Raw genomic sequence first — 88,573 nt, 5'->3', positions numbered from 1 at the left:
TAAACCATTTTAGGATCCCACATGACACCATCTCTCATCATAGAGTGGTTGGGGCCAGATCTTGACTTCGGACATTAAAAATCTTCAATGTGTACAATTGGCTGTTTGTTCAGCCACTAAGTTGAGTTTCGCTACTTGCAACATTTCCCCCATGTTTAGCCTAACTGTAATGTGGTATTTTCAATGAATTTGTTTTATTGAAAGCTATGTTTGTTCCTTTAAAAAGGCCAGAAATTCACGCTCCTCAGTAACTTTACCTTGATGTGTATGATCAATTTAACAATATATCTTACTTTACTTGTTAGTTGAGTTTCGTCTGGTACAATCAGTCAGTTATTCGTGTAAGCGAAACGTTGTAGATTAATTCGAGTGGGAATTGGATGAGAATTTTTAAAGCGAAAAGCCCAGCAGGATTTGCTGAAGAATACATAGTTGAGTCTATTTGGAATGGCGATTTCCCTCCAGGTTCAATTCTACCAGCTGAGAGAGAGCTCTCTGAGTTAATTGGCGTAACAAGAACTACATTACGCGAAGTGTTACAGCGTTTAGCGCGAGACGGTTGGCTAACTATTCAGCACGGTAAACCAACAAAGGTGAATAACTTTTGGGAAACGTCGGGCTTGAATATATTAGAAACGTTAGCACGTTTAGACGAAGATAAAATGCCTGAGCTGACAGATCAGTTGTTGTCTGCTCGTACTAATATAAGTGCTATTTACACCCGTGCTGCAATTAAGCTTAATCCTGAACGTGTCATTGAAATTTTATCATTAAGCCACGAACTTGAAGATACTGCACAAGCCTTTGCTGATTACGACTATAAAGTGCACCACGAATTAGCCGTTGCAGGGAATAACCGAATTTACGTTTTAATTTTAAACGGTTTTAGAGGGTTTTATTCTAAAATTGGTTGTCATTATTTTTCAGATCCGGGTACCCGCGAGCTTGCCCGCCAGTTTTATAAAGATTTAACTGTATTAGCGCAAAATAATGAGCACGATGGTGCAATTTCTATGATGCGTAAATATGGTCATCAAACGGGTGAAATTTGGCAAAAAATTCGTGGCGATATGCCGTCGGATATAATGGACTAAACATTTAAAAAAACCTGTATTTGCAGGTTTTTTTGTATTTGCGGTGTTTTAATTTTTGTTCGGTATTTTCTATTAGATTCTTTCTATTCGGTATTTTCGATTGCTTACATCGGTAAATACGATTGTCTTTTTCAAATGTTTATATTTAATATACAAAACAATTATATGTTGGTGCTATTGGTTTTTAAATTTTAGCGCCCATATATGTACCAGCATTGCGAAAGCAATTGAAAACAAACTCAAAATATTTGGAGAATAAAATGGGTGTATTAGTAGGCCGCCAGGCACCAGACTTTACCGCTGCAGCAGTTTTAGGTAATGGTGAAATTGTAGATAGCTACAATCTACACGAAACAATTAAAGGTAAAAAAGCTGTAATCTTCTTTTACCCATTAGATTTCACGTTTGTATGTCCTTCTGAACTTATTGCATTTGATAAGCGTTTTGAAGAGTTTAAAAAGCGCGGCGTTGAAGTAATTGGTGTTTCTATCGATTCACAATTCTCTCACAATGCATGGCGTAACACGCCTGTAGCTGACGGCGGTATTGGTAAAGTACAATACGCACTCGTTGCAGACGTTAAACACGAAATTTGTAAAGCATACGACGTTGAACATCCAGAAGCGGGTGTTGCATTTCGTGGTTCGTTCTTAATCGACGAAGAAGGTAACGTACGTCACCAAGTAGTGAACGATTTACCACTAGGTCGTAACATCGACGAAATGATCCGTATGGTTGACGCACTTGCATTCCACAGCGAAAACGGTGAAGTATGTCCTGCTGGTTGGACTGAAGGTAAAAAAGGTATGGATGCAAGCCCTGAAGGTGTTGCTAAGTTCCTATCTGAAAACGAAGGCGAGCTATAATTTAGCCCTTTTGTTTAAATAAAAAAACCGCCAGTTGGCGGTTTTTTTATTTGTGTAGCGTTTAAAAAGAAAAGCTCACTTTAGTATAAATATAACGACCGCGAGGGTTATGAACACCTGACGCATAGCCGTATAAATCAGAATCACCGTCACCAATTGCAAATGGTGGCTCTTCATCAAATAAGTTATTAATACCTAACGATACTTTTGCTGAATCAGAAACACGGTAAGACGTTTGTAAGTCAACCAGTGTTTGCGAATCAACCATACGCGACGTATTGGTGTCGAAATCTAAGTTACCATCGAAATCGATATCTGGCGTATCTTCAAACTCACCAACATAGCTAATGTTTAAGTTAGTGTTAAACGCGCCCATCTCCCAGTTAGTTGAGAAGATAAAGCGGTGCTCTGGGTACCCATATTCGCCGGTGTAATCACGACCATCTTTTTCAAATTTATCTTGGTATGCCCATTCTAAATTGAATTTTAATAAGCCTAAATCGTCAAGCGAGTGATTGTAGTTTGTTGAAATATCTACGCCCGATACTTCTTGCGATGATACGTTTTCAAAGGTACTGAATATTTTTTGAATTGTGCCGAGTGCATCACCACCATTGGGTGCTAAACGAACACACACGGTGCTGTTTTGGTTATTACACTCAGAGGCGTAAATAGGCCCAAATTCTTGCTCGTCAATTTTGTTATCTTGTGTGATGCTCCACACGTCTACGCTTAAACCAAACTCGGCTGTTGGTGCCCAAATAAAGCCAACGTTCCATGATTCAGACTCTTCTGGTTGTAGATCTGGGTTACCTGCAAACTCAATGTTGTAATCAAGAGCGCTACAGTCTTTACCCGTTGCCTGACAGCGGTAGGTGTCTACAAAAAACTGACTTTCTTGAGATGGACCTAAACCAACTTGTGCAAGAGACGGAGCTCTAAAGCCTTGAGCCCATGAACCACGAACCGTAATTTCATCGGTTGGTGCCCAACGAAGTGCCACTTTTGGATTGGTAGTCGTACCAAAGTCACTATAGTCATCGTAACGACCTGCCAGTTGCAGTTCTAGGGTTTCTGCAAGTGGAATTGAAAACTCAACATACGCGGCGTACTGGTCTCTGTTTGCTGATGCCGATACAGATTCAGTACCAAATATTAAACCACGTTGGAATTGGTCATCTGGAATATCACTAACGTCTTCTTCGCGGTATTCAATACCTGCAGCCATCATCACAACATCATCACCAAAGCTAAATGCTTCACCAGTGATGTTTGCGTCAAATGAAGTCATATGCGATTCGCCACGACGAACAAGGCTGGTGGTAATTCTGTCTACAACAGCCGGATCGTTGTAAGTGCCACCGAATGGGTTGTAGTTACCTGCGTCAATTTCTTGTTGCAAGAAATCTGTACGAACCCAACCTTGCGAGCGGTCGCCGGTTTGCATTGATTTACTACGCCCTTTTTGTACTGCTGTTTCCCAGCTCCAGTCGTTAATTTCGCCTTTTAAGCCTGCCACAATACGCATTGTGTCTGATTCAATATCCCATTGGCGTGCACCTGCATCGACAGTACGGTAGCGGCCAATTTCGATGTCTTGTCCAAAAGGATTATTTGGATGATTTGCAGGTACCGTTAGGCCGGCATCTTCGTCAAGTGGCGTTGGTGCACCGGCTGCAACTGAGGTATTGTGCTGAACGGCCATTTCTAAAAAGCCCGTAATGCCGTTGTCAAAACGATATTCAAATTGCGATATAGCGCCAATACGCTCAGCGGCAGGGGCAATATAGCCAAATGGACCATAATCAAATAAACAGCTTCCGCTTGCGGTTGCGTTTTCAGCTGGGCAATCTGGGTCAATTGTTTTTACGCCATCAACGTAAAAGTAGCCAGGAAAGCCACGAGAAGAACGGAAATCTTCACCGCCATAAGGTGATTGGTTAGCGGTGCCTAAGCGGCCCATTTCATCTGATGAAAGCGATGTGTTTTTAAAGTAATCAATGATTACCGACGCACTGCTTTTTTCGCTAGTAGTGCCCCATACAACACTTGCTGTTGTTTCTTCATAGTTAGGACCGTCAGTGCCGCCGTAACCTAAGTTTACTTCTACGCCATCGATATCTTTTTTCAAAATAACATTAACAACACCGGCTACGGCATCAGAGCCATAAATTGCAGATGCACCGTCTTTTAAAATATCGATACGCTCAATAGCCGATACTGGAATGCTGTTTATATCGACAAACGAATTTGTTATACCTTCGGCAAATGCACTAATTGAGACTCTTCGCCCGTTAATAAGCACAAGCGTTGCGTCGGCACCTAGGCCACGCAAACTTACAGCGGCAGCTCCATTTGCCGTTGAATCTTGGTTATTACCACGTGTAGAAAAAGTACCACTGCCTGCTACAGGCATTCTTTCGAGGAGTTGTTGGAGGTTGTCGTAACCCATGTTTTCAATATCGGCTTTGCTGATTGACTGTACCGGTGAAGGGCCTTCAATGTCAGAGCGTTTAATACGCGAGCCTGTAACTTCAATGCGTTCTACTTTTTTTGCTTCTTCAGCAGCGTAGGTTGTTGTTGTAAAGCCCGCTGATAGTGAAAGTGTTGCACCAATAATAATACTTGGTGTAAATGCAATTGATTGCTTCATCCTTAAATCCTTGTTGATATGTAATAAGTTTAGTTGCTCAATACCAATCCTTTTAAATTGTTAAATAAATCCCACATTTAATCGGATTGATATAACAAGCGACGACATTAATATCATGTAACTTAAGTGTTAGCAATTAGACCGAAATGTGATTTTAGTATGACTTTTAGTGTGGTTTTGGATGATTTTAAAACAGGTTTTATGCGCTGAAGGAGGTTGAAATAGGCGCATATGCTTTATTCAAGAGATAAAAAATACAACCTAAATAAGAGTAATAATTAAATTAATTGATTGATGATAAAATTGTAATAAATTATTTATTTCCATATTTAGGGTGAATAATAATCGTGTTGTATATTAATAAAACAAATGGCGATTAGTTTTTTATAAAAAAAACGCCTAACTGAGTTAGGCGCTTTACTTATACTTTGTGCTTCATTAAGCGTTCTTTTTCGCGTGACCAGTCTTTATTTTTACCGTCTTCGCGTTTGTCATGCATTTTTTTACCTTTTGCTAAATGAAACTCAAGTTTCACCCAGCATTTTTTCCAATACATGGCTGTTGCTACTAATGAATAGCCGTCACGTTCAGTTGCTCCCACTAAGCGGTCAAGTTCTCGTCTGCTTAGTAAAAGCTTTCGGTAACGCATAGGGTCGCAAATAACGTGAGTAGAGGCACTATTTAATGGTTGAATTTGACTACCAAGTAAAAATGCTTCGCCGTTTTTAAGATGTATATAAGTTTCAGAGATATTTACTTTACCAGCTCGGATACTTTTTACTTCCCAGCCTTGTAGTTCGACACCTGCTTCAAACTTATCGTGTAAAAAATACTCATGTCGCGCTTTTTTGTTTAGCGCGATGGTATTACTTGTCGATTTTGATGAATTTTTCTTAGCCATAGTGCCCTATAATATACGTAATGTGAGATGTTTTACATCGATTTTTAGTAATGATTTTAAAAAATTAGATCTAATTTATGCGTCATGAAAGTTTGGGGAAACGAACAAAGCTTGCTAAAATTCGCCCACACATTTGGGAGTGAGTATGCCACAAATAGAAAAAAGTGCGCTGGTTATGTACAGCACTAAAGAAATGTTTGATCTAGTTAATGATGTAGAAGCTTATTCTCAGTTTTTACCAAATTGTTCTGATTCAAAAATTGTTTCGCAACAGCATAATAACATGACCGCGAGTATAGAAATATCCAAGGCGGGTATAAAAAAGTGGTTTACCACCGAAAACACCTTTATAGACGAACAAACCGTGTTGTTAAAACTGGTTGATGGTCCATTTAAAACGCTTAAAGGGCGTTGGCATTTTCAAGCATTAGATGCCTATGCATGTAAAGTTTATTTAGAGCTTGAATTTGAGTTTTCGAGCAAAATTATTGAACTCGCGTTTGGCAAAATTTTTAATGATGTTGCAAAAAATATGGTCAGTGCTTTTACTTCGCGAGCTAAAGAAGTATACGGAGCGCGAGTATGATCAATATTGAAGTTGTATTTGCTTTACCCACTACAGCTACCTGTTTATCGCTTGAGGTGCAACCAGGCTGCACAGCAGAACAAGCGGTTATTCAGTCGGGTATTATTGAAAAGTGCCCTGAAATAGACTCAAATGCACTGACATTAGGTGTGTGGAATAGAACGGTTAAGGCAAACTACGAATTAAAAGATGGTGACCGTATTGAAATATACCGCCCATTAATTGCAGACCCTAAAGATGCACGAAGAAAACGCGCTGAAAAGGCAAAAGAAGAAGGCCGAGCAAATAAAATAACAGGCGGTCGCCCACTCGAGCGTTAATTTAGGTATAAAAAAAGGTAAGCAATGCTTACCTTTTTACTTTAGCAACAATATTATTGTTCTAAAGGGGTGTTGAAATTTTCTGGCTGGTCGTAGTCACCTGAAAGCGAAACAAGTTTTTCATTTTCAAAGTTAATAACAAGCTCTTTATGTTGTTCGTTTTCACGGCCTTTGTTAAAGCTGTAAACATAACGCCATGTGTTGTTATCAAAAGCATCTGTAGCAATAGGACGGCCTAATACATAAATAACTTGGTCTCGAGTCATGTTTACACGAAGCTTTTCAACATCCGATTGCTCTAAAAAGTTACCTTGAGGGATGTTTATTCTGTATACCCAGCTAGAGCAACCTGCTGCAGAGCTAAGTGTTAAAGCGACGATAAGCCAAAGAGAAAAAGTTTTTAACGACTGCATTGTTTGTTGTGATCCTTATTTTTTATAATCTGCATGATACCGATTAGTCACTGAAGGTAAAACCCTTTTAAGCAATTGTTTTGAGTTAAGGGTATTAAGGTAATATTTTGACCACCAATAATGAAAAAAGTTTACTAACCACAGAGCCAAAAACACACAGACTAGACACTTTATGGCACTTGTACATAGTGCAAACACGGTTTGGACATTGGTATACCGGAATTACTACAAATGTAAATAAGCGCTTTGCAACGCATCAAGCAGGTAAAGGGGCGAAAAATTTAAAAGGTAAAGGGCCACTTTTACTTATTCATCAACAAGAGGTAGGAACTAAAAGCGAGGCGAGTAAGCTTGAATGCAAAATAAAAAAACTACCCAGAGCGAAAAAAGAGGCTTATGTTTCAGCGTTTAAATCATCAGCAGGGGCCTGAGCAAGCTGCTTAATAAATTGCTCTATCGTGAGCACCGTGTTTATGTACTTAGGTAGGTCGATGTGCTCTGCGGTGTCTTTAGTTGTGTGGTGATGGGGGTCGTGACCCATTCCAAAGTACACGTAAGGTATGTTGTTACGCGCAAATGAGTAATGATCGCTTGCCCTATGCCAATCAATATTTTGTGATTTAATTAGCCGATTCATTTGTTTTGACGAATAGGCCGGTTTGATTGTTATTTTAGTGTTTTTTAAAGCCCAGAACACAGGTTTTAGTTTTTGTTTTAGTGAGTACGATGCTAATGCATACACACGGGCTTTATGTTTTTTTACCCCCAGCATATCTAAATTTATATTCATTAAAACGTTATTAGGATTAAGTGTTTGCGCAAAATGTTTACTGCCATGTAAACCATTCTCTTCTGCGTCGGTTAATACAAATATAAACTCGTAAGGGAATTCTGTATTCTGTAACGAAGATGCCAGGTAAAGCAGGGCAGCGACGCCAGTTGCATTATCGTTTGCCCCTAAATAATATTTTCCACCGCGTTTTCCCAAATGATCGTAATGGGCAGTAATTATAATTTTTGGATGGGGTGTTGATTGAGCAGGCTTAGCAACAATATTAATACCCTGTATTTGTTCAAAAACGCCTGACTTATAAGTAAATGTTTGCTCACTCACATTTAGGTTAATTTCAGAAAGTCTATTCTGTAAGTATATTCGAGTGTTTACGGCGCCCTCTGTTGCTGTTTTTCGACCCATTAGGTCATTACTGGCTAAATAAGTTAAATCATCAATAAGTTGGGTGTGTAAGGCATTTCCATAACTATTAGCGCACACACTTATTAAAATAAAGCATAAAAAGTATTTAATGGTCATAGCTTTGCTGTTAGTGAACGTAATGTATCTAATTTACTCTCATAGCGTTTTTTGTCATGTAAAAAGTCAGCTTTTTTGCCCGCTTGCTTAAGATGATATGTCGCTTTTTGGGTATTTCCCCATTTAAAATACACGCGAGCTTGGCCAAAGTGGCTTTCGTGCAATGAGGGTGAAAGGCTATAGGCTTTTTTATAATGTGCTAATGCAAGTGTAAAATTAGATTGCTCAAACTCTGTATTACCAAGCGATATATAGTAATAAGGGTTGTTTTGACGCTTGATATGTAATTTGTTTAAGATGTCAGTGCCTAACTGCGAACGGCCTGTTAGCTGATACAAAACAGCCAAGTTACCTTGTGCGGTATTGTTGTTTTGATTAAGCAATATTGCGTGGGTGTAGGCTTTTTCAGCTTCAGTTAAGTAGTTTAATTGTCTAAACAATACGCCTAAATTTCCCCACCCAGCACTGAAATTAGGGTCGACTTTAACTGCATGGCTAAAGTAGTTATAAGCTAAATCGTACTGCTTATTAACGAGTGCAATTGCGCCTTTATTGTTATAAAACATGGCTGTAATATTCTGTTTGCTAATAGGTGTTGTTTTAAAGCGAGCTTGGCGGCTATTAGGGTCAAAGTCTATTGTTAAGCGTTTTTTGCCTTGGTAAACAAATACTGACTGGTTAGAAGGTTCAATGGCGATATCAATACTTAAGTTAATGTGGCCCGTCAGTAAATTAAATCCATTGTTAAGAGCCCAGTATTCTGGGATATGTACTTTATTAAACCGTGCTTTTATACCTAAATAGTCAGCAAGGCTATACGCTAAAATAGAGAGCGATAAGCAATTTGCATTTAAGTTTTTAAAGGTTTGTGATGCGGTGAGGGTTGCCCCTGATTGATATGAAAGCGAATCATCACCATTTTTAAGTAAAAAGCTCAATATACTGTGTGCCAGCGCTTGGGCAGATTGCTGACTTTTTAGATGGTTTTGTAGCTGCTGCTTGAGATTGTCGCTGAGAGTAAAAATCTCTTCTGGAGATTCTAGAGTATATGACTCAAACGAATTTATTTGGGTCAATTTAACTGGCGGCGGGGCAGGCGGTATTGAACTGCATGCGCTTAGCGTAAATAGCCCCACCAATATGACCAAAGATTGAAATCGATGGGATTGCATAACCACCTCCAAACAAAAACGTCTTAATAAGTTTAGTCGTAATTTTGCCTAGAGGGGTACTTAATACCAATTCGCTTTAATATCAAACCCCTCGGGATCATTAATCAAGCGAATTGGTGTAATGCAGGAAGTTTTAACGGTGCTTTTCAAACGTTGCCACTAAGGCATCTAATGTTTGAGCGCTATTTGCTAGGTCACGTATAGCTTGTTCAGTGTTAATTTGTTCACTCATTGCGTTGTCGCTAATTTCGCTAATTTGCTCAATATTACGGCCAACATCGGCAACTACATTACTTTGCTGTTCGGTAGCTGTTGCAATAAGCGTTGCCATGTCATTTATTTGATTAGATGTTTCGCTTATTACATCGAGTAATTCAACTGAGCTTTGCATAGCCCCCACACTTTGCTGTGCTTTATCTTTTGACTGACTAATGTCTTTTACTACGTCATCTGATATTTGTGTAAGCTCCTCAATCATCGACTGAATTTCGTTGGTAGATTGAGAGGTCCGGTTTGCAAGCGCTCTTACTTCATCAGCAACAACAGCAAACCCTCTGCCATGCTCACCAGCACGAGCAGATTCGATTGCCGCATTTAAAGCTAATAAATTTGTTTGCTCTGAAATGCTGCGAATTGCATCAATAATACTGGCGATATCCACTGTCTTTTTAGAGAGTAGTGACACTTGCTCTGTTATGCCGTCAATGTCGCTTGCAAGCGCAGAGATAGTTGCCTGGCTTTGCATTACTTGGTTATGGCTTTGCATTGTGTTTTCGCGGCTGCTATCGGTAAGTTTTGCCGCATTGGCAGCGCTTTGAGCAATTTCTTGAACTGTTGCGCCCATTTCATTAATAGCTGCCGCGACAGAAATAGTTTGCTCTTTTTGGCTATCGATTGCTTGAGAATTGCGTTTGGCTTGCTCAAATACATGGTCAGAGCTGCGCTTTATATCGTGACTTTCTGTGGCAACTTGGCCAATAGCCACTTCAATTTTACTAATAAACTGGTTAAACCCTGCACTTAAGTTATTAAGCTCTGCTTGGCTCGATTCGGGTAATCTATACGCTAGGTTTGCGTCGCCAGAACCTAAACGAGAGAATAATTCGCCCATTTTAAATAATGGTGAAGACAACGAGCGCGCTAACAAGTAACTAATTAAGCTGGCAATTAAGGCAATGATTAGGGTAAACGTAAATATTTGCCACTGAAGTGTACTTACGCTTGCAAACACTTCACTTTTTGGAACTTGGGCCACAATAAATAAGTCGGTATTTTCTATCGGGGTTGCTGCTACAAGGGTGGCTTGACCATCTAGTGTGATTTCTTTTAGCTTAAAGCCGTTTGAGCTTAGTATTTCATTACTAATGTTCGCTTCATAAACCGAATCAATATTTGCTTTGGCTACTTTATTTGAGTCTTTGTGTAATTGAATAAGGCCGCTTTTGTCAGCAATATATACAAACCCTGTTTGCTCAATTTTAAATTGTTGCAGTAGTTTTTGCATATCAGTAATGCTTTTAGCTAGCCCTGCTAAACCTTTACCATTCACCTGCTGGTGGTTAATAAACATTTTTACATCATTCACTGACTCTTGATAAATACTGATAGAGTAGGGTTTTCTTGATTCTTTGAATGCAAAAAACCACCCATCGGCTTCATCGTTTTTTAGTACGCGTAAAAAGCCTTCTTGATTCCAGTATTGTGCGGTGTTTCGGTTAGCCCACGATGCTGTGGCTAAGTCGTATTGTTCTACCAAGCGGTTTAGCTCTTTTAAAAGCAGCGCATCGTTATTATTAGTTTGTGCCCATTGTAAAATAAACTCGTTTGATGAAAGTTGCTCTGCAGCACCAATTAGCATGTTTATTTCACCACCAATGTGGTTACTAATTGTTTGCAGCTTACCTGGTAACTCTGACTCAATCATACGTTGTTCTATTATATCTTCAGAACTATATAACGATGTAATGCCAATGAGTGCTGCAACAAAAATAGCGATGCCACTGCCAAGTGCTGTGATTTTTTGAGTAATAGAAAGGTTTTGTATCATTTTATAATAATTTTTTACAACGAAGTAGAATACGATGTTAGCACACAATTTATTTAGAGTTAAATAATGCTAACGGACATAAAATTAGACCTTTTTGTTACTAAGCTATAGGCCATAAAAAAGCCCACACGCAAAGCATGTGAGCTTGGTTTCTAACAAGCGAAACTTAAAGGGTAACGTTAAACAATTTTTTTCATAGCTGACATATAGCCACGTAATTTAGCACCTACTTTTTCAACCGGATGCTCACGAAGCGCTGTATTAATTTCAATTAACGCTTTGTTGTCTACTTGGTTACTTTGCTCACTTAGGCCTTTACCAATTACATCGGTGTCGATGTTTTTCATAAAGTCGGCAAGTAATGGTAAACATGCATGATTGTATAGGTAACATCCGTATTCAGCGGTATCTGAAATAGTACGATTCATTTCAAATAACTTTTTACGCGCAATGGTATTCGCAATTAGCGGTGTTTCGTGAAGTGACTCGTAATATGCTGACTCTTCAATAATGCCTGCCGCTGTCATAGTTTCAAACGCAAGTTCAACACCTGCTTTAACCATCGCAACCATCAAAATACCGTTGTCGAAGAATTCTTGTTCTGAGATTTCTACATCACCAGCGGGTGTTTTTTCAAAATTAGTTTCAGCTGTTTCTGCGCGCCATTTTAGAAGGTTAGCATCATCGTTTGCCCAATCTTCCATCATTACACGTGAAAATGTACCATCGATGATGTCGTCTTGATGCTTATTATACAGTGGGCGCATAATTACTTTTAGTTCTTCACTAAGTTCAAATGCTTTTACTTTTGCTGGGTTAGATAAACGGTCAAGCATGTTTGTAACACCGCCGTATTTAAGGGCTTCTGTGATCACTTCCCAACCAAATTGAATTAGTTTAGATGCGTAACCTGCATCGATACCCTTTTCAATCATTTTATCAAAACATAAAATAGAACCCGTTTGTAACATGCCACATAAAATAGTTTGTTCACCCATAAGGTCAGATTTAACCTCAGCAATGAATGACGATTTAAGCACGCCTGCGCGGTCACCACCGGTCCCAGCAGCGTAGGCTTTGGCTTGAGCTAGGCCATGACCTTGTGGGTCGTTTTCTGGGTGAATGGCAATAAGTGTTGGTACACCAAAACCACGTTTGTATTCTTCACGTACTTCAGAACCCGGGCATTTAGGTGCAACCATGATGACTGTAATATCTTCGCGAACTTGCATGCCTTCTTCAACAATATTAAAGCCATGTGAGTAAGCAAGTGTAGAGCCTTGCTTCATTAGCGGCATGATGGCACTAACGACTGCTGTGTGTTGTTTATCTGGCGTTAAATTTAGTACTAAATCGGCGGTTGGAATTAGCTCTTGGTAAGTACCTACAGTAAAACCGTTTTCAGATGCATTTAAAAATGATTGGCGGCGTTCAGCAATAGCTGAATCACGTAACGTGTAAGACACATCTAAACCTGAATCACGTAAGTTAAGGCCTTGGTTTAAGCCTTGTGCGCCACAGCCTACAATAACTAGTTTTTTACCTTTAAGTGCATTAACACCGTCTGTAAATTCGCTTGCGTCCATAAATTCACATTGTGCTAATTGCGCTAATTGTTCGCGTAAAGGTAAAGTATTAAAGTAATTCGCCATTGTTAGTGTCCTATAAATATGTTTGTTAGATGCGGTGTATTTTGCGCTTGTAAACACCATATTTAAAAATGTCACTTGCGTAAAATGATATATTTGAATTAAAGTATTTTAAAATATGAAATACTGGTGTTGCTATGGATCATAAGCATTTAAAATATTTTTTAGCTCTGGCTAAAACATTGCACTTTGCTAGGGCAAGTGAGCTTTGTCATGTGAGTGCGCCTACATTAAGTCGTAATATTAAACACCTAGAAGAAGAGGTGGGTGTTGCGCTATTTATGCGGGATAACCGTAGTGTTAAGTTAACAAAAGAGGGAGAGTCTTTTATTGATTACGCCACTGCCACCCTTGCTAATTGGCAACGCTTCAAAGCTAATGTGAAAGAGCCACAGCAACATATTTATGGAAAAGTCAGTATTTATTGTTCTGTTACGGCGTCTTATAGCTTTTTGCATCAAATTTTAGAGCAACTCAGAGCGCAGCATCAATATATAGAAATCACCTTAAATACGGGCGACCCTGCGCTTGCTATAAACCGTGTATTAGATGGTCATGAGTCTATGGCGATAGCAGCTAAACCCGCTAAATTACCCGCCCAAATTGCTTTTGTAGATATAGGCCATTCACCCTTGGTGCTTATTGGGCCAAAGGTTCAGTGTACGATCACCGAAAAGTTAACATCCTGTAATGAGGAGCCTGATTACTCAGATCTGGAGTTTATTGTGCCTGAGCAGGGGTTTTCTCGCCAACGCTTAGAGATGTGGTGGCGAAAAAACAATATTCACGGGAAAATTTATGCACAAGTGGCGGGGCATGAGGCAATGGTGTCTATGGTTAGTCTGGGATTTGGGGTCGCAATGGTTCCTAAAATAGTATTAGATAACAGCCCCCTTAAAGATAAAGTACAGATACTTACACCAAAAATGCAGGCCCCTGAAGGTTTTGATATTGGCTTGGCGGTTTTAAGAAAAGAGCTCAACGACCCCGCAATTAGTGCTTTATGGAATATTGCACAAACTTTAGACGCAAAAGCGATTTAGATTTATCTACCGTTAAATAAGTTCATAAAATAGTATTATTTTGGCTTGCGTAAAGGTTTACTATTACTTAACATTGAATGCTAATAATAAAAATGACGCTTGAGAGTTCTTTATGAATAATGCTGTATCACTTTCTCATTCCGCTCAGTATTTAAAAAAAGCAGTACCTATGATGGTGAAGTACCGTATGCCGGTAACACCTATTAATTATGCTATTTGGTATTGCTATTTTCAGGGTAATAAACCGTCTTTAAACATTGAACTAGATCAAGTTATTTCAGAGCACCAAACATGTACTCAAAGTAAAGCAAAAGAAATATTCGATAAGCATTTAAGTGATGAAGATTTAGCTCTTTTTCAAGAAATGTCGGATAAGTTTCATAATACGGTTGAAAACATTCAGCAAGATATAAGTATTACACTGGGTCACTCTAAAAGCTTTAGCACTTCACTTATTGACTCACAAAACGAAATTAACAGCCTGATAGATACTAACTCTTTTAACGATATTCTTGGTTGTGTAGAGCGCTTGACCGATGAGTCTATTGCTATGCAAGACTCAGCCCGCGAGTTTCAGACAAAGCTGTCGGTTGCATATAACGAAATTAAAGATTTAAAAGAAGCGCTTAACCTTTCTAAAGAAGCTGCCGACACAGATCCATTAACCGGTTTTTATAACAGAGGTAAATTTGACTCTGATATATCTGATTTTTGTCGTGAATATTCAGAGCAAACAACTGAAAGTTCACTTGCTGCACTTATTATGTTTGATATTGATCACTTTAAGCGATTTAACGACGATTTTGGCCACCAAAAAGGCGATGAAGTCATTAAGCTAGTGGCAAAAAAAGTAAAAGAAAATTTAACTGAAAAAGCGAAAGTTTATCGCTACGGCGGAGAAGAGTTTTGTATTACCGCCTATTTTGACACCATAAATGACTTAGTTGCTTTTGCAGAGTGTATTCGACTAGAAATTGCGAAACTGGCTATCCGTAAAAAACAAGATGTAAATAACAAGCGTGCTATATCGGCCAGCTTTGGATTAGCTATGCTACGCCCATTTACAAAAAGCTCTGTGTTGGTTGAGCGTGCCGATAGAGCGCTTTATATTGCTAAAACACATGGACGCAACCGAGTTGAAATAGCCCCTGATATATAATCATTATAAGGGGTTTAAACTTTTACATTGTGTATAAAAAGTGTGAATGATTGTAATTAGCTGCAGATAGTTTTAGGTAACCTTGTTACCATGCGTAAATAAATAACCTTGTGCTCTGATTTACGCTGATGCGGTTTAATTTTTTTCTACTCACCATTCTTAGTTTAAATTTATTGTTCACTTGTTTTACGTTAAATGCCAAGCAAAATACGTACGCGGAACAAGAATACTCAGAGCAGCATGTTCAATCTCACCAGCTAATGTTTAGTATTAACGCTGGTGTGGGTGTTATCACTAATCCTTTGCGTGGTGGCGACAATGTTCCTTTAGTCGTTATTCCTCAAATAGCGTTTTATGCTGAAGAGTGGTTTTTTGACAATGGCCGCTTAGGCTATTCTTTTTTGCAAACTTCTAAGCACCATTTAAACATTATTAGCGAGCTCAATACTGAGTCTCGCTTTTTTATAGATTGGCATCCTAATAATGTGTTTACGCTGCAGGGTAGTAGTTCAGATAGCCCGTTTTATTTGCAGGCAGCAGAGGCCTCTTCAGTAAAAAATATTAATTTAAATGACCTGCATAAACGTCATGTAGCCTTAGATGCAGGACTTGCATATCATTACGTGAATGATCAACATGTATTTTCTGTACAGGTACTGCATGATGTAACAAATGTGTATAACGGTGTTCGCGGTGCATTTCAGTGGCAATACCATACTCAACTAGGGCCTATAAATATTAAGCCATCGTTTGGTTTAAATTATAAATCTGCGGAACTAAATACCTATTACTATGGCCTTAAAGACGGCGAAACTTTATTGGGCGAGGTAGAGGTTGGTAGCAGTTGGCAACCCTATGCAAAAATTGATGCCAAATTCCCCTTAAGCGATGACTATTCTGTTCGTTTTCATTTAGCTTATTATGACTATTCAGCTATAGATGACAGCCCACTTTTAGAGCGTGATTATTCAATGACTGCATTTTTAGGATTAGAACGCACTTTTTAATATGAAATATTTAATGGTCATTTTATTTTTAGCACCACTGCTTATGCCTTATAGCCGTGTGCATGCTGCGTCTTTTACTGTGTCACCTAAAGTATGTGTTATTTCTCACGTTCAGGACTTTTGCGATCTTGATTTAACGTTTGAATGGCAGGGCGATGTGGTAGGTGATGTGTGTATATATGAACAGAGTAAAAAGATACATTGTTGGCAACAACAGCGCGCAGGAGAGTTTAATTATAAAGCGCGTGTTCAGGTCGAAACCATATACTCCTTAATTAATTCAAAATCTGGTGTGTTATTAGCTAAAACACAGGTTGAAGTACAAAGTACTCATGTAAAAAAAAGTAGGCGTCGGCTTCGTTCACCATGGAGCTTTTTTTAATTTAGGAGCAATCAATGCCAAAAATTCTACTTGTTGAAGATGATCTTGGTTTACAACAACTCACAAAAGATTACCTTGAACATAATGGATTAGAAGTCGCAGCTTTAGAACGTGGTGATGAAGTATTTAGTTATTTAGAAAATAATCACGTCGATTTAATGATACTAGATGTTATGTTACCGGGAAAAGATGGATTTAGCGTGTGTCGTCAAGTGCGCGATAAGTTTTCTCTACCAATTTTAATGTTAACAGCTAAAAGCGAAGATTTTGACCAAGTATTGGGTTTAGAACTGGGCGCAGATGATTATGTTATTAAACCCGCTGAACCTCGTGTTTTACTCGCAAGAGTCAATGCGCTACTACGCCGTGGTCAAACAGTGACAAAAGCGAGTGAAGATTTACAGTTTGGTGATTTAATTATTGATAAGACTAGCCGTATAGTGCAACTTTCTGACAAAGAAATAGTGCTAACGTCGCATGAGTTTGAATTACTTTGGTTATTAGCCTCAAATGCTGGTCAAGTGCTTAGTAGAGAGCATGTACACCAACATATGATCGGTCGCCAATATGATGGGCTTGACCGCACCGTAGACGTTCGTGTGTCGCGTATTCGCAAAAAGCTCGGTGACAACAGCGACAAACCATTTAGAATAAAAACAGTATGGGGGCAAGGCTACTTATTTGTTTCTGATGCGTGGGATCTTTAAACACAAGGTTAATAGGCATTAATGGGAAAGCTGTTTGCAAGTTTATATATTTATATTGTGGTTTCATTGTTCGTTGTTAGCGGCGTTATAGAACAATTATGGCCATATGATGAATCGCAGCAGACCGTTTTTCTCGATGACGAGTTTGGGCAGTCGCTTTGGCTGCTTTCGCAAACACCTGACGGATTAGCAAAATTAAAGGAACACTACAAAAGCCTTGCTATCAGTCGCGCTGATTTAGTGCTACCTCAAGAACAGCTGGTTCAGTTAAATAGTCATCACTACTTATATTTATATGATAAACAGCAGCGTATTATTTGGTACATAACGCTTAATGACAGTGAGCTTTTGCAAGTAGGGCCTATAGGGCTAGATACACCCGTCTCGACTTCGGTATGGCCATACGTATTATTACTTACTATTGTGGGTATTCCCGTAGGCTTATGGAGCTTCTTACTTTGGCGTGACTTTTCGAAATTACGCAATGCGTGCGAAGCGGTTGAAGGCGCTCAAGACTTTCAACTTTCTGACTCCTCTAAATCATTTTTTTTACCAATTACAGAAACACTTAGTTTAATGCAGCAACGCATTGGCTTTTTATTAACCGCTCAACAAGAGCTGACTTCGTCGGTTTCTCATGAATTTAGAACCCCCTTAGCTCGCTTAAAGTTTGCAACGGCAATACTCAAAGAGCGTTTGTTAGATGAAAAAAGTGAAGTCTACATTGCAAAAATGAACAGCGACATTAATGAACTTGAAAGCCTAGTTTCAGAAATGCTCGATTACGCAAAACTAGACTCTCAGCAACCTAGCTTGCAGCCTCTCCCTAGTGATTTGGTTGAGTTAATAAGAGTTAGCGTTGAAAAGCTTAACTTTGACAAGAAAATTAATTTGTATGAAGTATTGCCAAGTAGCTTAATTTACCAATGTGACCCGCATTTTATGGCGCGTGCTTTTCAAAACTTAATTGGTAATGCAATTAAATACGCCAATAGCCAGGTTAAAATATCACTTATTACTCAGCATAACGAAGTACAGTTTGTAATTGAAGATGATGGCCGAGGCATTGCTGAAATAGAGCGAGAAAACGTATTTAAGCCCTTTACACGGCTAGATAAAAGTAGAGACAAAAAAACAGGTGGATTTGGCCTAGGGCTAGCCATAGTCGCTAAAATTATTGCTTGGCATCAGGGAAGTTATCATATCGAGCATTCGTCTTTAGGTGGGGCAAAGTTCATCATTAGCTTACCCCTGGAGCAAAACTAAAAGATATGAAAAAAGCGCCAAAAGGCGCTTTTTTGTGGTTAAAACCAAAATCAACAAGTAGCAATTAAATAGACCGTGAATATATAAAATAGTTTCGGATAATTTTATTTTTTTTCTAGCAGCGGCATTAACATTTGCTCCAAGCCATTTAATTTAACCTCATACATCATAGCTAATTGGCTGCCAAGTTTTGAATCTGGAAAGCCTTGCTGCTTAAACCAGACTAAGTAGGGCTCTGGAAGTAATAATAATGGGCGGCCTGAGTATTTTCCAAATGGCATTTTAGTGTTTATGGCAATTTTTAATTGTTCCGGATCCATAGGTTTACTTAGTGGTGTAATAATGATTTAAGTGTAAGGTATTTTAGAGAGATAAAATAGGCTGTGACGGGCAAGAAACAGCCTATTGAGTGAGGGAGTAGGCCCTCTGATTTAAGAATTTTTGTTGGTGTAAACAGCCCGACACAATTTTTGTTAGCTGGAGTCTAACTAGATTGTATTTAACATGGGTTATATTTAACCAACGAAGACAGTTTACCTGTTTTTTGCAAGTATGGTGTATGCACTTGTAAAGGAATGTAAATACAATTGCTTTTTATTTATTTGCTAATAAAAAAGAATTGTTTTTTGCTTTTATACACATTAAATACTACTTTTCACCAAACAATTCTTGTTTTACGTGTTCAGCAAAACCACTTCCTGCTTCTAAGTAAAAGTTATAGGTTGAATGAACTCCCATATTTTCAAGTTCTTTTTGTTGGTCTGGGTAGTTTGCAATTGCAGTAACTTGCCCTGTGTAGCCTGACGCTTGAAGTTGCTCTAATGCAAAAATATTTTGCATGTGCTTCGGCATAGCTAACATAACCATTTCAACTTGAGAGTGGTTTACACGTTGCCAAAAATCAGGGTCGGTAGCGTCTGCAATCAGTACTTTACGGCCTCTACTTATATGTTTATCGACAACTTCGGGTTTAATATCAATACCTGCTACTAAATTGGGGTGAGTCATATTAATTGTTTCATATGCACCGGTGCCAATACGGCCCATGCCAAAAATAACAATTTTTGTATCATTAAGGTTTACTGGTAATTCTTCGGCTAGGCGAGTTTTGCTTTCAAACTTGACTAACCAGCTTTCTATTTTTACATATAGCTCATTAGAGCGTTTGTTAAGTGGTGAGGCAATAACAAAGGTAATAGATACCGCAATAGCCATAACAGCTAGCCATTCAGGTGTAATAATACCTGTTGAAGCTGCAACGGCGCACACAATCAAGCCAAATTCACTGTAGTTAGATAAGGTAAATGCGGTAAGTAGCGATGTACGTGCACGCAATTTAAACGCATTGGTAAATACATAATAAAGAATAACTTTAACAGGGAGTACAAAAATAAGCACAATGGCAATAATGAGCGAATCAAGGGTTAGTTGAGCATTTAAACCAATGCTTAAGAAAAAACCAACAAGTAAAATATCTTTTAAGTTGAGTAATGACTTTGATAACTCGCCCGCTTTTTTATGTGGCGCAAACATCATGCCTATGATTAGCGCACCCAAATCACCTTTGAGACCTGCAAATTCAAATGCGTTATAACCAGCAACAAGCGCAAAAAAGAAGCCAAACAAGGGAAGCAGTTCACCATGTTTAGAGCGGTTAAGCATAAAATACATAATAGGGCGTATTAAAGGCAGGGCAATAATGATAGCTAATGCCCAAATGTTGGGTACTTTACCTGTACTAATTGCTAAAAATATAACCGCAAAAATATCTTGCATTACAAGTATACCAATAGCGATTTTACCGTGTAGGCTTGCCATTTCACCGCGCTCTTCAAGTACTTTTACAGCAAATACTGTGCTTGAAAAGCTAAGAGCAAAGCCGACCAATAAGGCACTCTGCCAACTTAAATCAACAAAAAGAGGCAGAGCAAAAATACCTAATAACAACATAAAACCGCTAAAAATAGCGCTGCTAAAAATAATATGAAGGGTAGCGGGTGCCCACACTTGGGGTTTTATTAAGCTTTTTACTTTAAGTTTTAAGCCAATACTGAACAGCAATAAAGTAACGCCCAATGCGGCAATTGTATCAAGTAGATCTGTGCTTTTGTAACCTGCGAGGTTTAGCGCAAAGCCAGCCAGCAAAAAGCCAATAAGTGGGGGGAGTTTTAATTGATAAACGGCAAAACCACACACAAATGCGGTAGCAAAGTAAATTAGTTCCATAATACTTAAAATTACATCATTTGGTATTGCAGTGTAGCTAAAAACAACGATTAATGAAAATTAAATATACCACTTGAGCTTTGTTTATTTAGTCGCTTTTAGGACTTTGTTTGGATAATAAACGCACAAATTATGCATATTTAACCTTTAAAAGCATTTAAATCCTACTTTTAAACTGACAACGGCTTTTAATTATGGTTAAGATGAGATAACGAAAACATTTAAGTTAGGGCATATTTAAGAGCGGCTCAGCTTAAGGAGAATTATATGTTTAAAAAGATTTTAGCATCGGTTGGTATTGGTGCAGCAAAAGTGGATACTATTTTAGAAACTGAACATCTACAACCAGGACAGCTTTTTAACGCTAATATTGTTATTACAGCAGGTGACGTTAGCCAAGAAATTGCAGGCTTAGATTTATTGCTAATGACCCGCGTAAAAGTAGCTGGTGATGACGGTGATTATTTTACCAACCATGTGATTGATCAATGGCGAATTACAGATATAGGTAAGTTGGAGCCAGGTGACGTAAAAAGCATACCTTTTGAAGCGCGTTTGCATTCAGAAACACCGATCACTGAAATTAATGCGGGTTACAATCAGTCTCATGTTTGGTTAGAAACTGGGCTGGACATTGATTTAGCATTAGATCCAACAGACAAAGATCATCTTCATATTTACCCAAATGAAGCCGTTAAAACGTGCATGCAGGCAATGGATAAATTAGGTTTTAGTTTATCTAAAGCCGATGTTGAAAAAGGTTTTTTACGTGCCTCTACATTTGCGTCTGTTTCTGGGTGTTACCAAGAGCTTGAATATAAACCTAACAGCAGAAGCTTATTTGGGATTCAAGAAATTGAGTTGTCATTTGTGCCAGAAGCACATAAAACTCACGTTTTAATTGAGCTTGACCGTGCATTTAGAGGCGATGGATATATTGATGTAACCATTGAACATGACCATGTGAACCTGTCTCAGTTATGTGATCAGTTAGAGCGTTTATTTGCTTAACGCTTAGCATAGCGTTAAGCGGTGAATATAATTTTTATTGTTCATTTTAGTATTATAGCGATATCAAACCCAGCTTTAGCTGGGTTTTTGTTTAAGGATTGCCATGCATTTTAACTGTGAGCCATTTGAAAATCTGACCCCCCATACTTTGTTTGCAATTATGAGAGGGCGTGTAGACGTATTTGTTGTAGAACAAAATTGCCCTTACCCTGAGTTAGACGATGTTGATATTTTTAAAACAACTCAGCATATCTATACCTTAGATAATATGCAGTTAATGAGCTATGCCCGTTGCTATGAGAAAAATGACCAGTACAGTGCAATTGGGCGTGTTATAGTTAACGATCAGCACCGAGGTAAGGGGATTGCGAATAAGCTGGTTGAAAAGGCAATAGCGTGTTGTACATTGCACTGGCCCGAACGCGATATAGTGATAGGTGCGCAAACCTACTTGTTAGATTTTTATCGTTCATTTGGTTTTAAGTGTATAGGGGAGGCCTACTTAGAAGACGGTATACCTCACCAAGATATGCTGCTAACAATTGAAAAGCTCAAAACGTAATGTTGTGAGTGACTATAAAAAAGCCCAAAAAGTGGGCTTTTTTATAATGTGTTGTTAGCTTAATATTGAATGCACGAACACGGCGCCTATAACAATAGGGCAAACAAATTTGGTGTACCAAGGCCATACTTTCCAAAATAAGCTGTTGTGTACTTCTGGGTTACCTTGTTGAATAGCTTGTAATAATGAGTTTCTGTACCAAATCCAACCTACAAAAATACAACACATTAAGCCAAGTAAAGGCTGTGCAACTTTTGTTGTTAAAGTAATTACTAAGCCAAATAAGGTGCCTAGGTTACATACAATCGTAATACTAACGACGGCTATTAAGACGCCGATTAACCATGTAGCTTGAATTCGCTTCATCGCAAAGCGTTCAACGGTATAAGATACAGGGGCTTCTAGCATTGAAATAGAGGACGTTAGCGCTGCTATGCTCATCAGGGCAAAAAATGCAAAGCCAACAAATAAACCTACACTGCCCATGCCATCAAATAAAGCGGGAAGTACCTGAAATACCAAAGTATCTTCTGAGAGTAACTTGCCGCTGGCTGAAAATATCTCAACGCCCTGAGCTTGAGCTACATACATAGCTGGAATAATAAGTAAACCAGCAACAAACGCGATAAACACATCAATTAATGTTACGTATGCACCTAGAGACACTAGGTTTTCTTTTTTACTAATATACGAGCCGTATATAATCATAACGCTTGTACCAAGTGATAATGAGAAAAAGGCTTGGCCTAAGGCGCTAACAATTAACTGGGTGTCAAAAATAGATGAAAAGTCAGGTAGCAAGTAGGCTTTTAACCCTTCCATTGCACCCTCTTGTGTCATTACATAAGCAATTAATAAAAATAAAATGCCCAATAAAGCCGGCATCAAGCGCTTTGACCATTTTTCGATACCGTTTTCAACACCACGGCTAATGATTGCTATCGTTAAAACAATAAAAACAAGGGTAAATATAATGTTGCGAGTGAGTGACTGTTCGCTTAGCCACAAAGATGCAGCGTCTGCTCCAGCCAAGGTAGCAATAGGTTGGGCTGTTGCACTGAGCATCCAGCCGGCAACAATAGCATAAAAACTAAGTATAAAGCCGGCACATAAAATACCCCCAAAGCCGACAATAAATGCAAAGTGTTTTTGCCAAGGTTTATTGGACACTTTAGTTAAAGAAACCACGGCGTTGGCTTGGCCGTGTCGACCAATCATTAATTCGGCCATTAGCGCAGGATAAGCCAAAAAGAAAGCTAACACTAAATAGGCAACCAAAAATGCGGCACCGCCATTACTGGCTGTTTGTGTGGGAAAGCCCCATATATTGCCCAAACCTACGGCAGAACCGGCGGCGGCCATAATAAATCCAAAGCGAGAACTAAACTCGCCTCTAACTGCGCTCATATTATTATACTTCTCTGTTTTTTAACGGCGCTGACAATCTACTGGAAATGTAAAAAAATAAAAAGTGCTTATTTGCTGATCCCACACAATTTAGTTTTCCAGCGGCATTATTAATACGCTGTTTTTAGTCAATGTTACTAGGTAATTAAAATTAATAGGTTGATTTTGTTTTAAAAATGTTAATTACACTGCGTAATTTATACTTTACGATTTTTACTGTTGGGTAATATTAAGGGTAAAGCAGGCACCGCCTAAGTGTTTACTTTTGCTAACAGTGATAGTGCCGTTATGCCAATCTGCTACTTTTTCAACAATAGCTAAGCCAAGGCCATAGCTTTTATCTGCGCGGTTTCTGTGTTCTTCTTCTCTAAAAAAGGGGCTAAATACGTTTTTAAAGTTTTCTTGAGCAATTCCTGGGCCATCGTCTTCAACTGTTATTATAAGTTGGCGCTCATGAACCTTTGCGCTTAAATAGATATATTGCTCGGCAAAATCGCATGCGTTGGTAAGCAGATTTGTAATTGCACGAGCTAGCCAATGAAGATCGGCCACAATGATGTCACTTGAGCAATTAAGATCAACACTTAGCATTTGTGATTCTAACTTTGGTGCAAGCTGAACTAAAATATCTTCTAGGTAATGCTTGATATTTGTTGAAGAGTACGTCAATTTATTTGCGTTTTGTTCAAGTGTTGCAAACGCTAAATAGCTTTTAAGCATAGATTCCATATGATCTAAATCGTTTTCCATGCGCTCTAAATAGGTTTTTATTTTTTTCTCATCATGGGTATCTAAGGCGGCATCTAAACCAAAGCGAAGACAGGCAATAGGAGTGCGTATATCATGCGATAAACTTGACGCCATTAGTTTATTTTCAGCGACGAGCTTTTCAATTTGACTCGCCATTCGGTTAAACGTTAACTCTACGTCCCTTATATAAGTAAAATGAGATGCTTTAATTCTGGCTTGTGTATTACCCGAAGCAAACTGTTTAGCAGCCTCATTTAGTACGCTTAGTCGCTTTGCTAGTGGCGCAATAATGAACCCCATTAAAATGCATAACCCAGCATAAAAAAGCAAAGTTAAGAATATATCGTTTCGTTTGTCGGCTTCTGCGCTCTTTTTAAGTCGCATAGAAATATGAAAGGGGTTTAGCGCTTGATTGCTATACAGCATATAAAAGCCTTGCTGATCTTCTAAAATCAACCCGCCAACAGCATGCATTTGAAGCAGTAACGAAGGGGGCAAGGCAAGCGATTCGTTAGGTTTGTAATCTATTGATAGCTCAAATTCTTTAGCTAACTGTTTAACATATGCGCCACGCTCGGAAGTGGGAACATTTGCCAGTTGCTTACTAAACCCCATCATCATTTTACTTTGCACACTAAACTCGTCTTGTGGGGTATGTGCTTGCTGGCTAAAGGCGTCTATTAGCCAGCCTAAAACCACTATAGATAAAAGCGCGCTGCCAAGTAGTGATATGTAAAACTTTTTCATTTAAACATACAGCTGTAAGTTACCATGCGGTAGAGACAAGCAAGTAACCACGGCCCCAAATTGTTTTAATTTTTTCAGGGTTTTGTGGATCGTCGTTAAATTTTTTCCTAAGTGCAGAGATAAGCACATCAACACTTCTATCAAGTCCGTCGTATTCTCGTCCTTTAGTTGCTTTAAAAACAGCGTCACGTGATACAACTTGGCCTGCATTACTTGCCAAATAATGCAGGAGTAAATATTCCGCACTGGATATATTTACATCTTGGTCGTTGAATTTTACGTTTCTTGATTCGGTATTAATATTAAGCGAACCGACCGAAATTGTGCTTTCTACTATTGCCGATTTATTGGGCTCATTACTTTGACGAAGTGCAGCTTTTATACGAGCGAGTAAAGCGCGAGGGCGCACAGGTTTCATTATATAATCGCTTGCACCGACCTCTAAACCTATAACTTCATCCATTTCCTCGTTTCGAGCGGTCAGCATAATGATTGGCGCATTGTAAAAGCTACGAAGTTCTCTACATACACTAATGCCATCTTGACCTGGTAACATAATGTCGAGCAATACAATGTTTGGGTTTAAGGTTTTTACTTTACTGACAACTTCATCGCCTCGGTGACAAACATGCGTAGTGTAGCCTTGTTCAGTGAGGTATTCGGCTACCCATTGAGCCAATGATGTATCGTCTTCTACTAATAAAATAGTGCCGTAGTTATCCATAAATTATCCTTAATACAGTGGTTAAAATAATCGCCAGCGACGTTTTTTTTGTCTGTTTTGATAAACCCACTGAAGTTTCACTTCTGCAGTGCCAATTATTTGCGATGTATTACTATCAAATAATTCAAAAGCGATACTTTGTTTAGAGTCAAACGCGTAATTTAATGTGCCTTGCTGCTGTTTTAGCCAGCATTGCATAATGTATTTAGATGTAGCATCGCGTAAGCAGTAGTTACCAATAATTGGTTGGCGCCAAGTAATGACTACATCAGCGTAACAATCACGCCCCTCACGAAGAGCCACACAGGTATCAGGAACAGCGGTTAAATTATCTTGTCCGCCGTCCGGTTGTGCAAACGTTGATGCAGGAAAAATTATTAGTAAACAGAGCCATCTAAAAAACATAACGTAGGCCTACCTTGGCTTTATGTTGGTACCCTTGAGAAATAATTGGGCTGTCGTCGATTTCAGCTGAGAACCACGTAGAGAGAAACCCTGCTAAAAAGACCCAATCTTGGCTTATTGGGTATTCCGCATGAAATTCAAATATTAAACTGGTACTTGCATGTGCATCATAAAAGGGTCGGTTTTCGGCTACTTCTTCTTGGTCAATGCCAAAATAATAATTTGTAAAGTCAGCTGAGTACGCACTTACGCCAACACCGGATCTAAACTCCCAGTTTCGCCAGGGTAAAATTTGGCTAAAAAAGGTATTAATAACCCAGCTGTTGTGAGCGCCAGAAATATCATGAAGGTATTCAAATGAAATTTGAGAATTTTCGAATCGGCGTGTAAGCCTCAGGCCTACACCAAAGTCATAGCGACGAGACTTTATGCCATCAAGTTCTGCTATAACACCATTGTTATAAAAACCAAGGCCTTTTTCGTCAAAGCCAGCTTGCGTATTTGTGCCCAGTATATCCAAGCCCCAATCATACTTATCAATAATACTGTAACCGATAACAAGCCCACCGCTGAGTTGGTTATGGTCAAAGTCGAGATAAAATCGATCGTAGGAGACAGCAAGGCTTAAATCGAGCTCTAAATCGGTGTCGTAGGCATTTGTGCCAATTAGGTAAGTATCTTCTACAAAGTAGCTTGCACCTGCACTCCAATCCCATGCAAAGCCTTGAGTTGGCTCAAGGGTGTTATCTGCATAGTAGCGATTACTTGCTTGGGTTGAGGTCGATATAAGGCTCAAAATAAACAAGACAATACAAAAAGTAGTATGGTTAAGTAAGGTATGTTTCATCCACATTGAGCCTGATTATTTGATGTTATAGTGTGTAGTATATTGTTAAGGTGTACCCTTAATCTGTAAAAAAATGTAGTAAATGTTAATTTTACTGAACTTTAATCTTATCTATTAGGATACTGCTTAAGTAAAATTGCATCATAGGTGTAAGCGCACTCACTTCTGTGCGGTTACACGGACCACTTAATTTGCTTAGGCTAGATAATTTAGAGAGCATTTGATATTCAGGGATTTTCACTTCTTTACCCACTCTCGCCATACGCGCTTCTTCGGTGTTTTGCTGGTGGATAAACGCAACAACTTCTAACTCGTTTGTAATTCTTTGCTCTTCACTTAAGCTATAAATTAGCGGCTCTCGGTGAAAGCTGGCGCTGTCTATAGACGACGTGGCAAACCACACTACATCACCAGAAGCTTTGTGCGTTAAACGCATGTTAACCTCTGCAAATATAGATGCACATTGCTGCGTTGGGTATTGATTTGCAATACTGTTAAACAGAGGGAATTTTTTTTCTGGTGTGACAAGTGAGTACTGTGTGTTTTCTTTAAATGTTAAGTCGAGCTTTTGAATGGTAAGCGTGTAATCACTGTTATTTTTACTTGTGACTTTAAGTTGTTTATCGTTAAGAGCTTGGCTTATTTGTGAAAGCAGTGTATCGGTTACGCTTGCTTTATCGGTAATTATTTTTACCGTTTGATTTTGTAAAACTTTGTGCGCAGGTAATTGCACCGACTTTACTTTTGGTGAAGCATGCTCAGTTTGGTATTTGAGCTGATATGTTTGAGTTTTTAGTGCTGGCTTTAGCGGCATAGCCAAAGGCTCTGCTGGTTGTTTGGTAATGGCACAACCTGATGATAATAAAACAAAAAGTAATACAACTAAAAAACGCATAAATACTTAACACCCACAAAAAGTACAATAATTTTTGTATTGTACGTTAGTCCAAAGAAAAGTTCATGATATTATGCATATAGACGCAGTTAAAAAGACAAAGTATTAAAAAATGAAGCGCTTACCACTTTTAAAGTATTGCTTAGCTGCAGTGTGTTATGTGTATGCAACCGTTAGTTTTGCAGCGCAGCAAGACCCAAATTGGGATAGTTTTGTAAAAAAATATGGCCGTTACGCAGAAAAAAAACTCGCGAGTAAGGGCATACCTGGTGCCGCACTCTCCATAGTTAATTTAGGCAACAGTGATTACATCCATGGAGTTGGGCGCACTAAAGCCCGAAATGGTCAAAAGGTTAATGTTCATACTCGTTTTAGATTGGCGTCAGTATCCAAAACATTTGCAGGTTCGCTAGCTGCAAAATTATCTAGTGATGGGCTCATAAAATTAGATAACTACGTCAGTGATTACCTACCTGATTTTAAAGGCACAGTATACGAAGAGGATTTAAAAGTTTATCACTTATTGAGTCACTCTAGCGGCTTGGTGCCAAATGCGTACGACAACTTAATTGAATCGCGGATGGACTATCCCGATATAGTTCAAAAGCTGGTGACAGTTAAACCTATTTGCGAGCCTGGGATATGTTACGGTTATCAGAATGTCATGTTTAGCTTAATTGATGATGTTATTTTAAAAAGTACCAATAAAGATTATTCACAATGGCTAAATGAAGGTATTTTTCAGCCACTCAAAATGATTGATGCCAGCTTGGGTTTTGAAGCCATGGTAGCTGATAACAATTATGCACTACCGCACGTACGTGGAAAAAAACGGTGGTACACCGCAAAGCTTAAGAAAAACTATTACAAAGTTGGGCCTGCTGCGGGGGTTAACGCCAGTGCAAGCGATATGGCTATTTGGTTAAAGGCGCAATTAGGTCACTACCCTGAAGTGTTATCACTTGATGCATTGTCTAAACAAACTCGGCCATACACACGCACGAAAAAAGAAATGTACCGCAGGGTATGGAAAAAACAACTTAACGAAGCTTATTACGGTTTAGGTTGGCGAGTATACAATTACGACAATGAAACCTTGTATTACCACAGTGGCTGGGTACAAGGATACAGAAGCGACTTAGTGGTATTTCCCCATTTAAATATTGGCTTTAGCTTGGTGTTAAACGCTGAAACTGGGTTAATTAATGAATTAACAACCGAGTTTATTAATCGGTTATTAAAGTATAAACGTGAGCAGAAGGTATGAAAATAAAACAGGGTGTTTTTATTTTATTATGTGCAGTTTTATTTAAAAGCCACTATGTATTTTCGGCTCCAGAAAAAATATACCTTTTTCGCCATAGTGAAAAATTAGCGGGAAAAGACCCGGAGCTCACACAACAAGGCAATAAGCGGGCTCAGCATTTAGTTTCATTATTTAAACAATACGATAGGGTTCATGTATTTAGTAGTAACTATAAACGCACCTTACAAACAGCAGCACCTCTTGCTGCGTATTTTGATTCACAAATACAAATTTACAATGCTAGAGATTTGGTAGATTTAAAAAACCAAATAGTGTTGTTGGAAGGGGTAGTTGCTGTGATTGGTCATAGTAATACAACGCCTGACCTTGCCGTGTTGCTTTCAAATGAAGAAGTAGCGCCCATGAATGAAATGCAGTTTTCACGCTACTTTTTGTTAAGCCAAAAAGAACACAGTTCAGAAATAAAATATTTGCTTGAAGACTTAGAAATGAATTTTACTTTTGAAAATTCAGGTTTAAATAAATTATAAAAAAACCAGCTATTAGCTGGTTTTTTTATTTAGTGCGATAAATTATACAAAAAGTATATTAGTTACGCGGCAGTTGAATTTTTTTCTCAGGGCTTTGGCGGTAAAGCACAATTGTGTGGCCAATTGTTTGAAGCTTTGTTGCACCTGTTTCACGAACGATTGCTTCAAAAATAAGCGCTTTAGTTTCACGATCATCAGTCGGTACTTTAACTTTGATTAATTCGTGAATTTCTAATGCACTTTGAATTTCCATCACTACGCCTTCGGTTAAACCGTTAGAACCTAGTAAAACTACAGGCTTGAGGCTATGTGCCTCGCCTTTTAAAAACTGCTTTTGTCTATTTGATAATGTCATGTTTATACAAATTTTGCTGAATATGGCTTGAATTAAGGGTATTCTAACGCCATCTAGAGAATATTACTAATTAGTTGCGTGTAATTTATGACAAATAAAAAACAGTCAGCCAGTTCACAGCGATGGTTGAAAGAACATTTTGATGACAAATATGTTCAGGAAGCGCAAAAAAAAGGCTGGCGTTCAAGAGCGGTTTTTAAATTAGATGAAGTACAAAATAGAGATAAGTTACTTCGCCCTGGTATGACTGTGGTGGATTTAGGGGCAGCCCCAGGTAGTTGGTCACAGTATTTAGCCGAAAAAGTAGGTGACAAAGGGCAGGTTGTTGCCTGTGATATTTTACCTATGGACTCTTTAGCCGGTGTAGATTTTTTACAAGGTGATTTTCGCGAAGAAGCCGTGTTAGATGCTTTACTAAAACGCATTGATGGAAAAAATGTTGATGTGGTACTCTCTGATATGGCACCGAATATGAGTGGTAATAACTCAGTGGACCAAGCTGGAAGCATGTACTTAGTCGAGCTTGCGCTAGATATGTGTAATCAAGTTTTAAAGAAAAATGGCGCATTTATTGTTAAGGTTTTCCAAGGAGAAGGCTTTGATCAATACTTGCAGGAAGTTCGTAATAGTTTTAAAGCAGTGAAAATACGCAAACCTGATGCCTCACGTGCCCGTTCTCGGGAAGTATATATAGTAGCGACTGGATACAAACTGTAGTACAGTTGCTTGGCGTTTAGTTGAATTTAAATTAATTGGATACAAGAGGTTAACCCCTTGAGCGATATGGCGAAAAATTTAATACTATGGCTGGTCATTGCAGTTGTGCTTATGTCAGTCTTTCAGAGCTTTAATGGTGGAGAGCAAATCGACCGTCAAACAAGTTACAGTCAGTTTGTAAAAGATGCCCGAAATGGCTCAATACAAGAAGTGGCAATCGAGAGCACCAGTGGAACAATCACCGGTACTAAAAATAATGGTGAGCGTTTTCAAACCATTATGCCAATTTACGACAAAGACATTTTAAATGACTTACTTAAAAGTGATGTAAATGTGAAAGGTGTAAAACCTGAAGAACAATCATTTTTAGCAAGCATATTTATTTCTTGGTTCCCGATGATACTGCTTATAGGTGTATGGATCTTCTTCATGCGTCAAATGCAAGGCGGTGGCGGCAAAGGCGCTATGTCATTCGGTAAGAGCAAAGCACGTTTAATGAGCGAAGACCAAATTAAAACTACGTTCGCTGATGTTGCTGGTTGTGATGAAGCAAAAGAAGACGTTACCGAATTGGTCGACTTCTTGCGTGACCCGTCTAAATTCCAAAAATTAGGCGGTAGTATTCCAAAAGGTGTACTAATGGTTGGCCCACCAGGTACTGGTAAAACATTGCTTGCTAAAGCTGTTGCGGGTGAAGCAAAAGCACCATTTTTCACAATTTCGGGTTCTGACTTTGTAGAAATGTTTGTAGGTGTAGGTGCATCGCGCGTACGTGACATGTTTGAACAAGCTAAAAAAGCAGCGCCTTGTATTATCTTCATCGATGAAATTGATGCAGTAGGTCGTAAACGTGGCGCAGGTATGGGCGGCGGTAACGATGAACGCGAGCAAACATTAAACCAAATGCTGGTAGAAATGGATGGTTTTGGTGGCAACGAAGGCATCATTGTTATTGCTGCGACTAACCGCCCAGACGTACTTGACCCTGCATTACTTCGTCCTGGTCGTTTTGACCGTCAAGTAGAAGTAGGTTTACCTGATATACGCGGTCGTGAACAAATTATCAAAGTACATATGCGTAAGGTACCACTAGGTGATAACGTTGATGCGGCTGTAATCGCGCGCGGTACACCCGGTTTTTCGGGGGCTGATTTAGCTAACTTAGTTAACGAAGCTGCACTTTATGCTGCACGTGGTAACAAACGTGTTGTTAACATGGCTGAATTTGATGCCGCTAAAGACAAAATCATGATGGGCGCAGAGCGCAAGACCATGGTGATGAGCGAGCAAGAAAAAGAAATGACGGCATATCACGAAGCCGGCCATGCAATTGTTGGACGCATGGTGCCAGAACATGACCCTGTTTATAAGGTATCTATCATTCCACGTGGCCGTGCGCTAGGTGTAACTATGTATTTACCTGAGCAAGATCGTGTTAGTCATTCTAAAGAGCTTTTAGAGTCAATGATCTCTAGCCTCTATGGTGGCCGAATTGCTGAAGCCCTTATTTACGGTGCCGATAAAGTGACTACCGGTGCGAGTAACGATATTGAGCGTGCAACAGACATAGCACGTAAAATGGTTACACATTGGGGTCTAAGCGAAAAACTAGGACCACTACTTTACGCTGAAGATCAAAATGAAATGTACATGGGTGGTGGCGGTAGTCGCGCATCTAGCATGTCGGATGATACAGCTAAAGTAATTGATGCAGAAGTTCGTTTATTTTCAGATAGAAACTACGAGCGTGCCGAAAAAATATTGAAAGACAATATTGATATTCTTCATTCAATGAAAGATGCATTGATGAAATACGAAACGATTGATGCTAAGCAAATTGATGATTTAATGGCGCGTCAGCCAGTGCGTGAGCCTCGCGATGCTCATGACCGTCATGAGCCAAAAGCAGCAAAAACAGATTCTGTAAAAGAACCTGTTAGTGATGAAAGCCAATCAACAACAGAATCATCTAAAAAAGATGAAACAAATGTTGATGACAAAGCTGAATAATCGTTAAAATACTAAAAAAGCCCCGTACTTCGGGGCTTTTTTGTATCGGTTTTAATTTCGCTCTAATTTATAGTTAGAGTGTGTTTGGATGCTGAAATGCAAACAAGGCTCACGATGAATAACGTTATTAATTTGCCAAATGGTCGAACGCTTAATTTAATTGAACCTGTGATTATGGGGATATTAAATGTAACCCCTGATTCATTTTCAGATGGTGGGAAGTTTATAGACCCTAATCTCGCTGTACAGCGCGCAATAAAACTATTAAGTGATGGCGCAAAAATAATAGATATTGGTGGTGAGTCAACGCGTCCGGGTGCTCAGGCTGTAAGTCTTGATGATGAGCTTGAACGAGTAATTCCCATTATAAAGGCGATACGTGCCCAGAGTGATTGTGTTATTTCTGTCGATACGAGTAAAGCTGAGGTGATGAGGCAAGCTATTTTAGCTGGTGCAGATATGGTAAATGATGTTCGCGCATTACAAGAGCCTGACGCACTGAATGTTGTTGCACAATTTGAAAACATCGCAATTTGCTTAATGCACATGCAGGGTCAGCCCCGAAGTATGCAAACGTCTCCTCAGTATAATGATTTAATGAGCGATATTAATGAGTTTTTTAAAAATCGCATTATTGCCTGTGAGACAATGGGGATAAAAGCTCAACAGCTTATTCTTGATCCTGGCTTTGGATTTGGAAAAACCTTAAGCCATAACTACGAAATTTTAACCAAGTTTAATGATTTTAATAAATTAGGTTTGCCATTATTAGCGGGGTTATCTCGTAAGTCGATGATTGGCAATCTGTTAAACAGAGACACGAGTGAACGAATGGCCGGTAGTTTAGCCGGCGCTCTTATTGCCGCACAAAATGGCGCAAAATTAATTCGTGTTCACGACGTAAAAGAAACTGCAGATGTACTCGGTGTTTACCAAGCGTGCATAAAAGGAATAATAGAATGAAACAAAGAAAGTATTTTGGCACAGATGGCGTGCGTGGTTTAGTGGGTACAGCACCTATAAACCCTGAGTTTGCAATGAAGCTAGGTTGGGCTGCAGGACGTGTATTATCAAAAGGTGGAACCAAAAAAGTTATTATTGGTAAAGACACGCGTATTTCAGGTTACATGCTTGAGACTGCACTTGAAGCGGGTTTAATAGCCGCCGGTATTGATGTTGTTCTGCTTGGCCCAATGCCAACGCCAGCCGTTGCATATTTAGCACAAACATTTAGGGCTGAAGCCGGCATTGTAATAAGCGCTTCACATAACCCCTATTACGACAACGGCATTAAATTTTTTAATGGTCAAGGCTTAAAGTTGGATGACGCTGTAGAGCTTGAAATAGAGGCCATGCTTGATGAGCAAATGACCTGTGTGGCCTCAGATAAGTTAGGTAAAGCAACACGTTTGGCTAGTGCTGATGGCCGTTACATTGAGTTTTGTAAGAGTCAATTTCCACAAGGGCTCTCTTTAGAGGGGTTAAAAGTAGTTATAGATTGCGCTAACGGCGCAACATACCATATTGCACCATCAGTTATGCGAGAGCTTGGTGCAGACGTAATTACACATGCTTGTGAGCCAAATGGCGTTAATATAAATCACGAATGTGGTGCAACTCATGTAGACACCTTAAAACGTAAAGTACTTGAGCATAAAGCTGATGTAGGTATAGCTTATGATGGTGACGGCGATCGCGTAATGATGGTTGATCATAATGGCCGCGTATTTGATGGCGACGATTTAGTTTATATTATTGCGTGTCAGGCAGCGAACGATCATATATTGGGTGGCGGTGTTGTTGGTACTGTGATGTCAAACATGGGGCTTGAAAATGCATTAAAAGCAAAAGGTATTGAGTTTGCTCGAAGCAAAGTTGGCGATCGTTACGTAATGGAATTACTTCAGCAAAAAGGGTGGAAAATTGGTGGAGAGAGCTCAGGGCATGTACTTAATCTAGACTTAATTTCAACGGGTGATGGTATCATATCAAGCTTGCAAGTGCTGGCTGCTATGGTTGCACAAAATAGAACGCTTCAAGATTTAGGCGCCGGTTTTACAAAATACCCAATGAAAATGATTAACGTGCGTTATACACCGGGTACCGATCCTACAATGGCGCCAAAAGTGCTTGCGGCAGTCGAAGAAGTGGAACAAAGCTTAGGCAATAAAGGCCGCGTTTTACTCCGTAAATCAGGCACTGAACCTGTCGTTCGTGTTATGGTTGAAGCAGAGCAAGAAAAAATAGTATTAGACAGTGCACGTAAGATTGCAGAGATTGTCGAATCTATGAGCAAACAACCTGATTGATAACAATAACCTCTTGTAACTTTGGGCGAGAAAAGTTAATATCTCGCCCGCTTTCTAATGTGGAGTGGAAAATGGCAATACGTAAGGCAATGGTCGCTGGCAATTGGAAAATGAATGGTTCAATAGAGCTAGTCAAAGATATGTCGGATGCTATAAATAGTATTAAATCACCAGAAATAGATGTTATTTTATTTCCTCCATTCCCACTTGTTTCAGCAATGATTGCAAGCGGCGTTAATACAGGTGCTCAAACTGTATCTGAAAACACGCCAGGCGCTTTTACTGGTGAAGTTGATGCACAACTATTGAAAGACCTTGGCGTAAATTATGCGCTAGTTGGCCATTCAGAGCGTCGTAGTATTTATAACGAGAGCAGCGATGTTATTGCTGATAAATTTGCTAGAGCTCAATCAGCTGGTTTAATACCCGTTCTTTGTGTTGGCGAGAGTGAAACAGAGCAAGAAAGTGGACAAACAGAACATGTAGTTGCTGCTCAAATAGATGCGGTAATTAAAAAATTAGGTGTAGCAGCGCTGAAAGATTCTGTGATAGCATACGAGCCCGTTTGGGCCATAGGCACAGGTAAGACTGCATCGCCAGAACAGGCACAAGCTGTTCACAAATTTATCCGTGACAAAATTGCGTCTTTAGACAGTGATTTAGCACAAGGGCTTACCATCTTATATGGTGGAAGCGTTAACGAAAAAAATAGCGAATTATTATTTGCACAACCAGATATTGACGGTGGCCTTATTGGAGGTGCCAGTCTAAAAGCAGCATCTTTTGTTGCTATCTGTAACAGTGCAAAAGGGACCGTATAAGATGTACGAAATTTTATTAGTAGTTTATTTAGTTGTAGCTTTAGCTTTAGTTGGTATGGTTTTAATCCAACAAGGTAAGGGTGCTGATATGGGGTCTTCGTTTGGTGCAGGCGCTTCTGGAACTGTATTTGGTTCTTCAGGTGCTGGTAACTTTATGACAAAGACAACAACAAGCTTAGCAACAGTCTTTTTTGTGCTGAGTATTGTTCTAGGTAACTTAACAGCCGGTCAGATAAAACAGACTGATGAATGGGAAAACTTAGAAGCAGCCCCTGCTGTAGAAACAGTGGTACCCGTTGAAGAAGATGTTCCTGTTACTTCTAACGAAGAAAGTAACTCAGACGTACCAAACTAATACAGTTTAATGTTCAGCTATTTGTTAACCTCAAACAAATAAAAAAAGCGAACAAAAATTTAAAATGCGGATGTGGTGGAATTGGTAGACACGCTACCTTGAGGGGGTAGTGCTTTCGGGCGTGGGGGTTCAAGTCCCCCCATCCGCACCAAATTTAAAACCAGTAGCAGTAATGTTACTGGTTTTTTTGTATCTAAAATTTGTTTTGATTGTTTTTTGCACTTCAAACGTTTGTGTACCAAGAATAATTTAGATTTTGTTATTGGTCTTTTCTACGAAAAACACATCGTGTACCCAATAATGTTTATTTTTTTGTATTAATTTTAGTTTTTAGCTTAATTAATGATTAAAATGAAAAAAAAACTAGAAATTTTACAAATTTAACTCACACTTATCAGTATTGAGCCGATAATATATTTAGATAACTCAAAAAGGTAAATAGTATGGCTTCAGGCTTCTCTTTTCAAAACCTAAGCATAACTAAAAAAATACATGCAATAACATGTATTGCAGTTGTTGCTTTTATAATTATGGTATTAATTAATTTTCTTGCCATAGATGATAATAGGGCTTCTTTAGATGAAATGGGGAATTCTTCATATAAAGTTGTAAAGTTAACATCAGCGAATGTAGGGCTGTTAGAAAAACTCGATGAGCTTTACACACAAGCAGTGACATTTGGTGAACAAGACTTAATAACCAAAGCTGATGACACTTACAAAACAATTGAATCAAATATAAATCTAATTAAGCAGATAAGTAATGGCTACATTAGTGATGATGTAGTTAAAGAATTAGCCGACTACGAAAAAATCTCAGCAACCATTGCTAATGGAATGGTAAATGGCACTGCCGACTTTAGTAAAATCCAACAGCAAGCCCAGTTAAAAACAAGTCTTTATGGTTCTGTTTTAGAGAGCTTTAAAGCAGCGCAACAAAAAGCTGATAATCGTTTTTTTGAATTAGTTGAAAGCACTAACACGCGTTCTGATAATGCACTTACTTTAATGCTTGCTGTGTCTATCGTGTCTTTATTGCTGCTTTTGTTTATGGCTATATGGATAGCAAAAAATATTGGCTCTTCAGCAAGTGATGCAGCAAATAATTTAAGTTTATTAGCGAATGGTAAAGGATCTTTGAGTACTCAGTTAACCGTAAATTCTAAAGATGAAATTGGCCAAGTTTCTATCAACTTTAATTCTTTTATTGCGCTATTGAAAGAAACCGTACTTGAAGTAATTGCTGTATGTGAACCTCTAATGGAAAACTCTACCCGATTAGTACAAGGCATGGAGCAGGCAGAGCGTGCAACAACGAAACAAACAACAGATGCTGAAATTGTTAAGCAATCAATGGAAGAGATGAAGCAAAGTGTGGGTGATATTTCTCAATCTGCAGCAAATGCATCACACGCTGCTGAAACAGCAGAAAAAGAAGTAGAACAAAGCCGAACACAAGTACAAATGTCAGTAAATGCGTCTCGTACATTGAGTAATGAAATTAACCAAGCAGCAACAACAATTAATAAACTTGCGGACGACACAAAAAATGTATCGCAAATATTGAATGTAATTACTTCAATTGCCGATCAAACCAACTTACTTGCTCTAAATGCGGCTATTGAAGCAGCACGAGCTGGTGAACATGGTCGTGGGTTTGCGGTAGTAGCTGATGAAGTACGAGAGCTTGCTTCACGAACCGCACATTCAACTAATGAAATACGCGAATTGTTAGGTGCGTTAACAACCGCCGCTAATGACTCAGTTACTGCGATGACCTCAGCGCGTGATATGGCTACAGATAATGCAACAGCGGCTGAAAAAACAGGTATATCAATAGAGAAAATAGCTGAGCAAATGTTAGAAATAAACGGCATGAACTCTCAAATTGCAGCCGCGACAGAAGAGCAAACATCGGTTGCAGCCATGGTTGTAGAAAATGTCTCTAATATGCATGTTTCTTTTGAAGACACTATGGACTCATTACTTGCTGTAAGGGATGTAGCTAAAAACCTACATTACTTATCAGATAACCTGCTAGATGCAACAGCCAAATTTAGAATTGAGTGATATATAGGTAAAATTAACACCAATAGAGCCTCCAAGTGGAGGCTTTTTTGTTTTGCAGGCTAGTAGGTATTACTGACCTGCAACAACAGAGCAATTTAAAGTGCAAGACTGGGCGATAACTGTACTATTTACATTGAGGAATTGGATAACAAACTTTTACCTTGCTTATTAACGCGTTTCCCATATTTTTAATAGCTTAGTTAATTAAGCCAATTGATATAACTTTTTACAGGCATAAAAAAACCACCATTTGATGGTTTTTTAATTTACCGTTTTAAACGGTTAAAAGGTCGCAACTACTTTTACGTTGCCACTCACTTTTGCGCTATCTACGTAGCCGATAGCATCAGCATTAGCTGCTACAAAATCTATGACAGCTTGATCAGAACCTAACTTCTCGGGTGGTGTACCTTTACCTGTAAACACAAGTTTAGACCAGTAAGCATTAAGCTGGCTACCAGATTTACCTACAACTTTATCGTTAAACTCATCTGCTGCAGCGGTACCATCTTGGTTTACTGGGTTTACCTTAGTACCATCACCAAATGATTTGGCTTTACCAAGGTATATCTTCTTAATAGTATCTGCGTCTAAAGCATTGGCGTTTCCAGCGTTAACTATTACCGCAACTTCTGCAAAAGCATTAATTGAGCACAATGAAAGTGCACTAGCTAAAATTAATTTTTTCATTATTTGCTCCAATTAAAATACAAGGTCAACGCCAACAGCAACAACATCAGTTTCTGTATCAGTTACATCGTCTTCAAAGCGGCTAAAATCGATTTTAAAAGCTGCAGAAGGGTGAAAGTCGTAACGCGCGCCGATAGTGTATACATTGCTTTGCGCTTGAACACCTGTCAAGGCACCGTTTATAGCTGCATTAAGGCTTGGTACTGCTGCGATAGGGTCAAAGCGAGATGCATCATGCTTATCGTCATTATCTTCATACGTAAAATGGACTATAACGTCATCCAAGCGGTAACCTACAGATGCATAATATTGTGTTTGCTCAGTCAAAATACTGTTTTCTACTTCAAATTGTGTATATTCAGCATCAAATAAGAAATTATCATAATCAATCGAGAAGCCAAAGCCGAAAAAGCTGCTGTCATCTTCGTTTATTGCAATATCGTCAGCTAACGTGTTTAAGCTGTTTGCGCGAAGTGCAGCTTCTAATCCATTTAATGCAGCGCCGCTGGGGTCTGTTCCGTCAAGTGCAAATGATGATTCAGCAATTAAATATGCAGCACGAACACTGAACCAGTCGTATGCAAGCGTCCAGTTAATGCCAGCAAAATCATTAAGCTCAGCTTGAGTTTTTTCAGTGATTGCGTCTATTTCACCATCAAAACTACCGTACATGACTTGTACTGTTGAATCCCAATCACCAAGTTGTGTATTGTGCAATAAGCTTAAACCTTCATAGGTAGAAAAAGGAATGCTATAAACAGATTGAGGCGGGCGTACCCAGCGGTAAGCGTAACCTACATCAATAAAATCTGAGTAACGGTAAAAAGGTACACGCATTTTACCCGCGCTAATTTGTAACTCGTCGCTTAGTTCATAAGTTACGTAGGCCCATTCAAATTCTGCGTCGAAATCATTCTCACCACGAGCAACAATTTGAGCTGTTGCCGTTAGTTTCTCCATTAGGTCAGCTGATAGCTGTAATGCAAAGACACTTTCGTTTTTAAATGAAATGTCATCATCATATCCATATAAGGTACTGTCGCTATCAAGGCTCTTTCCACCAACAATTGATGCAAAGCCATTAATTCGAACTTCGGCGCTAGCATAGTTTGTTGCTAAAGCCGCACATAATGCTACTGCTACAGATAGCTTTTTCATATGTATTTCCTATTAGTTAATTAGATGTTGATTCATGCGTATTATAGAAGTGAAATAGAGCTATATCTAATCAATTTAGCAAGTTAGTGATAAAAACTGATTAACTTAATGCTTTATCATTATTTTTTAAGGGGATATGCCCGGTGTTTTTAATGCAGGTTGCTGATTTTAAGTAAAATATCAAAATAAGTTTCAGCCAATTAAATTTAAGAACGTATATTTATTGCGCGAGGTTTTATGCCGTAATTGCATAAAAAGTAAGTATCGCTGCAACGTGTTATTTTTTCCCCTATAAGGAACATTTGCATTTTTACCAAAAAATAAATACATAAATTCACAATTGTGTAATATAATGCCCTTCCAGAGGAAAGATGCTACCACGCATCTTTTTTTATGCCCAAAACTTACTGGTTGCACCAGTAAATGCATAATAAATAATTTACGGTATCCTTTGGAGAATATTTTGAAACTACGCAAACTCTCACAGTTAAGCCTAGCAATAGTTGCTGCCCTGACTACTTCAGTAAGTGCTGAAGAAACCAAAACAACTGCAAAACAAGATGCGTTTGAAAAAATCGAAGTTACAGCTCGTAAACGTACAGAGAGCTTGTTTGAATCTCCAACCGCTATCACATCAATTGGTGCTAACTTAATTGATAAAGCCAATATGAGTAACCTTGAAGATATTGGTAAATACGTTCCAAATTTAAACATCACACGTTACGGTGTAGGTAACGCAGCACATGCTTCGGTATTTATTCGTGGCATTGGCTTGCAAGATCACATTATTACAACCGATCCAGGTGTGGGTGTATACCTTGATGGTGTTTACTTAGGCCGTCAAATGGGGTCTAACCTATCATTGCCAAATGTTGAACGTGTAGAAGTATTGCGCGGTCCACAAGGTACTTTATATGGTCGAAACACTTTAGGTGGTGCGGTAAACGTTATTACCAAACAACCAGGTGATGAAGGTATTTTAACAACGTCTGCAAAATTAGGTAGTCGTGGACGTATTGCTGGCGATATTTACTTCAATAACTCATTAAATGACGAGTTAAGTATGTCTGCAAGCGCGTCATACAAAACACGTGACGGTGTTGGCGAAGCGGTAAACCTAGCGAACCCAGAAAAAGAAATCGGCGAAGAAGAAGAGTTTAGCGGTCGTGTTGCTCTTAAATGGCAAGCCAATTCAGATCTTGCATTTACGTTTTCTTTAGACGGTGTTGATAACGAGTCAGGCCAATCTCCTTACACAATTGAACTGACAGAACCACTTGACCCAAATGATGTATTTAATGGTGACTTTCCATTACTTACACAAGACATGATCCCATCAGACCCAGATGATTTAGGGACTACTGTTGCTGGTATTGAGTCAACGTCATACTCTGGTTGGGGTACGTCTTTAACTGCTGATTGGGCGATTAACGATACATACACAGCTAAATTTATTTCAAGCTATCGTACATCTGAGTATGAAGGTGGCCTTGATGATGATGCATCACCTCTGAACTTATCAGAATTTCCTGAAGAAGGTGGAGCCGATCAGTACTCATTTGAGCTTCAGTTAAATGCAACATTCGACAACATGGATTTTGTTTCTGGTCTTTACTTCTTTAACGAAGATGGCTTCACTCGTTCAGGTCCATTTGTATTTAGTCCGTTCAATACACCAAATGGCTTGTTGAATGATGGCGTTACTCCTTCATTTGGTGGCTACGGCGACTTTGAAATTAATCAAGAAACTAACTCATATGCAGCTTATATTAATGCTAGCTACGATTTAACTGATGATTTAACTGTTGGCGGTGGATTGCGTTATTCTAAAGACGAAAAAGACGCAAACGCGCAGTTCCCAACATTCCCTGTACCTAAGTTTGTAAGTGCTGATTTTGACGCGGTGACATGGGACATTAATGCATCATACCAAATCAGCAATAACATGAATTTGTATGGTCAAATTCAAAAAGGTTATCAAACTGGTGGCTTCCCACCGCGTCCATTTGGTGGACCAGATCAGTTTGTGTCGTTCGACGAAACTAAAGCGGTTAACTACGAAATGGGCTTGAAAGGCCAGGTACACGAAAACGTATCTATGATGTTAGCGGTATTTGTTACTGATTACACTGATTTAGCACTTCCGTTTTCAGATCCAACAGCGGGTGGTGGTTTTGTAACTATTGTTGAAAATGCGGGCCAATCAAAAGCACAAGGTATAGAGCTTGAAACCACCGTTGCTATCACTGACGACTTTACAATAAGAAGTGCTGTAGGTTACCTAGATTCAGAAATTACAGAGGTTGATGCCGGCGTTCAAGGTATTGGTAAAGGTGATTCACCGGCTTTAACACCTCGCTGGACTGTAATGGTTGCCCCATCATACTTTATGGATTTAGACAGCGGTGCAACAGTTGCACTTAATGCTAATTATTCATACCGTAGTGAAATGCAAGGTCAGTCAGTATATAGCCAAAGTGAAACAATTGATTCGCGTGAGTTAGTTGGCTTTAACATTTCTTACACTAACGCATATGGTGATATGGAAGTAACACTTTATGGCGAAAACGTTCTGAACGAAGTATACGATGTAGGTCGTTTACAACAATCAGGCTTTGTTGGAGTTATGAGAAGCAACGACCGTAGTGAATTTGGTCTAAAATTCAAAAAAGATTTTGAGTTATAAACTTAAGTTTGCATAAAAATAGAATGTAATTTAAGCATTATATTTTATTTTGCTCAAAAGGCCGGATCAGTTTTTGATTCGGCCTTTTTAGTTTGTGCAAAGGTCTGGTTGTTCGATACAATGGCGCCTCTTAATTGCCAAATGGATTCTGTGATGAAAATTCTTGCCGATCAAAACATGCCTTTAGTTGAGCAGTACTTTTCAGATTTTGGTGAGGTTGAACGGTTTGATGGACGTAACCTAAAACCCGACCAACTTATAGACGTAGATGTTTTACTCACACGATCAGTTACCAACGTTACCAGCAAATTATTGGCAAAAGCGAATAAGTTAAGTTTTGTTGGCACAGCCACTATTGGAATTGACCATATAGATACACAGCTGCTAAAAGAAAAAAATATCACATTTACTAGTGCGCCTGGTTGTAATGCCATTGCTGTTGCAGAGTATGTTATTAGCAGCTTATTTGCGCTAAGCCAAGAGAATGCCCGCCCACTAAACGGGCAAACTATAGGTATTGTTGGGGTAGGCAACATTGGTAGTTGTTTGGCGCAAAAGTTAAAAGCATTAAATGTAAAATTACTACTATGCGACCCTCTTAAGCATGAGCAAGGCTTACTTGATGAACATGTAGAGTTAGATGAGTTACTCACACAGTCAGATATTGTTACTTTTCATGTGCCACTTATTAAAAGTGGTGCGCATAGAACCTTGCACATGATGGATAAAGTGAGACTCAGTGCTTTAAAACCCGGTACTACGATAATTAATGCCAGCCGGGGCGATGTTATCGACAATTGTGCTTTACTTGATGTAATGCAAGGTGGTGCCAATTTAGATTTAGTGCTTGATGTATGGGAAAATGAGCCCAATATTTTGACCGATTTATTTGAACACGTTCGCTATGCCAGTGTACACATTGCAGGCCATACCTTAGAGGGTAAGGCAAGAGGTACACAAATGCTGTATCAAAAGCTATGCGAACTCAAAGGCGTTGAAGCTATGAAATCGTTAGGCGATTTTTTACCGGTACCAGCTATTACGCAGGCCACTGTTAGTTCAAGTTTCACAGAGCTAGACATAGCACGTTTAGTGCATACAATTTACGATGTACGAAGAGATGATGGGATTTTACTTCGTCATCTAGAGTCGGATGGTTTTGATAGTTTACGTAAAAACTATCCTGTAAGAAGAGAATTTAGCACCTTAACCGTTAAAGGTGATGGCCCGCAACTAGCTGCCTTAGGCCAACTTGGTTTTACACTAACCAACTAATTATTAATTTAACGGTGTTTTAATATCGTTTAAAGAGGAAAAAATATGTCGCAAAAATATAACGTTGCCGTACTTGGTGCTACTGGTTTAGTAGGGCGTCAAATTATCGAAACATTAGCAGATCGTAAATTTCCGGTTGATCAGCTATTTTTGCTTGCGAGCAGCCGCAGTGCAGGTGAAGATATTAAGTTTCGTGGTGAGACAATTGAAGTACAAGACGTTGAAGGCTTTGATTTTAGCCAAGCGCATATTGGATTGTTTTCTGCCGGTGGCAGCGTCTCAGAAAAATATGCCCCAATTGCAGCAGACGCAGGGTGTATAGTCATCGATAATACTTCACACTTCAGAAATGACTTTGAAATTCCACTTGTCGTACCGGAAGTAAACGCCTCAAGTTTAGCTGATTTTAGAAATCGCAACATTATTGCAAATCCTAATTGCTCAACTATTCAAATGATGTTGGCATTAAAACCAATTTACGATGCGTATGGTATCGACCGCATTAACGTATCAACCTACCAAGCGGTGTCAGGCGCAGGAAAAGAAGCTGTTGATGAGTTAGCAAAGCAAACTGCTAATTTGATGAATGCACGCCCAATGGATAATGAGATATTTCCAAAGCAAATAGCGTTTAATGTTATTCCTCAAATAGATAGTTTTGAAGATAATGGCTATACCCGCGAAGAGATGAAAATGGTAAACGAAACGCACAAAATATTGGGCGACACAACAATTGCCATAAACCCAACATGTGTGCGTGTTCCAGTGTTTTTTGGCCATTCTGAATCTATTAATATTGAAACACGTATGCAATATGACTTTGAACACGTCAAACAGCTGCTAAATGATGCGCCTGGTGTTGAGCTAATTGACGATGAAGGTGATTACCCAACCGCAGTATCAGATGCCAGTGGTAACGATACTGTATATGTAGGGCGTTTACGTGCTGATATTTCACACCCTCATGGCTTAAATATGTGGGTTGTTAGTGATAATACTCGCAAAGGCGCGGCAACTAATAGCGTTCAAATAGCTGAAGAATTAATAGCAAACTACATGTAACATTTTTGAATGTTAAATACTCTTTAAAAGCGGTAAGCACAATGTGTTTGCCGTTTTTTGTTTAAGAGGAGCGTCACTTTTTTGCCGCTTTTTGTAATATTTAATAAAGTTACTGATAATACTCAATAAATTAATATTAATAATGTGTTGTTAAGGCATTTCTTTTCAATGTGTTGCAATGGATATTGTGCCTTAAGTGGTTTATAGTTTGTAATTGGAATAGAGCTTGCAACAAAAATAGATTGTAATAACAAATGTGAGTCAGTCATTAGGCTGATAAGGCAAGAGTAATCAATGTTTACACACTTAGTTTAGAGTGCTTTGTAACATTTAGACATTAAAGGATCAGCATGCGCGGTTTGGCTATACTTTTAATATTAGCGTCTGCACTAGTAGTAACGCCTGTATATACACAAGATAGTACCCAATTAAAGGGGCCTAAAGGCGTTGACTATGGTGCTCAAGGGCGATCTATTGGTCCGATTAAACCTACCGATACACTTTGGCGTATAGCTGTAAAAGTACGCCCAGATAATTCAGTAAGTATTTATCAAGTTATGCAGGCCTTGTATAACAAAAACCCCGACTCATTTTTAGATCAAAACCTCAATCATATGCGAAGTGGGGCTTACTTAAAAATACCTACTTTATCTGAAATTAGACGTGTGAACACTCAACTTGCTAGGCAGCGTTCTGAGCAAGACGACGAGTTGTGGGAAAAGAAAAAAAACGGAACACTCACACAGACTGAAATAACAACGGCTCAAACACAAGTTACACAAGCACGTAAAGTTGATGTAGACGACGCCAAAAAAGAATTACAACAAGAAATAAAAGAGATCAAAACAGACCAAACTAATAAGTTAGTTGAGTTACAGCAGCAATTTAAAAGTTCAGTAACAAATGTTGAAGAGATTTTAGTTGAAAATAATAACCTTAAAAAACAACTAACTGGAATTTCTAAAGAGCTCGAAAATGTTCGCCAACAATTAGGTCAAGACAGTGAAATACAGCTGCAGTTAAAAGAATTAATACTTAAACAAAACGAAATAATTGCTCAGCAAAAAGCAAAAGAGGTAGAACCTGAAAGCGATTTTGACCTGCTTGCGCTTTTATCTAATCCCATAGTTCTTGGGCTATTAATGTTTATTCCTGGCTTATTGATTATTTTTGGTATTGTTATGTTTTTGCGTAAAAAAGCAAATAGCCAAGAAGAGCCTCAAGAAGATGATGAGTTTTTACCGCAAACGCCAACGTATTCAAATGATGATGTAGCAGACCCACTTGATGATCCTATTATTCCAGACCCACTTGATGATTTGAGTGTTCAGTTAGACGATCATCTTGAAGACGATATGCTTTCTGATGATGATTTATTAGAAGATGATACAGACGAGCTTGATGAATCTGACAATCTTCTCGATCAAGATGAGTTAGAAAGTTTACTCAGTGACGATATTGTTTTTGACGATGAAAGTGACGAAGACGATGAAGTTGACATTTTTATGCAGCAAGGGTTTGACGACACTGCTGATGATAGCTTAGACGACATTGATTTAGATTTAGACCAAGAACCGTCTGGAACTGATGATATTTTAAGTAATGATGACTTAGACAGTTTATTTGACGAAGATGACAGCCTACCTGAGTTTGATTCACCAACAGAAAAAGAACCAGACAATGACAGTTTAGAATCTAACGATGAAATGGCGGCACTGAGCGAAGAGCTGGCGACCGATGATTTTGATATAGATGATTTACTTGATCAAACTAGCGCCGAACCAGAAGTCACAGCGGATAAAACTCCTGGAGAAGATGACGACTTTGACTTAGATGACATTGATAGCTTAATTGATGACGCTGGTGATGATTCAACGCAAGAAAGTACAGCCGATGCGTTGGTTGAAGAAAGCGATGACTTTGACTTAGACGACATTGATAGCTTAATTGATGACGCTGGCGATGATTCAACGCAAGAAAGTACAGCCGATGCGTTGGTTGAAGAAAGCGATGACTTTGACTTAGGTGACATTGATAGCTTAATTGATGACGCTGGTGATGATTCAACGCAAGAAATTACAGCCGATGCGTTAGTTGAAGAAAGCGATGACTTTGACTTAGACGACATTGATAGCTTAATTGATGACGCTGGCGATGATTCAACGCAAGAGGCCACAGCCGATGAGTTAGTTGAAGAAAGCGATGACTTTGACTTAGATGACATTGACAGCTTAATAGATGAAGCTGGCGATGATTCAGCGCAAGAAATTACAGCCGATGCGTTGGTTGAAGAAAGCGATGACTTTGACTTAGACGACATTGATAGCTTAATTGATGACGCTGGCGGTGATTCTACGCAAGAAATTACAGCCGATGCGTTGGTTGAAGAAAGCGATGATTTTGACTTGGACGATATTGATAGCTTAATTGATGACGCTGGCGATGATTCAGCGCAAGAAATTACAGCCGATGCGTTGGTTGAAGAAGGCGATGACTTTGACTTAGATGACATTGATAGCTTAATTGATGACGCTGGCGATGATCTAACGGAAGAAATTACAGCCGATGCGTTAGTTGAAGAAAACGATGATTTTGATATTGATACTGCTCTAGCTGATTCCGTTGATGATTTAGCTGAGGCACAAGAAGAGTTAAATGTTGATGATGTCGAGTCTTTAGCAACCTCATTAATTGACGAGTCAGAATTAGAGAGCAAGCAAGATCTTTCCGATACGCCAGAGCTTGATGAAGAGCCAGAGCTTGATGAAGAGCCAGAACTTGAAGAAGAGCCAGAACTTGTAGAAGAGACAGAACTTGAAGAAGAGCCAGAGCTTGAAGAAGAGCCAGAGCTTGAAGAAGAGCCAGAGCTTGCAGAAGAGCCTGAACTTGTAGAAGAGACAGAACTTGAAGAAGAGCCAGAGCTTGCAGAAGAGCCAGAGCTTGAAGAAGAGCCTAAACAAGTGCTTGAAGACCTTGGGTCAGATGATTTTACAGACACATCAGACACGCTTTTAGATCCAGAAGATTTACTGGATGAATATAACGATGATGCGTTGCAAAGTGTAGATGAGCTTTTAAATGAATTACAACAACCTGAAGATCCAGAATATATAGAAAGCCCTGAATGGACATTGGACGATTTAGATAATGAAATCGAAGAAGTCGAGATTGATCTAGGTGATGATCCATTAGCAGAAGACACTGATTCTGATCTATCCCTTGAGGATGAATTACTAGAAACAGAATCAATAACGCCTAGTCAAGAATTAGACGATTACCCTGAGTTAGAAATAGCAGAAGATCAGGGCGCAGAAACAAACACAGAAGCTCTTTTAAATGAGGGTGACTCAGAAACACGAGAGTCTACTAACAACAATGGCGAAAATGTTGTTAGTCAAACAGAAAAAGACTTAGCTGAGTCGATTTCTAAGGGCGCGGACTTGGGTAACCTTAATGAGGAAATTGATGATGAGCCTCATATTAATCCTGATTTTGATGCAACCTCAGTAATTGATGATAATGAACCATTGCAATCAGGCGATGCTGACGAAGTAGCCTCAACAGAAGAGCATAACGAATTAGATGGTAACGAAGAACTTGCTGAGCTCACAGCTAAAGAGGAGGTTTCAGACTTTTCGGATGATGATACTCAAGTGTCGGATGATGAAGAGCTAGAACCAGAGCTATCACTAAGCCAAACAGAGCAAGAATTATCACAAGCGCTCTCATCAAATATTGATTTAGATAGTTTGGAAGATGACTTTGATGATGAACCATTAATTGATAATGAGTTTGATGAATCACATGTAGAGCTTGAAACTAATGACGATGCTAACGTTTTAGTACCAGAGGGCACGGACGAAGATTCATTATTAGACACAGGTTTAGAATTTGATTCAGTTGGTGAAGAAGGTGTTGAAGAACTGATTTCAGATACGCCACAAAGCGACATTGAGAAAGCAGATAATAAAGAACTGGAACAAGACTTAGATGATGAAAGCGCCAACGCGATTAATCAAGAGCTCGATGCTAAGCTTGAACCAAATTTATCATCAAGCCAAACAGAGCAAGAACTATCAGAAGCGCTCTCATCAAATATTGATTTAGATAGTTTGGAAGATGATTTTGATGATGAACAATTAATTGATAATGAGTTTGATGAATCCCATTTAGAGCTTGAAACTAATGACGAAGCTAACGTTTTAGTACCAGAGGGCACGGACGAAGATTTATTAGACACTGGTTCAGAAGTTGATTCAGTTGGTGCAGAAGGTGTTGAAGAACTGATTTCAGACATGTCACAAAGCGACATTGAGAAAGCAGATAATAAAGAACTTGAACAAGACTTAGATGATGAAAGCGCCAGCGCGATTGATCAGGAGCTCGATGCTAAGCTTGAACCAAATTTATCATCAAGCCAAACAGAGCAAGAACTATCAGAAGCGCTCTCATCAAATATTGATTTAGATAGTTTGGAAGATGATTTTGATGATGAACCATTAATTGATAATGAGTTTGATGAATTAGATATAGAGCCTGAAACTAATGACGAACCTAGCTCTTTAGCTACTGACTTGGATGAAGTGCCTGTTTCAGGTGATGCAGTTGATAGCACAGATTTACCTGATAGCGTAGAGTTTGAATCATTTGATTTAGGTATCGAGCCAACCGTTGATAATGAGCTAGACACAGAGCTTGCAACCAATGACGAGGTTGAAAGTTCAATTGCAGACATTAATGATGAGGTTTCAGCAGAAGAAGAGTTCGCAGAGCCACAAAACAATACAGTTGAATCAAATAACGATTTAGACCCTGACTCTGTTATAACCGAAGATGGTGAAGAGCTACTTCCTGATATATCGAAGAACGACACTGATTTATCAGGTTTAGATGAAGTCGATAGTCAAATAACAAGTGACGAGGCGCTAGTTTCAGAGCTTGAAGCTGAACTATCATCAAATGACACTGAGGAAGCGTTTTCTACTGACGTTAATTTAGATAGTTTAGAAAATGACTCTGATAATGAGTTTGATGATTTAGAGCTCGATGCTAATGAACTTGAGAATCAAAATTCAGCTGAAGATGATTTAGATAGCTCGGAAACGGACTTTAATGACGATTTATTAATTGATGAGTTTAATGAACTGGATACTGAGCTCGACGATTTAAACGATGATACACTCGATGATTTACTTACAGAGTTGAATGACATTGATGAGGACTCTTTAGCGCTTGATAACAACGATGAGCTAAACAATCATGCATTTACAACTGAATCGAACGATTTAATAAATGAACAAACCAATGTTGACCGTGAAGCCGAACTAACTCAAGTAGAGTCACAAGACGATACTAATCTTGTATCAGATGAAGCACTTGATGATGAATTCATGGCAGACTTAAGTGAAACCGATTTCGATTCATTGCTTAATGAGTTAGCCGCTCCCGATGAGCTTGATATAGAAGATAGCAGCGAGTTTGATGTTGACTTTGATTCTTTATTAAAAGAAGACTTAGTTGATGAAGAAGTGTTCAATCATGAAGAGCCAGCGCCTGAAGCCGAAGACGCTAGACCATTAGGTGAAGATGATTTTGTAGATATTGATTCATTACTCGAGCAAAGCGACGATGCAGAACTTGAGCATGAGCCTTACAATGATGTAAATATTGATTTGGGCTTAAGTGAGTTTGATGCGTTGCTTGCAGGTGATAACCCAACAGACGTTGATGCTGAAAGTGGAGGTTACTCTGCTAAGTTAGATTTAGCACGCGCATATATTGAAATTGACGATTTCGACTCAGCGCTTAAAGTAATTGAAGACGTAATAGCTAAAGGTCCTCAAGAGGTTCAAGAAGAAGCGCTCAGTTTGCAAGCAAAATTGCAATAATCGTTTTTATGTAAATTTAAATGCTATAAACCCATAATTAGTGATGCTAGTTATGGGTTTTTTATTGTTTTTATATGATTACATCACGGTTGCTTTTATTGCGCTGCGAGATAGCATAAAATGCGCCGTTAATTAGTACAGTAGGTAAAGCGATAAATATGCGAGTAGCACTTGGGGTTGAATATAATGGCGCACGTTATAGTGGTTGGCAGCGTCAATCACACGTAAATAGTGTACAGCAAGAAGTAGAAAAGGCATTGTCGAGTATCTGTAACCACCCAGTTGAAATTGTGTGTGCAGGGCGAACTGACGCAGGTGTTCATGGAACAGGCCAAGTTGTTCACTTTGAAACTAGTGCATCTCGTGAAATGGTTGCGTTTACTATGGGTATGAATACGTTACTGCCTAAAGATATTGCTATTCGATTTGCCCAGCCTGTTACAGAAGACTTTCACGCCCGTTTTAGTGCAACTGCTAGAAGGTACCGTTACGTTATTTACAACTATCCATACCGTGGAGCGGTTATGAATGAGGGGGTTACTCACTTTCATCACAAATTGGACGAAGTTGCCATGCAACAGGCTTGTCAGTACTTAATTGGTGAACATGACTTTACATCGTTTAGAGCTTTACACTGCCAAGCTAATACCGCAACCCGAACCATTCATCATTTATCGGTACAGCGACAAGGTGATTACGTTGTAATTGACATTAAAGCCAATGCATTTTTACATCACATGGTACGAAACATAACCGGTTGTTTAATGGATATTGGCCTACACAAGCATCAGCCTATATGGTTAAAAGAACTTTTAGATGTGAAAGAACGTGCAAAAGCAAGCGCAACTGCAAAAGCCGCGGGCCTTTATTTAGTTGATGTTGATTATCCAGAACAATTTAATATCCCTAAAACACCCTTAGGGCCATTATTCTTGCCTGATGTTGAAATTTAGTTAGAATTATTAATTGCTTAATTTGAGTGCTTCTAACTACTAAGACCAGTTTTTTATACCGTGTTAGTCTGATTCATGTTTTAATTGAAAAAATCTGTCTGTTAATTGTAATTATCAGGCTCGCGACACAGAACAGTATTAAGAGAGTTGCAAATGAGTTGGTTAGAAAAAATCTTACCTAAAACGACGAAATCATCAGGTCGTAAAGAAATCCCAGAAGGTGTATGGGCTAAATGTACATCGTGTGATTCAATTTTATATAAAGCTGAATTAGAAAAATCTTTAAACGTGTGTCCTAAATGTGACCATCACATGCGTGTAAGTGGCCGTAAACGTCTTGAGCATTTTTTAGATGACGGCGAACGCCAAGAGTTAGGTACTGAGCACGAACCTAAAGATGTTCTTAAATTTAAAGACTCTAAAAAATATTCAGATCGTATTAGTGCAGCTCAAAAAACAAGCGGTGAAAAAGATGCACTAGTTGCAATGAAGGGCCGCTTAAAAGGTATTCCTGTGGCAGCAGTGGCGTTTGAGTTCTCATTTATGGGTGGCTCGATGGCATCGGTTGTAGGCGCACGGTTTGTTGATGCTGTTGACCAATGTTTAGAGCATAATATGCCGCTTATTTGTTTTTCAGCCTCTGGTGGTGCACGCATGCAAGAAGCGCTAATGTCGCTTATGCAAATGGCTAAAACCAGTGCGGCATTAGCAAAAATGACTGAAAAAGGCCTTCCGTTTATTTCAGTGATGACTGACCCAACAATGGGTGGTGTTTCTGCTTCGCTGGCAATGCTAGGTGATATTAATGTTGCTGAACCTAAAGCCTTAATCGGATTTGCGGGCCCTCGTGTAATTGAACAAACCGTTCGTGAAACATTACCAGAAGGTTTTCAGCGTAGTGAATTTTTACTTGAACACGGCGCAATAGACATGATTGTAGACCGCCGTGAAATGCGTGATACCTTGGCACGTATTTTAGCTAAGTTTATGAACTTGCCTTCTACTGAACAAGAGCATAGAGTAGCGTAAATTTAAGCTTTTCTGATTTAACGCTATGACAAAAACAATTCCTAGCCAATCATCAAGCCTTGATGATTGGCTTTTTTATTTAGAAAGTGTTCACCCAGCCAATATTGCAATGGGGCTAGAGCGAGTTGCCGATGTTGCCAATAATATCGGTTTATTAAATACCCCTAGTAAAATAATTCTAATTGGTGGCACAAATGGCAAAGGCACTACTGCCCGTTGTTTAGAGTCGCTGCTTTTGGCACAAGGCTTTAGTGTAGGTACTTATGCGTCTCCTCATTTAATCCGTTATAACGAACGCGTGCGTATTAATGGCAGCGAACTTGACGATCAGTTTCATGTAGATGCATTTCATCAGTTAGAGCAAGGTCGTAAAGACACTCAGCTTACTTACTTTGAATATGGTACCTTGGGTGCGCTCGCTATTTTTAAACGCTTTAGTGTAGATTATGTATTATTAGAAGTTGGTTTAGGCGGACGTTTCGATGCTACAAACATAGTAACTCCATACGCAAGCGTTATTACAACCATCGATTTAGATCACAAAGAGTACCTTGGCGATACCCGAGAGCTGGTGGCGTACGATAAAGCAGGGATATTCCGTGAAGGTACGCCGGCCATTATTGGGGATTTAAATATTCCTCATACAATGACAGATTACGGTTATGAAATTAATGCTAAGATGACATTATCAGGCACTGACTTTAGCTTTAAAGAGCATGCCACAACGTTTAATTGGCAGTTTGAAACACATAACCTTACGCTTAATAAACCTGCAATACCTGCTCAGAATGTAGCAACGGCATTAACAGCGTTAAGCGTATTAAATTTATTACCGAGTGTTGAGGTAATACGCAATTGCTTAGCTAAATTAGTGGTTGAAGGGCGTTTTGAACAATTAAGTGCAGAGCCATTGGTATTTACAGACGTAGCTCACAACCCTGAATCAGCACGTTATTTAGCCAATAAGTTATTAAGTTACAAAGATAAAGGCTTTAAAGTTCACGCATTAGCCGCTATGCTTGCTGATAAAGATAAAGCCGCGGTGCTCAAAGAGCTAAGCCATTTAGTTGATGATTGGTTCCTTGCAAGCTTAGGCGGCCCTCGTGGTGATAGTGCTAATAATTTAAAAGAAGCCCTACAAAGCGTATCTACTCACAACAAGGTACAAAGCTTTGACAGCGTTGCGCAAGCACTTAGTGTTATTTTACCTAAGCAGCAAAGCAATGTTATTTTGATTGTATTTGGTTCATTTTTTACAGTAGCAGATGCTATTCATTATTTTAAAAAATAGAGAGGATATCGGTGAACTCAAGTTTTATTAATCGCTTAGTTGGAACAAGCATAGTGGTGATCGCAGCGATTGTGTTTATCCCGAACATACTTGATGGCGAAAAAGTGCATTACAAGGAAGGCTTTAAAGCGATCCCAGAACGACCTGAGTTCAAAACCATTGACTTGCAAGACTCAATTAATGATCAAGTAGCGATAGCTGAGCCATTAAAGCAAGACAAAATTGAAGATATTTCCCCTGATGATGACATTTTAAAACAAGACGATACGATTGCACAAAGCGATTATGCCAGCGAAGAGAAAATTGTTGAAGCGTCAGCCATACCATCAGCTATAGAAACTGAAGTTGTTGAACCGCAAGTTGCTAAAGCGAAAGAAGAGACTGAAGTTTCCGAACAAGTGGTTAAAGTGGCACCAAAGCCTATCGCACCGCGTAAAAGTGATGAAAACCTAACTGATATGGCTTACGTAGTGCAGTTAGGCAGTTTTTCTCATGCTGCAAATGTAAAAGCATTACAGGCAAAGTTAACTTCAAAAGGCTTTAATACGTTTACTAAACCTGTAAAAACACCTAACGGAACGCTAACAAAAGTGTTTGTTGGCCCGTCACTTGATAAAACGGAGTTGGAAAAACAATTACCAGAGCTTAAAAAGCTCACTAAGCTCAATGGTAAAATAACCCAATACGAAGTGACTAACTAAATAAAAAGGCCTTAAATAACAAGGCCTTTTCATTTGATATAACACAATTCCTTGAGCCACTTTATTACCAGCAGCAATGTTAATTAAATGTTTCATGCCCTCAGCGGTTATCTCCCGTTTAAACTTGCATATTTAGGATGTTTGGGTATAGAATGCGCCCCAAAATAGCGACTAATTGGTTATTATGATCTGGGTTGATTACGCCATTCTAGGCATCATTGCACTGTCTACCATCATCGGTTTAATACGCGGTTTTGTAAAAGAAGCCATGTCATTAGCGGTATGGGCAGGCGCCTTTATCATCTCAAGTTTATTTTACCAATATTTAGCTTCCTTCCTAACAAGTATTTCTGAACCCCTTTTAAGAAATGCGGCGGCCATTGCCATACTCTTCTTTGCGACGCTCCTGTTAGGTGGTTTACTAAACTATATTTTAGGTCAGCTTGTACTTCGTACTGGCTTATCGGGTACTGACCGTGTCTTTGGCATAGTGTTTGGTGCTCTACGAGGCGTGTTGGTCGTGAGCGCGTTACTCTTCTTTCTTGATGCTTTTACTGGTGCACCCAACACGCACTGGTGGGGTAATTCTATTTTGATTCCAGAATTTGGCTTTGTTGTTGAATGGTTTTTTTCATACCTTGAAAACAACTCCAGCTTTTTAAATTCAGTAAACCGTTAATCGGCGAGGATAAATTACATGTGTGGTATCGTTGGAATAGTCGGAACGTCTCCTGTGAATCAGGCGATATATGATGGCTTAACTGTTTTGCAGCATCGTGGGCAAGACGCCGCGGGTATAATTACCATTGAAAATAATACGTTTAGCTTACGTAAAGCAAACGGCTTAGTGAAAGATGTATTTCACACACGTCACATGAAGCGTCTTCAAGGTACCATTGGTATTGGTCATGTACGTTATCCAACAGCAGGCTCTTCTAGCTCATCTGAGGCGCAGCCTTTTTATGTAAATTCACCATTTGGTATCGCCCTTGCGCATAACGGAAACCTTACAAATGCTGAAGAATTAAAAGAACAGTTATTTTCAGAAGCACGACGACATGTTAATACTACGTCTGACTCTGAGATATTGTTGAATATTATGGCGCATGAGCTTAGTCGCTCTGATAAATTGCATTTAGACCCTGAAGATGTATTTACAGCTGTTGCAGAGGTGAACAAAAAAGTAACGGGTGGTTATGCAGCGATTGCTATGATTATAGGCCATGGCGTTGTAGCGTTTCGTGATCCTAACGGTATTCGCCCACTTGTTTTTGGTAAGCGCGAAACTGAAAAAGGCACCGAATACATGTTTGCTTCAGAAAGTGTGGCACTAAAACCAGATGGTTTTGAGTTTATTCGTGATGTAGCCCCAGGCGAAGCCATTTTTGTAACTGAAGATGGACAATTTCACTCGTTAAACTGTGCTGATAAAGTGTCTTACTCGCCTTGTATTTTTGAATTTGTTTATTTTGCACGCCCTGACTCAACAATAGACAGAATGTCAGTGTATGCAACACGCGTAAACATGGGTACTAAGCTTGGTGAAAAAATAGCACGTGAGTGGGCAGATAAAGACATTGATGTGGTTATTCCTATTCCAGAAACTTCGTGTGATGTCGCGCTTGAAATTGCTCGCGTACTTGATTTACCGTATCGCCAAGGCTTTGTTAAAAACCGTTACATTGGCCGTACGTTTATAATGCCTGGTCAAGAAATGCGTAAAAAGTCAGTACGACAAAAACTAAACGCAATTGATCGTGAATTTAAAGGTAAAAATGTATTACTTGTAGATGATTCAATAGTGCGCGGTACTACATCAGCGCAAATTGTCGAAATGGCACGTGAGTCGGGTGCTAAAAATGTTTACTTTGCATCAGCAGCTCCTGAAATACGCTTTCCAAATGTTTATGGGATAGATATGCCATCTGCGGCTGAGCTTATTGCTCATGGCCGTGAAGTTGAAGATATAAACGCAAGTATTGGTTCTGACGGATTAATTTTTCAATCATTAAAAGATCTAATGGCTGCTGTAAGACAGGAAAACCCTGAAATAACACAATTCGAAACGTCGGTATTTGATGGGCAATATATCACCGGCGACATAGATCAAAACTACCTAAACCGAATTGATAAACTGAGAAATGATACCGCTAAAAGTACACGCGAAAGTGCCATGTCATCGGGTTTAGAAATACATAACCAAGAAGAAAACGAGACCGATTAATACTTAGTGTAAACAGGCCGCTTATCTTAATTATAAAAAAGGAGCTTGTTAGCTCCTTTTTTATTGGTTGAACATAGCTTAATTGGCTTGCTTAAAGCACATTATGTAAACATAGGGCTCACAATGCCGTTAGTCCAAAGAATTGCAGTAGCGGCTAAAATAATAACCAACAATATAAGCCCACAAGTCACTACTGAGCTTGCATAAATAAATCCGCGTTCTTGGGGTATATGCATGAGTATGGGCACGCCTGTATAAAGTAAATATACTGAATACGCGAGCGCAACAATACCAGCACACACAACGAACCAAAGTACCGGCCAAAAAGCAGCAAGCGCAGACATAAACACAGGTGTTGCCGTGTAAGCAGCTAGTTCAAGAGTTTGAGTAAAGGTTGGTTTCGAGCCAAAAGTAACCGCCATCCAATGTGCTAGGTATGCAAGTGCAAATACACCGATGATAAGTGCAACATACATGGCTATTGCAATCAGTAAGGCACTGTCGTGGGTTAAAAATACGAGTTCTCCAGTACCAATGCTCCAGCCCAAGTAAACGGATGAGTAATAACCCATTACTGACGGGAATAATGCGATGAGTAAAATATGTGACAAGCTATAGGTTAAACTTTCGTGTCGGTTATCAATTGTTTGCCACTCTTCGAGTGGATGAGCATATAAGCCCCATAGGTGGTTTAATATCATAGTGTGCACTCCGTGTAGGAAGATATTACTGTTTTTGTTGTAGTGTGTTTTTTATACAGTTCATCTACAGTTATGAGCTACATAGTTTACAAAGTCAAGTTAACTAATTTTTAACAAATAAATGAAAGAAGGTTTGATTTAATCAACCTATTAATTCGTGTTAAAATATTTGCTCTGTAAATTTATTAGCAATGAGTATTAACCGTGCCATATAGCCAGCTTTTAGAGCCTATTCATAACTTTTTATTGTGTAAAACACCAACTGAGTGGGTAGATAAGGCAGTTGAAAAAGAAAATTTGTCAGTTATTTTGATAGATCACTTAATTTGTGAATTAAAAGCCGCTCAGTCAGCGATGTTTTTAATTCGTAAATATGCAGTAGATAAAGAAAGCGGTGATGAACTTTTGGCTTGGTTGAAGCCATTTGAAACACTTATTTATAAACGTGAAGGTAATTGGCGTGATTTAGCAGCAAAAAATAGGCTTACAAAATCAATCATTCCTAAGTCTAACTCGCCTTATGGACAAGACTTAATAGATAAAATGGTGTTGTTAATAAAAGAAGAGCTACATCATTTTTATCAAGTGTTAGAGATAATGGACGAGTATGGGGTTGAGTATCAAAGTATAACGCCATGTCGTTACGCAAAAGGGATGTTACGTAATGTAAAAACATTTGAGCCTAATGCACTCGTTGATAAATTAATTGTTGGGGCTTATATTGAGGCTCGCTCATGTGAGCGATTTGCAAAATTAGCACCGCATGTAGATAAACGTTTAGGTGACTTTTATATTTCATTACTGCGTTCTGAGGCGCGTCACTACCAAGATTATTTAGCCTTAGCCCAAGAAATTGCTGACTTTGATATTACAGAACGAGTAAAAGAATTTGGTGAAATTGAAGCTCAATTAATTTTATCAGCAGATGAAGACTTTAAATTTCACAGTGGTACCCCTGCATAACCCTCCTTGTCACACTACTTTCATGGCTGTAGTTATACAGTCATGAGGCTTAAAATTAGACGAATTTCAAACCAGCTTCTACTATATATAAAGTACTTTGGTACATACAAAAATATTAACTATATTTATTAATTTATCAGATGTTTTTTTATATAGGCGGTGAAGGATGTCCGACAGCAATAGTTTGTTTGTATTTGATGAAGAGCTGGAAATAGATGGTTCAAATATAGTAAAAAAAATCAAAGTGCTTACCGTTGAAGACGATCTTAATTATCAGCATGCTTTAACTAATAGTTTAAAAGAAATGACGCCAGAGGATAACTGTGAAATAGAAATACTCACGGCGAATTCAGTCTCTCAGGCTGCATTAGTGTTGAGCTTGCATCCAGATATAGCACTTACCTTTATAGATGTTGTTATGGAGGATGACGACTCAGGTCTTAGGCTTGTGAGTACCATAAGGGAAGTGATTGGTAACGCAGACATGCGTATTGTTTTGTTGACCGGTCAACCTGGATTTGCACCCGAACAGCAAATAATGAAGTCGCTAGATATAGACGAATACTGGAATAAATCGGACGTTTCGGCTGAAAAATTGCAGTCAATTGTGACCAGTAACCTTCGCACTTGGAAATACATCACACAAATTGCCTCAGCCAGAAAAGGCCTTCAATTAGTATTAGATGCCTCAAGAAGTATAAACAGCAAACACGATATGCGGTCTTTTTCTAAGGCTGTTTTAGAAGAAATAAGTAATATTTTAAACGTAACTGAGGGTGGGGGTATTATGTGTTCCACTCAAACTAATGGCGAGATTATTAAAGCGCATATCTCTACTGCTAACGGATGTTTTGATGGATTTGAAGGGAGGCTTGTTGACGAGAAAATTTTGCTTCCACAAATTTATAGTGATTTTGAACGTGCTTTAGATGAAAAAAGGCATATTTTTTCTGAACACCACACTGTATTTTATTTTTGTAACAAAGAAATAGCAGGCGAAAGTTACATAACTATTGTTCAGTCAGATAATGAAATATCTGAACAAAACGAGTATTTATTAAAAGTTTTTAGCGAAAATGTAAGTACGGGCTTTAGTAATATTGCCTTGCTTAATAAACTTACAGAGCTTGCGTATACAGATGTATCGTTAAACATGCATAACCGAAACTGGCTTACGCGTGAAATAAAAAATATGAACCTTCACGAGCAGTATCAAACACGTTTACTTGTTTTTGAAGTCGAACAATTTGAAGAAAAAGCCTTTACGTTTGGTCACGACTTCTGTCAAAAACTCTTAAAAGAGGTTTACAATAATCTAATTACTATTTTTGATGGTTACTCAGCGCGCATAGCCATTATTAACAACAGTAGCTTTGGATTGCTAGTAAACGCTAATTTTGATATTACCGACGAAATGATAGCTAGCCTTATTAGGCAAAAGTGTGTAATTACCTCCGTAAAACAATATGCTGATTTGAGAATTCTCGATTTAGCGCTAAGTACTGTTTTAAACATTATACCTGAAAAAATAATAAGCATTGCTGAATCCAGCTTAAACGATAGCCAAAGCGCTTCTTTAAAATATATTAAGCATACCCAAGAAAAAACAGAGGCACTTACCAACCGTTACAGTTTAATGGCTCGATTACGAAGAGTGATTGGGGCAGGCTCTTTGCAAGTAGCCTTACAGCCTAAAATGGACTTAGTAAACTTAACCCCTGTGGGATTTGAAGCGCTAGCACGTTGGCAGGTGGATGACGGCAGTTTTGTAAACCCAGACATATTTATTGAACTTGCTGAAACAGCGGGATTAATTAGTGAATTAGACAGCGTTATTTTTGATAAAATAATAGAAACTATTCATAAGCTCAGTGAGTTAGGCGTAAATTTACCTGTTGCCTTTAATGCATCGGCTTTTGATTTGGTAGACTCTGATTATTGTAAAAGCATTCTTCATAAATTAGATAAAGCGAATATCCCTCCTGAAATGCTTGAACTCGAAATTACAGAAACACAGGCAATCAGTAATTACGATTTAATTAGAGGATCGTTAGATCAGTTTATGGCGCTGGGTATAAAAGTAAGTATTGATGACTTTGGAACGGGTTATTCTTCTATTTCTCACATTACAGAAATACCTGCAAATACTCTTAAAATAGACAAGTGTTTTTTAAATAATATTGATGGTAATGATAATAACCAATATATTTTTGAAATGATTGTTAATTTAGCCAAACGATTTGAGTTTTCTATTATTGTTGAAGGTGTTGAAACGTCAGAGCAATGTGATTGGGTTAAAAAAATAGGTTGTGATGTTGCACAAGGGTACTACTTTTCAAAACCACTGTTTTTTGACGATTTAACAACATGGTTAAAGCAATATGGAAAAGTTTGATCATAAAACCTCACCAAGTTTAAATAACAAGCATATTTATATAAAAGCATTCTTTATTGTGTTTGCCGCTAGCGCAATTGCTGTTTTGGTTTATTGGCAAGTTTACCAAGCTAGGTTAGCAGTGGTTCAAGATAACCACGATGATAAGTTATCTTTAGTGCAAACGGAGTTTGTAAAAGAATTAAGCAGTATAAAAAAATTAACGCAAGTTTTAGCAGACAACAAAAACCTAAAAAGGGGTAATAAACTCAGATATATGTTCAGAGACCGAAAATCCATACGAAGCATAAATGATTACTTCGTTAACTTTGGGTTATTATCGCCTATTATTTCGCAAATTCGCTGGATTGATATTACCGGGAACGAACGTTTTAGAGTTGACTTTAAAAACGGTGAGGCAAAAGTTGTTAAGCAAAAAGAACTGCAAAATAAAATGTCACGTTATTACTTTAGGCAAGGAATAGCCATTGAAGCACCTGATTCCTTTTTATCAAAAATTGATTTAAACATGGAGCATGGTTCAATTGTTGAACCCTACGTGCCCACCATGCGAGTAACCTATCGCACTAGCTCAAGTGATTATATTGTAGATGGACTAATCATAATTAACTTTGATTTATCCGCGTTTTTTCAGCGAATTAGAAGTTACTCCTCTGACAATAATCAGGTAAATATTGTAAACAAAGAGGGGTTTTGGCTTTTTAACAATGATGAGTCTAAACAATGGGGGTTTATGCTCTCAAGGCCTGAACTAACACTGGGTAATAGCAACCCGCAGCTTTGGGAGTTAATGCTGAAGCATAAAGAAATTGCACAAAGGTATTATGACGAAAGTGTTTATACCATAGATACACTCCCGACTATTTTTTCAAAAAAGCACAACGAAACACTCAATGAGGTTATTTATATTTATATAAAAAGTAAAAATACCCTATTAACTAAAATTCAACTAACAGCACTGAGCTACGCTGGGTTGAGTGCTTTTGTACTTTTGGTTATTGGTGGCTTTATTTTGTATAGAGAACATTGCTACGCAAAAGTGCTGAGAAAGTTATTTGATGAGTTACGTGCCGAAAAATTGGAGTTAGACTCGGTAAATAATGAGTTGTCTAACACCATTAGGCAGCAGCAACTTTTACAAGACAGTTTTGTTGAAGCGCAAAAGCTATCTTCACTAGGAATGCTTGTAGCAGGCGTAGCACATGAGATGAATACACCCATTGGAGGCGCTATTATTTCGGTGACGAATGCCGAGTCTGTAATGAGTCGCCTGAATGAAGGCATTAAAACTGGGTTAACAAAGTCTTTGCTTGAAAGTAGTGTTTTAAGTTTAGATGATAATTTAGGATTAGCGAAGGTCAACCTCGATAAAGCCGCCGTGCTCGTTAAAAGCTTTAAAAAAATGGCTATTGATAGAAATAATGAAGAGTTTATTGAGTGTAATATTGAGGCAATAATAAAAGAGTTGTTGATAGCCCTGAATTCACGATTAAAAACATCTAAAATTAAAATTATTACTCGGTTTGATGATGATTACACACTAAAAAGCCGACCAGGCATTATTTCGCAAGTAGTTGAAAATTTAATAATGAATGCGCTTAACCATGCATTTGAAGAAAATCAGTCTGGTGAGATTGAGATTAGGGTTTATAAAAGTCAAAAAGGTGACGTGAATATTTCTGTATCTGATACAGGTTGCGGGATTGATAAGCAGCAGCAAACTGTTATTTTTGAACCTTTTCATACGTCAGCGCGCGGTAAAGGGAATATAGGGCTTGGGCTTTATATGGTCTCTCAATGGGTAACTCAAATACTGAAAGGGCAGCTGAATTTAGACTCGGATCCACAGCGAGGTGAAAAATATAAAACGCGATTCACGATTACATTACCGGATAAATAACAAAAAATGGTTTATTACCTATGAAGCGATAAATGTTTATATTTTAAAATTCAAAAAAATTATGCTGTTTTAGTTTACATAAAAGGGGTATGAACTAGCTGTTGTCCATTAGGTGTTACGACGAGGTAAGAGCCTTGTTCGTACCAGTCACCTAAAACAGTGCGTGTAAGCGTTTGACCATTTAAAGAATACGTATGCACTTTAGGTCGGTGTGTATGGCCATGAATCATATTTTTTACATTATGCTTGTCAAAGGTTTCAAGTACGGCGTTATCTACCACGTCTAATATTTCTATGGGTTTATCGGCTTGGCTCAGTTTACTTTTTTCTCGTGCGTTGCGTGCTATTTTTTTTCTATACCATAGCGGCATCGCTAGCATTAATTTTGGCCACCACCAACCGCGGCTTTTTTTACGAAATTTTTGATATTCTACATCTTGGGTGCACATTTCATCACCATGTAAAATAACAGTAGGTGTACCGTAAAGATCTATAACGGTTTGTTCGTCTAACAATGTTATACCTGCTAACTCTGCATACTGTTCACGAAGAATAAAGTCGCGGTTACCATGAATAAAGTAGACTGGAATGCCTGAATCACTTACCGCTTTAAGCTGTGTAGCTACATTACGCGCTAGTTCAGTGACGTAGTCATCACCTACCCACACTTCAAAAAAATCACCTAAAATATAAAGCGCATCAACGTTCTGATTTAAAATGTTAGATTCTAAAAATTTAAAAAAAGCAGCGCTAATATCAGGTCTGTTTTCAGTTAAATGTAAATCAGCAATAAAATACGTTTTTTGAGTCATAGGGGTGTCTTTTTGATAAAAATAAAGCGGGCGTATGCATTTTGCATAAACACCCGCTGATTCTCCAATATTACGTCGGTAAACGTACTATTAGCTAACAGTAACGTTTTCGATGATCACGTCTTCAAGAGGCACGTCTTGGTGAAATCCGTTACTCCCTGTAGCTACACCTTTAATTTTTTCTACAATGTCCATGCCTTCAACTACTTCAGCAAACACACAGTAACCCCAGCCTTGAGATGTTTCGCTGCTGTGGTTTAAGAAATCGTTGTTGTTAACATTAATAAAAAACTGTGCTGTAGCAGAATGTGGATCTGGCGTACGTGCCATTGCTAAAGTACCTACTTTGTTAGATAGGCCGTTGTTAGCTTCGTTTTGAATTGGATCGTTAACGTCTTTTTGTTCCATACCTGAAACAAAACCACCGCCTTGAACCATAAAGCCATCGATTACACGGTGAAAAATAGTACCGTTGTAAAAACCTGCGTTTGCATACTTTAAAAAGTTTTTTACTGTGTTTGGAGCTTCTTGGTCAAACATTTTAATGGTGATGTCACCAAAATTTGTGTGTAGAACAACCATGTGGTTTCCTATATCTGGTTTAAATAGTCGCACTATTTTATCTTAGTTAGCTAAGATTAACAAAGCGCTAGAGCCCATGCTTTTCAAGTGGTAACATACATTTTCTTGATAATAGTGAAGGACACCAACTAAATGGTACAAATATACAACACACTGACACGACAAAAAGAACAATTTAAACCCATGGTCGATGGTAAAATCGACATGTACGTGTGTGGTATCACCATTTACGATTACTGTCATATTGGTCATGCGCGCACATTTGTTGGGTTTGACGTCATTGTTCGTTACCTTCGTCATATTGGTTACAATTTAAAGTACGTGCGTAATATTACCGACGTAGACGATAAAATTATTAAACGTGCAAATGAAAATGGCGAGTCAATAAATGATTTAACACTTCGCATGACTAAAGCCATGCATGAAGATTTTGACAGCCTAAACATGCTGCGTCCTGATGTAGAACCAACAGTAACAGGGCACATGGATGAAATTATTGAAATGGTTGAGCGCTTAATAGCAAAAGGACATGCTTATGTTGCAGCCGACGGGGACGTGTTATTTGATGTATCAACGTTTGAGCAATACGGTGCGCTTTCTCAACAAGATTTAAGTATGCTGCAATCGGGTTCACGCGTTGAAGTAGCTCAAGATAAAGACGACCCTCTTGACTTTGTTTTATGGAAGAAAGCGAAAGCTGGTGAACCATCATGGTCATCGCCATGGGGAGAAGGACGCCCGGGTTGGCATATTGAATGTTCGGCAATGAGCTCTAAACATTTAGGTGAACATTTTGATATTCATGGTGGGGGCTCTGATTTACAGTTTCCGCATCATGAAAATGAAATTGCGCAGTCATGCTGTGCCAACAATGGTAAGTATGTAAATACGTGGATCCATACGGGTATGGTACAAGTAAATAAAGAAAAAATGTCTAAGTCGCTAGATAATTTTTTCACTGTTCGCGATGTGTTAAAAGAGTATGATCCTGAGTCGGTTCGTTACTTTTTAATATCAGGACATTATCGAAGCCAACTTAATTACTCGCAAGAGAACTTAGACCAGGCTCGTTCATCACTTGAACGTATTTATACCGCTTTGCGTGACGTTAAACCAATCGAGTGTGAGCTTGAGGGTAATGAGTTTGTTGCCAAATTCAGAAAAGCGATGGACGATGATTTTAATACTCCAGAGGCTTTACCTGTTATGTTTGAGCTGGCAAAAGAGTTAAATCGCGTAAAAGAAAGCGATATCACATATGCAGGTCAACTCGCGTTTATATTACGTACCCTAGGCGAAGTGCTAGGCGTCGCACAACAAGCGCCAGAAGCGTTTTTACAAGGTGGGCAGGGCGACGATGAAGTTGCAACAATAGAAGCGTTAATTGTAAAACGTAACGATGCTCGCGCCAGTAAAAATTGGGCTGCAGCCGACGAAGCACGCGATGCGCTTAATGCATTAGGTGTAATACTTGAAGATTCAGCCGGTAAAACAACCTGGCGTAAAGCGTAAGTGTTTTAAACAATAGCTTTAAAATAAAAAGGGTTGCCAATTGGCAACCCTTTTTATTTATATAAGCCTAGCTGTGATATTTTTCACATGCCTCTAGTGTATTTTCAATTAGGCTCGCAACAGTCATTGGGCCAACCCCGCCAGGTACAGGGGTAATAAAGTGAGCTTTTTGCTCTGCAATGCTGTATTCAACGTCGCCTACTAATTTACCTGTATCCAAACGGTTAATGCCAACATCAATAACAATGGCACCTTCTTTTATCCAATCTCCAGGGATAAACTCAGGCTTACCTACAGCCACTACAAGCAAGTCAGCACGGCGAACATGTGTTTCTAAATCTTGTGTAAATTTATGACATACCGTTGTTGTACAACCTGCTAGTAATAATTCGAGCGACATAGGTCGCCCTACAATATTGGATGCGCCAACCACGACCGCATGCATACCTTTATAACGTACGCCGGTAGAATCTAGTAAAGTAATAATACCCTTTGGTGTGCAAGGACGAAGAGCAGGCATACGCTGTGCTAAACGGCCTATATTGTAAGGGTGAAAACCATCAACATCTTTATGTGGTGTAATACGTTCTAAAATTTTCTCTGCATCGAGCCCGTCAGGTAGAGGTAACTGCACTAAAATGCCATCGACTTCTGCATCATTATTTAGCTCATCAATTAAACTTAAAAGAGCATCTTCTTTTGTGTCTGCAGGTAAATCAAATGATTTTGAAATAAAACCAACTTCTTCACAGGCTTTACGCTTTGAACCAACATAAACTTGGCTTGCTGGATCAAGTCCTACAAGTACTACTGCAAGTCCGGGGGCGCGTAATCCTTTAGAAACGCGTTCACTTACGCGTTGTGCAACTGTACTACGTACTTGTTTTGCGATTGCTTTACCATCAATGATGTTTGCCGTCATGGGTGACCTTTAATTGGGGTTAATTAACTAGATACCGATACTTTAAAAATGAACGCATAATAAAAAGGGGATATACGCTTATAAAGATAATAATAACTTTATTTTTTCATTTTATATTACCTGCGCTATTTTCGCAGAAAAGCATTGCAGCGCCAAGTTGCTTTTCATCTATATAGTACTAGAGTAATTAAATAGTTTAAATTTCAGTCTTCTATTATAATATTTAGCCATTGTGGGCTAAAAATGACCACTTGATTTGTTTTCTTAAAAAAACGTTTGACCTAACCCCGTCAAATCACTATTATGCACCCCGTTGTCAACGAGGTCACTTGTAGATAATAGTAAGTAACGGCGATTAGCGCAGTTTGGTAGCGCACTTGGTTTGGGTCCAAGGGGTCGCAGGTTCAAATCCTGCATCGCCGACCATTTTTTTATAATTTAATTATAATCGAATAGCTTATTGGTAAACTATGAAGTTTTCGATGCGCCCATAGCTCAGCTGGATAGAGCAACGCCCTTCTAAGGCGTCGGTCGAAGGTTCGAATCCTTCTGGGTGCGCCATTTGAAAACACGTAAATATAGCGGTGATTGTAGCTCAGTTGGTAGAGCCCCGGATTGTGATTCCGGTTGTCGTGGGTTCGAGCCCCATCAGTCACCCCATTTACACAGAATAACGGCGATTAGCGCAGTTTGGTAGCGCACTTGGTTTGGGTCCAAGGGGTCGCAGGTTCAAATCCTGCATCGCCGACCACTTTCTCAAAGTGGTTTTAAACTCTTAGTTTAATTGTTCTGTATGAAAAAGAAGCTTAGCCTTCAATGTCGGCGATTAGCGCAGTTTGGTAGCGCACTTGGTTTGGGTCCAAGGGGTCGCAGGTTCAAATCCTGCATCGCCGACCATTTTCTCATCAATAACTCCTCTGTGTTAAATCTCAAAAATAGAATATTCTATTACAACAATTAAAGTCCGTTTAAAGTATTAAAAACACTGCATAGCCTGTTTTTTACTCGGTTAGGTACTGTAGTACCCAATCTACCCCAAATAATTGCCCCCCATACTCGACTATCATAAATATTAGGTTATAATGCCGCGTCTATTGTTTAACATAGTGCCCTAAGGGCAAAGCAACAATGGTATCTCATGGTAGCGACGGATGCTTTTAAGTGTGAAAAATCGCTTAAACTTTATCAAGACTCATGCAGATCACTTTGTTTGTAAGGAAGGCGAACAGTCGCCAAAATTGAATATTGAGGTAAATCATGCAAGTTTCTGTTGAGACGACCCAAGGCCTTGAGCGCCGTATAACTATCACCGTTCCTGCAGAGAACGTTGAGACCGAAGTAAAAAAACGCCTACAACAACTGTCAAAAACACAGCGTATAGATGGTTTCCGTGCTGGTAAAGTTCCTGTATCTGTAATTAACAAGCGTTTTGGCGCTGCAGTTCGTCAAGAAGTTGCTGGCGAAGTAATGCAACGTAACTACATTGAAGCAATCGTTGCTGAAAAAATTAACCCTGCTGGCGCGCCTTCATTCGCTCCTAAATCACTTGAAGCAGGTAAAGATTTAGAATTCTCAGCAACATTTGAAGTTTACCCTGAAGTTGAAGTTCAAGGTTTAGACAAAATTGCTGTTGAAAAACCAGCGGTAACAGTAACTGACGAAGATTTAGCAAATATGCTAGAAACACTTCGTAAGCAACATGCTGCGTGGGCTGAAGTTGAAGCTGCTGCTGGCGAGAACGATCGTGTAACGGTTGATTTTGTAGGTACTATTGACGGTGAGGTATTTGAAGGCGGTAAAGCTGATGACTTCCCATTAGAGCTTGGCCAAGGTCGTATGATCCCAGGTTTTGAAGATAATATCGTTGGTAAAAAAGCAGGCGAAGAAGTTGTTGCAGATGTAACATTCCCTGAAGATTACCATGCTGAAAACCTTAAAGGTAAAGCAGCTCAATTCACTATCACAGTGAAAAAAGTTGAAGCACAAGAACTTCCTGAATTAAGCGAAGAGTTTGCAACTAAATTCGGTGTTACCGAAGGCGGCGTAGACGCGCTTAAAGAAGAAGTTAAAAAGAACATGACGCGTGAACTTGACCAAGCGGTTAAAGCTAACGTTAAAGACCAAGCAATTAAAGGTCTTTTAGAAAATAACGAAATTGAAGTGCCAAAAGCACTTGTTGATCAAGAAGTTGACGCACTACGTCAGCAAGCAGCTCAACGTTTTGGTGGCGACGCTAAAAACATGCCTGAGCTTCCTGCTGAATTGTTCCATGAGCAAGCTGTAACGCGTGTTAAAACTGGCCTTTTATTAGGTGAAGTGATCAAAGCTAACGACATCAAAGTTGATGATGCTAAAGTTGAAGCATTAATCGCTACAGTTGCTTCTGCATACGAAGATCCAACTGAAGTAGTAGAATACTACAAAGCAAATGATCAACTTATGCAACAAATGCGTAATGTTGCAATGGAAGAGCAAGCTGTTGAAGCTATTTTAGCTAAAGCAAATGTTTCTGACGTTGAAAAAGCGTTTGATGACATCATGAATCCGCAGCAAGGTGCTTAATAAGTCATTGACTTAAGCTCTCGCTAACGATTAAATGGCTCGTGTTACACTGTTTAAACAGCGTGCCCGGGCCATTTTTAGTTTTTGGCTCTTAATTTGCGAAAAACGATAACTATGCTTCCTTATAATAAGGATAAGTATAAGCGCATAAGGAATTAAATAAGTATGAATACTGGTATTACAGATCCCCTAAATGCATTGGTCCCTATGGTTGTTGAGCAAACACCAAAAGGTGAGCGCTCGTATGATATTTATTCGAGACTTTTAAAAGAGCGTATTATTTTTTTAACAGGCCAAGTTGAAGACAACATGGCAAACCTGATTTTAGCACAAATGCTGTTTTTAGAATCAGAGAACCCTGATAAAGATATATTTCTATACATAAATTCACCGGGTGGCTCAGTAACTGCAGGTATGGCAATTTACGACACAATGAACTTCATCAAGCCTGATGTAAGCACCATTTGTGTAGGACAAGCAGCAAGCATGGGCGCATTTTTGCTTACAGCTGGCGCTAAAGGTAAACGTTTTTGTTTACCTAACTCACGCGTAATGATTCACCAACCTTTAGGTGGTTTCCAAGGTCAAGCTTCTGACTTTGAAATACATGCTAAAGAAATACTATCTATTAAAGATAAGCTAAATCGCTTAATGGCAGAACATACTGGTCAGCCGTTAGATGTGATTTCAAAAGATACTGATCGTGATAATTTCATGAGCGCGTCAGAAGCTGTAGAGTACGGCTTAGTTGACTCAGTATTTGCAAATCGCGATAAAAAGTAAGCGCTTGGTGAGCAGGGGACCTGTTAATCACTTTTAGTTACTATGCGAAAAACAATAAATTTTGTTATAGTTAAGCGTATTGAAATAGCCACCATCAATTTTGGTGGCCAACGTAATAAGATGAGGTAGCTGAATGTCTGACACTCCTACAGACGGCGACAAAAGTAATAAATTGTTATACTGCTCTTTTTGTGGCAAGAGCCAGCACGAAGTACGCAAATTAATTGCAGGCCCTTCAGTATACGTTTGTGATGAATGTGTAGAGTTGTGTAACGATATTATCAGGGAAGAGATCAAAGACATTGCTCCTAAGCATGACTCGTCTGATAAACTACCTGTTCCAAAAGAAATTCGTAAACACCTAGACGACTACGTAATTGGCCAAGACCATGCAAAAAAAGTATTGTCTGTTGCTGTTTATAACCATTATAAACGTTTACGTAATCAATCAACCAAGCAAGATATCGAGCTTAGTAAAAGTAATATTTTGCTAATAGGCCCAACTGGTAGTGGTAAAACATTATTAGCTGAGACGTTAGCTCGTTTACTTGATGTACCATTCACAATGGCTGATGCAACGACACTTACTGAAGCAGGTTACGTAGGTGAGGATGTAGAAAACATTATTCAAAAACTATTGCAAAAATGTGATTACGATGTGGAAAAAGCACAGCGTGGCATCGTGTACATTGATGAAATAGACAAAATTTCTCGTAAATCAGATAACCCATCAATCACACGTGATGTATCGGGTGAAGGTGTGCAACAAGCATTACTCAAGCTGATTGAGGGTACGATTGCTTCTGTTCCGCCACAAGGTGGGCGTAAACATCCGCAGCAAGAATTTTTGCAAGTAGACACTTCTAAAATATTGTTTATCTGTGGTGGTGCGTTCTCAGGGCTTGATAAAGTAATTGAGCAACGTAGCCATAAAAATACTGGTATTGGCTTTGGTGTTAGTGTTAAAGAGTCTGCAGAGGCACGTTCATTAAGCGAAACGTTTAAAGACGTAGAACCTGAAGATTTAGTAAAATACGGTTTAATACCTGAATTTATTGGCCGTTTACCAGTAGTTGCTACACTAACAGAGCTAGATGAAGCCGCTTTGGTACAAATTCTAAGTGAGCCTAAAAATGCGATTACTAAGCAGTTCTCAGTATTGTTTGGTATGGAAGATGTAGAGCTTGAGTTCCGTGATGATGCTTTATCTGCGATTGCTCACAAAGCCATGGTACGTAAAACGGGTGCACGTGGCCTGCGTTCAATCGTAGAAGGTATTTTATTGGATACCATGTACGAACTTCCATCTATGGACGATGTGAGTAAAGTGGTGATTGACGAAACGGTAATTAAAGGTGAGTCAGACCCAATCTTGATATATGAAAATAACAATCAAGATAAAGCTGCATCTGAATAGTTTTTAAGCTATTTGCATTAAAAAGGAGCCTAAGGCTCCTTTTTTTATAATTAATTTAAACGAGTCGGGGAAAATTGTTGAACTTTAATGTGGTTATCCCCATATACTTGAGTAATCTTTTAAATAAATGAAGTGCGAAGAGAAATATAATGACGCTTGAGAGAACCGACCAAGTCGAAATCCCAGTGCTAGCACTGCGCGATGTTGTGGTGTACCCACACATGGTGATCCCGCTTTTTGTAGGCCGTGAAAAATCAATAAAATGCCTAGAGGCGGCAATGGACAAAGACAAACAAATTTTCTTGGTTGCACAAAAAGATGCAACTGTAGACGAACCAGAGCAGGATGATATTTATCGCATTGGTACTATTGCCACTGTACTTCAATTATTAAAACTTCCCGACGGGACAGTGAAAGTATTGGTAGAAGGTACCCAGCGCGCTGAGATCAAAGATTTTGTTGATAATGATGATTTTTTTGTTGCCAATGCTCAATTCATTGAATCTGATTTAATTGATGAACAAGAGCAAGATGTATTTATTCGAAGCGCAATTAGCCAATTTGAAGGTTACGTAAAGCTCAATAAAAAAATTCCACCGGAAGTACTTACTTCGGTATCAGGTATCGATGAACCTGCGCGCCTCGCAGATACGATGGCTGCGCACATGCCTTTAAAAGTACCTGAAAAACAAAAGGTGCTAGAAATTTCAAGCGTGACAGAGCGTTTGGAATACTTAATGGCGCTCATGGAAGGTGAAATCGACTTATTACAAGTTGAGAAAAAAATCCGTACCCGCGTTAAAAAGCAGATGGAAAAATCCCAGCGAGAGTATTACCTCAACGAGCAAATGAAAGCTATTCAAAAAGAGCTTGGCGAACTTGATGATGTTCCAGATGAGTTTGAAGCGCTGAAAAAGCGTATTGAAGAATCGGGCATGTCATCAGAGGCGCAAGAAAAAGCCACGACAGAACTTAATAAGCTTAAGATGATGTCGCCAATGTCTGCTGAGGCAACGGTTGTGCGTTCTTACATCGATACATTAATTAATGTGCCATGGAAAAAACGTTCAAAAGTTAAAAAAGATTTGGCTGGTGCACAAAAAATACTAGACAGTGAGCACCATGGCCTCGATAAAGTTAAAGAACGCATTTTAGAGTACCTCGCGGTACAACAACGGACTAACAAGCTTAAAGGTCCTATTCTGTGTTTAGTTGGGCCTCCTGGTGTTGGTAAAACATCACTTGGTCAGTCTATTGCGCGCTCCACTGGACGTAAATATATTCGTATGGCACTAGGTGGTGTTCGTGATGAAGCCGAAATTCGTGGCCACCGTCGAACTTACATTGGTTCTATGCCAGGTAAGTTGATTCAAAATATGACAAAAGTGGGGGTTAAAAACCCATTATTTTTATTAGATGAAATTGACAAAATGTCTTCAGACATGCGCGGCGATCCGGCTTCAGCATTGCTAGAAGTGCTCGATCCTGAACAAAACAGTCATTTTGCTGATCACTACTTAGAGGTCGATTTTGATTTATCGGATGTTATGTTTGTCGCTACTTCAAATAGCTTTAACATCCCGGGTCCTCTTTTAGACCGTATGGAAGTTATTCGTTTGTCAGGTTACACCGAAGATGAAAAGCTTAATATCGCCAAAGAGCACCTGATCACTAAGCAAGTAAAGCGTAACGGTTTAAAAGAGCATGAGATTGAAATAGACGACAGTGCCATTATCGGCATTATTCGTTATTACACCCGTGAAGCCGGTGTGCGTAATCTAGAGCGAGAAATTTCTAAGCTGTGTCGTAAGGCAGTTAAAAATATTTTAATTGAAAAAGACACCAAAACGGTGACTATCAATCAAGATAACTTAGAAGAGTATTTAGGCGTACAACGTTTTGACTATGGTAAAGCAGAAGACGGTGATCGTATTGGTCAAGTTACGGGTCTTGCTTGGACCGAGGTTGGTGGTGATTTGCTAACCATCGAATGTGCTGCCGTGCCAGGTAAAGGTAAACTGACTTACACGGGTTCACTTGGCGATGTAATGCAAGAGTCGATTCAAGCAGCAATGACCGTTGTGCGTAATCGTGCTGATACATTCCGTATTAATAGCGATTTTTACGAAAAACGCGACATACACGTTCACGTACCTGAAGGTGCAACACCAAAAGATGGTCCAAGTGCGGGTGCAGCCATGGTGACTGGTCTGGTGTCGAGCTTAACAGGTAACCCAGTTAAAGCTGATGTTGCTATGACTGGCGAAATAACGCTTCGTGGTGAAGTTTTGCCTATTGGTGGTTTAAAAGAGAAATTACTCGCGGCACACCGTGGTGGAATAAAAACCGTTATTATTCCAAAAATTAACGAGCGTGACTTAAAAGAGATACCTGAAAATGTGCTTGCAGGTCTTGATATTCACCCCGTTACATGGATAGATGAGGTGCTGAAGCTTGCTTTAGTGCATCCTGTTGAGAGTTTTTCAGTCGAAACAGAAAAAAAGCAGTAAAAAACGCAAAAAAAGTGCTTTTTAGGGCTTTTCAAATCTAAACGGTATGATAAGTTAAGCACTGGTTTTCAAGCCTAGGCCTTATGTGGCCTAGGCTCAAGAAAAATATAATCATGTGAGCATTACAAGTTTGCTCTAAAATTTTCAAAAAAGTGATGTTAGTTTAAAAAACCATCGCTCTTGATAATAACAATGAAAGAGGATGATATTGTGAATAAATCTCAATTAATCGATCAAATCGCAGCTGACGCTGACATTTCTAAAGCGGCTGCAGGTCGTGCACTTGATTCATTCATCGAATCTGTATCTGGCGCGCTAAAAGACGGCGATTCAGTTGCACTTGTTGGTTTTGGTACTTTCTCAGTGCGTGAACGTGCTGCACGAGCTGGCCGTAACCCACAAACTGGTGAAACTATTCAAATTGCTGCTGCAAACATTCCAGCTTTCAAAGCCGGTAAAGCGCTTAAAGACGCAGTAAACTAATCATTTTTTTAAACAGATTAGTTATGGCGAAAGTAAAGTTACTTAATCAGCCTAACCGTTGAATTGGGTAACTTTACCGCTAGTTACTTCAAGTGAAAAAGCGTATCTGGTAAGATACGCTTTTTTTACATGTGACAAGGTATTAAACCTTGATCAAAAAGAGATAAACAAATGCTTGAGAAAATCAGAGAAGGTTCGCAAGGACCTGTAGCCAAAATAATTTTAGGCGCGGTGATTTTATCTTTTGCTTTAGCAGGGATCGGTAGTTACCTAGGTCAAACCACGGAACAACCTGTTGCTGAAGTAAACGGAGTTAAAATTAGCCAAACGGAATTTAACCGTGCGTATCAAAACGAACGTAATCGATTAGAGCAACAATTTGGTGAGTACTTTACACAAATTGCTGCAGATCCAAATTATATGGCACAAATTCGTCAAGGTGTCATTGACCGCTTAGTACAACAAGAATTGCAATCACAGCTAGCGGCAGAATTAGGCCTTCGCGTAAGCGATGACACAGTTCGTAAAACAATTTTAGAATTACCTTATTTCCAACTTGGTGATAAATTTAATAACGATCGTTATTTACAAGTAATTCGCCAAATGAACTTCCAACCGGATACATTTCGTGAGTATCTTCGCGAAGACATGACGCGTAGCCAACTAGTATCTGCGGTTGCAGGCACAGACTTTGCGCTTGAAAGCGAACTTAAAAGTGCTATTGCACTTCAACAACAAACTCGTAGCATTGATTATTTAGTAATAAATAAAGAAGCGCTTGCAGCGAGTGTTGAAGTATCAGAGCAAGAAGTTTCAGATTACTACGACCTAAACGCATCACAGTTTTTATCACCAGAGCTTATTTCTGTAAATTATGTTGAACTAAAAGCTGAGAACATCACGGTTGCTTCGGTTATGGAAGAAGATGTTAAAGCATACTACGAGCAAAATAAGGCACAATATGTTGAGCCTGAAAAACGCCGTGTATCGCATATTTTAATAGATAACAGTGAAGACGATGATGCTGCAAAAGCAAAAGTAGATGCTCTTTACGCTGAACTTCAACAAGGTGCTGACTTTGCACAGCTAGCAGAATCTTCATCTGATGACATCGTTAGCGCTGAGATGGGCGGCGATCTTGATTGGATTGAACGTGATGTAATGGACCCAGCATTTGAAGACGCAGCATTTTCACTTGAAGCGAAAGGCGACTTTTCAGAAGTGGTTACATCAGAATTTGGTTACCACATCATTAAACTTACTGATATTCAGCCACAGCAAGTTAAAGCATTTGATGACGTGAAAGCTGATCTACGCGCTGAACTAGAGCGTGCCGAGAAAATAGACGCGTTTTACGATAAGCAAACAGAAATGGGTGCAATTGCGTTTGAAATTTCAGACCGTTTAGATGATGCAGCAGAAGTTGCTGAACTAGAAGTTAAGTCAACTCCTCTTTTAGCATTAAACGCCTTACCTGAGCCGCTAAACACTCCAGCTGTAGTTGCAGCTCTTACATCAGTTGACCTACTGGAAGACAAAGTGAACTCTGAGGTTATTGAGTTAGGTGATGAGCACATTGTTATTGTGCGCATAAACGAGCATCAACCAGCGTCAACTAAACCGCTAAGTGAAGTAAGCGAGCAAATTAAAACACGCCTAGTTAATGAAAAGTCGTCTGAGCTTGCAAAAGATAAAGCGCGTAGTTTGTTTGCTGAGCTACAGTCGGGTAAGAGTTTGAACGATATTGCTACTGAACAAAGTTTAACGCTTCGTCAAGAGCCACAACTAAATCGTCAAAGCTTTGCTGTATCGCCTGCGATTGTTACTCAGGCCTTTAAAATGGCTCACCCAGCAGATACTGCAGTGGTTGATGTTGTTGATTTAAATAACGGTGATGCAGCCATTGTTGCACTTAACTCAGTAACAGATGCTGCCGTGACCGCTGACATTGACCCACAAGCTAAACAAAGTATTACAATGGCACAAGCGAACAAAAACTATATGGTATTTATAGAGTCGCTTAAAGCTAAAGCTGAGCTTAATTTACCTGTAGTTGAGCAAGCTGCTGAATAAATTAATTTAAGTTATTTAAAAGGCGCCTTGAGCGCCTTTTTTATTGTTTTGAATTCGGATGTGCTTTTACCATTGCGTAATAATACTCATCATTTTATGGGGCTAGATAGGCCTCGCAATAAATTCAATACGATTACCGCTAGGCTCTCTTATCATCATTTGTCGCGCAGGGCCTTTACCTAAATTCTCTGGTGCAAATTCTATAGCAATATTATTTTGCATTTTTAAGTGTTTGTGCAGCTTGCTTAACTTTCGGTGTTGTTCAACACTGAGTGCTAAATGGTGTAGGCCTACATTTTCTGATTGATTAAACGCTACACGTTTTTCATCATTCTTAACTCGCCACAATGTAATGATTGTTTTTTTATTAGATAAAAAGTAAGCAGGATAAGTCGCATCATTTCCAACCACTTTAAAACCAAGTACATCAGTAAAAAACACCTTAGATGAATCTAAATCTGAAACTGTTAAACCTAAATGATCGATTCCGCCAACCCAGTTTTTAACTTTGTTAGGAGTATCGGCAATAGCAGAAGTAGATAAGAGCAGTAGGGGAGTAATGCTAAGTAGTGTGTGTTTGAGCATGGAGTGGCCTTGTTAAAAAGCAAAAGTTAATAACAAGACCCTTCTAAAACGCACTTACATTACAAAAACTACATTAACAGCTTAATAGCCGCTGTGTTATTTTTGATTGAGGGTTATTAAATACACTTTCGGTTAAACCATATTCAACCACTTCGCCTTTATCAAGCACAATTACTTGGTCACTAATATGGCGTACTAAACTAAGGTGGTGGGTGATCATGACATACGTTAAACCTGTTTCACGTTGTAACTTAAGTAATAAATTTACTATTTGGGCACGTATAGATGGGTCTAATGATGATACAGCTTCATCAAGTACCATTACTTTAGGGTCTAAAATAAGTGCTCTGGCAAAAGCCACACGTTGTAATTGACCAACGCTGAACATATGCGGGTAATAATGTTGGTGATCAACTAATAACCCCACTTTAGAAAGTGTTGAATTTATTTTTTCTGTCCGCTCTTCTTCATCAAAGTCAGTATTATACTGCAAGCAATCATCAAGCATGTCGCCAATAGTGAGACCAGGGTTTAACGATGCTCCCGAGTCTTGAAAAATCATTCTAATGTGACGACATTGGTTATCTCGAATACCGTTGTCTTCGATTATATTGCCTTCTAATAATATTTGTCCTGAGTTAGCATTATCTGCACCGGCAAGGAGTTTTGCGAGAGTACTTTTACCCGACCCGGTTTCGCCAATTACAGCAATGGTTTCACCTTTGCCAATACAAAATGAAATATTTTTTAGTACTTCAAACTTTTTCCGTTTAAATAAACCTGCCCGCACATCAAATGTTTTAGATAGCGCTTGTACCTTAAGAGTAGGTTGCATTACTTCATCTCCTTTATGAGCGGAAAATGACATGCATAGCTGTGACCACTGTGTTTAGTTAGTGTAGGAGTTATCACACATTCTTTTTGTGCCTGTGGGCAGCGAGGTCCAAGGCGACAACCAATTGGTAAATGTTGTAAGGTTGGGATAGTGCCTTTAAGTGCATAAAACGGTTCTTTATGTGCCAAACCTTGTTCGTAATCGGGTAAGCTTTTTAACAGGGCCTGAGTATAAGGATGGCGAGGCTGCTTAAATATTTTATGGGTAGGGCCTGCCTCAACCATTTGGCCGCAATATAAAACGTGAATACCATGTGACCAATCGGCAATTTCTTCAAGCTCATGTGAAATCATTAAAATAGACATATTTTTTAGCTGATTAAGACTTTTTAACAATCTAAATACTTGTGCCCGAGTTGTACTCTCTAGCGCTGTAGTGGGCTCGTCAGCAATTAAAAGCTTAGGTGTGCGAGCAATCGCCATAGCAATCATTACCTTTTGACACACACCTTCAGAGAGCTCGTGTGGGTAGCTATCAAGTACGGCTTCATGATTTTTTATGCCAACTTTGTGAATAAGCGCCTTAACTCGGTCTTTTCGGTCTCTATTCCGTTTTAAAAAGAACCCTTTGCGAGCAACTTCTGGCAGTGTTTCAGCAATTTGATTAAAAATTTTCGCCGTAGGGTCTAGGCACCGGCTTGGATCTTGGTAGATCATCGCAATGTCTTTACTCACAGTTTGCCTGCGTTGTTCAGGAGTTAGGCGCATTAAGTCAACACCCCGCCAATGGATTCGGTCAGCGGTTATATTCCAGCGTTCATTTAAAACACCAACAATGGCTTTTGCTATAAGGCTTTTACCTGAACCAGATTCACCTACAAGCGCATGTACTTCACCTTCTTTTAAACTAAAGCTGACTCTATCTACCGCTCTTATAACGGTTTCTGAAGTACGCAGTTCAATGGTTAAGTTTCTTACATCAAGTAATTGCATTTAATCGGCCTTACGCTCTTTTAGCACTTGTCTAAGTCCATCGCCTACTAAATTGGTTGATAATACCGCTAAAAATAATAATACCCCTGGCAAAGCAACCGTCCAAGGAGCCAAATAAATTAAGCCAAGATTTTCTGCCAAAATAGCCCCCCACTCGGTGGTAGGAGGTTGTGCACCGAGCTTTAAAAAACCCAACGCAGAAATATCTAGTATGGCCGTAGACAGTGCCATAGTGAAAATAACCACAATATGTTCGTAAATATTGGGAAAAATACCACGAGATATAATATGCCAATTTGAAGCGCCGTCGAGCTTAAACGCGGTGATATAGTCTTTGCTCAGCTCTTCTACTATTAGGTTTCTGATTGAATGAATAAACTGGGGTAGTAACGCTAAAATAATTGCCCATACGGTATTCATTAAGCCAGGGCCAAGCACTGCGATAATAATAATAGCTAACAACAATGAGGGTATTGAAAGAGTGATATCAAGTAGGTGATTTAAAAAGCTTGAACGGATACCACGGCTAATGCCTGCAAAAGTACCGACTAATACGCCTATTATAGTCGTTAGTAACGCGGCGACCACGGATAAACCAAAGGTATAAGTTGCGCCGTTCATTAATCGCGACAACACATCACGCCCTAAATCGTCTGTTCCTAAAATAAAGCGCACGTCGCCCATTTCATGCCATGAAGGCGGAATAAGTAGTGCATCGCTGTGCTGCTGGTTTACCCCATAAGGCGCTAAAAATGGTGCACTGGCAGCAAGTAAGGCAAATGCTATAAACACCCATAAACCAACAAGGGCAGGGTGATTGTTTTTAAATTTTCGCCAAAATCGCGCAAGTGGCGATTTATTCGACTCTTCAGAAAATACTTTAAACTTTGCCATGGGCTTGGTTCCGTGAGAGTGGGTCGAATAAACTGTAAAGAAGTTCGGTTACAATGGTGGCTAAAATTACAAACAATGATACAGCCATTAAGCCGCCTTGAATGGCAGGAAAATCTCGTTGGTAAATACTGTCTATTAACCAGCGGCCAATACCAGGCCATGAAAAAATAACCTCGGTGATCATAGCAAGCGTAATTAATGTACTAAATTGCAAACCAATTTTTTTTATGACCGGTAAAAGTGCATTACGCAGTGCGTGGTGCAAAATTAACTGACGTCGGTTCAATCCTTTTGCTCGCGCTGTTTTTATGAAATTTTGATCCATTATTTTTAACATTGACTCTCGGGTAAAGCGCACAAGTACAGTTGTTGGGTACATGGCAAGTACTATGGTTGGTAATGTTAAATGATGTAATGCGTCAGTAAATGCCATACCTTTATATGGAAAACCTGCTAACGCAATATCAATCAGCATAAACCCGGTAGCTGGCGGAATTTCATAAAGAAGCCCCATTCTGCCCGACATTGGAAACCACCCCAATTTCAGAGAAAAAATCATAATTAGTAATAGAGCCAACCAAAATACAGGCATAGAATAGCCCACAATAGTCGTTGAATTAATGAGCTTGTCGGGCCAGCGATTGTAATATGCTGAACCTAAAATTCCTGCAGGCACACCAATAAAAATAGACACAATAAGTGCATAAACACTAAGCTCTAGCGTTGCCGGTAATAGATCAAGAATATGCGAAAACACATTGTCGCCAGAGGCAAACGATAAGCCCCAATCGCCTTGAAAAACACGGCCCAAAAAAGCGATGTATTGAGTGAAGTAATTGCTGTTATATAGATACTTATCTTCTAGTTGAGTATTTTGCGAGAAGTTATTACTTGGCACACCACTTAAATTACTTAACGGATCTCCAGGGAATAAATAAGCAAGAGAAAACGTAAATATGCTTAGCATTAATAGCATAAAAAGTAATAAACCAAGGCGGCGTAAAATATAATCAAGGATCATTACTTTTTCCTCGCATTGGCTAACGAAATAGCACCAAATGGGCCAAGCGTTATGCCTTCAACATCAGCACTACTTGCTTGAAACCGCAGGCCATGAGCAATTGGTAGCAAGGGTAATTCATCCATAATGAGCGATTGCACATCGGCATAATATTTTTTTCGCATTAATATATCGGTGGTATCGAGTGCTTGCGCTAATAATAAATCAAATTTTGGGTTGCACCAATTAGCGGGGTTTTTACCACTAAATGTTGCAGAGCAACTTAATAAAGGGCTAAAAAAATTATCAGGGTCAGGCGTGTCTGCTGCCCAGCCAAGTAACACGCTATCGTGGCGGTGCTCACCAATGCGTTGAATAAACGTATTCCACTCGTACTCTACAATATTTACGTTAACGCCTATTTTGCGCAAATCACTTTGCATCAGCTCAGCCATTTTACGCGCATTTGGATTATAAATACGGCTTACCGGCATAGCCCAAATGTTCATATCAAACCCATCTTTTAAGCCTGCTTCTGCAAGCAAATTTTTGGCAAGATCGGGGTCAAACAATGGCATCGATGCTTGGGCATCAAATGCCCAAGACGTGGGTGGTAACATCGACTCGGCTCGTGTTCCGTTGCCGTAATACACCGCTTGCATTATTTTATCTGTATCGATTGCATGTGCAAGCGCCTTGCGAACTCGAATATCGTCAAAAGGTGGGCGTTCTGTGTTAAAAGCCCAATAACCAACATTAAGGTTCGTTTCTTTTTCAATATTAATATCTTCACGCTGGGCTAAAATACTCAACTGAGCACTACTAGGATGAGCGGCTAAGTCGCACTCTTTCGTAAGTAGTTTTGCGATTCGGGCTGTGCCATTCGGGGTAATATCGTAAACAAGTTGTTCAAGAGCGACGTCGTGTTTCCAATAATCAGGATTACGGTAAAAGCGGACTAAATTATCTCGGCGATATTCACGATAAATATAAGGACCAGTGCCTACAGGGTATTGATCAAATAACCCTTCTTGTTCGGCTGCTTTGCGTTTCATTGCATATTCTGCCGATAAAACTACCGCAAAATCGGTTGCCATATTGGCTAAAAAGCTGCTTTCAGCATTAAATAACTCAAACCTGACTTGGTAGTCAGATACGCGAACAATTTTTCGGATGAGCTGATCAACGCCTACACTTTGAAAATAAGGGTAACTTGCATCACCCACAAAATGATAAGGGTTGTAAACGTCAAATAATCGGCTAAAGGTAAAAATAACGTCATCGGCATTAAATGTACGTGTAGGAGTAAAGTACGCAGTCGTATGAAACGGCACGTTTTGTCGTAAAGTAAATGTGACAGACTTACCATCTTTACTTACTTTCCAATCTGTTGCGAGTTCACTTTGAAACTCTGCAGTAACCGGATCAATACTTATTAAACGGTCGTAAAGCTGATTTGCAATAATATCAATAGTTGAGCCTGTGGTTGTTACTTGTGGGTTAAACGACACAGGGTTTGCTTCGGCGCAATATACCAAGCCTTGGCTTTTTTCTTCAATAACGCGTTCTTCACTATCTAAGCAGCCAACTAAAGTGACGGCTAGTAAAGTAAGTAAAAATTTATGCACACGCATAACCTCTAACTATTGTTGATCCAACAAATTGTATTTTTTTAGATACCCACGTAATTGATGATACGTTAAACCAAGTACTTCTGCAGTTTTCTTTTGATTAAATTGGCTGTGCTCAAGCGCTTTATTAATCATATTTATTTCAAACTCATTTGAGCGCTCTTTTAAGCTACAAGGAAATTGAATATCAGCGTCTACTTTTTGCTCAGAAATACTTACAGGCGCGGCAACAGAAATAGGCTCAGCACTTACATGCTGTGGAGTTATGGGAGCTTTAATACGCGCTTTTGGCCTAAATGGACTCTCGAATGGGTCTAAAATAATCTGGTGAACGGGAATATGTTCACTACCGTGGCGATACAAACTACGCTCAACCACATTTTTAAGCTCACGAATATTTCCCGGCCAATCATACGATAAAAGTGTTTCTGTGGCGCTTCGGGTAAAGCCACTGAATAACTCCCACTCTAAATCGCGTGCCATGTTCATCGCAAACTGCTCTGCAAGCAGCATAATATCGTCTTGACGTTCACGCAGTGGGGGGAGGGTAATTACATCAAATGCTAAGCGGTCCAACAAATCGCTTCTAAATTCACCTTGTTCTGCAAGATATGGTAAGTCTTCATTGGTGGCGCATACTAAGCGGGTGTCAACTTTAACAGTTTGCTTACCGCCAACGCGTTCAAACTCACCGTACTCTATAACGCGAAGAAGCTTTTCTTGTACCATGGCAGATGTATTTGCCAATTCATCCAAAAATAGCGTACCGCTGTTAGCGCGTTCAAAACGGCCTTCGTGGCGTTTACTGGCCCCGGTAAATGCACCGCTTTCATGACCAAATAATTCGCTTTCGAGCAGGTTTTCGTTCAAGGCCGCACAGTTTAGCTTTACGTAGTTTTGATCCCAACGCTTAGATAAAAAATGTAAGCGAGCAGCAATAAGCTCTTTACCTGTGCCTCGTTCGCCAATAATAAGCACCGGCTTATCTAAATTAGCGAGTTGCGATACTTGATCCAACACCGATAAAAAGCTGTCTGATTGGCCTAGTAAATTGTCTTGTTGGCGATATTGGCTCATATTCCCTAAGTCTTGGTCATTTTTACTAACTGTTAGTGTATTTCATAATTATGAATAACTAAAGTAATTTGTATATTTAGTTTAACTTAATGAAAATAAAGTGTATTTTGTTTTTTAAAAAGTTGGCAAGCATATTGATACTAGTTAAAGCAGACTAACTAAGTTTTAATTACAGAGGTAAATGTTATGGGAATTTTTTCACGTTTTGCAGATATTGTTAATTCTAATATCAATGCCATTTTAGATAAAGCAGAAGACCCAGAAAAAATGGTGCGTCTGATTATCCAAGAAATGGAAGATACACTGGTAGAGGTGCGTTCTACATCAGCTAAAACTTTGGCTGAGAAAAAAGAAATTGTTCGCCGCCTTGATACACTTAAAGTTCAAGTAAGTGACTGGCAAGAAAAAGCTGAGTTAGCACTTAGTAAAGACCGCGAAGATTTAGCACGTTCAGCATTACTCGAAAAGCAAAAGTCGGCAGATGCAGTGAGTGCCGTTGAAGGTGAACTTGAGCATGTAGAGTCTCATATTGAGAAGCTTCAGCAAGAAGTGACCACACTACAAGAAAAGTTAGCTGATGCTAAATCACGTCAAAAGGCAATAATTCTTCGCCAGCGTTCAGCTGAGTCGCGCCTAGAAGTGAAAAAAGCACTTGATAGCTCTAAAGTAGAAGACGCACTTAATCGCTTTGAACGTTACGAAACTAAAATTGATGGACTAGAATCTCAAATAGAGTCTTACGATTTAGGTAAGCAAACGTTAGCAGACGAAATTGCTGATTTACAAAAAAATGAAAAAATTGATGATGAGCTAGCTGAACTTAAAAAGAAGCTTGCTGATAAGTAATTTATACAGGGGCATGTAATGTGCCCCACTGCTTAACATATTTGAACGGATTGTCAGGAGAGGATTATGTTTGATCCAGAGATACTAGTTGCACCATTTATCTTATTTATGATTTTTGTTGCGCCACTGTGGTTAATTTTACACTACCGTAGCAAAAAGCAAGTCAGCCAAGGTTTAAGTGAACATGAACACCGCCAATTACTCGAACTAGCACATAAAGCTGAACGCATGGCTGATAGAGTAGAAACACTTGAAGCATTGCTTGATCAAGAGTCACCACAATGGAGACGCAAAATATGAATGCCAAACGCGAATTATTAAGAGACCCACAGCGCGGTAAAATAGCCGGTGTGTGTGCGGGATTAAGTGACTACTTTAATATGGAGTTATGGTTAGTTCGCATTATATTTGTTAGTGCGGTACTGCTAGCAGGTGGCCCATTATTTGTGGTAGCGTATATTGCAGCGTGGTTTATTTTAGACAAAAAAGAGCCAACGACTGCACATACCAATAGTTCAACAAAAGCTGACGATCCGTTAGAAGTAAAATTTAAAGTATGGCAAAAGGGTGAGCCACCGCGCCGCGCTTTACAAGATTTAAAAGAGCGTTTAGCGCGAGTAGATACACGCCTTCAAGATATGGAACGCCACGTTACCTCTAGCGAGTTTACGGTAAGCCGTGAAATCAATAAACTTTAAAGGATTTAATGGCACTTTATTAGGTGATTAAGCATCAATGAAGTGCTAGCCCATTATGAGTAGTACTTCATTTGCTAAAAAGACCTTTAAAAGTATTAAAGGCAGTGCACAAAAAGCCCTTCACCGAAGTTTAGATCAGCATGTGAAATTGGCTGTTACCGGGTTAAGTGGCAGCGGTAAAACCGCCTTTATTACAGCCTTAGTAAAGCAATTAACGACACAAGCTAACGATAAAAACCTCCCGTTTTTTGACGTAATGCGAGAGCATCGCCATATTGCTACCAAAGTTGTACCGCAAGAGGCGCTTAACGTTCCCACTTTTGATTATACGCGTGCGCTTAATTCTCTTTTACCAAGTGACGGCGAACCAAAATGGCCAGCATCAACGGAGCGCATTAATACACTTCGTTTGGCAATAAAATATCAGAGCAATACGGGTTTACGTGGGCATTTTTCACCGCAATCCACGTTGTACTTAGATATTATAGATTACCCCGGCGAGTGGTTACTTGACTTACCCATGCTTGAGCAAAGCTATGAGCAGTGGTGTGATCTTCAATACCCTTTATTACTGCAACACCCGCGCGTAAATACGTCTAATGATTTTTTAAATGCGCTTGAGCAGCTTGACTTAAACGCACCTGTTGATGAGAGCTTACTTTCACACATTGCTGAGCTTTACCAACATATGCTGGTGGGTCTTAAAAAAGACACCAAACTAGCTATGCTACAACCTGGGCGAATGCTAATGCCTGGTGACTTAAAAGGTGCGCCTTTATTATTATTTTTCCCTGTTAATTCTCAGCAGTTTAATAGCGGTGATATTATTGCGGGATCGAATTTAGAGCATCTTATTAAGCGCTTTAATGCTTATGTAAAAGAAGTGGTTAAGCCTTTTTACAACGAGCATTTTAAACATTTTGACCGTCAAATAGTGTTAGTCGATGTATTAAGCGCTTTAAACGAAGGCCATGCAACACTCCAAGAGCAAAGTAGCGTAATAAATCAATTACTCGCCCACTTTAATTACGGTGAGTCAGGCTTTTTCAAACGTTTATTTAAACCCAACATAGATAAAATACTCTTTGCGGCAAATAAATCAGATCACATCAGTACCAAGCACCATAAAGACTTAGCATTACTGCTCGATTCGCTTGTGCATGAGCAAACTAACTATTTAAAATTCGATGGTGTGCAAATAGAAACCATGGCTATATCGTCTATAACGGCTACGCAACCGCGCCAAATAAATGATAAAGGCCAAACGCTTGATTGTATTTATGGTAAACCTTTAAACGAGCAAGACTGGTTAACTTATTTACCGCCACAGCCGCCGAGGCGCATGCTTAGTAAAGCTGAATGGCCCGGACAAGGTTTTGAGTTTTTATCGTTTACGCCCATGCCATGCCCTGATAAACAACTAAAACACATTCGCCTTGATCATGTAATGCAGTACTTGTTAGGAGACAAATTATCATGAATGAGACACAACCTCAGTTTCAAGCAGGTCGCCGAATAGACACACAAGATGTTGAACAAATTGAACCCGCTTTAGTTCCTGCAAAAGTGATTGAGCACGGGCAAAGTAATGATAGCGATGACTTTGATAACGAAACACTTGAGCCTGAAATTGACCTAACTCCAGTTTATAAAAAATCAAAATGGCAAACCTTAAAAGGTATTTTTACGATTAGCTTTATTGTGCTTGTACTTTTAGAGTTTGCGTTTTCGTTAGTATTTACATTTCAGCAATCTATTATTTTAGGCAGTGTTTATTTAACCGCCCTCGTCAGCGGTGTACTGTTAATTGGACGAATGTTGTGGCGAGAATATTCAATGTTGCGCAGTTTAAAACGTAACCAGTTGCATAGAGTTGAAGCCGATAGACTTTTAAATAGTGAGCAAGTAGGTGGGGCATTGCCTTGGCTTGAAAAGTTAAATAAACACCAACAGCTTGATAACTTCGACACTTTTAAAAGCCAAGTTGCAGAGCATCACAGCGATAAGGAAATAATGACGCTATACGCAAATAGCTTATTGGTCACCCAAGATACTCAAGCGAAAAAGCTTATAAATCGTTTCGCAACCGAGTCCGCATTATTGGTTGCACTGAGCCCAATTGCGCTAGTGGATATGATGGCAGTATTGTGGCGTGGCACCAAGCTAATAGAGCAAATTGGTAAAATTTATGGCATTGGATTTGGCTATGCTAGTCGAATTAAGCTTTATCGCATGCTTATAAAGCAAGTCATGTTTGTGGGTAGTGCTGAGCTGGTATCTGATTTAGCGGCAACGGCGCTAAGTGCTGAGTTATTGGGTAAACTTTCTGGGCGAGCAGCACAAGGTGTCAGCGCTGGTATTTTTACAGCGCGTATAGGCTACAAAGCTATGGAGCTAAGTCGCCCTTTACCAAGGCTCGAGCACAAGCGGAGCTTGCTAAAAGAGACCGTACAAAGTATTGCAGGTAAAATTATAAAACGAGGAAAAACAGAGCCTACACAATAGCATGGAAATATTTGTGTACAGCTAAGCGGGTAAATTTTGCACAAATAGCCATCTGAGCATCCGGCATGCTTGTGATTTAAACTGTGGTACGTTTTTATCTATGTCACTAACAACACATAATAAAAATGAGCACAAAGATAATGACCAAGCATCATCTTCATACACAATGTATTCATGGCCCGCAAAAAGCAAACGATCCTCATGGCGCATTAACCTCTCCGTTATACCAAACATCAACCTTTCATTTTGAAAATGCAGCACAAGGTGCCGCACGTTTTGCAGGAGACGAACCAGGCTATATTTACACTCGTCTAGGTAACCCAACCACCACCGAGCTTGAACAAAAAATAGCAC

The 88,573-nt window shown here is 39.2% G+C and carries 77 protein-coding genes and 6 tRNA genes (1 of these 83 only partly in view); 54 read left to right on the top strand and 29 right to left on the bottom strand.

The annotated features are described in order from the left end of the window. Window positions 1–380 precede the first annotated feature (380 nt). Together fadR and AC27I2_RS12415 are read left to right on the top strand one after the other, a co-directional pair. The gene (gene fadR, locus AC27I2_RS12420) at window positions 381–1,094 is read left to right on the top strand and encodes a fatty acid metabolism transcriptional regulator FadR (protein WP_006793939.1); all 714 of its coding nucleotides are present in this window, start codon (window positions 381–383) and stop codon (window positions 1,092–1,094) included. 260 nt (window positions 1,095–1,354) lie between these two features. Beyond that, entirely contained in the window at window positions 1,355–1,960 is a 606-nt protein-coding gene (locus AC27I2_RS12415; RefSeq protein WP_006793938.1) for a peroxiredoxin, read from the top strand. A gap of 61 nt (window positions 1,961–2,021) precedes the next feature. On the opposite strand, the gene AC27I2_RS12410 is transcribed toward AC27I2_RS12415, so the two are convergent. Further along, the gene (locus AC27I2_RS12410; RefSeq protein ID WP_006793937.1) at window positions 2,022–4,613 is read right to left on the bottom strand and encodes a TonB-dependent receptor; all 2,592 of its coding nucleotides are present in this window, start codon (window positions 4,611–4,613) and stop codon (window positions 2,022–2,024) included. 421 nt (window positions 4,614–5,034) lie between these two features. Continuing rightward, a complete protein-coding gene (gene smpB / locus AC27I2_RS12405) occupies window positions 5,035–5,514 on the bottom strand; it encodes an SsrA-binding protein SmpB (protein WP_006793936.1) in 480 nt (159 codons plus the stop codon). A gap of 145 nt (window positions 5,515–5,659) precedes the next feature. Between smpB and AC27I2_RS12400 the strand changes: the two genes are divergently transcribed. Continuing rightward, window positions 5,660–6,100, top strand: coding sequence for an SRPBCC family protein (locus AC27I2_RS12400; protein WP_058404802.1), 441 nt, complete (start codon window positions 5,660–5,662; stop codon window positions 6,098–6,100). Continuing rightward, entirely contained in the window at window positions 6,097–6,420 is a 324-nt protein-coding gene (locus tag AC27I2_RS12395) for an RnfH family protein (RefSeq protein ID WP_058404801.1), read from the top strand. The genes AC27I2_RS12400 and AC27I2_RS12395 overlap by 4 nt, the downstream gene beginning before the upstream one ends. A gap of 53 nt (window positions 6,421–6,473) precedes the next feature. On the opposite strand, the gene AC27I2_RS12390 is transcribed toward AC27I2_RS12395, so the two are convergent. Next, entirely contained in the window at window positions 6,474–6,833 is a 360-nt protein-coding gene (locus tag AC27I2_RS12390) for an outer membrane protein assembly factor BamE (RefSeq protein ID WP_006793933.1), read from the bottom strand. A 107-nt stretch (window positions 6,834–6,940) separates the two neighbouring features. On the opposite strand from AC27I2_RS12390, the gene AC27I2_RS12385 reads away from it, so the two are divergent. Beyond that, a complete protein-coding gene (locus tag AC27I2_RS12385) occupies window positions 6,941–7,264 on the top strand; it encodes a GIY-YIG nuclease family protein (RefSeq protein ID WP_487204440.1) in 324 nt (107 codons plus the stop codon). Here the strand turns inward: AC27I2_RS12385 and AC27I2_RS12380 are convergent. The 4 genes from AC27I2_RS12380 to ilvC form a co-directional block, all read right to left on the bottom strand. After that, window positions 7,228–8,145 carry a M20/M25/M40 family metallo-hydrolase gene (locus AC27I2_RS12380; RefSeq protein ID WP_219422427.1) on the bottom strand — a complete coding sequence of 306 codons (918 nt, stop codon included), beginning with the start codon at window positions 8,143–8,145 and terminating at the stop codon, window positions 7,228–7,230. The two genes, AC27I2_RS12385 and AC27I2_RS12380, sit on opposite strands and share 37 nt — an antisense overlap. Further along, entirely contained in the window at window positions 8,142–9,317 is a 1,176-nt protein-coding gene (locus AC27I2_RS12375) for a tetratricopeptide repeat protein (RefSeq protein ID WP_138527433.1), read from the bottom strand. Before AC27I2_RS12375 ends, AC27I2_RS12380 begins: the two co-directional genes overlap by 4 nt. A gap of 133 nt (window positions 9,318–9,450) precedes the next feature. Next, window positions 9,451–11,364, bottom strand: a complete 1,914-nt coding sequence (locus AC27I2_RS12370; RefSeq protein ID WP_487204439.1) for a methyl-accepting chemotaxis protein — start codon at window positions 11,362–11,364, stop codon at window positions 9,451–9,453. Window positions 11,365–11,543: 179 nt separating this feature from the next. Next, window positions 11,544–13,016 carry a ketol-acid reductoisomerase gene (gene ilvC, locus AC27I2_RS12365; RefSeq protein ID WP_487204438.1) on the bottom strand — a complete coding sequence of 491 codons (1,473 nt, stop codon included), beginning with the start codon at window positions 13,014–13,016 and terminating at the stop codon, window positions 11,544–11,546. Window positions 13,017–13,150: 134 nt separating this feature from the next. On the opposite strand from ilvC, the gene ilvY reads away from it, so the two are divergent. The 6 genes from ilvY (at window position 13,151) to AC27I2_RS12335 (ending at window position 18,577) form a co-directional block, all read left to right on the top strand. Continuing rightward, entirely contained in the window at window positions 13,151–14,056 is a 906-nt protein-coding gene (ilvY, locus tag AC27I2_RS12360; RefSeq protein ID WP_487204437.1) for an HTH-type transcriptional activator IlvY, read from the top strand. Between the two features lie 112 nt (window positions 14,057–14,168). Next, a complete protein-coding gene (locus tag AC27I2_RS12355; protein ID WP_219422435.1) occupies window positions 14,169–15,215 on the top strand; it encodes a GGDEF domain-containing protein in 1,047 nt (348 codons plus the stop codon). A gap of 173 nt (window positions 15,216–15,388) precedes the next feature. After that, on the top strand, window positions 15,389–16,222 hold the full coding sequence (locus AC27I2_RS12350) for a MipA/OmpV family protein (protein WP_487204436.1): 834 nt from the start codon (window positions 15,389–15,391) through the stop codon (window positions 16,220–16,222). A gap of 1 nt (window position 16,223) precedes the next feature. Next, window positions 16,224–16,604 (top strand): DUF3019 domain-containing protein, encoded by a 381-nt coding sequence (locus AC27I2_RS12345; protein WP_201020868.1) that lies wholly within the window; start codon window positions 16,224–16,226, stop codon window positions 16,602–16,604. A 14-nt stretch (window positions 16,605–16,618) separates the two neighbouring features. Continuing rightward, the gene (locus AC27I2_RS12340; protein WP_487204435.1) at window positions 16,619–17,311 is read left to right on the top strand and encodes a response regulator; all 693 of its coding nucleotides are present in this window, start codon (window positions 16,619–16,621) and stop codon (window positions 17,309–17,311) included. Window positions 17,312–17,332: 21 nt separating this feature from the next. After that, complete coding sequence (locus AC27I2_RS12335; RefSeq protein ID WP_487204434.1) at window positions 17,333–18,577, top strand: ATP-binding protein; 1,245 nt, start codon at window positions 17,333–17,335, stop codon at window positions 18,575–18,577. Between the two features lie 104 nt (window positions 18,578–18,681). Here AC27I2_RS12335 and AC27I2_RS12330 read toward each other — a convergent pair whose 3' ends face one another. Together AC27I2_RS12330 and AC27I2_RS12325 are read right to left on the bottom strand one after the other, a co-directional pair. After that, entirely contained in the window at window positions 18,682–18,897 is a 216-nt protein-coding gene (locus AC27I2_RS12330; RefSeq protein WP_006793920.1) for a DUF3820 family protein, read from the bottom strand. A gap of 328 nt (window positions 18,898–19,225) precedes the next feature. After that, complete coding sequence (locus AC27I2_RS12325; RefSeq protein ID WP_487204433.1) at window positions 19,226–20,803, bottom strand: cation:proton antiporter domain-containing protein; 1,578 nt, start codon at window positions 20,801–20,803, stop codon at window positions 19,226–19,228. A gap of 267 nt (window positions 20,804–21,070) precedes the next feature. Between AC27I2_RS12325 and AC27I2_RS12320 the strand changes: the two genes are divergently transcribed. Together AC27I2_RS12320 and AC27I2_RS12315 are read left to right on the top strand one after the other, a co-directional pair. Continuing rightward, window positions 21,071–21,814 carry a sporulation protein gene (locus AC27I2_RS12320; protein WP_058404793.1) on the top strand — a complete coding sequence of 248 codons (744 nt, stop codon included), beginning with the start codon at window positions 21,071–21,073 and terminating at the stop codon, window positions 21,812–21,814. A gap of 103 nt (window positions 21,815–21,917) precedes the next feature. Beyond that, window positions 21,918–22,376: a GNAT family N-acetyltransferase gene (locus AC27I2_RS12315; protein ID WP_487204432.1), complete on the top strand. Its 459-nt coding sequence runs from the start codon at window positions 21,918–21,920 to the stop codon at window positions 22,374–22,376. 54 nt (window positions 22,377–22,430) lie between these two features. On the opposite strand, the gene AC27I2_RS12310 is transcribed toward AC27I2_RS12315, so the two are convergent. From AC27I2_RS12310 to AC27I2_RS12285, 6 genes are all read right to left on the bottom strand, one after another. Continuing rightward, a complete protein-coding gene (locus tag AC27I2_RS12310; protein WP_487204431.1) occupies window positions 22,431–23,783 on the bottom strand; it encodes a sodium-dependent transporter in 1,353 nt (450 codons plus the stop codon). Between the two features lie 213 nt (window positions 23,784–23,996). Next, complete coding sequence (locus AC27I2_RS12305; protein ID WP_487204430.1) at window positions 23,997–25,280, bottom strand: ATP-binding protein; 1,284 nt, start codon at window positions 25,278–25,280, stop codon at window positions 23,997–23,999. Between the two features lie 19 nt (window positions 25,281–25,299). Then, window positions 25,300–26,004 carry a response regulator gene (locus AC27I2_RS12300; protein WP_487204429.1) on the bottom strand — a complete coding sequence of 235 codons (705 nt, stop codon included), beginning with the start codon at window positions 26,002–26,004 and terminating at the stop codon, window positions 25,300–25,302. 21 nt (window positions 26,005–26,025) lie between these two features. Then, on the bottom strand, window positions 26,026–26,409 hold the full coding sequence (locus AC27I2_RS12295) for a DUF3019 domain-containing protein (RefSeq protein ID WP_487204428.1): 384 nt from the start codon (window positions 26,407–26,409) through the stop codon (window positions 26,026–26,028). Next, complete coding sequence (locus AC27I2_RS12290) at window positions 26,399–27,256, bottom strand: MipA/OmpV family protein (RefSeq protein ID WP_058404787.1); 858 nt, start codon at window positions 27,254–27,256, stop codon at window positions 26,399–26,401. The genes AC27I2_RS12295 and AC27I2_RS12290 overlap by 11 nt, the downstream gene beginning before the upstream one ends. Before the next feature lie 91 nt (window positions 27,257–27,347). Next, window positions 27,348–28,151 (bottom strand): hypothetical protein, encoded by an 804-nt coding sequence (locus tag AC27I2_RS12285; protein ID WP_138527423.1) that lies wholly within the window; start codon window positions 28,149–28,151, stop codon window positions 27,348–27,350. A 112-nt stretch (window positions 28,152–28,263) separates the two neighbouring features. On the opposite strand from AC27I2_RS12285, the gene AC27I2_RS12280 reads away from it, so the two are divergent. Both AC27I2_RS12280 and AC27I2_RS12275 read left to right on the top strand, forming a co-directional pair. Next, window positions 28,264–29,418, top strand: a complete 1,155-nt coding sequence (locus AC27I2_RS12280) for a serine hydrolase domain-containing protein (protein WP_058404785.1) — start codon at window positions 28,264–28,266, stop codon at window positions 29,416–29,418. After that, a complete protein-coding gene (locus AC27I2_RS12275; RefSeq protein WP_487204427.1) occupies window positions 29,415–29,948 on the top strand; it encodes a SixA phosphatase family protein in 534 nt (177 codons plus the stop codon). The genes AC27I2_RS12280 and AC27I2_RS12275 overlap by 4 nt, the downstream gene beginning before the upstream one ends. 58 nt (window positions 29,949–30,006) lie before the next feature. Here the strand turns inward: AC27I2_RS12275 and yhbY are convergent, their stop codons facing one another. Next, window positions 30,007–30,303 (bottom strand): ribosome assembly RNA-binding protein YhbY, encoded by a 297-nt coding sequence (yhbY, locus tag AC27I2_RS12270; RefSeq protein ID WP_487204426.1) that lies wholly within the window; start codon window positions 30,301–30,303, stop codon window positions 30,007–30,009. A gap of 87 nt (window positions 30,304–30,390) precedes the next feature. On the opposite strand from yhbY, the gene rlmE reads away from it, so the two are divergent. The 8 genes from rlmE (at window position 30,391) to AC27I2_RS12230 (ending at window position 38,584) form a co-directional block, all read left to right on the top strand. Continuing rightward, on the top strand, window positions 30,391–31,020 hold the full coding sequence (rlmE, locus tag AC27I2_RS12265; protein ID WP_006793907.1) for a 23S rRNA (uridine(2552)-2'-O)-methyltransferase RlmE: 630 nt from the start codon (window positions 30,391–30,393) through the stop codon (window positions 31,018–31,020). 57 nt (window positions 31,021–31,077) lie between these two features. After that, window positions 31,078–33,030, top strand: a complete 1,953-nt coding sequence (ftsH, locus tag AC27I2_RS12260) for an ATP-dependent zinc metalloprotease FtsH (RefSeq protein WP_487204425.1) — start codon at window positions 31,078–31,080, stop codon at window positions 33,028–33,030. Window positions 33,031–33,144: 114 nt separating this feature from the next. Further along, the gene (gene folP / locus AC27I2_RS12255; protein WP_487204424.1) at window positions 33,145–33,993 is read left to right on the top strand and encodes a dihydropteroate synthase; all 849 of its coding nucleotides are present in this window, start codon (window positions 33,145–33,147) and stop codon (window positions 33,991–33,993) included. Then, entirely contained in the window at window positions 33,990–35,339 is a 1,350-nt protein-coding gene (gene glmM, locus AC27I2_RS12250; protein ID WP_058404782.1) for a phosphoglucosamine mutase, read from the top strand. Before folP ends, glmM begins: the two co-directional genes overlap by 4 nt. Before the next feature lie 71 nt (window positions 35,340–35,410). After that, window positions 35,411–36,160: a triose-phosphate isomerase gene (gene tpiA, locus AC27I2_RS12245; RefSeq protein ID WP_219422450.1), complete on the top strand. Its 750-nt coding sequence runs from the start codon at window positions 35,411–35,413 to the stop codon at window positions 36,158–36,160. A 1-nt stretch (window position 36,161) separates the two neighbouring features. Beyond that, a complete protein-coding gene (gene secG / locus AC27I2_RS12240) occupies window positions 36,162–36,515 on the top strand; it encodes a preprotein translocase subunit SecG (protein ID WP_058552908.1) in 354 nt (117 codons plus the stop codon). A gap of 66 nt (window positions 36,516–36,581) precedes the next feature. Continuing rightward, window positions 36,582–36,666, top strand: a tRNA-Leu gene (locus tag AC27I2_RS12235). 292 nt (window positions 36,667–36,958) lie between these two features. Further along, a complete protein-coding gene (locus AC27I2_RS12230; protein ID WP_487204423.1) occupies window positions 36,959–38,584 on the top strand; it encodes a methyl-accepting chemotaxis protein in 1,626 nt (541 codons plus the stop codon). A 282-nt stretch (window positions 38,585–38,866) separates the two neighbouring features. Here the strand turns inward: AC27I2_RS12230 and AC27I2_RS12225 are convergent, their stop codons facing one another. After that, window positions 38,867–39,274, bottom strand: coding sequence for a type 2 periplasmic-binding domain-containing protein (locus tag AC27I2_RS12225; RefSeq protein WP_058404778.1), 408 nt, complete (start codon window positions 39,272–39,274; stop codon window positions 38,867–38,869). Between the two features lie 12 nt (window positions 39,275–39,286). After that, window positions 39,287–40,432: a porin gene (locus AC27I2_RS12220; RefSeq protein ID WP_058404777.1), complete on the bottom strand. Its 1,146-nt coding sequence runs from the start codon at window positions 40,430–40,432 to the stop codon at window positions 39,287–39,289. A 463-nt stretch (window positions 40,433–40,895) separates the two neighbouring features. Here AC27I2_RS12220 and AC27I2_RS12215 point away from each other — a divergent pair, with 463 nt between their 5' ends. From AC27I2_RS12215 to purF, 10 genes are all read left to right on the top strand, one after another. Next, window positions 40,896–43,118: a TonB-dependent receptor gene (locus AC27I2_RS12215; RefSeq protein ID WP_219422454.1), complete on the top strand. Its 2,223-nt coding sequence runs from the start codon at window positions 40,896–40,898 to the stop codon at window positions 43,116–43,118. A gap of 153 nt (window positions 43,119–43,271) precedes the next feature. Beyond that, a complete protein-coding gene (locus AC27I2_RS12210; protein ID WP_487204422.1) occupies window positions 43,272–44,393 on the top strand; it encodes a 4-phosphoerythronate dehydrogenase in 1,122 nt (373 codons plus the stop codon). 45 nt (window positions 44,394–44,438) lie between these two features. Then, window positions 44,439–45,455 (top strand): aspartate-semialdehyde dehydrogenase, encoded by a 1,017-nt coding sequence (locus tag AC27I2_RS12205; protein ID WP_058404774.1) that lies wholly within the window; start codon window positions 44,439–44,441, stop codon window positions 45,453–45,455. 350 nt (window positions 45,456–45,805) lie between these two features. Next, window positions 45,806–51,343, top strand: a complete 5,538-nt coding sequence (locus AC27I2_RS12200) for a FimV/HubP family polar landmark protein (RefSeq protein ID WP_487204421.1) — start codon at window positions 45,806–45,808, stop codon at window positions 51,341–51,343. 158 nt (window positions 51,344–51,501) lie between these two features. Further along, window positions 51,502–52,296 (top strand): tRNA pseudouridine(38-40) synthase TruA, encoded by a 795-nt coding sequence (truA, locus tag AC27I2_RS12195; protein WP_058405743.1) that lies wholly within the window; start codon window positions 51,502–51,504, stop codon window positions 52,294–52,296. A gap of 153 nt (window positions 52,297–52,449) precedes the next feature. Next, entirely contained in the window at window positions 52,450–53,325 is an 876-nt protein-coding gene (gene accD / locus AC27I2_RS12190; protein ID WP_219422462.1) for an acetyl-CoA carboxylase, carboxyltransferase subunit beta, read from the top strand. A gap of 25 nt (window positions 53,326–53,350) precedes the next feature. Beyond that, entirely contained in the window at window positions 53,351–54,616 is a 1,266-nt protein-coding gene (folC, locus tag AC27I2_RS12185; protein WP_487204420.1) for a bifunctional tetrahydrofolate synthase/dihydrofolate synthase, read from the top strand. An 11-nt stretch (window positions 54,617–54,627) separates the two neighbouring features. Continuing rightward, complete coding sequence (locus AC27I2_RS12180) at window positions 54,628–55,317, top strand: SPOR domain-containing protein (protein ID WP_058405740.1); 690 nt, start codon at window positions 54,628–54,630, stop codon at window positions 55,315–55,317. A 184-nt stretch (window positions 55,318–55,501) separates the two neighbouring features. Then, window positions 55,502–55,996: a CvpA family protein gene (locus AC27I2_RS12175; protein WP_006793890.1), complete on the top strand. Its 495-nt coding sequence runs from the start codon at window positions 55,502–55,504 to the stop codon at window positions 55,994–55,996. 18 nt (window positions 55,997–56,014) lie between these two features. Beyond that, window positions 56,015–57,541 carry an amidophosphoribosyltransferase gene (purF, locus tag AC27I2_RS12170; protein ID WP_058405739.1) on the top strand — a complete coding sequence of 509 codons (1,527 nt, stop codon included), beginning with the start codon at window positions 56,015–56,017 and terminating at the stop codon, window positions 57,539–57,541. Between the two features lie 101 nt (window positions 57,542–57,642). On the opposite strand, the gene AC27I2_RS12165 is transcribed toward purF, so the two are convergent. Beyond that, the gene (locus AC27I2_RS12165) at window positions 57,643–58,242 is read right to left on the bottom strand and encodes a Yip1 family protein (protein ID WP_487204419.1); all 600 of its coding nucleotides are present in this window, start codon (window positions 58,240–58,242) and stop codon (window positions 57,643–57,645) included. Window positions 58,243–58,446: 204 nt separating this feature from the next. Here AC27I2_RS12165 and miaE point away from each other — a divergent pair, with 204 nt between their 5' ends. The 3 genes from miaE to AC27I2_RS12150 all read left to right on the top strand — a co-directional run bounded on the left by miaE (window position 58,447) and on the right by AC27I2_RS12150 (window position 63,500). After that, complete coding sequence (miaE, locus tag AC27I2_RS12160; RefSeq protein ID WP_487204418.1) at window positions 58,447–59,205, top strand: tRNA isopentenyl-2-thiomethyl-A-37 hydroxylase MiaE; 759 nt, start codon at window positions 58,447–58,449, stop codon at window positions 59,203–59,205. A gap of 166 nt (window positions 59,206–59,371) precedes the next feature. Continuing rightward, a complete protein-coding gene (locus AC27I2_RS12155) occupies window positions 59,372–61,600 on the top strand; it encodes an EAL domain-containing protein (RefSeq protein WP_487204417.1) in 2,229 nt (742 codons plus the stop codon). Continuing rightward, entirely contained in the window at window positions 61,587–63,500 is a 1,914-nt protein-coding gene (locus tag AC27I2_RS12150) for a sensor histidine kinase (RefSeq protein WP_219422470.1), read from the top strand. The genes AC27I2_RS12155 and AC27I2_RS12150 overlap by 14 nt, the downstream gene beginning before the upstream one ends. A gap of 74 nt (window positions 63,501–63,574) precedes the next feature. On the opposite strand, the gene AC27I2_RS12145 is transcribed toward AC27I2_RS12150, so the two are convergent. Beyond that, complete coding sequence (locus AC27I2_RS12145) at window positions 63,575–64,312, bottom strand: UDP-2,3-diacylglucosamine diphosphatase (protein WP_487204416.1); 738 nt, start codon at window positions 64,310–64,312, stop codon at window positions 63,575–63,577. A gap of 90 nt (window positions 64,313–64,402) precedes the next feature. After that, complete coding sequence (locus AC27I2_RS12140; protein ID WP_487204415.1) at window positions 64,403–64,894, bottom strand: peptidylprolyl isomerase; 492 nt, start codon at window positions 64,892–64,894, stop codon at window positions 64,403–64,405. A gap of 132 nt (window positions 64,895–65,026) precedes the next feature. Here AC27I2_RS12140 and cysS point away from each other — a divergent pair, with 132 nt between their 5' ends. Then, entirely contained in the window at window positions 65,027–66,406 is a 1,380-nt protein-coding gene (gene cysS, locus AC27I2_RS12135; protein ID WP_487204414.1) for a cysteine--tRNA ligase, read from the top strand. Window positions 66,407–66,473: 67 nt separating this feature from the next. On the opposite strand, the gene folD is transcribed toward cysS, so the two are convergent. Then, a complete protein-coding gene (gene folD, locus AC27I2_RS12130) occupies window positions 66,474–67,328 on the bottom strand; it encodes a bifunctional methylenetetrahydrofolate dehydrogenase/methenyltetrahydrofolate cyclohydrolase FolD (protein ID WP_219422476.1) in 855 nt (284 codons plus the stop codon). A gap of 349 nt (window positions 67,329–67,677) precedes the next feature. Here folD and AC27I2_RS12125 point away from each other — a divergent pair. From AC27I2_RS12125 to AC27I2_RS12075, 11 genes are all read left to right on the top strand, one after another. Continuing rightward, window positions 67,678–67,754, top strand: a tRNA-Pro gene (locus tag AC27I2_RS12125). A 58-nt stretch (window positions 67,755–67,812) separates the two neighbouring features. Then, window positions 67,813–67,889, top strand: a tRNA-Arg gene (locus AC27I2_RS12120). A 23-nt stretch (window positions 67,890–67,912) separates the two neighbouring features. Then, a tRNA-His gene (locus tag AC27I2_RS12115) sits at window positions 67,913–67,988 on the top strand. Between the two features lie 14 nt (window positions 67,989–68,002). Further along, window positions 68,003–68,079, top strand: a tRNA-Pro gene (locus AC27I2_RS12110). 69 nt (window positions 68,080–68,148) lie between these two features. Beyond that, window positions 68,149–68,225 (top strand) — tRNA-Pro (locus AC27I2_RS12105). A 360-nt stretch (window positions 68,226–68,585) separates the two neighbouring features. Then, a complete protein-coding gene (gene tig, locus AC27I2_RS12100) occupies window positions 68,586–69,890 on the top strand; it encodes a trigger factor (RefSeq protein WP_058405731.1) in 1,305 nt (434 codons plus the stop codon). A 165-nt stretch (window positions 69,891–70,055) separates the two neighbouring features. Continuing rightward, window positions 70,056–70,673 (top strand): ATP-dependent Clp endopeptidase proteolytic subunit ClpP, encoded by a 618-nt coding sequence (gene clpP / locus AC27I2_RS12095; RefSeq protein ID WP_008126622.1) that lies wholly within the window; start codon window positions 70,056–70,058, stop codon window positions 70,671–70,673. 133 nt (window positions 70,674–70,806) lie between these two features. Next, window positions 70,807–72,090, top strand: coding sequence for an ATP-dependent protease ATP-binding subunit ClpX (gene clpX, locus AC27I2_RS12090; RefSeq protein WP_058405730.1), 1,284 nt, complete (start codon window positions 70,807–70,809; stop codon window positions 72,088–72,090). A gap of 149 nt (window positions 72,091–72,239) precedes the next feature. Next, window positions 72,240–74,600 carry an endopeptidase La gene (gene lon, locus AC27I2_RS12085; RefSeq protein WP_058405729.1) on the top strand — a complete coding sequence of 787 codons (2,361 nt, stop codon included), beginning with the start codon at window positions 72,240–72,242 and terminating at the stop codon, window positions 74,598–74,600. A gap of 186 nt (window positions 74,601–74,786) precedes the next feature. Further along, window positions 74,787–75,083: an HU family DNA-binding protein gene (locus AC27I2_RS12080; protein WP_286364811.1), complete on the top strand. Its 297-nt coding sequence runs from the start codon at window positions 74,787–74,789 to the stop codon at window positions 75,081–75,083. Between the two features lie 171 nt (window positions 75,084–75,254). Next, window positions 75,255–77,156 carry a SurA N-terminal domain-containing protein gene (locus AC27I2_RS12075; protein ID WP_219422484.1) on the top strand — a complete coding sequence of 634 codons (1,902 nt, stop codon included), beginning with the start codon at window positions 75,255–75,257 and terminating at the stop codon, window positions 77,154–77,156. Window positions 77,157–77,258: 102 nt separating this feature from the next. Here the strand turns inward: AC27I2_RS12075 and AC27I2_RS12070 are convergent, their stop codons facing one another. The 7 genes from AC27I2_RS12070 to pspF form a co-directional block, all read right to left on the bottom strand. Next, window positions 77,259–77,741: a VOC family protein gene (locus AC27I2_RS12070; RefSeq protein WP_487204413.1), complete on the bottom strand. Its 483-nt coding sequence runs from the start codon at window positions 77,739–77,741 to the stop codon at window positions 77,259–77,261. Between the two features lie 73 nt (window positions 77,742–77,814). Then, complete coding sequence (locus tag AC27I2_RS12065) at window positions 77,815–78,576, bottom strand: ATP-binding cassette domain-containing protein (RefSeq protein ID WP_138527939.1); 762 nt, start codon at window positions 78,574–78,576, stop codon at window positions 77,815–77,817. Then, window positions 78,576–79,568 (bottom strand): peptide ABC transporter ATP-binding protein, encoded by a 993-nt coding sequence (locus tag AC27I2_RS12060; protein WP_138527941.1) that lies wholly within the window; start codon window positions 79,566–79,568, stop codon window positions 78,576–78,578. Before AC27I2_RS12060 ends, AC27I2_RS12065 begins: the two co-directional genes overlap by 1 nt. Then, entirely contained in the window at window positions 79,569–80,462 is an 894-nt protein-coding gene (locus tag AC27I2_RS12055; RefSeq protein ID WP_058405724.1) for an ABC transporter permease subunit, read from the bottom strand. Next, on the bottom strand, window positions 80,449–81,483 hold the full coding sequence (locus tag AC27I2_RS12050) for an ABC transporter permease (protein WP_487204412.1): 1,035 nt from the start codon (window positions 81,481–81,483) through the stop codon (window positions 80,449–80,451). The genes AC27I2_RS12055 and AC27I2_RS12050 overlap by 14 nt, the downstream gene beginning before the upstream one ends. Further along, window positions 81,483–83,090, bottom strand: coding sequence for an ABC transporter substrate-binding protein (locus AC27I2_RS12045; RefSeq protein ID WP_487204411.1), 1,608 nt, complete (start codon window positions 83,088–83,090; stop codon window positions 81,483–81,485). Before AC27I2_RS12045 ends, AC27I2_RS12050 begins: the two co-directional genes overlap by 1 nt. A gap of 15 nt (window positions 83,091–83,105) precedes the next feature. After that, window positions 83,106–84,170 carry a phage shock protein operon transcriptional activator gene (pspF, locus tag AC27I2_RS12040; protein ID WP_058552885.1) on the bottom strand — a complete coding sequence of 355 codons (1,065 nt, stop codon included), beginning with the start codon at window positions 84,168–84,170 and terminating at the stop codon, window positions 83,106–83,108. A 186-nt stretch (window positions 84,171–84,356) separates the two neighbouring features. Between pspF and pspA the strand changes: the two genes are divergently transcribed. The 6 genes from pspA to megL all read left to right on the top strand — a co-directional run. Continuing rightward, window positions 84,357–85,016: a phage shock protein PspA gene (pspA, locus tag AC27I2_RS12035; protein WP_058405721.1), complete on the top strand. Its 660-nt coding sequence runs from the start codon at window positions 84,357–84,359 to the stop codon at window positions 85,014–85,016. A gap of 66 nt (window positions 85,017–85,082) precedes the next feature. Further along, window positions 85,083–85,316, top strand: coding sequence for an envelope stress response membrane protein PspB (pspB, locus tag AC27I2_RS12030; RefSeq protein ID WP_058405720.1), 234 nt, complete (start codon window positions 85,083–85,085; stop codon window positions 85,314–85,316). After that, entirely contained in the window at window positions 85,313–85,714 is a 402-nt protein-coding gene (gene pspC / locus AC27I2_RS12025; RefSeq protein WP_058405719.1) for an envelope stress response membrane protein PspC, read from the top strand. The genes pspB and pspC overlap by 4 nt, the downstream gene beginning before the upstream one ends. Window positions 85,715–85,769: 55 nt before the next feature. Then, the gene (locus AC27I2_RS12020) at window positions 85,770–87,194 is read left to right on the top strand and encodes a YcjX family GTP-binding protein (protein WP_487204410.1); all 1,425 of its coding nucleotides are present in this window, start codon (window positions 85,770–85,772) and stop codon (window positions 87,192–87,194) included. Then, on the top strand, window positions 87,191–88,219 hold the full coding sequence (locus AC27I2_RS12015; protein WP_487204409.1) for a TIGR01620 family protein: 1,029 nt from the start codon (window positions 87,191–87,193) through the stop codon (window positions 88,217–88,219). The genes AC27I2_RS12020 and AC27I2_RS12015 overlap by 4 nt, the downstream gene beginning before the upstream one ends. A 140-nt stretch (window positions 88,220–88,359) precedes the next feature. Continuing rightward, window positions 88,360–88,573, top strand: the 5' portion of a protein-coding gene (gene megL / locus AC27I2_RS12010) for a methionine gamma-lyase (protein ID WP_487204408.1). 968 nt of this gene lie beyond the right edge of the window; only the first 214 of its 1,182 coding nucleotides appear in the window; its start codon is at window positions 88,360–88,362; its stop codon lies off the right edge, out of view.

Source organism: Pseudoalteromonas sp. NH0006-46 (genome assembly GCF_057547735.1).
Note: the sequence above shows the minus strand (reverse complement) of the source record. Positions and strands in the feature narration are given on the sequence as shown.

Excerpts from the sequence above, each read along its gene's own strand:
- AC27I2_RS12200 (WP_487204421.1), top strand. The coding sequence starts at position 45,806 with ATGCGCGGTTTGGCTATACTTTTAATATTAGCGTCTGCACTAGTAGTA.
- AC27I2_RS12220 (WP_058404777.1), bottom strand. The coding sequence starts at position 40,432 with ATGAAAAAGCTATCTGTAGCAGTAGCATTATGTGCGGCTTTAGCAACA.
- AC27I2_RS12165 (WP_487204419.1), bottom strand. The coding sequence starts at position 58,242 with ATGATATTAAACCACCTATGGGGCTTATATGCTCATCCACTCGAAGAG.
- AC27I2_RS12325 (WP_487204433.1), bottom strand. The coding sequence starts at position 20,803 with ATGGAACTAATTTACTTTGCTACCGCATTTGTGTGTGGTTTTGCCGTT.
- secG (WP_058552908.1), top strand. The coding sequence starts at position 36,162 with ATGTACGAAATTTTATTAGTAGTTTATTTAGTTGTAGCTTTAGCTTTA.
- yhbY (WP_487204426.1), bottom strand. The coding sequence starts at position 30,303 with ATGACATTATCAAATAGACAAAAGCAGTTTTTAAAAGGCGAGGCACAT.
- AC27I2_RS12395 (WP_058404801.1), top strand. The coding sequence starts at position 6,097 with ATGATCAATATTGAAGTTGTATTTGCTTTACCCACTACAGCTACCTGT.
- AC27I2_RS12230 (WP_487204423.1), top strand. The coding sequence starts at position 36,959 with ATGGCTTCAGGCTTCTCTTTTCAAAACCTAAGCATAACTAAAAAAATA.
- AC27I2_RS12330 (WP_006793920.1), bottom strand. The coding sequence starts at position 18,897 with ATGGATCCGGAACAATTAAAAATTGCCATAAACACTAAAATGCCATTT.
- AC27I2_RS12280 (WP_058404785.1), top strand. The coding sequence starts at position 28,264 with ATGAAGCGCTTACCACTTTTAAAGTATTGCTTAGCTGCAGTGTGTTAT.
- AC27I2_RS12155 (WP_487204417.1), top strand. The coding sequence starts at position 59,372 with ATGTCCGACAGCAATAGTTTGTTTGTATTTGATGAAGAGCTGGAAATA.
- AC27I2_RS12175 (WP_006793890.1), top strand. The coding sequence starts at position 55,502 with ATGATCTGGGTTGATTACGCCATTCTAGGCATCATTGCACTGTCTACC.
- tpiA (WP_219422450.1), top strand. The coding sequence starts at position 35,411 with ATGGCAATACGTAAGGCAATGGTCGCTGGCAATTGGAAAATGAATGGT.
- AC27I2_RS12015 (WP_487204409.1), top strand. The coding sequence starts at position 87,191 with ATGAATGAGACACAACCTCAGTTTCAAGCAGGTCGCCGAATAGACACA.
- pspA (WP_058405721.1), top strand. The coding sequence starts at position 84,357 with ATGGGAATTTTTTCACGTTTTGCAGATATTGTTAATTCTAATATCAAT.
- AC27I2_RS12225 (WP_058404778.1), bottom strand. The coding sequence starts at position 39,274 with ATGAAAAAATTAATTTTAGCTAGTGCACTTTCATTGTGCTCAATTAAT.
- pspC (WP_058405719.1), top strand. The coding sequence starts at position 85,313 with ATGAATGCCAAACGCGAATTATTAAGAGACCCACAGCGCGGTAAAATA.
- AC27I2_RS12355 (WP_219422435.1), top strand. The coding sequence starts at position 14,169 with ATGAATAATGCTGTATCACTTTCTCATTCCGCTCAGTATTTAAAAAAA.
- AC27I2_RS12400 (WP_058404802.1), top strand. The coding sequence starts at position 5,660 with ATGCCACAAATAGAAAAAAGTGCGCTGGTTATGTACAGCACTAAAGAA.
- pspB (WP_058405720.1), top strand. The coding sequence starts at position 85,083 with ATGTTTGATCCAGAGATACTAGTTGCACCATTTATCTTATTTATGATT.
- folD (WP_219422476.1), bottom strand. The coding sequence starts at position 67,328 with ATGACGGCAAACATCATTGATGGTAAAGCAATCGCAAAACAAGTACGT.
- folP (WP_487204424.1), top strand. The coding sequence starts at position 33,145 with ATGAATAACGTTATTAATTTGCCAAATGGTCGAACGCTTAATTTAATT.
- AC27I2_RS12315 (WP_487204432.1), top strand. The coding sequence starts at position 21,918 with ATGCATTTTAACTGTGAGCCATTTGAAAATCTGACCCCCCATACTTTG.
- AC27I2_RS12210 (WP_487204422.1), top strand. The coding sequence starts at position 43,272 with ATGAAAATTCTTGCCGATCAAAACATGCCTTTAGTTGAGCAGTACTTT.
- purF (WP_058405739.1), top strand. The coding sequence starts at position 56,015 with ATGTGTGGTATCGTTGGAATAGTCGGAACGTCTCCTGTGAATCAGGCG.
- truA (WP_058405743.1), top strand. The coding sequence starts at position 51,502 with ATGCGAGTAGCACTTGGGGTTGAATATAATGGCGCACGTTATAGTGGT.
- clpX (WP_058405730.1), top strand. The coding sequence starts at position 70,807 with ATGTCTGACACTCCTACAGACGGCGACAAAAGTAATAAATTGTTATAC.
- AC27I2_RS12205 (WP_058404774.1), top strand. The coding sequence starts at position 44,439 with ATGTCGCAAAAATATAACGTTGCCGTACTTGGTGCTACTGGTTTAGTA.
- AC27I2_RS12320 (WP_058404793.1), top strand. The coding sequence starts at position 21,071 with ATGTTTAAAAAGATTTTAGCATCGGTTGGTATTGGTGCAGCAAAAGTG.
- AC27I2_RS12300 (WP_487204429.1), bottom strand. The coding sequence starts at position 26,004 with ATGGATAACTACGGCACTATTTTATTAGTAGAAGACGATACATCATTG.
- AC27I2_RS12020 (WP_487204410.1), top strand. The coding sequence starts at position 85,770 with ATGAGTAGTACTTCATTTGCTAAAAAGACCTTTAAAAGTATTAAAGGC.
- AC27I2_RS12065 (WP_138527939.1), bottom strand. The coding sequence starts at position 78,576 with ATGCAACCTACTCTTAAGGTACAAGCGCTATCTAAAACATTTGATGTG.
- ilvC (WP_487204438.1), bottom strand. The coding sequence starts at position 13,016 with ATGGCGAATTACTTTAATACTTTACCTTTACGCGAACAATTAGCGCAA.
- cysS (WP_487204414.1), top strand. The coding sequence starts at position 65,027 with ATGGTACAAATATACAACACACTGACACGACAAAAAGAACAATTTAAA.
- AC27I2_RS12145 (WP_487204416.1), bottom strand. The coding sequence starts at position 64,312 with ATGACTCAAAAAACGTATTTTATTGCTGATTTACATTTAACTGAAAAC.
- accD (WP_219422462.1), top strand. The coding sequence starts at position 52,450 with ATGAGTTGGTTAGAAAAAATCTTACCTAAAACGACGAAATCATCAGGT.
- AC27I2_RS12305 (WP_487204430.1), bottom strand. The coding sequence starts at position 25,280 with ATGAAAAAGTTTTACATATCACTACTTGGCAGCGCGCTTTTATCTATA.
- AC27I2_RS12055 (WP_058405724.1), bottom strand. The coding sequence starts at position 80,462 with ATGGCAAAGTTTAAAGTATTTTCTGAAGAGTCGAATAAATCGCCACTT.
- clpP (WP_008126622.1), top strand. The coding sequence starts at position 70,056 with ATGAATACTGGTATTACAGATCCCCTAAATGCATTGGTCCCTATGGTT.
- AC27I2_RS12070 (WP_487204413.1), bottom strand. The coding sequence starts at position 77,741 with ATGCTCAAACACACACTACTTAGCATTACTCCCCTACTGCTCTTATCT.
- AC27I2_RS12295 (WP_487204428.1), bottom strand. The coding sequence starts at position 26,409 with ATGTTTTTTAGATGGCTCTGTTTACTAATAATTTTTCCTGCATCAACG.
- ilvY (WP_487204437.1), top strand. The coding sequence starts at position 13,151 with ATGGATCATAAGCATTTAAAATATTTTTTAGCTCTGGCTAAAACATTG.
- AC27I2_RS12290 (WP_058404787.1), bottom strand. The coding sequence starts at position 27,256 with ATGAAACATACCTTACTTAACCATACTACTTTTTGTATTGTCTTGTTT.
- lon (WP_058405729.1), top strand. The coding sequence starts at position 72,240 with ATGACGCTTGAGAGAACCGACCAAGTCGAAATCCCAGTGCTAGCACTG.
- AC27I2_RS12370 (WP_487204439.1), bottom strand. The coding sequence starts at position 11,364 with ATGATACAAAACCTTTCTATTACTCAAAAAATCACAGCACTTGGCAGT.
- tig (WP_058405731.1), top strand. The coding sequence starts at position 68,586 with ATGCAAGTTTCTGTTGAGACGACCCAAGGCCTTGAGCGCCGTATAACT.
- AC27I2_RS12050 (WP_487204412.1), bottom strand. The coding sequence starts at position 81,483 with ATGATCCTTGATTATATTTTACGCCGCCTTGGTTTATTACTTTTTATG.
- smpB (WP_006793936.1), bottom strand. The coding sequence starts at position 5,514 with ATGGCTAAGAAAAATTCATCAAAATCGACAAGTAATACCATCGCGCTA.
- fadR (WP_006793939.1), top strand. The coding sequence starts at position 381 with ATGAGAATTTTTAAAGCGAAAAGCCCAGCAGGATTTGCTGAAGAATAC.
- AC27I2_RS12140 (WP_487204415.1), bottom strand. The coding sequence starts at position 64,894 with ATGGTTGTTCTACACACAAATTTTGGTGACATCACCATTAAAATGTTT.
- AC27I2_RS12390 (WP_006793933.1), bottom strand. The coding sequence starts at position 6,833 with ATGCAGTCGTTAAAAACTTTTTCTCTTTGGCTTATCGTCGCTTTAACA.
- AC27I2_RS12415 (WP_006793938.1), top strand. The coding sequence starts at position 1,355 with ATGGGTGTATTAGTAGGCCGCCAGGCACCAGACTTTACCGCTGCAGCA.
- AC27I2_RS12310 (WP_487204431.1), bottom strand. The coding sequence starts at position 23,783 with ATGAGCGCAGTTAGAGGCGAGTTTAGTTCTCGCTTTGGATTTATTATG.
- AC27I2_RS12410 (WP_006793937.1), bottom strand. The coding sequence starts at position 4,613 with ATGAAGCAATCAATTGCATTTACACCAAGTATTATTATTGGTGCAACA.
- AC27I2_RS12275 (WP_487204427.1), top strand. The coding sequence starts at position 29,415 with ATGAAAATAAAACAGGGTGTTTTTATTTTATTATGTGCAGTTTTATTT.
- glmM (WP_058404782.1), top strand. The coding sequence starts at position 33,990 with ATGAAACAAAGAAAGTATTTTGGCACAGATGGCGTGCGTGGTTTAGTG.
- AC27I2_RS12345 (WP_201020868.1), top strand. The coding sequence starts at position 16,224 with ATGAAATATTTAATGGTCATTTTATTTTTAGCACCACTGCTTATGCCT.
- rlmE (WP_006793907.1), top strand. The coding sequence starts at position 30,391 with ATGACAAATAAAAAACAGTCAGCCAGTTCACAGCGATGGTTGAAAGAA.
- AC27I2_RS12380 (WP_219422427.1), bottom strand. The coding sequence starts at position 8,145 with ATGACCATTAAATACTTTTTATGCTTTATTTTAATAAGTGTGTGCGCT.
- AC27I2_RS12285 (WP_138527423.1), bottom strand. The coding sequence starts at position 28,151 with ATGCGTTTTTTAGTTGTATTACTTTTTGTTTTATTATCATCAGGTTGT.
- AC27I2_RS12335 (WP_487204434.1), top strand. The coding sequence starts at position 17,333 with ATGGGAAAGCTGTTTGCAAGTTTATATATTTATATTGTGGTTTCATTG.
- AC27I2_RS12375 (WP_138527433.1), bottom strand. The coding sequence starts at position 9,317 with ATGCAATCCCATCGATTTCAATCTTTGGTCATATTGGTGGGGCTATTT.
- AC27I2_RS12150 (WP_219422470.1), top strand. The coding sequence starts at position 61,587 with ATGGAAAAGTTTGATCATAAAACCTCACCAAGTTTAAATAACAAGCAT.
- folC (WP_487204420.1), top strand. The coding sequence starts at position 53,351 with ATGACAAAAACAATTCCTAGCCAATCATCAAGCCTTGATGATTGGCTT.
- AC27I2_RS12075 (WP_219422484.1), top strand. The coding sequence starts at position 75,255 with ATGCTTGAGAAAATCAGAGAAGGTTCGCAAGGACCTGTAGCCAAAATA.
- AC27I2_RS12060 (WP_138527941.1), bottom strand. The coding sequence starts at position 79,568 with ATGCAATTACTTGATGTAAGAAACTTAACCATTGAACTGCGTACTTCA.
- pspF (WP_058552885.1), bottom strand. The coding sequence starts at position 84,170 with ATGAGCCAATATCGCCAACAAGACAATTTACTAGGCCAATCAGACAGC.
- AC27I2_RS12340 (WP_487204435.1), top strand. The coding sequence starts at position 16,619 with ATGCCAAAAATTCTACTTGTTGAAGATGATCTTGGTTTACAACAACTC.